The sequence below is a fragment of the Methanohalophilus mahii DSM 5219 genome, from assembly GCF_000025865.1.
Classification (GTDB): Archaea; Halobacteriota; Methanosarcinia; order Methanosarcinales; family Methanosarcinaceae; genus Methanohalophilus; species Methanohalophilus mahii.
Map to the genome: position 1 here is coordinate 748,827 of NC_014002.1, position 115,343 is coordinate 864,169.

The window sequence follows — 115,343 nt, forward strand, 5'->3', positions numbered from 1 at the left end:
GAAATAGAGGAATTATTGAATCCACTTAATATGACGGGGGAAGGACATGATAGAACATGATATTATAGTGATAGGGGGAGGTTTATCCGGTCTCAGGGCGGCGCTTGAGGCTAAAAGAAATGGAGCTGACGTGGCCGTTATCTCCAAGGTTCCACCTATTCGCAGTCATTCCGTAGCTGCACAGGGAGGGATAAATGCATCCATAGGTCCTGATGACAGCTGGGACAGTCATGCCTATGATACTGTAAAGGGTAGTGATTACCTTGCGGATCAGGACACAGTGGAAATCCTGTGCAAGGAAGCTCCTGAAATAGTTTATGAAATGGAGAATTGGGGGACACTGTTTTCCCGTACTGAAGACGGAAAAATAGCCCAGCGGCCATTCGGAGGCGCCGGTTTTCCCAGGACATGTTATGCAGGGGACAGGACGGGTCACAACTTGTTGCATACCATGTACGAACAGGTATTAAGGGCCGGGGTCAGGATCTACAATGAATGGATGGTAACCCGACTGGCCACAGATAGCAATAGGTGTACCGGCTTTGTGGCACTCAATTTGCTTAATTCTGAGCTGGAATCTTTCAGGGCCAAGTCAATTGTAATTGCAACAGGCGGTTACGGACGTATATACCAGCGTTCCACGAACTCCATAATCAATACAGGCTTTGGCATCAGCCTGGCTTATCGCGCCGGAGTTCCTATTCAGGACATGGAATTTGTACAATTTCATCCAACTACCTTGTGGGGAACCAATATCCTGATCACTGAAGGTGTAAGGGGAGAAGGTGGTTACCTCTACAACAAAGATCATGAAAGATTCATGGATAAATATGCACCTGAATCCATGGAGTTGGCTCCCAGAGATATCGTTGCACGTTCCATCCAGACCGAGATCGATGAAGGATGGGGCTTTTCCGGAGGATATGTACAGCTTGATATAACCCATCTGGGTAAGGAACTGATCAATGAGCGACTGAGTGGTATTCGTCAGATATGTATCGATTTTGCCGGAGTTGATCCCATCAAGGAACCTATACCCGTACAGCCGGGACATCATTATTCCATGGGGGGTATCTCTTCGGGCAAAGATGGATTGACGCCGCTGGATGGACTGTACGCAATTGGGGAATGTGCCTGTATCAGTGTGCATGGGGCAAACCGGCTGGGAGGCAATTCATTACTTGATACAATTGTATTTGGAAAAAGGGCAGGTGAACATGCAGCTAATGCTGTGAAAAGCATTGCTATGCCTTCTGAAGATAGCCTCAATGAAAGTCTTACTGAAGAAAGGTCCAATATTGATTCTATGATGGGTGACGGCGGGGAAAGCTTTGCCGATGTAAAGGATGAATTAAGACAGACCATGCAGAGGTATGTGGGTGTTTATCGTAACCGTGGAGACCTTGAAACCGGGCTTGCAAATGTGAAAGCCCTGGAAAAGAGGGGTGAAAATATCCATGTGAAAAGCAGGGTCAATGCATTCAATATGGAATTGATGAATGTACTGGAAGTTAAAGGAATGCTGGATATTGCCCGGGTTATCACTGAAGGTGCACTGGTGCGAGAGGAAAGCCGCGGCGCACATTACAGGACCGACTTTTTGGAAAGGGATGATGAGAAATGGCTCAAACACACTCTTGCTTATCTGAAGGATGGCAATCCTAAACTGGAATACAAAGATGTGACGATAACGCAGTTTCAGCCAAAGAGGAGGGAATACTGATGGTTTACCTGAAAATTAAGCGCCAGGATGAAAGCAGGGAGTGGTATGATACTTTCGATATTGAGCAAACTCCCGGTATGACTGTACTGGAAGCTCTCTTTTATGTTCAGGAACACATGGACGGCAGTCTTTGCTTCAGGTACGCCTGCAGAGGTGCTGTATGTGGAAGTTGTGGCATGCTTATCAACAGGGTTCCCCGGCTTGCCTGCAGGACACAGGTAGGTATCGCTAAAAAAGAAAATACCAGAGAAGGTTCAGGCGACATATTTGTAGCAGGCCAGAAATCAGAATCAGGAGAAGAAAATGAAGAAATCCTGATAGAACCCTTGCCCAACCTGAAGGTAATTCGTGACCTCATTGTGGACATGGATTCCTTCTATAATCTGGTGGATTCTATCAAACCCTGGATAAGCTCTCCTGAAGAACATCCTGAAGGGGGTAACCTGATGGATCCGGATATGCGGGGAAAGATTGAGAAGTATACCAACTGCATCCTGTGTGCCTGCTGTCACGGTTCATGTCCGGTGGCTGCAAGGGATGATACATACCTCAGCCCGGCAACTCTTGCCAAAGCCTGGCGTATGCATCTTGATCCCAGGGAAGATGATGCCAGTCGCCAGGAAAGACTGGATTTTGTTGATTCAGAGTCCGGTGTGTGGGGTTGTGACCTGGTTTACAAATGTGTGGCAGTCTGTCCGAAAAAAGTTCCGCCTACACTGGGCATTAAGGCACTGAGAGAGCAAATCGAAAAGAAAAAGGAAAATTAAGAGTGAAGGGATAATTCAGTCCCTTCTTTTTGTTATCCAGAACATAAACATTAGGCCAAAGACTGCAACAATTGCTTCAAAGCCGGGTTGCTCAACCGGTTCTTCACTTTCGGTTACAGAATTGAATAATTTATCCGATTTGTCCAGGTATTCATTGGCCTTTTCCATGTTGTGAATGCCAAGACTTCCGTCCTCTTCAACAAAATGCATGTAAAAGACTGCATTGTTGTAGTTCTCAAGGTTTTTTTCATAGGAAGCTGTACCGTTGAGATTTTCCAGAGCAACACTGGCATTGTTCTGTACAGTTTTAACTTCTTCAATCCTTTCCGCAATCAAGCCCTGTTTTGTTTCAATGACCTCTGCAAACTCTTCATCATGGCAATCATAACATTCACTGGATGATTCGGAACTGAATAGCAGTTCGGGTTCGTAATCGAAGGTATGCCCGGTCACAGCTGGTTGGTGTGTGGTGTCATTGTATTCTCGTGAAGCCATATGGCAATCCGAACACCCGGTCTCAGGGTGGTTGCCTGTTCTATAGATAGAATCGTTATACATCTCCCAGTTGGGATGATGAATTTCCGTTGTCATGCCGTCTGCCGTGGCACCCATACCATTATGGCAGTTCCCACAGAGCAAAGCCCCTTCTATATGGTATTCTGCAGAATGTGGTTCATGGCAGGCTACACAGGTGACACGCCATTCTTCTACGTCTTCAGGCTGTGGAACATCATTTAGGTTTAGACCATAGATACTTTCATCTTCCAGGGAGGGAATAGCTCCATCAGTGCTCTTGCATGAAACACATGAGTTATCCCTGTTCAGAATGAAGGGTTCTGCCACATTGGTGGGTTCGGAATGACTTGCCATTGAATCCATGTCAAAGCTTTCAGTGCCATATTCATCCCATTCCTCGATGATCGGATGGTGGGAATCCTTGTGGCAGTTCCCACACATTTCAGCAGAAAGGGTCACTTCCGGGATATGGGCGGATGGGGTGTCCAGATGGGCATCATAACCTGCATCAGGTGGATTATGACAGACTTCACAGGTGATTGGTTCAATTGTGGCTTCCACATCATCTCTACCCCAGGCTTTTTTTATGGAGGATTCAACATGACATTCTGTACATCTTTCAATGTCAACAACCGACCCCCCTGCGGCTTTTAGAGATTCTGCATGGGCAGAAGCATTCCATATATTATATTTTTCAAGATGACAATCCTTGCACGTTTCCGGTTGCCATGCTCCGGCCATACCTGCTGCTAAGAATAATAACAAAGTTAGTGTTACAACTACTATTTTGATCAACTAATACCCCCACGTTAATCTTTAGTGTAAATATGGCTATGATTGTATTTAATGCAATTGGATGCAGAAAAGTTCTTTATCGTGATTCTTAATGTTAGGAAAGAAAATTTGACTATTTTATTGATAGTTCCGATTATCAACTATTAAGTGTATAAAAATATAAGGCATTGTTAATTAAATATTGCTAATTCTTTGTTTCTGTACTTGATTAACAGTAGGACAGAGTATCGTAACATTTCAAGGCTCTTTGTATAACATTTAGACTTTCTTCTCAACCTTGCCAGAAAATGCCTAAATATACTGTTATATCCTTCTACGGTATATGTTTCAGCTTTGGATCGAGTATGAATCGCCTCTGGAAGAAACTCTGCATATGCTTTCCAGTGATCTGTCATGACTTCTTTTATTTCACTATCCCTTAATTTATCCCAGAGTTGTATCCCAGTTTCCGTGCCTCTGTTACCAAAAGAACAGTTGATTGAACCTTTTCCCAATTCTATCAATAGCAATCCAGATCCAGCAATATTTTTTTTGTTACCAATATAAGTGTGCATCTCATCCATTTCAACAATCTTTATCTCATTTTCGCTTTTTAGGTCTTCTAATTCCTGGCCGAATTTTTTAATCCAATTATACACAGAAACATGGCTTACTCCCAAAAATCTCCCGATGGAACGAAAACCTAATCCTTCAAGATAGAGTTGTAAAGCCTGCCTTTTTACAGAAGCGGAACTAGCAGTTGATTTTATCTCAACAGTATAATTATATCCGCAATCGTGACATTTGTAACGTTGACGCCCATCTACTTTACCATTCTTTTTGTGATTGGAACTCTTACATTTAGGACAGTTCATATAGGTACATAGATGCTCAACCTATATAACTATGTTTAATTAACAAAGCCAAATATAAAAGGATGTAGTCAGGATGTGTCCTTTGAATTTTTTCATTTTTTAAGTATATCATTCTTTATTGAATAATAATTCTCATCAGTAATTTTCGTAGAACCTGTAAAGTTACGTTTTTTGAAATCAAAGAGAGTGGCGAATTCTTCAACCGTGTCTTCGAAATCCTTTTCATAGCGCAAACCTGTGTCAACTTTTCCTACATTTTTATATCCGGAATAGTCAAAAACAGTTTTAGTCATTTCAATATTGTTGGGGTCAGGAGTAAGTCTTGCAAGGACGAGCATTTCCCTCCAGTTAGATGCCTGCATTGGTGTGAGGAAGTAGGTACCTTCTCCTCTCTCATCTCCCTGCATTGCTTCCATGTAGGATTCCCTGCTGCCAAATGAGGCACAGATACAGTCATCTACTACATTTCCGTAAGAATCCTTGAGAATTCGTACTGGAATATTGAGGTGGGCAAAATCTTCTTCGAGTGAACCAAGAACATTGCCACACAGACCGTAAAAAACAAGGATACCATCAAAGTATTCCCCGTTTTCCTCAATAGTCCTGTATACTTTATCTTTGAGAAGTGAAGGATCCGCATCCAGTGCAAATTCCAGAAGATGCAATACAACAATGAAATCTTCCTTTTTGCCTGTATATCTATCAATATTTTCCGGTGATAATTTATCGTATTTGATGGAAAGTTCATTTAGTTTTTTTTCGATACCTTCTGTATTTTCGTTTTCAACAATAAGAAGGCTGATATTCTCTTCTTCCTCAAATATGTGTACCAGTTCATCCTCAAACATACGACAGGAAATAATGTATAGTGCTGGCATGGTTTCACCCTCTATTCAATCTTTCTGTTTTATAAAATTCTCAGCAGTTTCCACGGCTTCTGATGCAGTCCTTACATATGCATCCGCCCCGATGCTGTCAGCGTATTCCTGTGTTACCGGAGCACCGCTGACCATTATTTTTACATTTTCTCTGTATCCCCTTTCTCTTAACAGATCGACGATTTCCTTGAGGTTATTCATTGTGATGCTTGTCATTGAGGACACTGCAAGTATGTCGGCTTTATTCTTAATTGTAGCATCAACAATTTCTGATGTATGCAAATCCCTGCCCAGGTCAATTACCCTGAAACCTGTGATCTGCAGCCTGCATGAAGCAATATTTTTTCCCAGGTCATGTGTATCGTTTTTTACAGTTCCTATAACTACAGTTCCCCTGTTTTTGAAAGCAATGCCTTCGTTGGCCAATTTTTCAGTGATGAGCTTGTTGGATTTTTGAAGAATGATGGTTGAATTCATTAAATTGGCAAGGTAACATTCCTCTTCTTCAAATCTTCTGGCAACCTCCTCCTGCGCTTCAATAAGTTTGAATAGGAGTTGTTTTTCCTCATAGCCTTTTTCAAACCATTTATCGATAGACCTGTATACTTCTTTTTCATTGGTTTCTATAAAATATTTGTATAGTTCTCCGAGAATTTCTTCTTTTGATGTCATACATCTCCCTTACATAACAAATGTCATTGTGACATATAACGCTGTTTACATGTTGTGCAAAAGTACTGTATGTTTTTACATAGTCAGAAAACCCGGATATGGATATTTCTCTTTATTCCTGTGTTTTAAATCTAAAATTATCAATACAGCTTTAAATTAAATAACAAGAAAAAAAAGTATATTGTGATGGGCCCGCTGAGATTCGAACTCAGGATCCTCGCCGTGTAAAGGCGATGTCATGACCGGCTAGACCACGGGCCCCTGCCTGCGTTTGCATCCCCTAGATGTTACAAGTTGTATATAGCATTTTTGATGCAGGGAATGACATTCTTTTTATAATAGTAACAGTTGATTAGGTTTTGATGGATTCAGACCCTGAAGATTATGAATATGAAGAAGATATCGAAGCCTATTATCTCGGGGATTATGCAAGTATCGGTTCGATTGTCAGGGAAGTTCTCCCCTTTGAGCTTCTTGCTACTTTAGGAGGTGTTGTTGCAGGCCTTATTCTTTCCGGTATGACAGAAGAACTTCAGGTAATTCCCGGTCTGTTAGTGATAACTCCGGCAGTGCTTGGAATGAGGGGTAACATTTCCTCTACTCTGGGGTCCCGTCTGGGTAGTGCAATACATATGGGTCTGATTACAAAAATCGAGCGCAATCCCGAATTGCTCAACAATATTGGGGGTTCTCTTTTACTCAGTTTGTTACTCTCTTTTGTACTGGGCTTGCTGGGTCATCTTATGACAATTGCCCTGGGTCTGGAAAGTGCAGGTGCCTTAACCCTTACATTAATAGCCGTGATGGCAGGTCTGTCTTCAGGTTTAATTCTCTCTGTAATAGCAACGTTTTTTGCTATAGGTATGTTCAGGTTCGGATTTGACCCGGATAATGTTGTCACGCCCTCTATAGCAACTCTCGGCGACATCGTATCCATGTTCATGCTGTTTCTTTCCGCAAAGGTGGTGTTGGCAATATGAGCTATTACACCATTGGAAGTATAGTGAAAAGCAGTGCTCCTATTCTTTTCCTTACTTCTTTCATCGGCCTATTTGCAGGTCAGATCATGAACTCGAATCTGGATAGTTTGATCTCAAATCCTATCCTTTTACTCCTGATACCCGCATTAATTAAAATAGGAGGAGATACCGGCAGCATGCTTGGAGCAAGGCTTGCTTCAGCTTTTCATATGGGTCTTGGTACCACACGTATCCATAAGAATCCTGTTGTACGCAATAGCCTTATAGCCGCTTTTATTGTAGGTATTGTAGCTTCCTGTTTCCTGAGTGTAGTGGTATGGATTGTGGGAATGATTGTTTACAATGGTATAGAGTTTACAACCCTCTTCACCATCTCGGTACTGGCATGCCTGATAGAACTGGTCATCGTATATACAGTAACAGTAGTTGTGGCAGTTGCATCTCACAAATTCGGGCTTGATCCGGATGATACCGTTATTCCTATAATTGCAACTATCGGTGATGTTGTAGGTATCTCTGCTATATTTGGAGTTATAGCATTGTTGAAGTTTTTCTGAATTAATAATGATTATGCTTTTATATTCGCGAATTAGTTTAAGTTAACAAAGGTAGAATGAACCATGTGTCCCAAGGAGATCAAATACAGCCCTACTAATCTCAAAGACCTTCTTATTCAAATGAAAGACACGTCAGAACTGATGGTAGATCTTGCTTACTCTGCTATGGTTTATGACGATGAGGATATTGCTGAGGAAGTCCTCCGTTTAGAAGAGAGGATGGATACTTACTATTATCACATGAACATGGCTGCAATGTTGAGCACCCGTCGTGTTGAGGAAGCCGAAGAAATGACAGGTGTGCTTCAGGTAGCTTCATCTTCTGAAAAAATTGCAAATGCAGCTGCTGATATCGCCCAAATAGTCCTTATGCAGATGGGTATTCCACTGGAACTAAAAATGGCACTCAGAGAAGCTGAAGAAACCATTCTAAGGGTGACAGTAAGCGATGATTCCTGCATGAGCGGCTATACACTGGGTGACCTTGAACTGGATACAGAAACCGGGATGTGGCTTATTGCTATCAGACGTCAGAATGATTGGATATATGATCCGGATCATTCAACCCGCATACGTTCCGGGGATGTCCTGTTTGCACGAGGACATGATGAAGGGGTCCCACTTCTGATCAAATTAGCCACCAACAAAGAGTATGTTTTAAAGGATAATTCACACGAGAGGATATTAAGGGACCTGGAAAAGGCTGTGGACATCATCGTAGATATGAAAAACATGGCTGAAATGTCTGTAGGACTTGCTTATTTTGCAATACTCTACGACAATAATGACATAGCAGAAGAGGTACGGGCCATCGAGTCTGAGATGGATGTAATGAAATATGATCTTCAGCACTGGGTACTTGAAACCGCAAAACACGTCTCAGATGTTGACGAACTCAAAGGTCTATTACATCTTGCCAATGCTTCTGAAGCCATCTCTGATGCTGCGTATGGTATTGCTGATACGGTTCTAAGGGATATAGAATTGCACCCCATAATCACTCTTGCTGTCAGGGGTTCGGACGAAGTTATTACAAGGGTTGTAGTGGAAGACTGTTCTCCGATTGTAGGTGATACTCTCGGAGAACTGCAGCTTGCCACGGAGACAGGAGTCCACATAATGGCTGTAAAAAGAGCCGGAAGGTGGCTTTACAGTCCAAGTGCCCGCACCCGTGTTGAGGGTGGGGACATTCTTATAGGAAGAGGTTCCCGCACCGGAGAAGAAGCTCTGCTTGAAATGTGTGCTTGTCCGGTGAGAGAGGACTGAGTTATTTTGGCTGGTGTTTTTGCATTTCCCTTTTTGCCAACATGTTGGAGCCGAACGTGTACAGAAGGATTACAATTCCCAGCCATATAAAATTCTCACCGAGATCAGACCTGCCCACATACTTTAGTATAAGTCCTGTACCCAGGATAAACATGTTTGCCAGGCCAATTTTCTTGTTTCTTTTAACGGTACTTTGATACATCTGCTTGTGTACAAGATATTCTTTTTTCTCATCCTTCATAGGTGTTCACATCCATTATGTAGTTATAATCATATCAGCTGCTTTTTGCAGCCTCTCAAGGACTGCAGCTCCAATTCCTTTTTCAGTAAAGGAACCGTCTACAATTATCAAATCCATACCTTTTGAGTCCATCTCTCTTAATCCTGCAAAAATACGTTTTGCTGCCTCTCTGGGTTTGGTTCCCTGGCCTATAGATAATTTCTTTTCCAACGGGAATTCTTTTTGGATTTCTACTGTAAGTAACAATCCTGCCTTTTTCTGGTCATCATTGGTTTTTCCAATAATGTCTGCAATTTTTGCAGCTACATCTTTTGCTTTTCCCTGCACAAGTATAACTCTTGCAGAAGGGGAGTAATGGGTATATTTCATGCCGGGTGAAAGAGGTTTTTCCATATTATCCTTTCTTGCATATCCAATACATACTTCTGTTTTTGTGCACTGCTGTATATCTTTGGCGGAGATTTTTCCCGGGCGTAATATCACCGGAACCTCTCTGCGTGCATCGACAACTGTGGATTCCACACCAATTTCTACTTCCCCCCCGTCCACAATTGCGTCTATTCGGCCTTGCAGGTCTTCCTCGACATGGGATGCAGTTGTAGGGCTGGGTCTGCCGGAAATGTTTGCGCTGGGGGCAGCAATCGGTTTGCAGGCTGCTTCGATAATCTTCCGGGCAATCTGGTTTGCAGGCATGCGGATTGCTACGGTTTCAAGTCTTCCTGTAGTTATATAAGGCACCCTATCTGTTTTTTCGAGAATTATTGTTAGGGGTCCTGGCCAGAAGCATTCTGCAAGTTTTTCAGCAAGGGGGGTGAAAGTGATCACCAGCTGGTTGCATTGTTCCTGATTTGATACATGGACTATAAGGGGATTATCAGCAGGCCTTCCCTTTGCTTTAAATATCTGCTCTACAGCTTGTGGGTTAAGGGCATCGGCTCCCAGTCCATAAACTGTTTCTGTAGGGAATGCAACCGTTTTGCCTTCTCGCAACAGCTTTCCTGCTTTTTTGAATATATCTTCTGCTGTCTCTTCAGCAATCCTCATAATCTCTGTTTTTTTTTGCATATGGGGTACTTGATCCATTTCTTCCCTATCTCAAGACAGACTAACCTTATATCTTTAACTTTCACATCTTCTCATTGTCATTTTCAATAGTCTCTTCCTGTTTAACCGGGCAGCTGGAATTTATTAGACAATAGGTTTTACCGTAGTCATCTACCGTTGATTCTTCGCAAAGTCCAACTCCGTGCCGGTGAGCAGCCCGGCTGATCATGTGAGCTGCTACGGGAGCTGTTAACAGAAGGAAAAGACCAACTGTAATTGCTTTGATTCCCATGGGTCCGAACCCAAGTTTTACAACGATTCCCATCATTACTCCAAAGGCTCCCAGTGTTCCGATCTTGGTTGTTGCGTGAAGCCGGTTGTATACATCAGGGAGCCGGTAAAGTCCCAGCATTCCCAGAAATACAAAGACCATCCCTGCGAAAAAAAAGAAATTGCTAAGAATATCCTGTATAAATGTTATATTGCTCAGAATACCACTCCCTCATCCAGGTATTTTGCGATTGTGACTGTCCCTACGAATGCTATTATAGAAATTACAAGGGCGACATCCATGAAGAACACAGATCCCTGCACAAAAGAATAAACACCCAGCATAACCACAATTACTGTTGCAAGGGAATCAACTGCGATCACTCTGTCCGGAATTGTGGGGCCTTTAATTATCCGATAAATACAGGGAATTATTGATAATACCATAAATACAAGTGCTATGTCAAGAAGATTTACTGTATTCATTCAAATGCCTCCAATACATATTCTTCAAGGTCATCCTTTATTGAATCGCGTATTTTTTTCACGTTGTCTATGTCCAGGCAATGCACATATAATGTGGACCTATCATCAGATACATCAATCGTAAGGGTCCCGGGAGTCAGACTGATAGTGTTTGAAATAGCTGTTATACCAACATCTGTTTTTGCTCTTATCGGAACTGCTATTATGCCGGGCTTTATGTTGATTTTTGGTTGGAGTACAGTTTTTGCTACTACTATACTTGCTTTTACAATATTGACCATGAGTATGGCAAAATAATGTATCTGTTTTGGAATACGTTTCAATGTTTCTGTATAAGATACTTCTTCCTTGAAATCGTATAGGTCTTTAAAAGCTTTGATCACAAAAGGTCCTATCAATGCACCAATGAGGAAATTACTCAGATTTACAACACCGTGAACAAAACACCACACAAAACCCAGTGCAATGGCATATAGCACATACCTTTTCATCGTACTTCTCCTCCCAGGACTGCGTTGATATATGGTTGTGGATCAAGTAGCTGATTTGCAATCTCACTGGAAAGGGCTATCAATGGTTCTGAATACACACCAAGGGTAAGTACAGCGACTGCAAGTACAACTATTGGTACTGTTATCATGGGTGAAAGACCATGTGATGAATAAGGCCCATATTTTTCTACGTCCCTGGCTTCACCCCAGAACATAAGTAACCATGCTCTGAACATATAGAATATTGTAAATACTGCGAATGCAAATCCTATAAGGACCGGTAAATAATATTCCCCTAATATAGCAGCATCAAAGAGGACAAACTTTGCTATAAAACCTCCCAATGGTGGCAGTCCTGCAATGGACATTGCTCCTATAAGGAACATGCTACTCATAAGGGGTGCACTTTTCACCATTCCTCCCATTTTATCCATATCTCTTGTTCCCGCGTGATGGATGATTCCGCCAGATGTCAGGAAAAGCATTGATTTGGCAATTGCATGATTAACAAGATATACCAGGGATGCTGCAAGGGCATACGCGGTTCCCATACCAATTCCCAAGAATACATACCCTATCTGGCTGACACTGGAATATGCAAGCAGACGTTTGACATCTTTCTGGCCGACAGCAGCAATTGCCCCGATTGCTATGGTAATCAATGCAAGCAGGATGATAATTGGTTGTAGTAAAAACAATGCATCTTTAAAGACCAGGAAATATACCCGGAGAATTCCGTATGCCCCCACCTTGATCATCACACCACTAAGCATGGCACTTATGGGTGACGGGGCTGTAGGGTGGACATCCGGCAGCCAGTAATGAAGGGGGAATATGGCTGCTTTGTTGCCAAAAACGATGATAAACAGTAAAGCAATGAAATAGATATGCCAGGGTAAGGTTCCTGCATCACTCATTGCGGCTATTTTGACAGACATGTCTGCCATATTGAGGGTGCCCACAGTTGCATAGAGGCAAGCAATTGCGATCAACATCACCATTGAACTTATTATGTTCAACATGAGATACTTGAACGTCGCCTCCATCTTGTCAGAAACTTTTGTAACACCTCCGTATTCGGACGCTACGACAAGTCCACATGATGAAAGTAGCAGTACCTCAAAAAACACGAACATGTTGAAGATATCCCCGGTGAGGAATGTCCCATTCAGGCCTGCCATAAGCAAATTGAAAAGGGAAAAATATGTAGTATTAAGGGATTTATCTTCGATATAGTCAAGGGAATAGATAAGTGCAAGCAAGGATATTCCGCAACTGAGCACAACCATTCCTGATCCAAGCAGATCGGCCACGAGTACAATTCCGTATTTGCCCCATTCCCCAACTTCGTAAACCTGTATTCCGCTGTTCCATACTTGCAAGAGGAGAATAATACTCATTAATAATATGGATGCTGATACAATTATGTTGAGTATTTTCTGGAAAGTTGGTCTGGAACGCAGCATAATCATTAATGCTGACATAAGAATAGGTATTGCGACAACCAGTATCGGTAGATGATCCAGATAGTTCATCCCCGCAGCCTCCGGAGTTCCCTGATATCCGTGGTACCATATTCCTCGTGGATGCGGTAGGCCAATATAAGTATAAATGCAGTTATTGCAAGACTGATTACAATAGCTGTCAGTACAAGGGCCTGGACAAGTGGATCTACGAATTGGGTTTCCATGCCGGAAGGTACGATAGGTGCAAGCATGCCGTCTGGCAATTTATCCGTGAAAATGATTCCGCTTCCAGAATCATGATGACCGTTTGTTATAATGGGAGCTTTTTCACCATCAAACAAGCCGGTTGAAACGATTAGCATGTTTACTGCATGAGAAATGAGGGACAATCCAATAATAACCTTTATAATGTCCCTGCGGAGGATTAGAAATGTCCCAATGCCAAAAATTAGGGCTATTGTAATCGATAATATTGTATTGTTCATTTGTCTTCACCCACGTTTTTGAATATATGTAGCAGAGTGCCTATTACGACAAAATATACACCAATATCAAAGAGGCTGGCTGATGCCAACTCTATTTCGCCGTAGAATGGTATTTCGATAAATTCAACCGCACTTCTAAAAAAATTATGTCCAAATACGATTGCTCCAAAAGCAGTCAATGAAGCAAGAAGTAATCCTATCCCGAATAATTTGTCCCAGGAAGGGTTAAAGAATGATTTGGTATATTTTAAACCAAATACTACATAGGTCAGGGAAATTACAGAGGCAAACATTACACCTCCGATAAATCCCCCTCCGGGATTATTGTGCCCTGCCAGTAAAAGGGATATGGAAAATAAACTTACAAGAGGGATACAGATTTTTGTAATTGTTTTTGTGATTAATGTAGTCATTCTCCTTCACCTCTGCTTTTTATCAGATTATAGACGCCAAGTGCTGCCAGACATAATACTGATATTTCCCCCAGGGTGTCATAACCACGGAAATCTACAAGAATCACATTTACAACATTATGTCCTCCTGCAAGTTTAACGCTGTTCTCAAGGAAATAGTGGGACAAGGATTCAAATGGTGGCACTATGCCCTGTGTTGCATTAAGTAATAGAATCAACACAGTTGAAGCAACAGCAAGTGAAATCATTATATCTCTTAGCAAGATGTTTTTTGGTATTTTTTCCTTGAATGTCTGGGGGACCCTTGCTATCACAAGCAGAAATATTATTGTTGCGAGGGTTTCTACAAGAAACTGTGTTAGGGCAAGATCCGGTGCTTTGAGATATATGAACATCAGGCTGACCAGATAACCAACAGCAGAAATAGCTATTACAGCAGAAAGATATCGATGTAGGGTTGCTGCTGCAATTGCTGCTACAACCATTAATATCATTATGACAGATTCATAAAAGGGGATATCAAAATTAAGGTTAACAGAGAATACCTGTGTTGTCATCATGAATAAGGGTATTGTAAAGAGTATGACCATTAAAACTAGTATTGCATAGATGTAGAGTTTTATGCTTCCAGGCTGGGCAAAGCCTGCAAATCCCTTTGCACTTCCCTTTGCTCCATCAACGATCCTGTCATAGTAATAGTTCACACTTACCCATGGGTATCTTGCATTAAATCTGTCCTGCCAGGCCGCTATGTTGTCGTAGCGTGTGTAGATTGCCAGCCCCGCGATGAAAGTGATTATTGTCATGAAAAGGGCCGGTGTAAAACCATGCCAGAGTTTCACATGCAGATGTACTTCCTCGAGCACAATTCCTGCGGTTGTGGGTTCAATTATGTTGTGGATCGGAATCGAAGGGACAAGGCCAAACAGGATAACAAGACCTGCAAGGAATGCTGCAGGAACAAGCATTGTGTAAGGTGGTTCATGTATATGTTCCGGAAGGTGGTCATGGTGTTTTTCTCCCAGGAATATCCCGTCGATAAGTTTGATGGAATAAGCAAAGGTAAACACACCTCCCAGCACTGCTGCTGCAGGTATCAGGAATGTGAAAGGTCCTCCTATGATGTGCCCCATCTCAACCGAGGTTTCATAGAACATTTCCTTACTCAGGAAACCGTTAAGTGGGGGAATTCCCGCCATTGCAAGGGCTGCTATGGATGCAATAATAAAGGTAATAGGCATGTCCTTTCGCAAGCCTCCGAGTTTACGTATGTCCCGGGTTGCTGCTTCGTGTGCAACAATACCTGCTACCAGGAAAAGACATGCTTTGAAGGTCGCGTGATTGAGAAGATGGAAAGTTGCTGCTGCCACCCCTAAACCAGGTTCATGGTAGGATGTGTAACCATACATTGTCATCATGTATGCCAGCTGGCTGATAGTTGAATAGGCCAGGATTGCTTTGATGTCTGTCTGACGGAAGGCCAGGAATCCTGCCAGAAGCATTGTGAATATGCCAATTCCACTTACCAGGATAAACCAGGCTTCTGTACCTGAGAATATGGGATGGACCCTGGCCACCAGATATATTCCTGCCTTAACCATCGTTGCAGAATGCAAAAAAGCACTAACAGGGGTTGGAGCCTCCATTGCATTTGGAAGCCATATATAAAAAGGCCCCTGTGCGGATTTGGCAGCTGCACCTATCAGGATAAGGATCAGTGTTATTAAGAAGAAAGGATGAGCTTTGATGTTTTCAATTATAGCGGGGTTCTGGAGCATGGTAGCAATGTCATAAGAACCTGTAATAGCATGTAGCAGGATGAATCCTGCAAGCATGAAAAGGCCACCACCAGCTGTGAGCAGCAGGGATTTTGTGGCTCCGTAGACGGAAGCGGGTTTCCCTCTCCAGTAACCGATGAGCATGAATGATGTGATACTGGTAAGTTCCCAGAAAATGAATAGTTGAAGTGTATTCCCTGCAAAGACCATACCGATCATGGACCCCATGAATAAGAGCAAGTACTGGTAATAACGGGGGAGGTCTTCCTTGTGGGACATGTACCCATTGGAATAGGACATTATAATTACACCGATGCCGGATGCTATGAATCCGATCATCATAGCCAGCCCGTCGGCATAAATGCTGAATTCTGCACCGATACTCGGCATCCATTCAATTGAGTGCTGTATTATATGTCCATGAATTATTTCAGGAGCTACTATACCTATTAATGCAAAACTCAGGAAGGCAATTCCTGCTGCAAACCAACCGATCCTGTGTTTCAGGAACTTTTCCAGCAGCGGTATGAATATCGCTGCGGCAAAAGGTAAAAATATAGCCAGTATGATTGCCGTAAAGGAGTCCATGCCTCTCCTTAATTAAATTCAAATATATAACTGTTGTTCATGATCAATAAATATTTTTATTAAGTTAATTTGATTATATTTATTTATTGTTCTTTTTTACTTGTTTTTTGTTTAAGCCAGACTGCGATTCTTAATCATTATTCATTTTACTTTCCCGGATTTTATGGCCTGACAATGCTGTCGGCTTTATATAGATCTCTGGGGCAAGCAACAAAATATATATAGGTTAAATCTGTATAGGGAGAGTGCTTCAGGGCGGCCCTGAAGTACAGGGCGTCTGCGTTTTTGTAGATGTCTGATAAACAAAACGGGCCCGTGGTCTAGCCGGTTATGACATCGCCTTGACATGGCGGGGATCCTGAGTTCGAATCTCAGCGGGCCCACTTTCGAAATTGCGATATGTTTAAATAAAGAAACCACATTTATGTGGTGCTCCCAATGCCCAGGTAGCTCAGTTTGGGAGAGCGCTGCCCTGAAGAGGCAGTTGTCCCCGGTTCGAGTCCGGGTCTGGGCACCAATTCAGTATGAACATCAGTAGTGTAGTGGTTATCACCGGGCGTTGCCAACGCTCGAACCCGGGTTCGAATCCCGGCTGATGTATAACGATTTTGTTATTTTTATCTGTAAATTCGGTCTGTAATATTATCCTTTAAAATTTCTTATGTAATTTTATTTTCTGCTGTAATGTCTTTTAGTATACTTTTTGTTTTCTTTGAATTTGTACAACGGGATTTGCTATTAAGTCACCCATACAAGGGCAAAAATCTACTTCAGGACGATTCCTTTCTCATAAAAAATATAAAGGTTAAAGATCTAGATTTTATATGTGTAAAGGACCAGATGGTAAAAAGGTTGTAGATATGAAATATAATTGGTTGATACTGTTTGCATTAATGGTAATCTCTTTGGTAGTTGCTAGCGGTTGTGCTGGCAATTCGGATAATTCCTCAAGTCCAGAGGGGTCAGAAGAAGAAACGCCTGCAGGAAATGATTCATCGGAGGTTACTGAAATAGTCGATGATGGCGACCATCATGGTGTAAGAATGGAATACTATGGTGTAATGAAGCCTTCTGAAATAGAATTAGAAATCGGGGATACTATAGCCTGGAGAAACTACAAACCACAGGGTACCTATGTACTTGTAAGCGAAGATAACCTCTTTGGGAAGCAGGAAATAAGTTCCAAAGACGTTTATGTCTACACTTTTAAAGAAAAAGGCACCTACACCTTCGGTGTGGAAGATGTCCCTGAAATGACACTTAAAGTCACAGTAAAATAATGTTTAATATCTCCATCATAATCAGCCAATTGCACCCTTGCGCGCTTTTCCAAGCAACTCTTGAAGCCGCTTTACATCATCTTTATTTTTCGGGTGCAATCCAAGTGCCTGTTTGTACATCTGCATGGCCATCCCGTAATTGTGCATTCCATGAAAAGCCCGTCCCTTCATTTCCCATATTATCGGTTTTTTCATGCCTTGCTGCACAAGGGTATCAAAACATCTGTTTGCCTGAGGATATTTGCCAAGCTGTATGCAGGCCACTCCTTTATTGAAAAGGGCATTCTTGTTGGAAGGTTCCATTTCCAGAGCCTTACTGAACAATTCATAGGCCTTTTTGTGGTCTGTCCTACATTCCTGGCCCTGTATTATCAGTTCTTCAGCACTTGCTTTTTTCTTATTCCGTAATTTGCTTCGGGCGCGGTTTAATGCATCTTTGTTGCTTGTATTATTTGTCGAAAGTTTGCCCTGTGATTTCGAGACGGTTTTTCTTTGCCTCTTTGCAGGTGGGATGTATTTCTCCAATCCAAGTATTTCATGCATTATCATTATAGCCGCATGCTTATCCAGTGGTTCATTATTATTGCCACATTTCGGGGACTGTATGCATGCAGGACATCCCTCTTCACAGGGGCATCCTTTGATTGCTTTTAATGTAACATCAAGCATTTCTTCAATCTTATCAAAACCGTTCTCTGCAAAACCAACCCCTCCTTCATGACCATCATAGATGAATATCCCGCTTCTTCCCTCCAGGTCTCCATGCGATGGTGTGGACACTCCTCCTACATCATTGCGGTCTGCAAGAAGATGCACCGGATACATTGCTATCATTGCATGTTCAATTGCATGCAGACCGCCCGCAAAATCCCGCTTCTGTTTATTCACCATTTCCTCATAGCCTGCAGGCAGGTCTATCCACAGACTTTCGGTTTCAAGGGATGATGGGGGCATTTCTATCTCCTTTCTGCCCATCTCCTCATTCGATCCGTGCCTTATTCTACGGAAACCAGTCACCTGCTCGACAACTTCGACCCTTCCCAAACCGACGGTGATATCATCCAGTTTTCCGGGTTTCTTTTCCTCGTATTTTTCCCTCAGGAAAATCTCAGAGGCAACCATTGGTTTGGTATAATAATCAGCTTTACCTTTCTCAACAAGGATCTCTTTCTTGCTGTGGTTCATTTTTTGCACAACATAGGGATTTCCCATATGGATGTAGATAGCTCCTTCAAATGCTTCCCTGAAAGCCATTGAGCGTTCCAGGTCTTTTTCAATAATTTTTCTCTTGCCACCTGTGGTATCTATAAGGGAATATCCATTCTTTCCCGCTCCCCTTATGTTCACCTGTCCATGAGGATGGCTATCAATGCAGATTGTACCCTTTTCATTTTCTGCAAGCAATTTTTCTTCCTTCAGGATGTCAACGACATCCTGCATTCCACTGCCGAAATACTTCTTATCCTCTTGTTGCAGGGGTAATTCTTTTGCCGCACACAGGATATGTCCTGTTTGGATGTAGGTATTTTCAGGATTGATAACAGCGTCCTCGCAAGATTTTGCAAAAAATTTCTCTGGATTGCGCATGTAATACTGGTCCAGGGCATCCTGGCCGGCCACAAGTACCACCATGCTTTCGTTATCTCCTCTGCCGGCCCTTCCGGCCTGCTGTAGGGTACTCATTATAGTGCCGGGAAACCCATCAAGGATGCAACCGTCAAGGCCTCCGATATCAATGCCGAGTTCCAGGGCGTTTGTTGAAAGGACACCTTTAAGGGTGCCATTCTTCAATTGTTTTTCTATGAGAATCCTGTCTTCTGGACTATATCCGCCTCGATAAGGAGCTATACTTTCTTTCAAACCCCGGTTTTGCAGTTCATTTTTTGATTGGAGGTACATTCTCTCCATTTTCTGGCGGGAACGGGTGAAAAGAATAGTTTGTAATCCTTCCTGTATTAACGTGGTAAACAACCGGTTTGAGTCTGCAAAACTGCTTTTGCGCAGGAAATAACCCTTTTTGTTATAGTATGCCGGAGGGTTCCAGAATACAAACTTCTGTGCTCCCCTGCCTGAACCATCCCTTTCAATGACCTCCACTTTTTTTCCAGTCAGGTCGGATGCATGTTTCCCGGGATTCCCGATGGTGGCACTGCAGCATATGTATTGGGGACTGGATCCGTAGTGTTCACATATTCTCTGCAGTCGGCGCAAAAGATTTGCCATGTTGCTGCCGGTGACTCCGGTGTAATAATGACTTTCATCGAGGATTATGTATTTCAGGTTGGATAATACCCTGTACCACTGCTGTTTCCAGCCCAGTACACTCATATGCAGCATTTCGGGATTGGTAAAAATTATATTTGCATCGGCTTTTACTTGCCATCTCTCTTCTTTTGAGGACGATCCCACAAAACGGGCAATGTCAATATTTTCTCCCAGTACATCCCTCAATTTCACAAAATTTGAATGCTGATCATTGGCAAGGGCATTTAAGGGTGATATGTAAAGGACAGTGGAGTCAGGATGGTCCATTATTTCTTCAAAAACAGGTATTGTATACGCCAGGGATTTCCCGCTGGCCGTACTGGTTGCCAGTACAATGTCTTTACCACTTCTGATCTTTTCAATGGCTTCTGCCTGATGGGAATATAGCTTTTTAATTCCTCTTTCATGCAGGGCAAACCTGAGCAATGGTTTGATATTAACATTATCATACTTTCCATGTCTTACTTTTATGGATTCACTGTGTACGATTTGTCCTTCGTAGCCCCTGGATGATGTTATTTTGGAAAGTATTTTTTCGATATCCATTGTTTGCCCCTCTTCCATGCATGCCCCTGAATAAATATGTATATCCGGACAGCAAGCTGGTTGAGAGGGATATAGAGGATTGTTTATTCTTATGTTTATCCGATGTTTGGGGTTCCCACTCCCATTACTATCAGGCGTGTTTCCATTGGTGGATGATGCCAGCCGTCCGGGATCACGGTTTTCTTTTCAAATGTGATTTTCACCCTGTCAGAATCTATACGGCATTTGTTCATGTATCCTTTTACGATATCTTCTCCGGTCTTTCTTGCAAAATCCAGGGCGTCCACATATTTTTTGAATTGCTTTCTTTGTCCGGGTGCAAAAACAAGAAAATCCTCTTCAGGCCGTTGCAGGGAATGCGGTCTGATCATGATATCCACGCGTTTGATCCCTTTTCCCATAAGTGCTCCTACCGCATTACCAACTTCGAAACTTTCAGGTACCTTTATGTCTGCGATCAATATTTTTTGTATTTCATCCACGTAAGCCTTAACAGGTCCCCCGACCAGGACCACAGGAATGTCCAGATTCAAACGTGCCGGATATTTGCCGTTAAGTATGTCCATGATCACTTTTTCTTCAACATCCGGCAGAAGGAAGCGAATAAGTTCCCTTGACATATTTTTTGCAAACATTTCCTTGATATTTTCACAAAACTCCACCTTATTCTTCCTGAGAAGTTTTGAAAGCATCTCTGCCCCTTTTTCAGAAGCTTCCACGTTCCACTCTGTATAATCTCCCAGTACATGCAGGGCATCTGTCGGAGTGAACCCGATTACCTGGACAAGTCTTTTCTGTATCAGGGAATCCAATACATTTGCAGACGGCATTCCATTTAATTGATGAGAAATAGTTTGTATGGGAACAGGCTGTTCATCCAGTAGGTCCAGTATTTCTTTCTCTTGTGGATCAATATATTGGTTGTCCGGTTGGCTCTTCATAAAAAAACGGGTTGGCTGAAAATTTTCATTTTCCATTACGCGGAAAGTAGGTGCCTGTTCGTTAAGGATTTCCATGAGTTGTGGGTGATGTGTAGCAGCCACGCATAGGGGTATTACTCTTCTGGGTCCGATATTTACTCTCTTTTTGGTAACCCATATGTGACTATCTCCTCCCATAGCAGAAGTTTCCATGTCGATTGCTTTGACCCTTGTCTTCCAGCCACCAACTGTGGCTCCCTCTGCTTTTAATTCCGGTAATCCTTTGTAGATAGCAGAAACATCCGTGCTTGTGCCTCCAACGTCCATAACGGCACAGGTGTTCAGGTCTGCCAGGTAAGAAGCACCCACAAGACTTGCTGCTGGGCCGGAAAAAATAGTTTCAATTGGCCGATGCAGGGCATCTTCAATATTGACCACAGACCCATCACAACGCAACATCAGCATTTTTTCCTGTATTCCGAGTTTTTCGATTTCATGGATGACTGACCGGATGAATTTTGTAGTAACAGGAATAAGCTGGGCATTGAGAAGGGCAGTGACAGCTCTTTCATAGGCTCCAAGCTCCTGCGAGAGCTCATGGCCGCATACAACTGGTTTGCCTGTAAGTTCGAGGATTTTGTCTTTTACTTTAAGTTCATGTTCCGGGTTACGGGTTCCAAAATAGGCAGAAACTGCGAATACCGAAACATTGTCCTGTACTTCTTTTATATATTCTTCCACTTTATTCAGGTCCAGAGGTGTCGACTCTTCACCATTTTGGTCGTGTCCTCCGGCTATGAATATATAATTCTCTGCAGCAAGTTCTCTTTCCAGGGGATGGTCACCGATCAGGATTAGGGAGGCGGATGCGCCGGTTTTTTCCAGGAGGGTATTTGTGGAAAGTGTTGTGGATACGGACACTAGGTTTATGTTTTCCATATATTCCCTGTTCAGCAATCCCAGGACATTATGTATGCCTATAATGAGGTTCGGATAGGTAGTAAGGGATTTAGCGCTGTCTACGACTTTGCCATCACGGTTGCGGATAAGAACTGCATCCGTGTATGTCCCGCCAGCATCAATTCCCAGGCTGTATTGCATTTTCCTTTCACTCCAATAGGAGATTTTCCGGTAGGTATAAATGCTTTTACATTTGAATTCAGGGGTCGATGCTTTTTTTATATCCGGGATGGGTGTATTTCAATGATTATTCTTATGGGTGTCTGGATTCAGTTTTCTACTTTCTTCTTGAAAAATAACCAGCCCTTATCGTTGTTGCCATACTTTGTTTTAACAAGAACATAGTCACCGGTCAATTGCTTCCCTTTTAGTGTGACGATAATTTCCTTTTCTTCAATCTTTATTGCTTCATAGTTTCCCCTGTCCCATATTTCAACTTTGCCGGCTCCGTATTGTCCTTCAGGTATCTCTCCCTCAAAATCGGCATATTCCATTGGGTGATCTTCTGTCTGTATGGCAAGTCTCTTGATTCCGGCTTTTTTTGGAGGTTGTTTGGGAACTGCCCAGCTTTTCAGTACGCCATTCATCTCTAGCCTGAGATCGTAATGAAGGTTGCTGGCGTCATGTTTCTGTATTACAAAAATAGGCTCACCAGATCTGGAAGTTCCTTTGGCTTCAGGTTCAGATGTCCTGTCAAAATCTCTTTTTTTCCTGTATTCTTCTAGCATAAATAAAAATATGAGTAAAGAGCTATAATAGGATATTGCAATTATATGGGGCTTTCAATGCTGGAAAAAGTTGATCTCTCAAAAAGAATAGATGATGGGGAGTACAAGGATTTAGTCGATAAACTTGAGATCAAAATGGGGGAATTACAGCGCAAAAGCTGGAAAATGCAGCTGCCCATAATTGTTGTTTTTGAAGGCTGGCATGCTTCGGGTATGAGTGATATAATAAACCGCTTCATTCTTCCCATGGACCCCAGGGGCTTCCGTTTCCATACAGCTACCAGTCCCACAGATGAGGAAAAACTCCGACCCCTTTTGTGGCGCTTCTGGACCAAAGTTCCTGCCCGAGGCCAGGTGGCAATCTTCGATCGCAGCTGGTACAGGCGAGCGATTATAGAACATATTGAAAAAAACAATGGAAAAGGACTTGAAAGATGCCTGCAGGGAATCAGGAGTTTTGAGAGGCAACTTGCAGACGATGGTTACCTTATAATCAAGTTCTTCCTGCACATAAGCAAGGAAAAACAGCAACAACGATTTAAGGAACTGGAAAAGAATAATGGGGATCTTTTTATCGTGGGTGAAGATGAGGTGGATTATGCAAATGAGTACGAAACCTATCTTTACACTGTAGAAAAAATTCTGGAAAACACGGACTCTTTCAGGGCTCCATGGACAATTGTAGAAGCAAATAACAGGAATTTTGCCACTGTCAAGATAATGACGGCTTTTATAAGTGCCATGGAAGATAAACTCAAAGAGGTAGATCACAAATCTGTGACTGAAACTACTGTGGATCTCTTTCCTAAAGAGGATTTACCGGGAATACCATCCCTTAAAACTTCTATACTGGCACGCACCGATATGGAAAAAACTATCGATAAAAAAGAATATAAAAAGAAGAAAAAAGACTACCAGGAACGTTTGAGGCATTTGCAATATGAATTGCTGAAGCGCCAGATTCCTGTAGTTATTATTTATGAAGGCTGGGATGCATCAGGTAAAGGGGGTAATATCCGAAGGCTTGCTCACCGGCTCAATCCACGTCTCTATTCGGTAATTCCTATCGGCGCTCCCAACGATTATGAAATCTCACGTCATTATCTCTGGAGGTTCTTAAAGGAAATTCCACCTGCCGGCAGAATTGCTATTTTTGACCGTAGCTGGTATGGCAGGGTCATGGTAGAGAGGGTAGAACAGCTATGCACGGAAAACGAGTGGAAACGTGCTTATCGGGAGATTAATGAATTTGAAGCTATGCTTACCGACTGGAATGCTGTAGTCGTCAAATTCTGGTTGCATATAGATCAGGATACCCAGTTCGAAAGGTTCCAGAAAAGAAGTGCAACTCCACATAAACAATGGAAAATCACTCAGGAGGATTGGCGAAACCGGGAAAATTGGGATGCCTATCGTGAAGCTGTAGATGAGATGCTTGAAAAGACAAGCACTACTTATGCCCCCTGGACAATTGTGGAAGCTAACGATAAAAAGTATGCCCGTATAAAAGCCATGAAAACCGTCACGGAAGCAATCGAAGAAAAACTAAAAAATTGATCAGACAAATTTTTCTTTGTGTTTTTTGTACATTACATGAACCATGCCATCAGCAAGACCAATATTTGGGACATAGATTTTATTGATATTTCCCCACTTCATAGCTGATAGGTAAACCTTTGACGCCGGTATGATTACGTCAGCCCGGTCCGGTTTCATATTGAATTTGATTATGCGCTCTTCAACAGTAAACTTGCCCAGGTAGTTTGCCGTTCTTTTAAGTTTTTTATATTTCAGGGGTTTGCCTTCCTTTTTCCCGGCATGTTTGAATAACTTGTTTATATTTCCCCCTGTACCGATTGCACAAACTTCTTCTTCCCCTTCAAGAGTGTCTTTTATCCATTTTTTCATTCTCTTCCAGTTCCTCTTTGGCACCAACCCTTCTTTTATGCGGATTGTTCCAATATTAAAAGAGCGGGACCTGATCGCATGTTTTCCCTTGAAAAAAGTAATTTCGGTACTTCCGCCGCCTACATCTATGTATAGGTAGGACCCATTCCTGTCCAGCATTTTTTCTATGTGATTGGAATAAATTATTTTTGCTTCCTTTTTTCCTTCAATGACCTGCAGGTCGATATCACATTCTTTTTTGATCCTGTTTACTATTTTTTTGTGATTTTTAGACTCGCGCATTGCTGATGTTGCATACGCCATGTATTCTATGGGCTGGTAGACATTTATGAGGTGCCTGAAAGCCTGCATTAATTCTACAAGTTTGTCGGCTTTTTCTTCGGATATCTTCTTGTTTATGAATGCATCATCTCCCAGCCTCAGGGGTATCCTGAGTAAGGACACCTTTTCAAAATAAGGCTGGCCTGTTTCGTCCTCCACTCGTGAAAACAGGAGTCTGATAGCATTGGACCCTACGTCAATAGCAGCAAATTTCATTCATTAGCCTGCCCTGTCTTTCTGGCCAGATATTCATATATTTCGTCCTGGCATCTGATTTCTTTATCATCAACACTTATCAGGTAAGGATTATCCTGTTTCTCATTGATGATCCTTGCTTTTTTCCTGTCGTTGAACTGTATTTTCATAAAGTCCCGGAGTTCTTTCTGTATATTCGGATCATATATGGGTATAGCAACTTCTACCCGTTTGTTAAGATTGCGTACCATCCAGTCAGCAGATGAGATGTAGTATTTAGTGTCCCCTTCATTGCAGAATATAAAAATCCTTGAATGTTCAAGATATTTATCTACAATACTAATGACATTGATGTTTTCACTCTGTCCTTCAACACCGGGCACAAGGGAGCAGATACCTCTGATTATCAAATCGATCTTAACGCCTGCATTGTTTGCTTCATAAAGCGCATCTATCATTTCCTTGTCCACAAGGCTATTCATTTTTGCACAGATGAACGCCTCTTTTCCCATGGATGCGTTTTCTGTTTCCTTTTGAATCAGGTTCAGATACTTCTTTCTAAGCTGGTGGGGAGCTACAAGCAAATGCTGGTAATCATAAACTTTGTAGTTATGTTCAAAAAATTCAAATAAGTTACTAATTTCTTCATTTATCTGGCTGTTAAATGTAAAGAGGCAGTGGTCACTGTACAATCTAGCGGTTGATTCATTGAAATTACCGGTTGCCACGGCACTATAAAAAACAGATTCATCCCCTTCTTTGCGTTCTATCTGGCAGAGTTTGGCATGGACCTTCAACCCCGGGACACCGTCAATTAAGATAGCTCCGGCATCTTCCAGCAGTTGTGTCCAGTAAATATTGGCTTTTTCATCGAACCTGGCCTGTAATTCCATTACCACTGTTACATTTTTGCCGTTTTTGATGGCGTTTGTCAGCGCATTGATTACTTTTGAGTTCTTTGCAACCCTGTACAGGGTAATTTTAATCGAGGTGACCATCGGGTCAATAGCCGCTTCCCTGAGCAGGTCTATCATATAGTCAAAAGACTGGTATGGATAGTGGAGAAGAATATCTTTTTTTTTGATTGCTTTTAAGATGCTTGTATGTGCCTCTATGGAGGGGTGTGACAATGGAGGTGAATTCTGGTATTCAAGTTCTTTCATTCCCATGCGCGGGAAACCCATGAAATCTCTGGCGTTATGGTAGCGACTTCCGGGAATCAGGTTCTCAAAATTATTCATTTTGCTTTTCCTGAGGATAAAGTTAAGCAAGTGTTCGGGAATTTCCCTGTCATATACAAACCTCACAGGTAGTCCACGTTTTCTTTCTTCCAGACTCTTCATCACTTTTTCAAAGAAACTTTTTGTTACATCTTCCTCAAAATCGAGTTCAGCATCCCTTGTGAGTTTTATTGTATAGGCATCGATCCTGTCATAATTAAATATTGCAAAAATATCTTTCAGGCCAAACCTTATGATATCATCCAGGATTATAACATATTTCTTATCATCTTTTGAAGGCAGGCTGATATATCTGGATAAAATATCAGCAGGGACCTCTATTAAGGCATATTTATAATCTGCAGGGTCCTCCTCCCTGTACATGTGAATTGCAAGATATATTACATGATTTTTCAGGTAGGGGAACTTTTTGTTTTCATCCAGCATTAAGGGAACAAGCGAAGAGTGTACCTTTTGCTCGAAGTATTCTGAAATGTATTCTTTATGGTAATCCTTGAGGTTTTTTTCATTAAGTATGTATATTTTATTTACCTCAAGTTCCTTACTAATTTCCTTAAATACATCATCAAAATCATTTTGCAAAGCAAGAACTGTACTCTGTATTTTTTGCAATACCTCTCTGGGAGATCCCCCGAACATCACTTTTCCTTTAATGTCGGCGTCAATCATTCTTCTGATTGTTCCCACGCGTACACTGAAAAATTCGTCAAGATTTGATGAGAAAATGCCCAGAAACTTCAGCCTCTCCATCAGGGGTACACGGGTGTCGGCAGCTTCTTGCAATACTCTTTCATTAAAGGATAGCCAGCTAATTTCCCGATTGATATATTTAAGTGATTCTTTTTTCATGGTATCCCATTGTATACGATTCTGGATGTATCTACTTGTGGCATTTTAGTGGTCGGAGAATATATATTAATTTTGTATGTATTCTATATATTACTATTAAAAATATCACTCAGATTTTTTTGAATACATCCCTGCAATTGACTCAGCAAACATCTTGCCAAACTCCGGTCCGGTAATACTTTCCCATTCAGCAGGGAATTCATCCCGCAGTTTTTTAATTTCTTCTTCCTTGTAATGGATGAATGCATCGATATGACCGTCAACAGGATTGGTTTTTTCTTCCTCCTGAAAGGTACTTTTATCTCCCCAGTGTCCACTTTCCTTGAACCCGTTCAGTAACTCTATAGCAACGGCTGCATCGTGCATATCTCCCAAATTATCCTGGAGACTTTTCAGCCGCTTTATTGTCGGTTTGGCTTCGTCTCCCAGTACTTCCTGGAAGAATTCAAATGTATAACGCAGGATTTTCACGTCTATGCGCAATCTGTGCAGTACTTCCAGAGGTGCTTCATGGGAGTCCGGTCCTACTCTGTCTTCATAGGCCAGTACATTTGCATATTGACCATAAACAAGGGTGGGAAATACTTCTCTTACACTGGTAGGGCGGGGAATCCCTTTATTGTTTTCATTTTCCATTTTCCAGTACTTATTTTTCCCCAGGGCTTCCTCAAATTTTTTCTTGAACCTGTTGTACCGTTTGCCATCCAGGTACTCCAGCATATTTCCTCTTTCTTTGGCCCTTTCTATCTCGATGTTATCTTTCAGGAAATCGAGTTCCCCTTTACGTTCTTCTGGCAACTCATTGCAATAGTGGTCGATACGTTCAAGGAATACATCCATGTCCCTAACATTGCCGAGTGCTTTTCGGGTGCGTTTTATTCCTTTTAGGAATCCGCCAAGTTCTTTCATGTCAAGGTAGGGATTGAGGACTTCGAAACCGGCTTTGATACGCATGGCAGCCACACGCATGTCATGTAACTCTTCTATGTCCCTTCCAACCTTTGTTCCCATTTCATGCTTTTGCATTTTCTTGAAATGTTTCTGGAAGATCTTCCGGGCGGCTTCAGCCATGGTGTCATCGGTTTGGATTTCATTCTTATTTTTTGACTTTATATTATCGTCTTTTTCTTCTTCAGGAGCTATTTCTACTTGTTTTTCTTTCAGCTCCTCTGTAATTTTTAGTTCTTCTTCATCTTGATTTATCATGTGTTCTCCCCCAATCTCGCTCTGGTCTTCTTCCTCTTGATTACCTGTAAGTTCCATCATTATAAGCTGGGCAAGGGCAATGAAAAATGAATTATTCTTAGAGTTGTTTTTCAATTTATGTTGCTTGATCTCTAAAAGATGAGTAAGCATTTCTTTGAATATCCTTGTTACAAGAAAGAGTGTGGTGGCGAGATATCCCAGTGCGATATAGGACACGTTCGGATATATCCATTTTTCAGGATAGAGATAAATAAATCCGCCTATAATGATTGCATATAGGATGGAACTTATCAGGGTATGACCGATCTCCTGTTTTATTAAAAGATTCAATCCCATCATTATGAGTGCGAGCCCCGTTGCAAATGCGCCCATGGTCACAAGGATCTCCCCTGCCGGAGAATAACGATTCAATTCCATCAGTATAAGAGCCACGGCGCCCCCGATTCCCAGTGTTGCGCCTGCTATTACTGCAAAAAGACCAATTATCAAAGATTTGCCCGAGCCCATGATGCCCTATATATAATTAATAATTTTAAGCCCTTCCCATCGTGGACAGAACTATTTTCAGATGAATGTCTAGACTTCATGGCCTTTATGTATGGCTATACGTGTGTGCTCAATTGTTTTTATGGTTTTTGATGTAATATTTATGAACATTTTTATTTAATATGTGGACATCAAGTTAATACTGATGTACATACACACTTTCATTTATGGAATTCCCGGATTCATCTACCGTCGAGTATTCAGGAAAGGATTTGTTTGTTTTCCTTTCTGACATCAAATACATTATCCTATTCTATGTCTTCGGGGACTTCCTGACCACCATGGGAGCCTTGAACTTTGGGGTTGAGCAAAACGGATTTATAGCATTTGTACTGGCGGAGTTTGGTCCCGGGGCCTTTTTGTTTTTGAAACTTCTCTTTATTGTGATAGTTTATTTGAACTACAAACTCATCAGTCAATCCGGCTTATCCTGGAGCTCACTTCTGTGGAATTCGTCCAAATTTGCGATTGCTTTTTTGGGTATTGTACTTGTAGTAAACAACTTGATGGTTATGCTTACCCAAACCAGTTTGATCGTTTAATTGCTAAAAAAGTAAATTATATGTTCAAATCCGTTGTACTCATATTAATGGAAATTTCTGCGATATCTCCACTGTATTCAGCAATCCTTTGCAGGCTTTCCACAATGAAGCCAAATTGATGTGAGTTGGTGTCTGTATTTTTGTTTTTGTATAATGCATTACCTTCCCGGGAAATATTCTTTGCATTCTTTATGACCATGTTTGCTTCCATGGGATCGAGATTTGAAAGCAGGGCTATGGATTGCTTGAAGATAGTCTGGACATCTTCTGCCATCTTGAATATGGGGTCATCGGGCTCCACTTCATTTTCCATTTCAATCATATTCTTTGCAATCCTGACCACATGATCTCCGATTCTTTCCATGCTTTTAGTAACAAGCCGATAGCCCAGGCACTCCCGGGGTCTTTCGATACCAATCTTTTCTGAAAGGTTGCGGTCTTCAATGGCTGCTTTCAACTGTCTTACAGTTAAAAGGTAAAACCTGTCGACCTCATTATCCCTGAGTATTATATCCTGGGCGATTTCTTTATCATTTTTCTCAATTGCTTCCATTATGTCACGTAACATTGATGTTAGTAGGCCGGACATATTTTGCAGAGCTCTATGAAGGGAAAGATCTCTGTAGTTGAGCAGGCTTTGCAGTACAAGTTCATGATGGCTTTCCTCCACAACTTCAAGGCCTACAAGCCTTTTGCGGGACGCATCTTTTATGAATTTACGATCTGCTGCACTGAATCCTTCTTTTGACTCCATCTTGATTATATCATAACCAGCAAGGTAATGGGATACAAGTATCCTGAAAATGTCTTCCGGTTCGGCTACAGGAGGCTGGTTATACATTTTTCCTTTTTTGGGGATCAGACGATTAATTTCAATTTTAGTTTCGTATCTTTTATTCTTGTTGAGTGTATCAGAGGATATCAGGAGTGAGCTATTATTCTGTGGTGCAAGGATTACGCTATCTCCAGCTTCAAGGCCGGCTCCTCTCACCCAGTTTATGGGCAGCGATACTATGAAGGTGGAGCCTCCCGTCAGTTGTACTTTTCTTCTTTCAGACATAATTTTCCTTTAAGTTTCATGAATATGGTTTGTCTAGTTTACAGAAGTAGATGTTTCTTGTATAATGGTTGATTTGCCCGTGTGTTGTTAGTGTTGGTTAGAAATATTTCAATGTCTTATTCATATGGTTAGTGAATTATATATTTTATCAATATATACTATATACGGATATTTTGTTTATGTATTTTCATTAATAAAAATAAAAGCTGCATTTATGGGAACCTAGTCGTTGTTGATAAATAACAATGGCTTTTTCTTTATATAATGAACTTAATTAATTGTCCAATATCTTCTCAACAGAAACCCTTATATAGCTAAATTGCCAATCATCTACTGTATTACCCTATACCATAGGTGTGTTTTTACAAATTGATTTCTCGTTTTTTGCTGAGGTATACTGATGGATAATGACAAGCATTTAAAAGGCACAACCACTGTAGGCATAGTTTGCAGTGATGGAGTTGTTCTTGCCACTGAAAAAAGGGCAACTATGGGCAACTTCATAGCCAGCAAAACCGCAAAGAAGATTTACCAGATCGATGACCTGGTCGGGATGACCACTGCTGGCTCGGTAGGTGATGCCCAGCAGCTTGTGCGGATGATTAGTGTGGAATCCAAACTCTATAAAATGAGGAGACAGGAATCAATAACCATCAAAGGCCTCACAACTTTACTCTCCAATATCCTTGGTGGGCAACGCTATTTCCCTTTAATGGTACAACTCCTTGTAGGTGGCGTGGATAAGAATGGACCTGCCATATTCTCACTCGATGCGATGGGTGGAAATATTGAGGAAACAAAGGCCGTTGCTACGGGCTCTGGTTCACCGATGGCTTATGGTGTTCTTGAAGACCGCTATCATGAGGGCATCAATGTCGATGAGGGTATGGAACTTGCAGTCCGTGCTCTTTACAATGCCATGAAAAGGGATTCAGCTTCTGGTAATGGTATCGATGTAGTCAAAATAACCGCGGATGGCTACAAAAGAATTGAGACTGGAGAGGTGGACAAAATACTTGAAAACCTGAAATAAGCTATCCTATTCATCTTATTTTTTAAAACACTATTACCCATATTTCCTACTTTTTTATAATACAGGAAGGCATTTTTAATGGTCATAGAAGATATCCTAGAAGGATTAAAGAAAAAAATCGAGAAGAATCTTCCGGCTGGCACTACGATTTCAAATGTAGAATTTGAGGGTCCTCAACTTGTAGTATATACAGAAGAGCCCCGTAAGTTTGCTGATAACGGAAATATTGTACGAACCCTGGCCAAAAGTCTAAGGACCAGAATAGTTGTTCGTCCTGATCCAAAAGTACTTTTGGCACCAGAAGAATCTATCGACCTTATTAACCAAACTGTTCCCGAGGATTCGGGAGTTACAAATTATGATTTTGCTCCGGATGTCGGGGAAGTGATAATTGAGGCGGAAAAACCCGGCCTTGTAATAGGCAAACATGGGGAAACCCTTCGTGAAATTACCAAGAAGGTAGGCTGGACCCCTAAAGTTGTCAGGACTCCCCCGATAAAGTCCCGTACTGTGAAAAATATACGGGAATTCATGAAAAAGAACCATTCCGATAGAAAGGATATCCTTAAAACAATCGGAAGGAAGATTCACAGGGAATGTACTTCCAAGGACCAATGGGTACGTCTTACATCTCTTGGTGGCTGTCGTGAAGTTGGTAGAAGTTGTTTCCTGCTCTCCACTCCGGAATCCAAGATTATGATCGATTGTGGTGTCAATGTAGGTTCTGACGATGACATGACTCCTTATCTTTACATTCCTGAAGTACAGCCACTAAATCAGATTGATGCGGTAGTTATTACCCATGCACACCTTGACCACCAGGGTCTGGTGCCTCTTCTCTATAAATATGGTTATGATGGACCAATTTATTGTACCCATCCGACCAGGGACCTGATGGTTCTGCTTGAACTGGACTTTATCGATGTGGCCGCCAAAGATGGAAAACGAATCCCATACGAATCTGCTGATGTGCGTAATGCACTAAAGCACAGTATCGTGCTGGAATATGAAGAAGTGACTGATATTGCACCTGACATCAAACTTACCTTCCACAATGCAGGCCATATTATTGGATCTGCAGTATCCCATTTCCATATAGGGGATGGTTTGCATAATGTAGTAATAACCGGCGATTTCAAGTATGGCCCTACACGCCTTTTCAATCCTGCAGTAAACAAGTTCCCCCGTGTTGAGACCGTTATTACAGAATCAACTTATGGTGCCTCCAATTCTATGCAGCCTGCATTGAAAGATGCCGAAAAGAACCTGCAAAGAATTATCAAGGAAACTATAGATAGGCAGGGTGTTGTGCTTATTCCTGCATTTGCTGTGGGAAGAAGCCAGGAGGTTATGATTGTCATAGAGGAAGCTATCAGGAAAGGTATTATTGATGAAGTGCCGGTTTATCTCGATGGTATGATATGGGAGGCAACTGCAATCCATGCTACATACCCGGAATACCTGAACAATGACCTGAGACGCCTGATTTTCCAGAAAGGACAGAATCCATTCCTCTCTGAATGTTTCAAACCCGTGGATTCTAATGAACTCAGGAGAAATATTATTGAAAATCCACATCCATGTGTGATCCTGTCTACTTCCGGTATGATGAGTGGTGGACCGGTTATGGAATATTTCAAAGCCTTTGCACCTAATGAAAGGAATACTTTAGTGTTTGTTGGCTATCAGGCCGATGGGACTCTGGGTCGCCGTATCCAGAAAGGCTGGAAGGAAATCCCTCTGTCTTCCGGAGGTAAGGGTTCAGAAACCGTGCTAATGAACATGGATGTTGAAATTGTGGATGGTTTCTCCGGCCACTCTGACCGCAAGCAACTCATGGAATTCTTCAAGCGCATGAAGCCACAACCAGAACGTGTTTTCACAGAGCACGGTGATGAAAGGTCGTGCATAGATCTTGCAAGTTCTATCCATAAAAGAAAGAAAATTGAAACAAGAGCTCTTACCAATCTGGAAACAATAAGACTGGTATAAAGCTTTAATCAAGGAGGCTGCAGAGGTATTCTACAAGTTCTCTGTGGTCTCTTACAACAATATCTGCCTTTTTGAGAAGATCAGCACTTACATAGGTTGGAACTGCAATGCAAAACAATCCTGCATTCTTTGCAGCTTCAACTCCTAAGGGTGCATTTTCCAGGACAATGCATTTATCTTTTTGTACTGCAAGCTTTTCCACAGCAGTCAAATAAGGTTCTGGATCAGGTTTGCCTTTCTCTACATCTGTTCCTGCAATAATTGTATTGAATATTTTGGGGTAGAATTTTCCCATCAGCGTTTCTACAATGGCACGGTCAGAACCTGAGACGACTGCAAGTTTGAACTTTGTTTGAAGGGATTTGAAAGTTTCATCCATTCCATCAAATACATATGCTTTCTGGTTCTTAAAAAAAAGTTCTTTTTTCCGTTTATGTATCTGCTCAATATCCTCTTCATCAGGCACCATTCCTTGCTTTTCAAATATTTTTTCTATAATTCCTCTGTGATTTGATCCTTCGAGAATGTATATTTCTTCTTTTTCGATATCTATCCCTGCTTCTTTGAATGAAGTTTTCCAGGCTTGTGCATGGAATGACATCGAATCTACCAGTACTCCATCGACATCTGATATGATCGCCTCTATATTTTCAGGTATTGCAGTTTTATCCATCAGGTTTGAGTACTATTTTAGCTTATTAAAAGGTTGTTCGAAAAGATTATAACGATACAGGTCACATGTTATTATGGTGAATTCGCATGTCTAAGTTCAACAAAAGGGATACAGAGAGAAAGGGTGCGAAAAAAAATGAAAATCTTGAGGAAAAACTCATTCAGGAAAATCTGGATGACCTTAAAACGGAAGGTGATGAATTTCCGGAATAAAATCTTTTTTGATGTGAGGTTATCCCTTTTGCAGTCTGTTTTCTGCATTTCAGGATGGCCTGGAAAAGTAGTTGAACATTCTTGACAGATATCAAGAAAAATTATTGATTCAAAAAAGGTCCAACCGGCCACCAATAGGCCGGTTGCCTATCTATTAAATAAAAAAATCACTCTTTGGAAAGCGATCTCAGCCTATTGACGAGGGTGAGCCTTGCATCGTTCTCTTCTTTCACTTTCTCTTCAAAATGTCTGACGATCTTGTTGAGAGGAGCTGCAAGACTGTAAATCTTTGTAGGCCTTCCTTTGCCGTTTAGTTTTTTGCTGCTTTCTTCTATCCAGTTATTCTTTCTCATAGAGCGCATTGCAACACTTACTTCAGGTTGTCTCAATCCTGTATTCATCTCAATATCCAGAGATGAAGCTTCGTCAACATTTTTTAAGTAAGCAATAGTAGTTGCCAGGTTTCGTGAAACTCCAAGGCCTCTAAATGCTTCAATCATCTCTTCGTCTGACTCGTTTATTCTTGTCATATACATCTTAATCCTTCCTTTCATACCGTTTGTCGAAGAATCATACCCAAAGGTAATTGGAATATTTTTCTTCGATACCACCACTAGTATAGAAGTTACTATATTACACATGGTTTATATATTTTTCGTAAAATTGGTATTCATGAATCCAGTTTAATGATAAAATAATTTTGAATGAAGATTTGTCGCCATGACCATTACGAAAGTAAGTGGGAAAGGGCCCAAAAAGACATTCATCTCCAGTACAGGGGTAAGAAAACAGAAGTGGATCTTATCTCTAAGATACAGATTGATATGGTCCTGGATGAAAATGATGTTTTGAGAGTGATATCTACGATAAAAAAGCAGGCAGGACCGGTAAAGCAGGAGACGGGAAAATATTCGTCTCTCCTATCGAGATGATAGCAGATGTAAGGGACGAGGAAGATATGGTATTCGGTTAATGCCCGGATACTTTTTTTCTTTTAAAGTCGGATTATCTGAGTATCTGGAATTTTTTCATTAATCAGTTTTTCCAATTCATCAATTTTGTCTTCTGCAACAGCAACTACTATTTCCACCACATCAGAATAATGTTCATCCAGGATTGTGGCACAATTTTCAAGCATATGTTTTACAAATTGCATATTACCGTAGTCCACTACAACTTTCATTTCTTTTGTGGAGCTCTGCTCAACAATACCGGCATCATCTATAGCCTCAATAGCAGTTTGTTTGTAAGCACGGGATAGTCCGCCAAATCCAAGTTTGATTCCGCCAAAATACCGGCTGATTATCACTACAACATTATCAAGTCCTTTCAGTTCAAGGACTCTGAAAACAGGTTTGCCAGAGCTTCCTGAAGGCTCTCCGTCATCATCATATTTCATGATCAGGTTTCCGTCACCTGTGATACGGTATGCAAACACATTATGGTTTGCATCGGGATACCTTTGTCGGATGTCTTCCACAAAACTTTTTGCTTCAGTTTCGTCTGCAACCGGAAATACATTGCCTATAAATCTGGATTTTTTAAATTCTTTTAACGCTAATCCATTGCCATGTATCGTTTTTATAATAGACATTAAATCACTTGGGTTTGCTCTTTCATTGCATTCTTCCCCTATAAACCATAATCGATTAGTGGTTTTTGTTCATATGTAATTAATGATTCAATAAATATTGAATCTGCAACAAGAGATCAATTTTCCAGTTTGTTTGATTCCCTGTGAAGGAAGACCACAGCCACCACGAATGCAAGAAAATCTGAAACTGGAAGAGATAGCCATATACCGGTCAGGCCGAAAAACATGGGTAGTATGATCAATAGGGGTGGGAGGAATATAACCTGTCGTGAAAGAGTCACAAACAGGGATTCCTTGGATTTGCCCAGCGATTGTAGAAGGGCTGTTGCTACAATCTGTGCTCCGATAAAAGGCATCATTATGTAACATATCTTGATTGCAGGCACGCCCATCTCTATAAGGGCGGGGTCATTGCTGAAAACACCTATGATTTGTTCGGGTATGATAAAAACGACTATTGCAAAAATCAGACTGAGCCCTGTGGCCAGGTAGGTAGAAAGGGAAATTGTCCTCCTCACACGCTGCATCTGGTTTGCTCCGTAGTTGAAACCAAAGATTGGTTGTATCCCCTGTTTAATACCTATAACCGGCATCAGGGTTAACATGAATACCTTGATTATAATGCCAAATACGGCAATTGCAACATCGCCGCCATAGTAGAGCAAGCTCTGGTTGAAAATGAGGAAAAGACCGCTTTCCACCACGTTGAAAAGGAATTCTGACATGCCGATGTACGTTGATTCGTTTACTATTGACATGTCAGGGCGCAGGGAGGCTAAACTGAATGGAACTGTGGCTTTTCCGGAGGCATAATAGTAGAATACCATTATAGTGCCTATTATCTGCGAGATAACCGTTGCAATAGCAGCACCTTTTATGCCCATTCCAAATTCAAAGATAAAAAGAGGATCTAGCAAAATGTTGGCAACACTGGATATGACCATAATAAGCATTGCAAACGAAGTGTTTCCTTCGGCACGGATCGAGTTGTTCATGGCAGCTGAAAAGGTGAAAAAAACCGTTCCAAGCAGGATATAATACGTATAGTCTGCGGCATAGGGCATCACTTCGGCAGAGGCACCAAAGAGGGTGAGCAACTCTTCCATAAAGACCAGGCTTACAACCGTGAATAGCAGGCTTGCAACTGTTACCATGGTGGCCATGTTGCCCACAGTTTTTTCTGCAACTTGCTGCTTTCCACTACCCAGGGACCTGGAGATAATTGATGCTCCTCCAACTCCCACTCCAAGTGCAATTGCCAGCATCAGCATTTGTACCGGGAATGCCACTGAAATACCGGCAATTCCCAGAACACTATCTTCGCCAAGCCCTCGGCCGATGAAAATAGTATCGACCAGATTATACATGGCCTGCACTACAAGACCGACTATGGCCGGAGCTGCCAGTTTTACAATCAGGCTGCCAATATTTTCCTGTGCCAGCATTATGTTGCGTTCATGGGGCATTATCTATTACCTTTCAATTCGTCTCTTTTGCCAATGTATTCCTGGCAACTGTATAATCATTATCAGGAAGGAAAAGCAATAGGTTCGCAACTTTTATATCAAATTTGTCCCTGCCCTAAAAGAATAGAATTTATTTTTCCAGTAACCTTGTAACCTCTGCAAGCATTTCCGGTATGGGTATTTCCTGTGGGCAGCGCTCTGCACATTGTCCACAATCTATGCAGTTGGATGCCTTACGTTCCTCTCCTACGTGGGATGCGTAAGCCCTTCTGGCATCTTCTATATTTTCATAAAGCATAGCATTATTGAGGTATTTGAAGTTGAGGGGAATCTGCACACCTGCAGGACAGGGCAGACAATACCTGCAACCAGTGCAATCAACAACAAGTTTGTCGCAGTAGATTTCCCGTACCTCTCGTATCAGTGCGTGGTCTTTTTCAGTCAGGGAATTTGGCAATGCCTTATTTGCTGTTGCTAGATTTTCCTTTAACTGCTCTAGATTGCTCATGCCGCTTAAGACCATGCTTACCTGGTCCAGGTCCCAGATATAGCGTAATCCCCATTCTGCTGGTGTACGTTTGATTTCACTTTTGTCCCATATTTTCATAATATCGTCTGGTACCATATCGGCCAGGCATCCTCCCCTTAAAGGTTCCATTATTATCACTCCAAGGTTTTGTGACGCTGCATAAAGTAAACCTTCGTAGCCGGCCTGATAATCGATGTCAAGGTAGTTGTACTGGATCTGACAGACATCCCAGGAGTAGGCATCAACGATTTCCCTGAACAAAGAGACTTCATCGTGAAAAGAAAATCCTACATAACGGGATCTGCCATCTTTTTTAATCTGATCAAGGAAATCAAACAAGCCAAGTTCCACAAGTTTTGGCCAAAAGTCCCGGTTGAGAGTATGAATTAAATAAAAATCAACGTAATCCGTACCAAGTCTTTCAAGTTGTTCATCAAAGTAGCTATCCATGTCCTCACGGCTCTCAATGTTCCATGATGGCATTTTTGTGGCGAGATTTACTTTATCCCTGTAACCATTTTGCAGCGCTTTAGCCAGCATGGGTTCACTTTTACCTTCATGGTAGGGATATGCTGTATCAAGATAATTTATGCCCTGGTCGATGGCATGGTGGATTATCTCGCAAGCTCTTTGCTCATCAATGTGTCCGGAATCACCGTCTATTATGGGCAGCCGCATACAACCCAGCCCAAGGGATGAAACTTTTTCACCTGTTTTTCCAAGTGTACGGTATAACATGCCAGAATGTGGTATTTAGTTGATAATAAGCTTTGGTATTCTGACTAATACGTTCTGATGATTATTACTAACCTCTAGTTCATACTAATGATGAGTATGACATTTGTAAGAATTCACAAGTTATTTATAGTAATTTTGCACAGATAGTATATTGCAAGCAATTTCATATTCATTATGAATTGCAAGTGGTGGTACACATGAGACGTGGTAAACTCGAAATTATGATAGACATACTTAAAGTTGTACAGAGAACAGAAGCAACAAAAACTTCTATCGTCTATAAAGCAAATCTGAATTTTAATCGTGCTGATAATTATCTTGAAGCCCTGATAGACCAGGGATTAATTGCAAAAGCATCAAACAGGTATATAATTACAAACCTGGGGGCAGGTTATCTTCAGAAAATGAGTGATGTCAGAGAGGTGTTAGAAGCACCAACCTGCTGAAATGACTTCAGATACAAAATCTTACAATTATTGAATTTATTAATCATTACCGTCTTATTGATGGTAATGTGAACTATTTTTTTACTAGTTCCTCAATACAATTATTTATAAAAAGTAACTTTGTTTTCAGAAATTGTAATAATAAAGTTTATAATCTATGCTGTAAAATTGTATGTGGGGGTATATTATTTGAAAATAAGAATGTTGAATTCAAGAAATGAAATTAACAGACTGGGCGAAGATGAAAAATTCATACACTTTTCGTTCAGGCCGAGTGACATAGATATTCTGGAAATACTCAAAAATTGTCCAAATCTCAAAGCAGCCCAGATTCCTCCTTCTTACATGAAATCCCTTTCGGGAAACGTGCCAAAAATACTGAAAATGCAGGGAGTGGAATTACTTAAAGGGGATTTGAAGGGAACTAAGGTCATTAAATATATGGAAGTTATCGAGAAATAATCTTCACTTTCATTTAAATTGGAAGCAACACAAATTGCAGTTATCCATCTTTTAATTTCTGTATAATCTACAGAGATTTATTTTTTAATGAATTTAATTTTTCCAATTTAACATATTGTCAGCTTATTTAAATACTTGGATTCTTCCATTATTCTATTCGTTTTCAGGGAGGAGTTCCCGTCGTAACTTCCGCATATGCCCGTAATATTTCCGCTACACTCCATGCCTGCGAAATACAACCACCGGGATTATGTGGAGAGTCGCCATCAAAAACTTCAGAAACGGTATCTATACCTGCTTCATTAAAATGCCCGGTAAATCGAAGTATAAGAGTGCGACAATATTGTCTGCTATTCTCAGAGTTTCCATGTACTTTCAAATAACCACTGATGAAAAACCCAAACAGCCATGGCCACACTGTCCCATTATGATAGGCCTTATCCCTACTTACTGCATCTCCTTCATATTTTCCCACATATTTACTGTCAGCCTTTGAAAGGGTGCGCAGGCCATAAGGTGTTAATAAATCCTCTGCTACCTTTTGGAGTACATAGAATGCTTTATCTTCAGAAAGTACGGGAAATGGCAGGGAAATTGCAAATATCTGGTTTGGTCTTACAGATGCATCTTTTATTTCTGGATCCTCTGGGAAAATACAATCATAAAGGCATAATTTATCGGCATTCCAGTATTTTTTGGCAAAGTTTTCCTTTATTTGATGAGCTAACTGTTTATAGTCTGAAGAAGGAACATCAATTGATTTCGCAAGCCAGGTAACTGTACAGAGAGCATTGTACCATAAAGCATTAATTTCACAGGCTTTACCTTCCCGGGGAGTCACATTTAAACTACCAATTTTTGCATCCATCCACGTAAGCTGAGGTCCATGGCTAATCAACCCGTCAGAATCCATATGAATATTGTTTATAGTTCCTTTCATGTAATTTTCAATAATATCAGAAATTACAGGCCAGATATTGCTGACAAAAGCCTGATCTTTTGTGTAGGCAAAATATCTACCAACTGCATGGACAAACCATAAGGAAGCATCAACTGTATTATAACCTGCATCCCCATCTTGTCTATCCGGGAAATAGTTGGGAATCAAACCCTTGAAACAATATTTTGAAAAAGTTAAAAGTATCTGACGGGCTTTGTCATATCTACCTGTAACAAGTGTAAGCCCTTCAAGGGAGATCATTGCATCCCTGCCCCAGTCAGCAAACCAGTGATAACCTGCAATCACTGAAGCTGACAATGTGGTCTGCCTTTTCACAATAAAAGAATCAGCAGATAATCCAAGAGTTTTCATGAATGTATCAGTAACGTCTAATGCTGGGCAAACCTTTTTTCTTCTTGAAATTTCTCTCCTGAATTCTTCCTCAGCATTGAAATTTTCAGTAATTGCGGAAGTTGTTACAACAACATAAAAAACCTGTCCTGAATCTTTATCCATCCGGCCCTCGAAATAGCCGGGATTGTAAAGGTCTTCCTGATAATCCAGTCCTCTTTTCCTATCTGTTTCATATTCAAAATTGTAATACCAGTATGGTTTTGGATTATATTCCATGTTGGAATTCAATTCAAAACTGTCTTTACCATTGTAAATCATCACCTTATAAGCTTTGACTGATTGCCCAAAAGTAATATCATCCGATCTTTTTAATTGGTGAAAATTCCTGTATGTAACTAACGGGAAAAGTCTCATTGTGATATTATCTGTTTCCCCGTTTATACTGTATCTGATAACGGTGGAATTTGTTCCATAAACCATGAAAATCTGTTTTTCCAGACTTACATTATCGACGGAATAATTAAAGGTAGGTACCGGTTCCGTTGTATATCCTTTAAGATAGTGGAATCCTTTCGGATGAATTGTTTGTGGATATTTGTGGCTGGCAAGACGGTATATCTTTCCTCCAACTTCCAGTTCTTCATCCAGGCTGGAAAGAATTACTTTGCGCTCCACAGGTGCGTCTAAGGCTGCTATAAGCAATCCATGATATTTCCTGGTATTGGCACCGATAACAGTGGATGATGCATAGCCACCAAGACCATTTGTTACTATCCATTCCCTGGAAGCAAATTTTTCGTAACTTTTCTCATCTTCAGGAATATCCGGCATACCTTAAACCTTATTCTTGAATGGTTTCGCTGTTCTCATAGTCATTTAGCAGGAGAATATTTGATATCATAAGGGCACAGCTCCAGCTTAATGGGATGGCCCATGCAGGTCTGCCTGTATGCTTATCTACCTGTTCCGGTAACATTCCTGTACAGGTTGTTCCCCTAATAGACCATTTAATGTATTCCAGGGCTGATTCTACGAGTTTGGTTTTCTCCTGAGTCCCAATCTTCTCTGAAACCGCCAGGGTAAGCATGGCACGGGAAAGCCAAAGAGTTGTTACTACCCAGGGATTACCTCCTATATAGTGGTCATCTTCGAAGCGCTTTATGCCGAAGTGGCCGTTAACCGGGATTTTCAGTTTTTCCGCCACATTATTTATCATTGAGATTATCATTTCCCTTTCCTGTTCATCTTCTGCTGACAGCATCCCGAAGGGGACAAATGTACCGATCATACTTGCATCCACAGTAATATCAAGGGAATCATCTATTATACCCCGCCCAAAATAGCCTTCTGCAATCCACATTTTTTCGATTGTTGTATCTTTAACCAGAAAAGCCCGCTCACTCCAGCGTTGGGCAAGTTCTGGTTCCCTGTAATCCTCTGCCATGACAGCAGCGCTTTTCAGGCCTGCATAGATGGATGCATTGGTATAAATGAAAATACCCTGGTAGGTCTCCCATAAACCCCGGCAGGGTTCGTGTAGACCTTCAGGTGTTCTTTTCATTAGATATTCTGCTGCACTCAACACGGTAACCCACATCTCATCCAAAAACTCGAGTTTTTCGATTCCTTCCAGGGTCTGGTAATATCTTTCGATCGCAAATAATGTGGAGCCAGTCTCATCAATCTGGGTAGAACTCTTAAAATTACCCCAGGAAGGAGCTTCTTTTCCATCCAACCAGTATCTCTGGAACCAGGAACCGTCGGGAAGCTGGGTTTGTTTGCACCACCTGAAGAATCTGTCACAGTAGTCCGGATATGAAGCGTCCAGGAATGCAATTACCACTTCTGCGCAATCCCTGTTCCAGCAAAAACCATAACCTCCGCACATCTCAAAATCATGATCGAATTCAGGAGCTGCAACAAAAGAACCATTTGAATCGTCGCTTAACAGATTCAGGCAGAGAAGGCACCGGTCATACATATCATAGAGTGATTCACGGAATTTGGGTTCATTTTCGAGTTTTGGTAATTGGAGCACTTTTTTCCTTGAGAGCCATTTAGCCCAATGTTCCTGTGATTTATTCATCAGGTTTTCAACTGGAATACTTGAAATAAACCGCATCCTTTTATAAAGTTTAGTCCTGTCAGAAGCCGCTCCCAGAAAGACGCTAATCGTCTTTTTTTCACCGGCTTTAAGATCCAGGTCCCACCCGATTGCATTGTTGAGGTTGCCGATGTCTTCAGGATTGTTCTGAAGCTGTCCATCTTCCATATCATATTTTGCGTTTGTCCACCATATCCTGTCTGAAGCTTTGCCTACCTGCCACTGGCTGAAGCGGGGAACAGATGTAAGTCCCAGGTGACAGGAATGACGGTACTGTACCAGCAGATCGGCATCTTCGTCACAGAATGCCGAATTTTTCTCATGGGTATCTCCCACTCGCAGGTCTGAGTAATAGAATAACTTGCCATGAAACTCCTGTCGGGAACATATCTCATACTTTCGAATAAGAACAGGCAGATCAGGATGCACAAAATCCCTGATTTTTAATTTTATGCCAGATGGATGGGTAAGCTCGGTATTCACAATATTTGTTTCATCCATATAATCCTGTTTTACAGTCCACTCATGATTATTGGACCAGATCAGTTTTCCATCTGCATATATGCAGGCCTGGGAATCAACTACATGCTGTGCCCAATCCCTGCCGGGATAGAAGAAAGTTACAAGTTCTCCCTTCTTACCCATTGTTACCAGCAATTTATTATTACCGACTATGACGTTGGGCTGTTTTATCAATCTGGTTCCTCCAGGACCTTAATATACACATTAGCGGTAGATATTTTTATCTTTGCCGGTAAGTTTTTTGAAGACTTGTGACTTGAAATCATTAATTATTGCCATAAAATTTATGGCTGCGTCATAAGGGGATGTATGAATGCTGAAATAGGAATGAACATCCCCATCTCCAAGCCATTTAGTGCACATATAGTAATAATGGTCTGATGTGAGAAAATGTTTCCAGATGTTTATGAGGTTCCTGTCACCTGTTTTTTTTACATAGGGTTCCAGTAGTCTCACCTCCTCGAAACACCTCCTTTGCATATCATTACCCAGCCATGCACTGGTGTCCCTTTCAATGTCGGCCCAGGAAATCGTATTAAAATCACCCACGTCAACTTCCCCTATTGTCTCATAATTTCTTATTATTTCTGAGGGAGTGCTGAATACCAGATCCCTTTTGAGAACTTCCTGTGGAAGTGCACGAAGAAAATCAAATATCCCGGTGTCTGACCATTGGTGTTCCCCGAAGGTCTCGTAATCCATGAATATATTCAGGATGTCGCCTTTTTCATGTGATGCCCAATCTGCCCATTTTTCGGCCGTCAGTGGATACCCACTCCACCAGCGTGCAGAAAATCGGTATCCTATATCGTCGGTCAGCTTGTAGTTACGCAGCAGGACTTTCAGGTCACAATCTTTCGCTTTATACACATGGTTGGGAGAAGCCACAAGTCCGTCAACACCCTCGGCAAGTATACCTCTGTATCCCATTTCCATGACATTTCTTGCGATACTGTTGTTGTAAAGCAACTCTGTATTCCTGAAGAAATGTGGTTTCACACCCACCAGTTCTGAAATGAGTTTATGATGCTCACGTACCTGTTCAGCAAATTCTGTCCTGTCATCAAAAAGGCCTGCTAGGGAATGGTAATTCGTCTCATCCAAAAACTCTACACAGCCGGTGTCGGCAAGTGCGCGGAACAAGTCGATGATCTCGGGATTCCACTGTTTGCACTGGCTCAAAAGTGTGCCGGTGATCGAGACACTGAAACGGAAATCACCTTCGTATTGTTCAGCCAGCTGAAGCAGGGTCTTTGTTGCCGGCAGGTAGCACTTATCAGCCACTTTCTCAAATATTTCCCGGTTTATAGCGCTATCGAAATACCTCTCAAACCCTTCCGAAAGGTCCGGCCAGAACCATTTCATGCGGTAGGGTTGGTGGAGCTGGAAGTACATGCAAATTGATTTCATTTGCCCGCCTCCAGTATTGCACGTTTGAGGTCAGAAATAATGGAGAAAATATTTACCGCCCGCTCGGCACCAAGATTTGTATTTTCGTTTCCCATCTCAAGTAGGATTTCACTTTGCTGAAGACAGCGGTATATGTAGTTTAGGTTGCTATAATCAGGGCTATCCCTGATATCCTTCAACATTTTGCTGATAATAGTAAGTTCATGAATATAGAGGTGCTGTATATGATTGCCTACCAGATTATGTAATCCGTAGCGTGCTGTGGAATTGGTTTTCAGGGTTTCCAGATGTTCGTGTTCGAAAACGTTGACTGCTGTCTGTGGTGATATTATGTCAATACCGTGTTTACCCAGACTCTCCGGTAGCTCGGCCAAAAACTGGCTTATATTACTTTGCTTCTTATGGTGTCTAATCAGAGAGTCGAAACTGAAATACAGGGTTACAACATCACCTTCCATATTTGCTATCCAGGATGCAAATTTATCAGCAATAAGTGGGTAGCACACCCAGCCTCTGTCCGAAAATCGTGTATCTATATCCTCACTTAGATTTATGTGGCGCATTAATGTTGGCATATCACCCCTGTACACGTGTAGGGGACCTCCCTCATGTATCATGTTGTCCGATCCTTCACAAATATAACAACTAAATCCCATATCTCTGATGGCTGGAACAATATTTTTGGCGATTAGCAATTCCGAATTAATGAAGGTTTTAGGTTCATACTTGAAAAGTTCCTCTATTTTAGTCCTATGCATTTTGACCTGTTCCCTGAATTCTGTGCTGTCAGGGAACAGGGCTGCAACTGAGTGGAAATAGGGGGAACATGCAAAGCCTGCTCCCCTGTTTTTGAGCTCTCGGAAGGAATCAATTACAGCAGGATGCCAACGACATTGATCCAGAAATATCCCGGAGACATTAAAAGTGTAGGAGGCTCCCCTGTCGATGGATTCCAGCAGTGCCTCATTCATGGAAAGAATATCAGGTACAACTTTTTCAAATCTGGAATATATTCGGTGCTGGTCAAAAAATCTTTCGAATTCTACTGTAGAATAACTTTCGTCCGGCCAGTACCATTTTACATCATAGGGTATATGGACCTCGCAACAGATGCATACAGCTTTCATCTCGTTCACCACTTATCAGTATAATTATGCAAAAATGCTACAATTTTCTTTATTTTTCCCGGTCACATCTTTATAGACTTCTGTTGTCTGTTTTGCGATATTTTTCCAATTATACTTGCTCCGGATTAACTGGTGACCGTTAATGCCCATTTCATTGTTGTGCACATTATCAAGCACATAATTTATTCCCCAGGCAATTGATTCCGGATTCTGGTACACAAGCACACCATTTTCGAAATTATCTATGATATTCACAGCATTTGTGGCCACTATATTCTTACAGGCATCCCAGCCTTCCAGCACCACAATGCCGAAGGGTTCGTTGCGGCTGGGTACACAAAGGATATCACAGGCATTGATCCAGTTTTGGCGAACCTCATCGGTTGCATAACCTGAAAAGAAGCAGTATTCAGAAACCCCATGCTCTTTTACCAGAGCCTCACAATCAGGTCGCATATCTCCTTCTCCAATGAACATAAATCTCGCGTTCCAGTGTTTATCAAGTATATACGGGATTGCTCTGGCCAGCATATCCGGCCCCTTCTGGTAACTCATACGGCCTACAAACAAAACTACGGGTGCAAAAGGGTGGAAACCGAAATCGTGTTTTACCTTGCCCTGGTTTACCTCCTTTTTAATCCTGCCCGGTAAAATTCCATTGGGAATTATAGATATCTTATAATCGGGTATTTGGTAGAGATGCTGGACCTCTTTTTTGAGTTGCAGGGATGTAACGATAACATGTGTGGATTCATAGCCACCCAGCCATTCCCTGTGAGAGATTTCCTCAAACTGGTAGCCTCCCCTGTATATGCTGCCGTTGCGTCCCCATTCGGTGCTGTGATAGGTGATTACAAAAGGGGTTCCGTCTTCATTTTTTAGCCGGGTAAGAACATTGATAGGATGCCAATCGTGCATGTGAACCACATCAAATTTTCCATACTGTTCTGAAACGTCCTTAAAAATGGAATACATGGAATCACACATGCTATCCATCTGGTGCAGAATATCCTCTGAGAGATCATGGTCAACACGATGATAATGAACCCCGTTTATTGTTTCATGAGTACCAAGGCCACAGTTACGAGTGAATATATGGACCTCATGTCCAAGTTCTACAAGATTTTCAGATAGTTCAGAAACATGTGGTGCCAATCCTCCAACTTTTACAGAATGCAGACTCTCCCAGGAAAACATTCCGATTCTTAAATATGTCATAAATGCACAACCCACCTTTGTTAAAGTAAATTTGTCTTCAATTGCTCTACTGCTTTTTCCGGGGCCATTGTATTGATGTAAATCCCTGTATTCTTTTCAAAGCCTGCTGCTATGGATGTAACCGGTTGTATCTTTACATTGAAATGATATTCCGGGTCATCATTAAGCTGGTAAAACATGTAATTATAAGGCAAATCACCGATTGAGTTGCTTAATACCGAAAGAGAGACTTGAATCGCATCACCCAGAAATCTCAACAGGTCGTCCGTGAAATCAGATATATGATGAATGTGTCGCTGTGGCAGAATCCATAATTCATAGGGGACCTTAGAACAATAAGGAGCAATGACTATGAATTCCTCATTGCGGTACAAAAGCCGATTACTTCCGTATTCTTTTACCAGGATATTGCAGTAAGGACAGGTTTCAGAAGATTTTATTGTCTGGATTTCTCTTTTCAGTGTTGGAGGCATAACCGGAAGTGCAAGTAACTGGGAATGGGTATGTGCAATAGATGCACCTGCCCTTTCGCCTTTGTTTTTGAATAGTGAAACGTATTTGATCTTTTCCAGTGATTGATAATAATTCACTTGTTCTTTGTAGGCTTTCATTAGAAGCAGGATTTCATTATCCGAAAAATCAGGGATTTGCCTCGAATGTTTTGGAGTTTCTACAATAACTTCATGGAAACCATAGCCTTCCATTGCCTGGAATTCGGTATTGGATACTTTTGCGGGATTCTGTATTAATGCCGGATAAAGGTTGGGAAAACACCTTATATCCCAATCTTTGATCCTGAATTTTTCCGAATCCTGAAGAATTTGCCCCTCCTTATAAACAGCTGTAGCAGGAGGCGTTTTTTCTTCATGACCTTTGCAGAAGACACAATCAGATGTCTCCTTTTCCAATACATCTCCCAGGTAATCAGACGGACGCTTGCCTCTGCCTGGTGCTATTATGCAATACTCATCCAAAAAATAGTGTTTGCGTATTTGTGACATGTACCCACTACCCATATTCCAATTAACGTTTTCTCCTATATATTTTTATATGAATGCCTGATCAGTGTGGTGAGCTTATTCCATTCTTTTTCCTGTCAGCATTTCATAATATTTCTTAACCGGATCCCGCCAGTTCATATCATATGCAAGAAGATTTGCTTCCCGGCACAGGAGGTTGTACTTAATCCGGTCATCAGTATAGGTCTCAATAAAATAATCCATTGTCAATGCGTAATCTGCTATAGTCTCAATGTAGGGCAAAGTGATATTATCGACGACTATGACTCCGCCCATACCCATAACCAGACGCTTGAGGGTTTTCAGAGCGTCACTAAAGCCACAAACCTTACTGACAATACTCGGAGTTGCCTCCTTACCTGCTTCCAGTCCGGTTAGCAGGAAAGGCTCATACTTGGAGGGAAAGATTCCCGCAATGCAACCTGACATTACTTCATCTACTTCCATATTCAGGCCACCATCATTGCCTGACAGCCACTGAGGATAAAATACTGCGCCTACGTGCCGATTCCCGCTGACCAGCCTAGCTGCATCAAGGCCACGTTCAAGGATCATATTTTGAAGCCTGAGCTCAGACCCTATCAAAATCTCTTCAGGCAATTCTATAGGGAAATTTTCGGGTGGATTGGTTTTTGGTCCATGAGCTGTAATTATAAAACATACTACCCTGTAACCTTCATCCAGGCGGGAAGATTCGATTTCTATTCGTATCATCCTGTCAAGAAGCACAAGCGAATCAAGGAGATCCGGATAACCCTTGTTATCAATTTCTATACGCGATAAACTAAAAATCGGGATTATTTTCTCAGGATCGATGGGAACCCCATCATACACCTTGTGCAGCTTTTCAGACAGGAATTTCTGAATTTGCTTCCTGCACTGATTTTTCTTGTCCCATGAGATCTCTTCACTTTCAGTATCGAGCTCAATACCATTGCGCACCACAATTGAATCGATGCCATAGAAAAGCGATATCTCTTTTTTGGTTGAATCTCCTACAGCTGTGACAACATCGGCATAGGAGGCGAGAGATTCCAGCTTTGCCATATTTATGGGTACACCTGCATCCCAGGTGCTGTCATTGTCCCGAATCTTTTGGATTGAACGATGCCCTGCTGCCCTGCCCGGAATAGTGGCATGGCAGGTGGCAACTGAATTCACCCTTACTCCCAATTTTTCGAGCCGGGCTATTGCGTAAAAGAGGCCGAATTCGTGGCAATGCAGCGATACGTAGAGTGTGGGCATAAGGGATGTCACGAATTCCGAGATTGCCCTGTCTGAATACTTTTCGCTTTCTTCCTTTTTTATTGAGACCAAAGCACGGACAAATTCAGAAACTGCATACGATATATTGAGGTAGTGGGTATACTCATTACCATTACCCATACTTTCATAGGTCCTGGAATCCAACCCTATCAAGTCATAAGCTTCTGCTTTGATCTTATTCTCGAGGCAGACGTGCTTTCCTTTGTACTCAATTGTTTTCCGGCAGTAATCATTTGTCTTGAACATAAGGTATATGATTTCTATGCCTCTTATATTGCGTGACCTGGCAACCAGGTCAACTCCTTCTTCACTTAGCTTTGTAAAGACACTTTTGAGTTCTTCGTCAGGTTCAAACTCATCCAATTCGCTCAGGTCAGTTATCCTGTTAAGACTCTTGTTCCAGTCAACTCCGCTGTGATCAAAATAAGGACTTGCGACAAATATCCTGGTTTTTGGTTCCTCATCAATTGTACCGTCCTCAAACAGTGCTGCAAGCGTCTTAACTTCAGCATCGATAACATTCCATATGCCCCCCATCTTATTGGATTTAGGCCCGGCTTCTTCGCCGGCTATTATTATGCATTTGCGTTCAAGCATGAATCCACCCCATTTATAGTAGTTATCTGTTTTTTTGGGATAAATGTTTGCTGAAAAGGTTTGGCTATACTATAATGTACTCGAACACATTATTAATAAAGGAATTTAATATATTCTGTACATAATTTTTGAAATATTCAATCTCAATAATGTTGCATTATTTATTGGTGATCTGAATGGCAATTAAAGGAAACTGAAAAATGAAGTCTGAAATAACAGGAGGGATAATATGGCTGACAGCATGATTTTAAGAGTAGGTGAAACTGCGCAGGGGGTTGTTTGCAATGAATTATTGCAGGCAGAATTCAATATGGCTCACTTAAAAAACACCATCTTTCAAGCGGCTATGATAACAACACCTATATGGTGGCATTGGATGGTTGCAAAGGAGAATAAAATAAACATTCATAAAGATATAAAGTGGTAAAAAGGTCTCTGATAAAGCAACTTTTGTTTTGAATCATATATTTTGTGGATTGTATATGTTTTTAGTTTAACATTATTTATTCCTCTCAATTGAACGTAGACAACCTTCGGCTTCTCTCAGGAGATATTTTCTGTGTCCTTCGTTTTTTTCTCCTCTTGCAATCCTCAATAAACCGTAACTCATATAGAATGGTAAAATACGTGTAATCCTATGGAATTCTTCCAAATTTTTACTGTATTCCCAGAGAAAATGACCTATGTAAGGTTCACCCCTACGGTCTTCTCCCTTTAGTGCAAAAAAATTCTTAATCTCGGCAGAAAGTATTCCAGGATCATGTATCGGGTTTGCGTGGTCTACTGACAGTTCAAAGTCAATAGCATAAGCCCAGCCTCTGTGCAGGAGATAATTTGCAGGGGTAGCGTCATGATGGATCTGACAACCATAACCCAAATCAAGAAAAGAGCAGTACCACCATTTTCCCATTAATTCCTCGTATATTTTTCTTGTATGGTGGTCAGGATTGAGGTAGTTTAGATTTTTGCTGTACATAACGAATTCTTTTTCCTTATCATAATGCATTCTTGTCTTATCATGTAGTGTCCTTAACAGTCGGGCAACGGCTGTCAGGCTTTCATAGAGTCCGTATTCTTCCTCAAAATATTTGTATAAAGGTTTTCCTGAGATATATTCTGTTATCAGTACACAATCAAAATCCCTGTTTATGGCAATGGTTTCCGGTATATCGATGATCCTGGAGATCTCTTTGAGTTTGTAATATTCATTGACCATCGCCCTGTCCGGGTCATATTCCCTGATAAAACCCAGTGGCCTGTTAAAGAACTTGCCCATGACACTGAAGCCTTCTCCCTTGAATTCATACCTGCGAACCATGTGGGAGGCTGCAAACTGGAATACACGGACAGAACATTCCTTGTTTTTGATCCTTTTGCCAAGTATGTGGATAAGCCAATCCCGAAAGGGATCACCAGGTTTAATCTTTCCAAGGTATTTTCCAGACATCAGGAATCCCTACTATAGAGATGGGCTGAAACAGGATTATTTGGTTTGATATTAGAAGATGACAAAGCATTGTTTTGAGATCAGATATTGTCGTATTTCAGACAAATATGTCACAAAATTTCCATGCCTCTTCTATTTCCAGGGCCTGCATACCAAGTTCCCTGGGTGGGATGATATCGTTGCGGACGGTGTCTCCGATAGAGAGAACTTGTTCTGGCTCTAATCCAAATCTATCCAGAGCTGTTTGGAAAAGACGTTTGTCGGGTTTTTTGTAGCCGTAATCGGAGGAAAAAATTACAAAATCAAACTTTTCATACATCTTCAGATAACGAAGCTCAAGTTCTGAAAATACCCGCTGGCCGTTGGATATTATGCATCTTTTTGGAATATGATCACAGATTTCGAGCAGTTTGATACTTTCCGGATAGGTTCTGAATCTCCTGATAGAGGATGCTCTGAAAACACGTGCTGCTGAAATTCCGACCATTTCTTCATCAATGGTCCAGAGTTTGTAGTCATAGCATATGTCGGAGAATATTTCTTCCACCTTTACTTCCGGGTATTCCTGCCCGGAAAGGTTCATCTTTTCAAGAATCCTTTTTTTATATTCATCCCTCAATACATCAGGCTTGATTTTTACCCCGTTGTACCTCAGCCAGACACTCAGCATTTCATAGGTCTGTTCAGCGTCTTCGTCGGTATCGATATCTATGAGGGTTTTGTAACAATCAAATATCACGCCCTTGATTTTCCCACTTTCAAACAAACTATCTTCCCCTTTTAGATCTAATCAGATTGGGCAGTCCTTTTGGATGTAATTTCCCTTGTCTCCCGAATATAAGTTGTTATTCTTCTTATAAAAACTATAATCTGATAGGCTGGATAGAATATCTCTATTCAACTAGTGTTCGACGTTCCCAGAAATACAAGAAATAGGTGATGAAGAAAATTGTTGAATAGGAGTACATTTCGGAGGGTACTCAATGAGTCGAGTACAGATATTCACAGGTACAGGGATATTGGGGGCAGCCTTTGTGCTTCCCTGGGGATATCCGGACCTGCTAAACTGATATGGTCTATATCCAACCTGCCTTAGTATGGCATAACTACCAGAATGGCCAGAAAGAGCAGGCAATAATGTTCAAATTGATTTTGCATATACTCAGGAATCAGTGATTTTTCTCCTAAATGATCTTCCCACTTAATCGAATTACTCAATACCAAATTGATACACTTCATTAGTTAGACCCTATTCATCAAATATAATGCTTTAGCATCATGATTTTCCTTTCTGTCTTGCAATTTCTCCGTGTCTGTATGTAACTAAAGTACGATAAATCCCATATTGTACATTTTTGTCAATTTTTAATATAAACGACACAAAAAAACAAGTTTAAATATTTTACACTCTGACAAACAATTATGTGTGCAAAGAAAAAATCCAACGTCAAAGAAAAACCTCTCAATACAAAACCAAAGATGCACTTGCTATAGGTGCATTTGCACTTATCGCAAGTCCTGCATCGGTAGGGGTCACCCTCTCATTCAGTGATCTGAATATGGTAGACAGCAAGGAATAAGAAATATACCAGATGTCTGAAAACTCATCAACCTAATTATCATGAATTAATTATCCTTCGCAAAAATGGAAGATCATCTATTAGGTTTGTTGTATATACAGAAAAGAGAGAATTAGAGGTAATGAGAAGTGCTCCGATCGGGATTCGAACCCGAGTCTTCGGCTCGAAAGGCCGGAATGATTGGCCGGACTACACTATCGGAGCACGGTTGGCCGCTATCTAAAAGCGACCCTACTATACGTTACTAGTATATATAGTTTTTGTCAGACCTGGTTTTGTTTTTCTTTAACTAGCCTTAATATCCATTCTGTAAGCGCTTCGCAATGTTCGGGGTGGCACGCAAGCCTGCAACCTGTGCACGGAGAGAACATGCCTGCTGCAAGCATAAGTTCATAGGATTTCTCATCCGGTGTTGTTGCCTTTATGAGATAGGTGCGTGACCCGTTGGCTACAGCTGGTTCTCTTATGACTTTCCCTTCTTTCATCAGACGGGAAATCAGACGGGAGCATTTACGACTATCAATGTCGAGGTCTTTCCATAGCTCATTCTGATAAACACCGTCATGATGCTTGCGAATTAGACTCAATGCCTCTTCTTCAATTCCCATGAATAACCCGTTAATTATTGTTTTTCAGCCGGTACGATTAAGATAATGTTGTTTCCTCTCAATACTACCGAGCCCAGTGAACGCTGACGCTCTCCTTCAACCATCTCAAAGGTATCCTCCAGATGGAGATTCATATAATCATCGGCACTTTTCAGAATACCGTCAAGTAAACTGTGGTCACCTTTCATTTCAACCTGAATTCTGGATCCAACAAGTTTCTGTACCTTCTTATTCGGGAACAAAATAAAATCCTCACACAAATATCATTTTTAAATATAGATTAAGTTAAAATACGCGAATGTAAACTGTAGTCTCCCTATTTATGCCTAACGATTATAACCCTGCAGGTTTAAATATATTTGCTCCCTGTTCAGATATATCCCTGAAGATGTGAACTGTCATCATCTACCTGCTTTTTAGTAGAAGTATTCTGTGCACTCTTTCTGGCAATCGGGCCAAACGCAGCTTCATATTCCCTGATGTGTTGGCCGAGCCATTTGGAGAGTTCCATTGCGGCCAGAGGGGACAGGATTACTTCTGATTCGAGGTTACGTTCGATTACCTGTTCATTGTCATTTGAAACTCCGCGAGGAGTATCATTATAAAAACATATCCTGAAATCATAGGGGCTGTGTCCACCCATTGCCCCGATGGCATATACCTGATTGAAATGATCTGGTTTATGCAACTTGATTTTCATATTCTTTTTTTGGGTTTGCCCTTCCTTTTGTTCCTCTGTCATAACCTTGTCCTCGTTTCCAGATTTCATAAACCTTATGCCTTAATATGTTTTGCATTTCATCTGCCGGCTTCTACACTCTTTTTCAGATCCTTTGCCTGTTTTGCGATATCCGTTTTTGAATGGGCACTTGCCATCATTTCAATAGCATCAAGGTTGCGGATAACGCCATCAAGGTAGCCGTAAAGATCACCAACATATGCACTTATGCCATACTTTTCATTCAGCCTGGCTGCAATCTTCTCGGGATCGCGGCCACTAGCGCGCATCCTGATAATCATTTCGGAAAAATTCTTTTCAGCACATCCACAATACGGGCTCTCTTTACATCCGCATGTCAAAAAATCAGTAGCAAATTCGAAGAGTTGATCTCTGATCTTCTCTTCCAGCTGGGACAGGTTATCTCCCTCAAATACAATATCCAGAGCAGCTCCCTGAAAAACCCGCGATGGCATATTCACGTTCAGAGCTGCTGATATCTGGGGTGCAAACTTAAAGTAAACCGCATCGAAAAACTCCAGATTGGCTGCAATCTCGATTGGGTCCTGGCCTGCAAGTACTGCATCCCTGATAAGGAACGCGCGTGAAGCAGAGAGGAAATGTCGGGCTGCAATACTGCCCATTCGGGTCAATTTGATGCCATCGCCTTTCTGTGTCAGGAATCGGTATTTTTTCAATTTATTTACAATGGAATTAAGGTCAATATCCTCCACCATCTTGGTGCATATATAGTTCAGGTCAGCTTTTGAATTTGTGACTGCAACCGAAGCCAGGACTTCCTCTTCCTGTTCTTCCTGACCATATTTCAAATTCATTTCCTCCATCTGGCCTTTGAGCAGTTTCACTGCCATCTCGTCTTCTGTCATGGCCTGTCCGCCCCCGTAAGTCTTATCAGGACTTGCAAGTAAAACGACCACACCTCTATCATGATAATCCGGCCTTCCTGCTCTTCCTAGCATTTGTAAGAATTCTTGCAGGTTTATCCAGTCAATTCCCATTGCAAGGGATTCAAATATAACCTGTGAGGCAGGGAAATCAACACCTGCTGCCAGGGCTGCTGTTGTCACTACTACAGGAAGTTTTCCGGAGGCAAATCTCTCCTCCACTTTCTTACGTTCCGGATTGGCCAGGCCAGCATGATAGGCAGATGCTGTGATTGGCAGGGCATTTGCAAGACGATGACAGTTTCTACGCGAATTTGTAAAGACAATGGTCTGGCCCTTATGCCCCTTTGAAGATACCTGATTGTATTCCTCACGTATGAGCCGGGTCATTATCCTCAATTTGCTTTGTTGGGGGCAAAATATAAGATGTCTCTCTATAGGTACCGGACGATGTTCATACTCCACAAGTTCAGCATCCAGATGTTTTGCAAGAGCGTGGGGACTTCCTACTGTTGCAGAAAGATAAATGAACTGTGCCCCTGGTGATGCATATTTGAGACGTCCAATAACACCATCAAGACGATGTCCTCGTTCTTCATCTTCCAGCATGTGGACTTCATCTATTACCACTGTGCCAATTCTACCCAGCATATCTGCTTTTGAAGAACGCATAATATGGTCGACCCCCTCGTAGGTCCCGACAATAATGTCCGTATCAAGAGAACGGGACATATTTTCCGTTTTGCGCGTTTTTATACGAGAGCTTCCTATGCGTATTGAAGTCTGGAGTCCAAAATCTTTGTACTTTCCATTGAACTGGCTATATTTCTGGTTTGCAAGAGCAACCAGGGGCACAAGATAAAGCATCTTGCCCTTTTTTTTCAGGATATTTTCAATACCTGCCATTTCCCCTATCAATGTTTTACCGGTAGCTGTTGCCGAGGTAACAAGAAGATCATTTCCTTTTAGTAAACCCTTGCGTACAGCAATACTCTGTACAGGTAATAGGTTTTTAGATTTTTTCAACAATGATTTCTTGAATTGGCCGGATATTGGAAGTTTACTTATTGGATATGGGTTCTGATCTTCTTTTGAAGCAATTGTATCGTATCTTGTAACTTCCGAATCAATCTCTTCAGGATTTAGCATGCCGATTGTGCGGTCAAGGTCTTTTGTCTTGTTTAAAACATCAAATATGCGCTGTATGGCCTCGTCAGAATAATGGCATTGGGAATTACGCAGCGCTCGCTTCAGTTCCTCCTGCGCACATGTTTCACAGATACGCTCTCCCTGATGAGAAATAGATTTCTTGTTCACAAAATTGAATTCCTTGTTGAGCAGACAAAAACGGCATACATCTACCATTTCACCAGTAAGGTGGAAACCTCCGAGCATTTCAATGATCTTTTTGTGGTTTTTGGCGTCTCCCTGCCTGGTAATCAGTATTCTCTCCGAACGTCTGAGTAGCTCGATAAATTCCTCAGGTGAGCGGTAATCCTGCTTCTTATCTTTCGATACTAGAAATCGTAAGGGTCGCGGTCCTGCGTTGGTACTTCGCAGGGTCAGTTCACCTACTATTGCAGGAGTTTTTTTTCGGTCTTTAATCAGCATTACTGTGACCTTACCTTTTAGAGGATAGAGAAGAGTCCAGAGGGTCATATTCTGTGATAGACGTATTTCCCTTTTATAAAGTAAGCGTCTTCTTCGTATAATACTATATATTTCATCAAATATTATTCAGTATATTTTAGCGTAAAGTTTTATAAATATGCTCTATATACTAATCGTTAGTAGTGAAGGGTAGCTATGCAGAATAACAATAATGAATATCTTGAATTTCAGCAAATGGTACAACCGCCAAAAAACAAGAATGTTTTGGGCAATTCTAACAACTATTCTGGTAGTGCATCTACTGATGAATCAAAACCCCATGTTATGCCCACAGGCATATCTTTACTTGATGACAGTCTCAGTGGTGGTCTCCCGTCAAGTTCATTGATCTATTTTTCTGCCGATCCTCTATCGATGTCCGAGGTTTTCCTGTACCAGTTTTCTCAGACACGGAAAACTTACTATTTTGCCACAGGTCGGCGCCCTAAATATATCCATCAGGACATCGTAAACTTAGGCTTTGATCCCTCCAATATTATTTTTGTTGATGTTTATGGAGAATACTACTTTACACAAACCGGAGAAATGGTTAGCAGTGTGGGCAATGAGTTTGTTGATTCGAAGATAATAGAATTCACCGAATACAATCTACAGAATATTGCCCTGGATGCGGAAGGCGATGAGGTGAATGTAATATTTGATACTTTTTCCTTTTATATCAATCTTAATGTCAATACGGGCCTGATCAAACGTCTATTAAACATGCTTTATGAAACAACAAAACAGATGGTTTCACAAACCTATCTTTACAGTCTGAAAAGAAGCAGTCCGGAAGCACTTGAAAGTGACCTCTTCAATTCCGCAGATGTGATATTTGACGTAATCGTTGAAAGATCATCGGATCAAATAATAAACAAACTCTCAATCCCGAAAATCAGGGGTATGATACCTACTTCTGATGTTATCAAGTTCAATGTGGCAGATGGGGTCCATATTGATACATCAAAGGATGTTGTCTGATTTCAAAGACATGCCTGGTCTTTTGCCAGCCTGCATATACATGTCTTTTTCTCATCCATACAAAGGAATGCGTTGACAATAAGATCAAACAGTACCTTTTCCCGTTTTTTAAGTACGCTAACCACTTCATCTGCGGTCAATCTTTCATTACTCATGCCACATGCAGGGTTGGTAACGGTACATATTGAGGCATAACAGATTTTCATTTCACGGGCAAGTATCACTTCCGGCAGGCCGGTCATACCTACAACATCTCCAAATGAAGCCATCATTTTTATCTCTGCTTTAGTCTCAAAACGTGGCCCTTCGGTACATATGTATGTTCCTTCAAAGAATTCTTCTTTCTTTTCCTGCAAAGCACTCATGAGGGATTGTCTGAGTTGTGGGCAGTATGGTTGGCTCATGTCCACATGTACGGTCTGGTCATGATAATATGTGGATTCGCGCCCTTTTGTAAAATCAATGAAATCATCAGGGATAAAAAATGAGCCAGTAGGGTGGCCTTTCATGGAACCTACAGAATTTGTGGCGATTACGTGTTTGACGCCAAGTTTTTTTACTGCACATATTATGGCATGATAGTTGATCATGTGGGGAGGAATATGCGGGCCTGATATCGAATGTCTGGGTATGAAGGCAAAGTTAATACCACTGGTTTTACCAATAAAACATTCCACATCCCCGTAGGTACTTGAAATGGTCATTTTTTCATAACCATTATTTTTGAGCAAACCTACGCCTCCAATTATGGCAAAAGAAATTTCCCTGTCCATTTTCATTTCTCTCGATTACCTGTAATGGATAATTTTACACCCGCAAGGGCTGAAATTATGGAAAACACTACCGAGTAAATGAAATATTGTAAGCTGAAACTACCTGCTGTGGATTCGGAAGGCAGGGAACTTATTGATAATATGTATTCACTGGAGCCCCATAGGAGAAAACCTGTCGCAATCACAAATAGGGCAGGAGATAGTTTTCTCCAGCAAAAATGTTTTTCCATTTTTAGATCAATTATCTTTCCTGCAATCGCAAAAAGGAAGGCTGAAACATACCACCATACGGATTTATTTATGAAAACGGTTACAAGAGTAATCAGGCCATAATACCAGCCACCTCCTGTTGTATAGTAGCCCCATAATTCAATAGCTCCCATTATGGTTGCGATTATTGTCAACAATCCTGCGGCCATATAGGTGACAAAGGTCATCTGGCCCGCATAAAAGGCTTGTTTCATCTTTTCCTTGGCAATAACAAATGATTCGTCCAGATTGAATCCTCTGTATAACATATAAATGCCAATAGCAGCGGATATCCCGATAATTGCTCCTTCTGGATACCGGGCTAGGAGGAATATGGCATAGATAAGAGCTGCAAGTCCCAGAGGTACAAAAAATGTCTGGGAAATCTTGGGGTCATTGAATGCATGTTTTAGAATGTAATATGTACTTTCAAGATTTGCACTTTGTTTAACGACTATCCTTTTTACAGAATCGATTTTTATTCTTGATTGAACGATAGGTAAAAGGGTTTCATCTTCAGCTCCATCGGAAACAAAAATAGCCTCTTTGGGGCCATAGCGGGAAAGTATATCATCAAGCTGGCGTGATATGCGCTGGTCGGAAATAACACCTACATTCCGGTCACCTGCAAAAGAGACCAGTTCAACCTCGGTTCCTTTTTCTTTCAGCTCGTCATAAACGCGGATTCCGCCAAATAGTGTATTGATATCTGAATCTTCCGGATCTGCAGACGCAAGCCTGACAGCAGCATCTACGTGAGCCTCTCTGCCTATAATTGGTGTTTGGACCCCTGCTTTGTCCCCAAGGTCGTTGTCCCGGTCTATACAGATTACCAGAGTTTGCATTGAAGTTCTAGATATAAATTAATACGAAGTTATATATAGGTTATCTGGAGCGGCTCTTTCATGCAAATCCTTCAATCAGCCGGCGTGCCCAGTTAAGTTTTTTCTTTTTGATTTCATCGACATTTTCGTCATCAAAATCAAAACCTACCAGAGTCATGGAAGTTGCCCCCAGCTGATGAGCCATGAAAACACATCTATCACCATCGGTAAAGCCTCCAAAGTTGAATAGACCGTGTGGTGGTTTTGTCTGGGATGTACCGATAATATTGGTCAAAAGAGGTACAAAAGAAAGAATTTTGCCTGTATTGTCCCCATGGGAATGCACAACCATTATGGCTCCCTTCTTGTTTGCCTCGATCTCTTTTTCAACATCTCCGTCAAGATCAGTTACAACCACATCCGGAATAAGGCCTTGCTCCAGCAGGACTGATGTTGCTCCATCGGCAGCAATGATCACATGGTTTGAAGGGTCTACCTGCTCGAGATCTTTTTTTAGTGTGGGGGCATTACCGCAGATCAGTGTATCTTTGCCCTTGATAACATCAGTAAGACTTTTTAGGTTCGCTTTCACGGGTCCGATGAGAAGATTTGAGAGAAGCTGTGCAGCATCTGCATCAGCATCTTCGGAAAAACCGAAATCTTCTACTATTTTTTTGTATATCGGTTCCCATTTGTCATACTCCATACAAATTCCTCAGTTAGCAGGGGATATTCCAATATGTACATCTATGCCTTCTACATTCCAGTCTTTTACCAGAGTGCCTGTAGCGTCCACATCAAAGCCAATTACCTGGACCTGTGATCTGACTTCTTTTGCGATGTAGTTTTCTCTGTCCAGCACCAGATCGACAATTCTTTCATCATCGATACGGATATGTGCAAGGATGTTCTCATCCACTTCCAGGTCGAGTTCCTTTCGCATGTCCTGTATCCTGCGGATCACTTCACGGGCAAAACCTTCGGATTCGATATCTCTGGTCAGTGTTGCATCTACATAGATTCTCCCTCCGCTGAAATCTGCCACAGCAACCATTGAAGGCACTCTGTCTTCAAATTTGACCATTTCCGGGGTTAAGGTTGCAGATTCACCGTCGAGGGAAATCTCCAGTTCCCCGTTTGCAAGTCCTTTTTTCAAATCAGTTGCATCGGCTTTCTGGATGTACTGAATAACCTTGCCTGCATCCTGTTTAAAGACCGGTCCTATAGCGCTGTGATTTGGAGATGCTTCTACTCCAAGTTCATCCCAGCTGTGATTAACTTCCACAAGATCGATATCCCTGGCGTTAGTCTGGTCCATAAGGACAAAACGCAGGTCGATTATAGCATCGTAGACCTGTCTGCTTTCAGGTTCAATGACTATGCGGCTGACAGGCCAGCGTAGTTTTCTTTTGACTTTCTGGCGTGCATTGGATGCGGCTTCAACCATGGCACGCACAGCCGTCATTTTTTCTTCAAGGTCGGTATCCTTGAGGGATTCCTCCACTGTTGGCCAGTTACACATGTGAACAGTCAAAGCTGCATCGTGATCAACGTTTTTCACAATATTTCCATACATTTCCTCTGCCAGGTGGGGCATGAACGGAGCAATTACTTTGCAGAGAGTTACAAATACATCATAAAGTACCCTGTACACTGCCAGTTTGTCAGGATCATCCGCCTCATTCCAGGTACGAGGTCGAATGAGCTGGATGTACCACCGGGAAAGATCTTCCAATACAAATTCATTGATGGTCCTGATAGCACGATGCAGCAGGTACTGCTCCATTGACCTGTCCACTTCTTCTATTACGGATTGCATCCTGGACAATATCCAGCGGTCTTCTTTGCGCAGGTATGGCTCAACTGCTTCAAAAGAAACTTCCTGTGGATCAAATTCATCCAGGGCCATATAGGGAAGAGGGAAACGATAGACATTCCAGAGAATATTTATTGTCCGGTGGATTGTTGCGAGTTCATCCTGATTAAATTTAAGGTCTTCCCAGGGAGCACTTGAAGAAAGCACATAGCAACGCAGGGAATCAGCGCCGTATTTTTCGATGACTTCATGAGGCTGTACCACATTACCCAGACTCTTGGACATTTTCTTACCTGTGCTATCCAGTGTAAATCCGTGCATCAGCACACTCTTGTAAGGAGCCTGTCCAAAGGCCACCATGCTGGCTCCGAGCTGGGAATAGAACCACCCTCTGGTCTGGTCATGTCCTTCTGTTATGAAATCTGCAGGCCACCATTCTTTAAACTGGTCTTGCCGGTGAGGGTAGTTCAGTGTGGCCCAGGATGCCACGGCGGAATCAAACCATACATCAAAAACATCCTCTATCCTTGACATACGGCCACCACAATCACATGTTAATTTGATATCGTCTACATAGGGCCTGTGGAGTTCGGTGTTTGGATCGACATCGGCAATTTCCTGCAGTTCCTTGCGGGTTCCCACGACCTTGAGGGATTCACATTCCTCGCATCTCCATACAGGCAGGGGTATTCCCCAGTAGCGTTGCCTGGATATGCACCAGTCCCTTGCCCCTTCGATCCAGTCTCTGAATCTTGCAGAACCGGCCCAATCAGGATGCCATTCAACCTTTTTGATTTCTGCAAGCATATCTTCCTTCAGATCACCGATCTTGATAAACCACTGCTTGGTGGCAAGATAGATGATAGGCGTCTTGCATCTCCAACAATGGCCATAACGATGTGAGATGGATTCTTCAAAAAGCAAAAGGCCTTTTGCATCAAGATCTTCTATAACAACTTTGTTTGCATCCCGGATATTCATACCTTCATACTTGCCGGCTTCAAGGGTGTAGTGGCCGTTTGAACCCACCGGACAGAAAGCAGGAATATTATTTGCCTTTCCCACCTCAAAGTCGTCCACACCGTGGCCTGGTGCTATGTGGACACAGCCGGTATTCTCAGCAGTTACAAAATCAGCAAGATAGACTCGATGATCGAAATTTGATTGGTCTGGTATGTTTTGCACAAGTGGATGCTCGTATTCCATGCCGGCAACATCTTCACCTGTCATTGTTTCAAGGATTTCATAATCTGTGTACCGTCCCTTTTTAAGTACACTTTCAACAAGATCGGAGGCCATTATGAGTATTTCTTCTTTATCCTCTTTCACAGCCCTTACTTTTGCATATTCAAAATCAGGATTTACAGCCACAGCCATATTTGCAGGGATGGTCCAGGGTGTGGTAGTCCATATGACAATATAGGTATCATTTTCATCTTTTAATGCGAATTTGATGAAAATGGAAGGGTCGGTACGATCTTCATACTCAACTTCTGAATCCGCAATTGCTGTTTCACAACGGGGACACCAGTTCACTACCCGTTTACCCACTTCAAGCAGATCCTTTTCGTAAGCCTGTTTGAGGGTCCACCAGGCAGCTTCTATGTATTCATCCTTTAGGGTCATGTAAGGATCTTCCCAGTCCAGCCACGTGCCAAGGGTGCGGAACTGGTCTGTCATGGCGTCCTTTTGTTTCAGGGCAAATTCCTTGCATTTGTCAACGAAATTTTCGACACCATAACTTTCAATATCTTTTTTTGATTCAAAACCCAGAACACCTTCAACCTTTACTTCTATGGGAAGGCCGTGCATGTCCCACCCGGCCCGATCTACAATATCATGCCCATTCATGGATTTGTAACGAAGTATGGAGTCTTTGATAATTTTGTTCCAGGCAGTACCCAGATGTATATGTCCGGTAGTATATGGCGGGCCGTCCACAAAGAAAAATCGCTTTTCTCCACGGCGATGTTCTCTTACTTTAATGTAGGCCTGGTTATCCTCCCAGAAATTGTGGACCTTTTCCTCAAGTTTTTGTGCATTATATTGATCGGTGACTTCCTTGATCATAATAAGTAATCTCCATGAACAGCTGATATTCTGATTATCCTAATACTACAATGGGTTTAAATAATTTAGCTTTAAATAGTTCGTGGGTCTTTATACTGAATACCAAAATGGGTGCTGGAATCAACTTTTAAGAAAAATAATATACTTGCATCAGTGCAAGTTTGAATCTTCATTTAATATCCTCAGCATTTCAATTATGGAATATGCTGCACGTGTGACTCCCATACTGCGGCTATCGGTATCAGTACCTGCCACATAAAGATTTTTTACGGGCGTTCTTATCCCTGCAAAATGGCCATTTATGGTAACCGCAGCTTTTTCAGGAATGGTTATCTGGTCATGTTGCATTTCCACATGATCCTGTACCTCTGGAACAGCTGTGTATATGGTCTCATGGGCTTTTTTAATTTCCTTTTTTTCAGGGGAAGAGTCATCTATTGCAAAAGCAAAACCTACAAGTTGTTTCCCTGGTGGGGCAAGGGTTGGATCATAGTTACTAATTGGCATTGCCCAATAGGCATTATCCTTAAACCAGATCTCAGAACCTCTGTAGTTGAATTCATTCCTGATCTCATCAAGACCCAGCCATACAGTCAGGCTCTTACTATTAACAATTCCGCCCAAATCCTCTGTATACTTGCGGGGTAGATCTTGCACTAATTCGGGTAATTTCTTTACAAAACCGGTGTGTATAACAATGTCTGCAAGATATATCTCATCGCTTTCCACTCCTGTTACCTGACCATTTTCAACAAGTATCTTTTTAGCCTCACTCTCAGTCTTTATATCAACTGTATCGGGTATAGAATACAGGATTGCATTGAGCAGTGCTTTGAGACCTTTTCTTGGATATCCCTGGGAATAGTTTGCCTTGTTTGTTGCAAGCCTTCCCAGGGATGAAAACTGGCTTGATACACTGTTAAACCGAAGTTGTAGTTGATTATGGTAATTTGCAGGGATTATGGATTGGAGGATAGAATCAACCGGTGGTTTGTCGGGTTTTGATACAATACTGGTAAATTGTGCCTGTGTAATACTGTCCCTGACAAAACTGCTCCCTGTTAATATCCTGTGCACTGAGGTTTCCTTCATTGATTTGCCTGAAAGGAAATGGGAGATTGCATCAACAAAGTTATATGAATCGGTGGAAAGTGTCTTTGGTAGTGCATCATATACAGATTTTTTTGAAAGGTCGGCCCGAAGGTAGAAAGTGTCAATTCTTTGGTAAGGGTCTGTGCAATAAGTAATCTGTCTTTGCGGGGCAGTGCATCAAATACAGCAAATTCTTTGAGATTAGAAGGTACTTTTAGAAAATTGCGTTCAGTTCTGACAAAATAATTTCCGTAATCCTCGAAAACAGGAAGATAATCAAAGTAATTTTCCATCAATCTTTTCAAAGGTCCTACTTCCAGATGAGTTATTGCATGGGGGCCGGTATCAACCTGGAATCCATCAACATCATAACTGTTACAGTTCCCTCCAACCTGGCTATTCTGTTCCAGTACCAGTACTTTCTTTCCGTGTTTTGAAAGTGTCAGTGCGGCAAGCAGGCCTGTTGCTCCTGCACCAATTACAATGACATCATATTTATTCATAATATTCTCCTTAAAAGACCCGAATATTCAGATTATTCTGTAGATTTATATATGTAATATATAACCAAGATTGACAGATGTATTTTTACTAAATACGACAATGGGTTTAAATAATTTAGGCAAAGTGAACAAATTGGATTAGGCATAAAGGTTTAAATCCTTATGACAGCTTTATTCTAATACAATCAGATTATCCGTCCGGGTGATATTTTGAAGGTTAAATCAAGGGTACAATTGAGGAAATCCGATAGGAAGAAACTTTTTGAAGGGATGGAAGAAAAGTTTGGTAAGATCAGCCATCTTGAAGATAGTAAAATAGAAAGTGCCCGGGCAGATGACATGGAAGTCCTCATCGTAGAGGGTAAAATATTGTTCTTCAAGTATGAGGAAGACTGGCACCCTACAGTTAGAGGCGTGCTTGAATATGGTATAAATGAATATGTGGTAGTTGTGGACCAGGGTGCCGTTAAATTTGTAATTAATGGCGCGGATATTATGAGTCCGGGTATTGTTTCGGCAGACCCTGTTATAAAGGAAGGGGATATTGTCGTTATTAAAGAGGAAGCTCATAATAAACCACTGGCTATCGGAAAAGCTCTTGTCCCCGGGACCCAGATGGTTGCAGACTCAGGTAAAGCAGTAGAATCCCTGCATTATGTGGGAGATGAATTCTGGAATCTGGAACTTTAAGGCAAAGATATCTTTAAAATATAATGAACGTTATAAGAACATTATCGATCTTAAATTCAAAATAAAAGGTGCGGACTATGGCATTCATGGACAAATTGTTCGGAAGTGGAACTAAAGCTACGTCTTCTGCAGAGGAGTACACTGAACTTGATCTTGGTAAATATGAAGAGGTAATGGATGAGGAACCTGCTGAAACTTATGTAAGGGTTGCTGAACTTACCAATCTTAATGAATTACCGTCCCTTAAAAAGGAAATATATGATGGTAATATCCTCATGATTGATATTTCCAACATTAAGGCTGATAAACTTATGTTGGACCGTGCTTTGAAAGATCTCAAGGAAGTTATAATTGATGTCCACGGTGATATCGCGGGGATTAAAGAAGATCAGGTATTGGTAACACCAACTGGCGTAAAAATAGACAGGTCCAAGGTAATTGGTGGGAGATATTGAACCCTGAAAACGAAAAGAAAGAGGGTTTTGATACCCAAACCACATGTCCCCTTTGCCACAATGAAATGATTATACACTGGCAGAGCGATGATATACCTTTTTTTGGCGAAGTTATGTACGTAACGAGTCGGTGTGAGTGTGGTTTTCGTTTTACAGATACTATGATCTTGGCTCAGAAAGAGCCGATACGTTGTGAATTGAAAATAGAAAAGGAAGAAGACCTTAACTGCAGGGTTATCCGATCAATATCGGGAACTATAAGAATTCCTGAACTTGGTATTGTTGTAGAACCTGGAAATGTTTCTGATTCATATGTGACAAATGTTGAAGGATTGCTCTTCAGGGTCAGGGATGTAGTAGAAACTGCAATTAAATGGTCCGAAGATGACCCGGAAAAAGAGGCTGCCGGGAAAAAAATTCTGGAAAGGTTAAATGATACACTTTCCAGCAAGGCCAATCTTACCGTCATAATGGAAGATCCACTGGGCAACAGTACTATTATATCTGAGAGGGCATCCTGCAGCAATCTTACTCCGGAGGAGGCATCAGCACTTAAGACAGGGATGGTGATCCTGAATGCTGATTCCGCTGATCTTAAGGTTGACTCTTCTGAAAATATCCAACCTCTTGGAAACGACTATAAATAATGGGTCAATTTATCTTCGCAGGATTTTAAAAACAATTTCTGGTGACTTTATGGGCGAACAGGAAAAAGAAGCATCACTGCCATCAAAAGACAATTTCAGTGAATGGTATAATGAATTACTCCAAATTGCAAAGATAATGGATGTACGTTACCCTGTAAAGGGTCTCTATGTCTGGCATCCCTTCGGTTTTACTATTAGAAAAAAAACATATTCTATTATGCGGGAACTTCTGGATAGGGACCATGAAGAAACAATGTTTCCTCTGCTTATCCCCGAACACGAGTTTATGAAAGAGGCACAGCACATAAAGGGATTTGAGGAAGAGGTTTACTGGGTGACTCATGGGGGTACATCTCCTCTGGAAGTAAATCTTGCATTGCGGCCCACAAGTGAAACAGCTATATATCCTATGTATAAGCTCTGGGTGCGCTCTCATGCAGACCTTCCCTTACGCCTGTATCAGATTGTCAATACATTCCGCTATGAGACAAAGCATACACGTCCCCTTATCCGCCTCAGGGAGATAACTTCTTTCAAGGAAGCGCATACGGTTCATGCTACATGGGAGGACGCAGCCTCCCAGATTGATGAGGCGATGAGGATATACAAAGAATTCTATCGGCGGCTTGCAATCCCGGTCCTGTCTTCCAAAAGACCTGAATGGGATAAGTTCCCGGGTGCAGATTATACGATTGCTGTTGATTCACTGATGCCTGATGGCAGAACGCTTCAGGTGGGTACTGCCCATCATTTGGGCGACAATTTTGCAAAGACTTTTGAAATAACCTATGAAGATTCTGAAGGGGAGCAGGTATATGCTCACCAGGCCTGTTATGGAGTTTCCGAACGCTGTCTTGCAGCACTAATTTCCACTCATGGTGATGACAAGGGACTTGTACTTCCACCTGAGGTCGCCCCCGTCCAGGTTGTTATTATTCCTATCATATTCAAAAAGCCCGAAGAAGTTCTTTCAGCCTGTGAAATGGTCGCAGAAGATCTCAAGGATGCCGGTATTAAGGTCAAGATTGATGATAGCGATAAGCGCCCGGGTGCTAAATACTACAAGTGGGAGATGCAGGGTGTACCTATCAGGCTGGAAATTGGCCCCCGTGACCTGAAAAACCAGGCAGCAATGATGGCAAGAAGGGATACCGGTGAAAAAGAACAAATTCCACTTGAAGATATATCTTCAACCATAAAGGACACCTTCGCAGATATACATCAAAATCTGTATTCAAATGCTGATGCCCGGTTGCGGGAACATATTTTCCTTTGCGAGGGTCTGGAGCAGATCAAAGATAAACTGGCTCTGGGAATTGTTCAGACATACTGGTGTGGAAAAGAAGCTTGTGGTAAAGAGATGGAAGATGTCATTGGAGCCGGAATACTCGGAATACCGGATGAACAACCTGACTGTAAGGGTAAAAAATGCCCTCTGTGTGGTGAAGAGGCAGCCAATTCCATTTATATTGCAAGAACCTATTGAACTTAATAAAATAAAACAGTGGTTATCATGGATTCATTCCTATCTGCACATAAAGATGTACCCGAAAATCCTCTTTTCGTATGTGTGCTTTCCAATACCGAAACTGCATATATAGAGGGTCTTTCAGCCGCAGGAAAGAGTGCCAAACTGACAGATTATACGCCTGCTGGAGATGCTGAAGTGCTGGAGACGGGAAATATCATAAGTGTTCCCGTGCTGCCTATGACTCCTCCCTTTAACACTCCTACGCCCGGGCTCACTACACGTGCCGTTCTGGTTACTACGGGAGTTCCTCATGTATTTGTGCGTGCGGGTATGAAGCTCACCCCCAAGGTTCCGATGATAGACCTTGGAGTGCCTGCAGGGGCGGATATACGCAATAAAATTGCAGTAGATGATCCGCGCACTGTTTTCAAACGTGCAGAAGAAGCGGGTAAAAATCTGAAGGCAAAGTCAGATTTCATAGTTATTGGGGAGAGTATTCCCGGTGGAACAACAACTGCTCAGGCGGTTCTTAATGCTCTTGGGTATGATGGAAAAGTGAGCAGCAGTGCTTCAGTGAATCCTATAGGACTGAAAGCACGGGTTGTAAAGCAAGCTCTTGAATCATCAGATGTCACTCACGGAAAACTCAGGCATGACCCACTTGAAGCTGTACGTTGTGTGGGTGATCCCATGATGCCTGCAGTTGCCGGACTTGTTTCCGGTATAGGTAGTGACACACGTGTAATTCTTGCAGGCGGAACACAGATGGCTGCCGTATTCAGCATTATAAAACATATGGGAATGGATACAGGTAATCTTTCCATTGTTACTACGAGCTATGTGGCAAACGATGAAACTGCAAATTTCCGTGACCTGGCAAAACAGATTGGAGCAGAAATGTTTGCTGAAGACCTAGGATTTGGCAAATCAAAACTTGTAGGTCTGCAGCAGTACGAAAAGGGTTATGTGAAAGAAGGAGTCGGCGCAGGCGGGGCGTTTTATATGGGACGTTTGTTGGGCCACTCCCGTCAGGAAATGACGGCACAGGTGGAGAATATCTGCATTGAGCTGGCAGATCTGCTGGAAGATTACGAGTAAATTCACTACATATTTGCTGTGTTATCAGCCTCTGCACCGGTAAATATATTATATATGAGGTGTATTGGATGGATGCTTACACGTTCATGCAACGTGTTTTGCGGGGCTGTGGCCTAGCCAGGAATGGCGACGGGCTCCAGCGGATAAATGATGAACAACGGGTCTACTGAGGCTTGCCCGACGGGGTTTGCCAGTGAGGAACCGTTGGAGCACTGATATGTGTTCATAAGAACAATCAAAGCTGCTAAGTGCAGTTGTTCGGAGAGACCCGTCGATCGTGAGTTCGAATCTCACCAGCCCCACGTTTTTCTTTTCTGTTGTAACACAAACCTTTAAATCATATTGCCGTCGTATTAGCGGCGTGTTTCATCTACGGGAAGAATCCCGTTGGAGTGTGGCCTTTATGGCTGAACCGTCAATGAATGAAACAAGGTGAAATCATGTCAAAATCATTTTACAGTTATATAAGAGACGCATGGAAAAGGCCTGATGATTCTTATGTCAAGGATCTCAGGTGGGAAAGGCTTCAGGAATGGAGACGTGAAGGCTCAGTAACCCGTGTAAAAAGGCCTACCCGTGTAGACCGTGCACGTTCCCTTGGTTATAAGGCAAAACAGGGGGTCACAGTTGTGCGTGTAAAGGTACACCGTGGAAGCAGACGTAATTCCCGTTATATGCGTGGAAGAAGGACCCAGCATATGGGTAAAAACAAGATCACGGGAGAAAAGAGTCTCCAGAGAATTGCCGAGGAAAGGGCTTCACGCCGTCATCCTAACATGGAAGTACTCAATTCTTACTGGGTAGGAGAAGATGGAAAGAATAAATGGTTCGAAGCAATTCTTGTGGATCCATTCCATCCCGCCATTGTTAAAGACAAGGATCTTAACTGGGTGTGTGACAGTTCCAGCCGGGGACGTACCTTCCGTGGGAAAACAAGCGCAGGCAGAAAGAGCCGTGGTATGCGCAGTAAAGGAACCGGTACGGAGAAAACCAGGCCGAGTGTCCGGTCCAACAATAACCAGGGCAAGTGATTCACTATATAACATTGCGCGTAACTGCGCATGCAACCGAAGACAGGGACAGAGTAGTCTCGTCCCTGAAATTTCTTTTACCGGATATTATCCGTAACTCCTCGGATATCGACAACCAGATAAATACTCTGGTTGTGGATGGACATTACGGTAACCCGATGGTCCTGTATAGTTTGGATTTAAAGCGCAAGGCTGAAACTTCCGCTTTTATGGATCGTCTGGTTTCGGAATTATCTAAGTCACAAAGAGAGGAACTTGTTCGCCAACTTGATGAGCGTCTTGATGATCAGCTGATGCTGCATCTACGATTTAGCAAGCAAGAAGCATATTCAGGAAAACTGGTTACGGAATCATCTTCTGATGCGATTGCTGTCAAAATAAAAATAGCCACTTATCCTAAAGACAGAAATAAAGCCCTTGAAATGCTGGAGGATTTTTTTGAGCGGGTCTGATTACTACGATTTGAATATCCATGTGCTTCCGGATGGTTCAAGTTCTGTAAACCAGATGCTTTCAATTGCCAACCATCTTGGATATTCAGGAGTAGCCCTGACCAATCATATTGGCAAAGAACCAGCATCTGAAGGTTCGCATGAAGATATAGAACTGGTTCGGGGTGTGGAGATAGAAGTCCGTAATTCTTCAAAAATTCATGGTTTTGTTGGGAAGTTTCGTAAGAAAGTAGATGTTCTTGTGGTTCATGGGGGCAGCGAATCCATAAATCGCAGTGCAGTAGAAAATCCCAATGTAGATGTCCTGACTAATCTTCCCACCGGCAAAGATAATGGTTTTAATCATGTCCTTGCAAAAGCAGCCCATAATAATGAAGTGGCGATCGCATTCAACCTTGATGCCATAATCAAACAGAGAGGTGGAAGAAGGGTGCATGCTCTGGGACATTTCAGGAAAAATTTACAACTTGCAAGAAAATACAATGTTCCTACAATACTGACGAGCAATGCTATGTCTTGCTATGACATGCGGGCTCCCAGGGAAATGATTGCGCTTGCCGGGTTGTTTGGTATGGAAGAAGATGAAGCAAATGCAGCTCTGAGTACGATTCCGGAAGGAATTATTAAACGCAACCGGAGAAATTCCTCAATCCCTCAAGGTGTGCGCATTATTCAATACAATAGTCAGGAGTTTTGTTAATGAAAGTCCTGCCTCCCACTCTTCGGGACCCGAAAAGATACCTTGCACTGGAACTAATTTGCGAGGTCCGGGTTTCACGGGATGATTTTCTCAATGAGGTTTTTTCCAATTCTGCTGCATTAATAGGAGATTTTGGTTCAAGTCAGGTCGGAATCCGGTTACTGGATTTTAATGATAATATGGGTATACTTCGCTGCAAGCGAGGTTCAGAAGACCTGACCCGAGCTATACTTGCTACAATTACAAGAGTAGGTGGCTATCCTATAATTGTAAATGTACTTGGAATTGCGGGTACTGTGCGGTCGGCAACCGAAAAGTACATTGAAAAAAGGGATTCATATAGCGTCCCTAATAACAAACACATATAAATGGATAGAAACTATATTATACGTTGTTATCGATACCACGTGCATAAGAATTAATAGGAGATAGATACGAAATGCAGATGGCACCACAAATGGGTTATGATAGAGCGATCACGGTTTTCAGTCCTGATGGCAGAATATTTCAGGTAGAATATGCCCGTGAGGCAGTAAAGAGAGGAACCACAGCTGCTGGAATCAAAGCCCGTGACGGTGTAGTCCTCCTGGTGGACAAAAGAATTACCAGTCATTTGATTGAAGCTGAATCCATTGAAAAGATATTCCAGATTGATGAACACATTGGAGTAGCTACTTCGGGACTTGTGGCTGATGCACGTGCTCTTGTAGACCGTGCCAGAGTAGAAGCACAGGTTAATGTTGTCTCCTATGATGAGCCTATAAGCGTTGATGTGCTTTCAAAGAAGATTTGTGATCACAAGCAGACCTACACTCAGTATGGTGGTGTACGTCCTTATGGAACAGCTCTTCTGATAGCAGGTGTTGATGGCTCCATTCCAAAACTCTTCGAAACAGATCCCAGTGGGGCAATGCTTGAATACAAGGCAACAGCCATTGGTGCTGGTAGGAATGCTTTCATGGAAGTTTTCGAAGAACAATATAAGGAAGATATGAATCTGGATGAAGCAATAATGCTTGGTATGGAAGCCCTTTACAACGCTTCAGACATGAAATTGGATGCATCCACTCTGGAAGTCGGTGTGGTGAAAGTGGAAGATAAGATGTTCACCAAATATTCCAGTCAGCAGGTTGAATCCTATGTGGAGCGGATTCTTGAAAACCACAAAGATGAAACCGAAGACGCAGAAGATGAAGAAGCAGAAAAGTAAATCCACAGGTGTGAAAAATTATGGTATCTCTTGATGAAGCTTTGATTGCACGTCTTAAGAAGGGAAATAACCACTTTGAAGTGTTGGTTGACCCTGATGGTGCTTTTGATTACAGGCAAGGAGAAGATGTAAAGCTGGAAACAATTCTTGCTGTTGAAGATATTTTCTCGGATGCAAAGAAAGGAGACCATGCAGCAGAATCCGATATCATTAACAGTTTTGGTACGGATGATGTGTATGAAGTTGCAGGCAACATCATAATGCATGGTGAACTCCAACTTACCCAGGAACAGAGGAAGCATTTCCTTGAAGAAAAGACCAAGCAGGTTGTAAGCATTATTGCCCGTAATGCGATTAATCCGCAAACACGTGCACCTCATCCACCCGGCCGTATAAGAACTGCAATGGAAGAAGCAAAAGTACACATTGATCCTCTCAAAAGTGTTGATGAACAGGTAAAGATTGTGATGAAAGCGATTCGTCCAATAATTCCTATCAAGTTTGAAGAGGTTGATATTAAGGTACAGATTCCTCCTTCATATGCAGCTAAATCTTACGGTGAAATAGCAAATTTTGGAACTCTTGTAAAAGATAAATGGGAAAATGATGGTTCCTGGACAGCTGTAGTCAGGATGCCCGCAGGGTTGCAGAATGATTTTTATGGTCTTATTAACAGGCTCACAAAAGGCGATGCTGAGACTGAGCTCTTATAAGGAGATTTCAGGATGAAACGCAAAATCGTTTATCCCGGTCAGATGCTTTCCGAAAATGAAAAGCAATCTGGAATAGGTACATATGTGCAGGACGGCAAAGTATATTCACTGTTCTACGGGGTAGCCAATGATAAGAATCGTGTAACAGTTGTTCCTTTTTCAGGTAAGTACATACCGTCCCCGAAAGATTATGTGATAGGTTATGTAATAGAAGTAACTTCATCAAACTGGATATTTGACATCGGCTCCCCCTATGACGGACTTCTTCATGTATCTGAATATCCCAAAAGAGTGGATAGTTCAATGATGCGAAAGGAAATAGATATCTGGGATTGTGCGATTTTGCGTATAAAAGATGTTAATACTTCCATGAAAGTGGAACTTTCAATGAAGGATCGAGGTCTTCGCCGTCTGGATGAAGGCAGGATTATAGATGTATCCACTACGAAGGTCCCACGTATCATCGGTCATAATGGATCAATGGTTTCAATGCTCAAAAAGGAATCCAATTGTGACATCTTCATAGGACAAAACGGAAGGATATGGTTAAAGGGTAAAGATGAAGATATGAACAGGCTGACACAGGCCATAGAGATAATCGAAAATAAATCCCACATATCAGGATTAACCAACCATATTAGTGCTTTTTTGCGTTATGAAGAATCCGATGAAATTGAGGAAAAGGAAAAACCTGTACCATTTACCAGTAGTAAGAAGGACTACACAGAAGACGCTTGCCGAAAAGTAGATGTGCTGCTTAGTGATGAAGATGAAAATTGAGCGGCCCCTTAATATTTAATATACTGAGCAGGATTTTGGAGAACTTGTAATGAGTGATAAACCGGAACGTTTTATTGATGATGAGGGTCTCCGCCTTGATGGAAGGCGTGTTGATGAGATCCGCCCCATGAAAGTAGAGATGGGTGTGCTTTCAAGAGCCGATGGCTCATGTTACCTTGAATGGGGAAATAATAAGGTGCTTGCAGCAGTTTATGGCCCCCGTGAACTGCACCCGAGAAGGATGCAGAAACCCAACGAAGTACTTGTGCGCTACAAATATAATATGGCTTCTTTTTCTGTGGAAGACAGGATAAGACCGGGCCCAAGCAGAAGGAGTACCGAGATATCCAAGGTCAGTGGAGAAGCTTTTGAACCTGTTGTGATGACACAATATTACCCCGGCGCTGTAATAGATGTATTCGCAGAAGTTTTACAGGCCGATGCAGGGACCAGGACTGCTGCTATTAATGCAGCAACACTTGCTCTTGCAGATGCTGGCATACCCATGAAAGGGCTTGTTTCAGCCTGTGCAGTCGGGAAAGTTGATGGACAGCTTGTCCTTGATCTCAACAAACCAGAAGATAATTATGGTCAGGCCGATCTTCCTGTCGCAATGACCCAGGACGGGGAAATAACCCTTCTCCAGATGGATGGGCATCTTACTCCTGAAGAACTCGAAGAGGGCCTGGAAATGGTTAAAAAAGGCTGCCAGCAAATTATTGAAATTCAGCGTGAAGCCCTTATTTCCAGATATGGGAATGAGGATGAAGAGGGAGAAGAAGCTGAAGAGGACAGTCCAGAAGAAGTCCCTGAATCTGAAGAAGGCGAAGAAGAGGAAGGAGAAAGGGATGGCTCATTCGACAATGAAGAATCTGAAGCCGAAAACCTGGATGAAAATGAAGTAACCAAAGAGGATGAGGGTGAAGAAGATGAGCGGCAGTGAGGTTATTTCCAGACTGAAAAGAGATTATATTTACAACCTTATGCTCAAGGGTGAACGTGAAGACGGTCGCCAATTCAATGAGCTAAGGGATATTGCTCTTGAAACAGGCATCATCGATAAAGCAGAAGGTTCTGCAATGGTACAGTATGGGGATACCCAGGTAATGGTGGGTGTCAAAATGCAGGTTGGTACTCCTTTCCCCGACAGTCCTGCAGAAGGAGTTATCATAACAAGTATGGAACTTAATCCGATTGCTTCACCTGATTTTGAAGCAGGTCCTCCCAGAGAAAAAGCTATCGAGATGGGCAGGATTGTGGATAGAGGAATAAGGGAATCTGGCGCAATAGATATAAACAAGCTCTGTATTACGGAAGGCGAAGAGGTATGGATGGTTTTCATTGATGTTCATGTTCTGAACAATTCCGGAAATATACTTGATGCTGCATCCCTGGGTGCAATCGCTGCCCTTATGACCACAACAGTACCTTCTGAAAGAGAAGGAAAAGGTGAAGATTATCCCATGCCTGTGCGTGAAATGCCTGTGGGTGTATCGCTGGTCAAGATTGGTGACGAAATGGTGTTAGACCCCACGTATGGTGAAGAATCGGTATGTGAAACAAGAATTACCATTTCCTCTAATCAGGACGGTTCGATTTGTTCAATGCAAAAAAGTGGCTCAGGTAGTTTGTCACCGGCACAGGTTGTTAAGGCAAGTAAGATCGCAAAGGAAAAAGGCGAGATTATACGAGAAAAGTATTTATTGGAAATATGAGTAAAAGGGTTTTCAGATCATACCATCCAAGGAGACAATTATCATGGCAAAAAAGTATTCAAAAAAGGGAAGGGTTTCCCGTTCAGCAGGAAGATACGGTACCAGATACGGTCGTAAGGATCGTAAACTTGTTGGAGATATCGAAGAACGGACACATATGCCACATACCTGTGTAAAATGTGACAGGCCTACTGTAAAAAGGGTCGGTACAGGTATATGGGAATGCAGGAAATGTGGCCACACCTTTGCAGGTGGTACATACACCCCATCCACTTCTGTGGGCAAAACGATATCCAGAACCGTTAAGAAAGCAGTCGAACAGGTTGAGTAATAGATATGGATTATAAATGTACCCGGTGTAAAAGAGCGGTTGAAATTGACTACCAGTACACTGGAATACGCTGTCCTTATTGTGGTAATCGTATTCTTGTAAAAGGAAGGCCTACCACTATAAAGACGTTGAAAGCAGAGTGAGAGGATGTTAATTTCCTCATCACGCTCTCCTTCACCTCCAACCCGTACCCTTTGTAAGTATCTTGCATCTTTTTTTAACTGCAAGTATGTCACAAGGGGTAAAAGTGGTTTACAGGACATACTGTATGATATGGATACTGAAATCCTGCTTATTGTAGGGCAATATCATGGTAATCCTGCCAGCCTGACTTTTTTTGATAGTGAAGGACAACAACAATTATCCATATGGATGAATGTTGTATTCCATGACAAACCTCAAAAATCTTCTTTAAAGAACAGCATACCATCCATTATAGGCAGGGGTAAACTGGCAGGATTGCTCGGTGATTTATTACCTGAGAGTGGTAATAATTCCAGGTGTTCAATTCAGGTAGCTGATGACCTGATGAGTTTTTATTGTAATGACAATAATCTATTCAATCTAAAGATAAAAGGGTTCAAGACAATGGATGATTAAGTATGGATTCATATTCAGAAACAATCATTGAAACTCCGGATGCCCTTAAATTGTACCTGTCTGTAAAACCAGAACTGGATAGATTGGTTACCGATCGTTCATCAATAGAAATGGATGTCAAAGACTATCAGTTGATAATGAGAGTTACATCAGATGACCTGATATCAATGAGGTCCACATTGAATACATGGTATAGGTTGGTCAAAGTAGCATCCGAAATGATCTCTCTTACATCCTCAAATTAATTCCCATCCTGTTTTATACGTACTTTGAATATCTATATTCGATGAAAAACTTTAAATCCATTCTTGTTCAAGTTAAATCTGGAGGGAAATTATGGCTCTTAAAACATGTAAGAAAAACAGTGAGAGACCTCTTTGTTTATGGGTTCGTGCCTGCAAAAAATTCAATAAAATAGCAAAGCAGCAGGATTATTATGAGGGAAGTCGCCTATCAAATGAAGAAGACGAACTTTAATTTACATTGGCGCATTCACTTTAAAGAAAGTTAAAATTCATTTATATTTACCCCAGGCCTTTGTTTGGGCTTTTCTTATAATTTCCCTTACCGGTATTCCGGTAATTGTTGAAACCTCTTTACAATCATCATATTCTGCTGAGATGTGCAATATGCCACTGTCTGGTGTATGGGCTATCTTGATTGCAATTTGATAGGGAGTATCGTTAATTTCAAGTTCGACTGTCCCCATTTTACGGTCTGCTATATATCGGTGCTTTGTAGGGATAGTCCGGATACCAAGGCTTCCGGTCTCTTCCATGATTATCCTGGCAAGTTCTTCGCCATGGTGTGAATGGGTTATAACCTTGATGATGTGTCCTGCTCTTCCCTTTTTCATTGTTGCAGGTATTATGGATACGTCTTTAGCACCATTTTCCAGTAAGCGATCGAAAAGATTTCCCAGTACTTCTCCTGTTACATCGTCGACATTTGTTTCAAGTACTTCCACTTCATCCCTGGATAGTGCTTTGTCTGTTTCTATCATAAAGGTGCGCAGCACATTGGGCCAATCATTGTCGATATCTCCTGCTCCGTATCCAGTATCCCGGACTTTGCCGGCAGGAATAGTCAGGGTGGTTTTTGCAAAATGGGCCAAAAGGGCAGCTCCTGTGGGTGTTAGGAGTTCCGTGTTTCCTTTGCCATAAAATTCCAGTCCAGACGCTTTTAATATTTCAAGGGTTGCAGGGGCAGGTATCGGCATAATCCCGTGAGATGTGTTCACTGTCCCTGTTCCTGCATTTATAGGTAGGCAAAGAACTTCTCTTATGCCCAGCTGATGCATTGCAATGCATGAGCCGATGACATCTGCAAGAGCATCGGTTTGTCCCACTTCATGAAAATGTAATTCTTCAATTGGTTTTCCATGAATCTTTGATTCAGCATCTGCAAGGATACCGAAAACACTGATAGCATCGTTTTCTATATCTGAAGCAATCCCGCATCCCCTTATGAATTTTTCGATTTCCCGGTAACTTCTGGCATTTTCAAAACCAGGTGCATTGAATTTGACATCAACAGCTTCAATCCCCAGTTTGACTTTTTTTCCAAAAAACATCGAGATATCAAGTATTGATTCAAGAATCTCTTTTATTTTGCTTCCATCGGCCCCGAGTGAAATCAATGAACCCATAATCATATCACCGGCAGCACCGGAGAACGGATCGAATAATAGAATTTTCATGATAACTGGCTCTTTTGATTCTCAGTAACAGTTGAATTAGTCTGTTCTCGTGCAGCAGCAACTGTATTTGCGATCCTGCCTGCGAATGCTCCGGCAACAAAACCTGCATCGATGTTAACAACAGACAGAACCGAGCATGACTGTAGCATTGAATAGAGGGCAGCTTCACCCTTTGCCCCTATTCCATATCCGGTGGATACAGGCAGGCCTATTACAGGTACATCAAAAAGGCTCGATACCACGGTTGGTAATGTGCCCTCTCTTCCGGCTGCAACCACTACAGCATCCGGTCTGTCTGATTCCAGGTTCTTTACTTCGTTAAGCAACCTGTGAAGACCGGCAACTCCCACATCATATATCTTCACAGTCTCACATCCCATCTCCGCTGCCGTCATCCGTGCCTCTTCTGCAACATTGATATCAGCAGTACCGGCTGAAATTATAGCCACAACACCTCCGGTCTTTCCAATGGATGTCCCATCATGCACAACTGCAGTCCTGTGGTGGATTCCCCAATCTATCCTTTCACTGCCAAATTCATTTTCCAGACATGAGGCTTGATCTTTGTTAAGGCGGGTTATAAGGACACGACCCGTTGCCTCAATCTGGGCTTTTGCAATTTCCAGAATATCTTCCGGCATTTTTCCTTCTGCAAGTACTGCTTCCATGATACCTGTCCTGTGTTTCCTGAAGGTATCGATGTTGGCGACATCACATACCGGAACATAACCCAGGGATTGGATACAGGCCTGGGTATCATCAATTCCGATTTCATCGTTTTTGTATTTTTGAAGAAGATCTTTGAGATTCATTGCTGACCTCTCTATCCTGTAATGAATTGTGTGTTGCAATATGATTCATATATGTGGCTATCTATTATAGTTCTAATTATCCCTTATAGAAACAACAGGAGATAAATAATCATGGAAAACCCAGCGGGAGACAAACCAAAAATCGATGATAGTGCCTGGATTGCTGACAGTGCCGTTGTAATGGGAAATGTAAAGATTGAGGCAGAGGTCCTTGTAGCACCAAATGCTGTAATACGGGCAGATGAACCGGGTGCATCGATTGTTATCGGAAAAGGATGCAATATACAGGACAATGTGGTTCTTCACGGGGTTGAAGGGTCGAAAGTAGTTATCTCTGAAGGTACTTCGCTGGCTCATGGGTGTATCGTGCATGGACCGTGCCAGTTGGGTAAAAGATGTTTCATAGGTTTTGGTGCGGTAGTATTTGACAGTGTCCTCGAAGATGATGTAGTGGTACTTCATAATGCTACAGTACAGGGTGTCCATCTACCCGCATCCAAAAGTGTGCCTGTAGGCCACACTGTACTGAGTGAAAGAGATGTCACAGGATTGCCATCTGTTGGTCAGGACCTTATGGATTTTAAACACAGAGTTTCCAGTGTGAACCTGGAGCTTGTTGAAGGTTATCGTAAGATGGACACTGACTGAGCAAAAATATGGAAGGTTAATTCCCTTCCATTAAATAATTTAGACTTTAAAGTATCCATTCCTTTACATCATCAATCGAAGGAATCTTGCCCGCAATCTTTACATCACCGTCTACAACGACTGCGGGTGTTACCATTACACCGTAATCCATAACACTGTTTATATCTTCAACTTTTGTGATTTCGGCTTCGATTCCTGCTTCCTTTACTGCCTTTTCGACTACTTCAAAGGTCTTTTTGCACTTTGCACATCCGGTTCCAAGAATTTCTATTTTCATTTGATTTTCTCCTGTCACTTTCTTATTAGTTAGTTATTTTTTTGTTTACGCCTGCATTTTGCAGTATTGCTATAAGCTCATCACAGTGGGGCATCTTTTCTCTTATTTTGTCTGTAACACTATCCATATCGTATTCCAACCTGTATACTTTAAACTCCAGTGAATCGGTATCAAGTACAGCACATGAGGCTTGTGGAATGCCATCGCGTGGTTGTCCTACTGATCCGGGATTTACAATGGTAATATTTCCGGCATTCCTTTCCATTGGAATGTGAGAGTGGCCGACTACCAGCAGATCCGCTTCAACTCCTTCCAGCATTTCCTGTACTTCTGCATCAGGTGTTTGTGGTTTTATATACTCATAAAAGGATCTGGGACTTCCATGTGTAAATAAAACCCTGCCTCCTTTGTATTCCTTTTCAATTTTTAAAGGAAGCTTTTTCAAAAAATCCAGCTGGGTATCATCCAGCTGTTCTTTTGTGTAATCCCTCGTGGCAATTGAAAGATGCTTGATCTCATAACTGCAGCCACAATCAATCCCTGTTGCAACTGCATTATCGTGGTTTCCCTTTATTACGGGTATATTGTTTTCCATCATGAAATCGATTACTTCTTTGGGTGATGGGCCATAGTCCACCAGATCACCCAGACAGATAACCCCGTCATGAGGAATTTCCATTGCAGCTTCCAGAGCTTTCATATTCCCATGTATATCCGAAATCACAAGCAGTTTCATATTTTACCTCTTTATACAAAATAAAGGCCGAATATAAGGCCGGCGATTGATGCAACTGTTACTACCAAAGCTATGTACAGGGAAGTTTTTTTCACTCCCATTATCCTGCTGATTACGATCATATTCGGAAGACTCAGTGCAGGGCCTGCAAGCAACATTGCCAGGGCCGGACCTCTTCCCATCCCAAGTTCTGTAAGGGCGCTGATAATAGGCACTTCTGTCAGGGTGGAGAAATACATCAGTGCTGCGGCAACCGATGCTATGAAACTTGCACCGAAAGATGCTCCTCCAACCACTGCAGCCACATAATCTGCCGGCAACAGTTCCACCATAATACCTGCAAAGAAAACACCAAGCAAAAGCAGAGGTGTTATTTGCTTTATCAGGAACCATGTTTCTGACATCCAGTCTTTCAATTCATCTTTACTGAACCAGTTGAATGATAGGAACACTGTTATCAAAACAAGCACAGTTTCCACGGCTAGCAGCGGAATCCATTCCGTAAGTATCTCCGGAACAACCAGGATTGCCAGAAGTAGGAGGAAAAGATATGCGCTGTGAGCATGTTTTTCTCCACCAATATTTTTAAATCCTTCCTTTTTCTCCCTGTGGCGCTCGAATACGGCTGCCATTGTAAGTCCAATAGCAATTGACAGAAGGATTGCAATTACAGCTCTTGCCACTCCCAGGTCATATCCCAGGATTTTTGCTGTGTAGACAATTGCCAGGATATTTATTGCTGGTGCCGCGAACAGGAAGGTAGTTGCAGGCCCTATTCCTGCACCCCTGCGATAGATTCCTGCAAAAAGCGGTAGCACCGTACAGCTGCATACCGCAAGCAGGCAACCTGAAACTGCAGCGATTGGGTAGGAAATGTATTTTGAGGTCTCACTGCCAAAGAATTTCAGTACTGATTCTTTGGAAAAGAGGGATGCTATAGCTCCGGCCAGGAAAAAGGCCGGCACCAGGCATAACAGTACATGTAGGGCCAGATACTCCTGGACAGATTCCAGTCCTACAATAGCAAGATTATAAATTAACGATTGATCAGGCATTGTGTAACCTCTATTTCAATATTATTTGAAACAATGGTATATAAAACTATTCATTTCAACTTTTGTTGAAACACATCATATGCCTGAGTAATAAAGCCCTTTGGAGTATACCTTTGAGTGCGGGATATTTTTTTTACTTTTTCCATCCAGAATTTTCCTGAATTCAGAGACCACACTTGCTACTTTCTGATTGCTTTCTTGTGGAAACTCCAGACGAAGAACATTGATACCGGTATTCTTCATATCATCTATATTATTCAACATGTTGATGACATGGGAATCATAGATCACAGTTCTGTTTCTCCATCTTTTAACCGGATACCTGTCTATCTTTTTGTGCTGCAGGAAAGCATTGCTATTTTCATCATAGAATCCTTTATCCACAATTGGTTTGAGCAGGTCATGCTCGGTAACAAGTAGTTGTTGCCTGCCATAGGCTATCGCCTCAAACTGGACACCATTGCCTGACGTCTGCACAACATTCTTCGTTTCTTCAAGTGTAAGTTCAGGGGAAAGGATTACACGGGATGCACCATTTTCCTGCAACACATTTGCCGTAAGGGAATTGAAAACAGTGAAGTTTTTCAGTGCAACACAATTAATTTCCATCTGGTGTGCCAAATGGAGTGTTCCCGGCTCACCACATCCGACAGTATATCCTCTTGACTTTATTTTTTCAAGGATATCTGTCCATTCTTCGAGTTCTTTTTCATGAATAATAGCAGGCAATGTGAATACTATTTCAATATTTTTCTTTTTTATTTTTAGAACGAGTTCCCTGTTGTCCTCGACTGTGCCGAAAATATTTCCGGGGATATATATGATGTCCGCTCCGCTATCAGCAGCTGCTTTTGCTCCCTCGATGTCTGCCACTTCTACAGACAGGAGTAATTTACCTGGAATTCTATTTGCGGTTTTGTGTTTGACTGCTGGTATTTTTGGGTTTATAGGCTGCCTGTGGAAACTTTCCAGTTGTTTCTCCTGAAGTTTCTCCACAACACTGCGACGGGCCCGGGTGAGTTCCCCGAGGGGTACAAAGATATCTTCTTCACCTTTCAACTCAATTTCATCTGCTATATAGGGGGTATCTCCCAGTCTTTTTATTATGTCGGTAATCTGTTCTACAGAAGTAGGGGCTTTTTTTGGCCTCTGTACGAGATAATCAGACACATAAAGCACTTCTATATCTGCTGCAGAAGCAGTAATTTCAAGTTGTCTGCCGATATTTGCACGTATCTGGAAATTCACAGGTACCTTTTTAACATCCCTTTCACTCATTTCTTCCAGAAGGGAAACGTCTGTATTCAGGTATACATCGTCCCCGGTTTTTACAGATTTTACCGTTTTGGGACTGATATGTATGTAGGGGATACTCCCCTTTTCTGCTACCTCAACTTCCCCGCCGTCAACTGTGAGCCTTTCAACCTTTGACCCAAGCATCCTTTGTCTTGTATGGATGCTTATCCCATCATTGACTTCAAGTGTCTGGTTTAATTTCACTTTAATGGATGCAGCGTTTTTACTTCTCTTTACCCGGCGTGTCTTACCCAGAAATGCCCCATAACTGGAGCTGTATTCGGGATGGGTCACGTTCCTGTCCCCCAGTACAAAACCACGGGTAAAACCTCTGTAAAATAGCTTTGCCAGGTCATTCTCCCTTTCCTGCAACCAGCTGGGATCGGGTCTTTTATCCTGGCAGATTAGCTCTGCAGTTTCTCTGTATATTTCAGAACTGGCGGTCACATACTCAGCTCTTTTCATACGCCCTTCTATCTTGAGACTTTTGATACCTGTGTTGATGAGTTCTTCCAATCCCGGCAGGGTACAGAGTTCAGCACAACTTATTGGGGATACACCGCCAATATGATGGTTCATGTTCTTGCCATTGATATACAGCTCGAATTCCCATCGGCAAGGCTGGGCACATGCACCACGGTTTGCGCTCCGGTTGGCAGCAAAGCTGCTAAAGAGACACTGCCCGGAGTAAGAATAACAAAGAGCACCATGGGCAAAGATTTCTATTTCCATATCGGTGCTGTCAATGATGTGTTTCAATTCTGCAGTGTCAAGTTCCCTTGCTACAATTATTCTTGAGAGACCAAGTTTTTCCAGAAATTTGACAGTTTCAGTGTTATTGGTGTTTAGCTGGGTGCTCCCATGTATGGGTAGGTCAGGATAATTCTTTTTGACCAGGTCTATAAATCCGAAATCCCTCATGATAACTGCGTCAATTCCCGTTGCGTAGGCGCGGTCTATGACATCGATCGCATCCTGTAGTTCCGTTTCTTTCAACGGCACATTGAATGCTAAATATACTGAGATTCCATGCAGATGGGCAAGATCTATTGCATTTTCCATCTCTTCGGGTGTAAAATTGGATGCCCCCTGGCGGGCATTGAATTCACCAACCCCCAGATAAACAGCATCAGTTCCTCCCCCGATAGCGCCCAGCAGTGAATCATAATTTCCGACAGGCGACAGTATTTCCGGGGGAGTAATTTTTTCAGGATGTTTGGCCATAGTTTTTCATTTTCCGTTGCAGTTTGTCTTTTTATGCAACAGAACAGTACAAGTTATATGAATGCTTCGAACGATTTACTTACCTTTTTGGACCATCCATCCGACAACAGGAGGCAGCCAGCAGAGATTTGCTACAATGGTCTCAAAGGCGGTAAAAGTCTGTGTTGTCGGGCTGAATCCGAGAATTCGGGCTGAAAGCAGTCCCAATGGCACCAGCAGGATTACAGCAATACTGGTAAGCATCACAGGATGATGTATGTATCGATCTATTCCTGCAGACCACGAACCTTCGATTCGTTTGAGATACACAAGTCCGGAAATATTGGCACCGATCTGGTCACTAAGGGCATAAAAGTAGGGAATATAGAATCCCTGTATGCCATATACATCAACTCCTGCCATTCGGCTTGCAGCATCTATTATCCAGGGGATTGCAATACCAAAAAATTTCCCCCAGCCGTATGCTTGGGCCATTGATCCAGCTGCACCTTCCAGATGTTGCCTGATTGAGTACAAACCTTCAAGTATTGATTCTCCCTCGCCTGCAAGAGTCCTCACGATCCACTGGCCAAAGGGATTGGTCTGGTATCCCTGAATATCAAGAAATATGCCGGCAATCAAACCTAAAATATAACCCGGAACAGTATAGCGAAGTAATTCATCAAATCCTTCACCCTCCAGTTCTTCCTCTTCCATACTCTCTTCTCCGGGCGATTTCAAATGTGATATCGAAGGCATTTATATTAAATAGTTGTAATGCAATACAGAAGGGCTGTTATTCCTCTAATAAATGTTACAATTATCTGAAGGCAATACGGTGATCCGGTCAATACTTGATAATGATATGTACAAGCTGACCATGCAAATGGCAGTACTTGAGCTTTTTCCTGAAGCACAGGCAGAATATCGCTTCATAAACCGTGGAGATCAACGTTTCAATTCCCGGTTCAAGGAAAAATTTGAACGTATCGTCCGGGAAGAAATTCCCAAATTACGCCTTCTGGATGAAGAACGACAGTGGCTGGGAAAGAATTGTCCTTTTTTCAAACATACCTACCTTGACCATCTACAAAATTACCGCTTTAATCCCGATGAGGTTGAGATTTTCCTGACGGATGACAATAATCTTGATATCCGTATCAAAGGCCCGTGGCATAGTACCATTCTCTGGGAAATCGTGCTCATGGCCACCGTTTCCGAGCTTTATTTTGAAGCAATTGAAAATAACTGGACCGATAAATATCTTTCAAAGACTAACCTTCTGGACAAATATGCAGATACGATAAAGGAAGTATCCGACAAACTTGATAATGCCGGATGTGTACTAAGTGAATTCGGAACTCGCCGTCGTCGCAGTTTTGAACTTCACGACAGGGTCGTGGAAACCTTAAGTCGATCCCGCAGTTTTGCAGGTACAAGTAATGTATATCTTGCAATGAAATATGGAACCCGGCCGATAGGTACGATAGGTCATGAATGGATTATGGGTAATTCTGCTCTTGTGGGTTTGCGCAACGCCAACAAATTTGCCTTTGAAAACTGGGTCAAAGTTTATGATGGCAGACTCGGTATTGCCCTTGCAGATACCTATGGGTATGATGCCTTCTTCAACAACTTTGATGGCCGCCTGGCACGTCTTTATGATGGTATCAGGCATGATAGTGGTGACCCTTATGCTTTCATTGACAAGGCAGTTCAACATTACAAAGATCTTGGAATTGATTCTTCCCAGAAGATGGTGGTATTCAGTAATTCCCTCCGGGCCGAAGATGCAATCAGGATACAGGAATATTGTAAGGATAAAATCAAGTGCAGTTTCGGTATCGGTACAAGCCTGACCAATAACTCAGAGTTTTTCCGGAAGAATCCTCCGTTGAATATTGTGATCAAGTTGCATAAAATCAATGGTATTCCTGTTGTCAAGCTCAGCGACTCAGAGGAAAAAGTAACAGGCGACAGGGATGCTGTAAGAGTGGCCAATTATATATTTGGTACAAAAGGACTTGATGAGGAATAAAGATCAATTCTTTTTTGTGATTGTTTCTGTCTCAAAGATGTTTTTAAGGTCCTTTACGTCTAATTTTACATCAAATTCTTTTAACTTAAAGAATTTCTTGGCACGCATGTCATCTTCTTCCAGTCGAAGATCACTTTCAACGATATCGGCTTTCTCAAGACGTTTCAGGTGAAGATACAGTACCTGTCTGGAAACATCGAGTTCTTTGGCAAGCTCATATACATACCATTCCCTGTCTGCAAGCATACATATGAGTTTCAGTCGAAGAGGATGAGATAAAGCTTCGCCAAGGCTGACAACTCCCTGAAGTTTTTTTTGCATGGGTTGTACCTTTACACTAACGGTTAAACTAAATTATATCTCATCAAGTTTATCCCTTATTTCTTCGACCATTTTTTTTGTATCCCTTACTTCATTTTCCAGCCTGTTCAAGCGTTCCAGATCTGCTGTTTTCTGGCTTTCACTATTTATGGCACCACTGCGCGTTAAAAGCACGACAACAGCACCAACTACGAGCAGGATAAGAAGTAAATTTAGTATCACTCCCCATATCGAAAACCCTGTGCCATACATCATATTTCCATACATCATATTATCATGTCACCCGTGTAAAAGATTCATTTGTCCAATAATTAGACTTCATCAAATTTATCTTTTATTTCTTCAATCATCTTTTTTGTATCTTTGACCTCATTTTCCAGTCTGTTTAAACGCTCCGTGTCTCCTTTATTTTGGCTTTCAGCATTTATATTTTCATTGCGTGGCGTATTCTGGCTACCACAACACATTGTGCCACCTCGGTTCAAAAATGAAACAACGAAGCCTATGACTAGTAAGATCAGGAGGAAATTTAATATCATTCCCCATACGGAAAAACCTGTGCCGTACATCATATTACCAAACATCATATTATTGTATCACCTCTAAATAAAAAGAATATGGAGGCTTAACGGTAACCCATCATGTGGCCGCCGGCCCCTCTCTGATACCTGTAGTTGTTCTGGTATTCATAGGATTCCTGTGTTGCATAGGCCGAAAAATCCTCGATTACATCTTCTGTTATTGAATCTACACGTCCCTGTTTAATAGTGTCCTGATCAATGTAGTTGATTACAAACCAGCGTCCCATCTGATAGACGTTTTCATCGTTTACATCAATACCTGTGGTTTCTTCAAAAAGTGAGATTGCTTCATCTTCGCCAATCACTGATGTTGCACCCTCGTCTGAATAAACTCCGTTGGAATTATATCCCTGTCCATAGCCATAGTTGCAGTAATAGCCTGCTCCGCTGCCATCGACATAACCACTGTTTCGTGAGTCGGTGAGTCCATATCCGCCACCTGCCCAGTGAGCTGAAACGGTCCCTATCAGCATTATGCCGATAAGGATGGTGCCTGCAAGCACTACAATTGTTTTATTTTCCATTTCTATCACCTTTTCTGTTACATACATGTGTAATGTATTTGTTACACATATAGATGTGTGCTTGCGCATATTTATAGTTAACGATTGTGAATCATCTTGTCAGACATAACTGAAAAGCAAAAAAGCAAAATTTGTTATTAATTCAAAATTAAAATGAGGTGGTCTAGACGTATAGATGTCACCTCATATTCACGAAATAAAAAAGTACAAAGATTCAGCCAAACATCTCATGAGCTGCTTCTATCATATCATGCAACCTTTCCACAGGGATACCGATTATCATTTCATCTTCTGCAACATTGGCATACTTTCGACTTCCTCCACAACCCAGGGATGCGCTTATGTGCCCATCCTTATAGGGCTGGACTACCCCGTCAGCACACATACTTTGGATTCCTGCAAAACTTGCATTAACACGGCCACCGAAACGGTGCAAAAGGGCCTGTGAGAGTTGCATTGCCTTTTTTGGTGTATCGATAACAAGTACCACATCCGGAATGAAACTTACCTTATCAAGAGGGCCATATAATACTGCTTTGATGGAACCCGCTTCTAAGGTTGGGACTTGTTGCATGGTACGTCTTGCGGAATTGATTGTTTTGTAACGGTTCAGGTTGTAGTACACATCTCCGTTGGCAAGTTTGGGCGTCATTTCCTGTAGTCCCATAACAGCTGCACCGCCTTTGCATTGCTGGTCATCAACCAGGGCATAGAACTCACTTGCCTCTTTGCGGGCTTTGTCTACCATCTGGCAGTGTCTCATTTTTTCTTCAATTTTATTGATACCTTCAGGTATTTCATGAGTGCCTGGCACAAGTCCAATAGCTACCGGTGGATTTTTGAGCTTTAACAGGTCTTTCAATTCTTTTCCCATCTGGTTTATTTCTTCAATTTTCATTTTTTTATTCCTTGTTTGTCAAATGCGAAGATACTATGTTCATGGCACATTACTGCTCAATATATAAGTTTTGCATCTTAATTGCCTGACTGGGTTTTGATTTAAAAGCGATATCATTAGACTTCAAAATTGTTTTCAGTTGAAGATAGCTATACATCTTCTCACTTTGTCTGCCTATTATGAGATATGAAAATGAAAACAATTAATGTCCTTATAGGTATCATTCTGATTCTTGTATTGGCGGTTGTTGGTTTTATGGCAATAAATTATTTATGTATCAGTATCTACGACTGCGATGTGGTGATTTCAGAAGAAACAAAAAATACAATTGATGGGGTAGTCAACTTTTAGTACCATTAGATCTATTAATTTTTATTCAGGCCAGTATGAAAATTTATATATGTTTGATTTAAGGTGTACTTATGAATACTGTTGGACGGAATTTTTCTGCAGTGAAAAAGGATACATACAAACCATTGCTTGATAATATAATGCATGATCCTGTAGATTTTTTTGTTTTTCTTCTTTTTGTACCCTGGTTAAACATTGTGATATACTTCCTTCTTCAATCGGATCCCTCGCTTGCAACGTATTTTGTCCTCGATTCAAATGATCCGTCTAAATTGCCCATGTTCTTATCAAATTATTCACATGTAGATTTGTCCCATCTGCTTTCCAATATGCGAAGTTATCTTCTTGTAACGCCTCTTATTATAGCCCTGAATTTTGAACGTATAAAGTTTAGAATTCATATGTTATTCTTTTTTTTGTTCCTCCCTGTCCTTTTCTCAATATTAACACTCAAGGGTGTTCCTTCGGCAGGTACTGTTAATGGTATGTCCGGCATTGTAGCGGCGATGTTTGGTTATCTTTTGTATTCTACATTTGCTTATATAGCAGGGAAATGGGATACTGGTAACCCGATTCATCTTCTGTTTGCAGTACTCTGTACCAATCTTGTGATCATATCCCTTACTTATGGACGCATGTGGTTAGTAGTTTTATGTTCTTTTATTGTATTTGCCAATATTATAAGGGGTCAGGAAGTGTTACACCAGATTGTTTCCAGAGCCGAATTTATCCTGCGTAGATGGGATCGGGAAAATCTGGATTTAATGCATCGTCCCTGGGGAAGAATAAAACAGGAAAGGATAATTGAGATCGCAACTGCAGTATCTATAATTATATTCCTTCCGGCCACTTCTGCTTTTCTTTTTCTTGGTAATATTATTTCTCTGGATGGTTTGCGCACGAATGTTCTCGTTCATTATGTTGGTTATGTGTCAGGAGCCTTGCTCCCATTTATAACTGGTTCATTGGAAAAGTGATTTACCTAATGGTATTTCATAGCTATTATAAATCCAAATAAACGACTTTTGCCACTCATACTTGTCTAAATATAGAAAGGTTTATTAATTATATATTCTATTCTTTCTATGTTGCCAGATGAAGGTTGCTGCACCATCAATCCATATTGATGCCACCTTACTACCCCCTCTCAGTATTTCACTTCACCTGGCAACTTTACAATTTACTAATTTCATGAGGCTATGCTATGAGCGAAATAATCAATGTACTTACAAACCCGGATAGTTTTTTCAAAAGAAGGATGACAGAAAGAATACAATTCAAAGTCCCTGCCCTTATAGTAATATTGAATGGCCTGCTAGGGGGACTTTCCGGTTATATTATGGTTAAGGCACTTTTATCATCCGCAGCTGTCGGGGGAGGATTTGCAGGTGCAGGTGCCATTTTTGGTGCTTTGGGGGGTTTTCTGGGTGTTTTCATAGTATGGCCGATATACACAGCGGTTTTCTATGGACTGTCAGCCCTGTTTGGCGGGGAAGGCTCATTTAAGCGCAGCCTTGAGTTTGTCGGTTATGGTTACATCCCGGCCCTATTTAACTCTCTCTTTGGCCTGTATGTTCTAAATCAAGTATCATCTTCTCTCCAGGCATCTTCTGCAGACCCTACACAGATGGCACAAATACTTACCAGTGATCCCATGATGCAGGTTGCAACACTTGTCGGTATCATATTCCAGCTGTGGAGTGCTAACATCTGGATTTTTGGTCTTAAGAATGCACGTAACTTAAACCTGCGTAGTGCCCTGATTTCTGTAGGACTTCCTGTAGGCCTTTTGATTACTTATTCCCTCATTAATTATATTGGAGGAATTGTGTGAAAAAGTTAATTTTCACTCTATTTCTTCTTTTCTTTTTTGAGTGACCCATCAAAGGGTCACATTTTCCTGTTCCTGACGCAATTTAGGCGAATCAATCCATGCACCGGCAACCCTTGTTTCTCCATTTTCTTCTTTTAAAGCGATACTGAACAATCCTTCTGAACCATCTTCAAAGGTAACGGTATAAACAATAGTTACAAACCTTTCACCTTCAACAGATTTGAGGAACTCCAATGATACAGGTTTGCCTACGGTGGACATCAACATCCCATTTACTTCATAGAAAGTTTCCTCAGGAAGGGCCTTTTTCATAGTGGGTGTGAATTTTTCCGAAAAAAGTGTGTAATTGTCCTGTTGCATCCCTTTTATAAGCTGATTTGCAATGGGGTCTGCATATTCCTTTGCACGTTGTTCTTCTGAATCATGCATGCATCCTGCTGTCAACAGGAACAAAATTACACATACCATTACTATTTTTTTCATTCTTCCCACTTCCTCAACGTAAATACAAATGTGCTGCCGACCCCTGGCTCACTTTTTACCCTTATAGAGCCACCGTGGCCTTCTATTATTCCCTTGATAATCGCAAGCCCAAGGCCACTACCTCCCACTTTGCGGCGTGAGGTACTGTCTACCTGATAGAATTTTTCAAATATTTTTTCCTGCTCGTTTTCGGGTATGCCTATACCCTTGTCAATAACACTTATTTCCACGAAATCTCCAGTCTCTTCAGTTTTAATTTTTATGCTTTCGCCTCTATCGGCTGTGAATTTGATAGCGTTGTTGAGTAAATTGACAAAAACCCTCAACAGTTTATCCTTATCCGCTTTGACCCGGGGGTCATTATCCAACTCTCTTTCAATGGCAATTCCATGTTTTGTTGCCATTGGTTCCATCATCTGGATTACATTATCAATGATTTCTTTGAGGTCGACCTTTTCTTCTTTGAAAACCATCCTGCCTGATTCAATGCGGGAAATGTCAAGCAGGTCATCAACCATCCTGGATTGCCTGTCTATATTGCGGATTATGAGGTCAAGCATCTCTTCCTGGGTTTCTCTGTCATAGTCTTCTTCCCGGAGAAACTCACTTGATGTGCGTATGGCTGTGAGAGGAGTTTTCAATTCATGTGAGACCATGGATAGGAACTCATTCTTCACACGGTTGAGTTTTTGCAGTCGCTGGTTGGAATTTTCCAGTTGTTCGGTTTTTTTATCTACCTCTTCCTCCAATTTACGATTCCAGGAGAAAAAGATCAATGATATCAGTGAGGTGAAGAACAAAATAAAAAATGTCGTTATTATCATAAAGGTTGCCTGTTTCAGGTATATGGAGCGTACAATTGAGGTTATGAAAGGTACAGGTGTCACAACACCTACAGACCACACCTGGTTATACCATTGTATTGGTACATATGATACGAGTTTTTCTTCCAGTTCATTGTTTTCATTGAGTTCTTCAAAACGCCCCATTCCTTCTTTTCCTTCCGTCTGTTCCCCAAGTATGTAAAGACGGTCCTGGTCAGGCTCATTGAGAATATCGAAGTAATTTTTTCCTGTTTCGTTTGGTTTGTCACTGCGATAAAGCAGCTTTCCTCTGTCATTGATAATGTATACATAACCGGCAGATGAATCATAACTTTGTATGACCCTTTCTGTGATTTCCTCGATACGTATTATTGCCAGGACAGTTCCTTTGAAATCATTTCCAGAATAAACGGGAACCCAAACATACATTGCAAGTTCGTCTTCAAATGTGTATGTAGGATCGGTAATATAGGTCCTTCCCATTGATTTTGTTTTTTGGAAGGCTTGATCCATGTTGTTTTCATGCAGGTTATATCCCAGAGGTGTTCTATCCTCAGGATAACCAGAGACAATGGTGCCGCTTTCATCGATATATTCAAGGGCATAAAATCCCTGCGACCTTTCGTAAAGGGATTTGAAAGATCTCATATAGAAGTCATCAGGAACTCCATTTTCAGCACCTGCTATTACTTCCAGGGCTACGATCTTCTCATTCAGAAACTCTGTGACGCCCGATGATATTTGTTTTGCATTGAGGGTCTGTTGTTCTGTATATTGTTCCTCAAAGATTTCCTGGACCTCGAGGTTTGAACGTGCCCCCAAAAAAACAACAGAACCTATAAAAAGAAGGGCAATGAAAGTTATGATGATTATGTTATATCGTCGATTGCTGAAAAACATGAGAATGATCAGTTTTGTGCCCGGCGCAATACCATTCTAATACGGGCTTTGAGTTCTCTCAGGTTGAAGGGTTTTGTGATATAATCGTCTGCACCTGTCTCGATTCCTTCTATCCGGTCATCAACTTCGCCTTTTGCAGTAAGCATTATTATGGGGATGTGGTTATACAACTCATCTTTTTTCAGTTGTTTGCATATTTCAAAACCATCCATATCCGGCATCATGACATCCAGAAGAATAAGATCGGGTGTTTTTTCTTCGATTGCTTCAAGACCTGTCTTCCCGTTATATGCCTCAATAACGTTATATCCTTCTGATTGTAATGCTCTTTTTGCGGCAATTATAGCATCGGGCTCGTCATCTATTATAAGGATGGTTTGCCTGGAATCTCCCATCTCTTCAAGTCTTGTTTGTATTGTTTTTTCAGATATTTTCAGTACATCTGCCAGTTCGACTGCAGAAAGGGCCGGATTCTTTTCAAGAAGGCTGAGTATCTTGTCGTCAAGTTCTTTTTCGGGCATAATGACCACTAAATAATATCAGTATTCCTATCAAATAGTCTATGCTATTAAAGCTTTTCCAAATATATGAAAGACCTGTTATTCAGAGATATAAGTTGACCATAATTAGAAAACCTTATAAAATATAATATTGTAAGTAAACAGGATGGATGTTCTCGAAAAGATATTCGGCAAGACTGCACAGATGACTGTGCTTAAAAATCTGATATCCCATAGGGAAGACTCTACCTATCTCTCAGGGATTGCAGAAGAGACGGGCTTGTCTCATTCGAGTGTTGCCCGTGTCATAGCACCCCTTGTAGAAACAGGTATTGTTAAGGAGAAACCCCTGGGAAAACAGATACGTACTTTCAGTCTGAATATGGATAGTGAATTGACACAGCTTGTCCTTGAATTCTATGATCGTATTCAGGAGTTTGCCGATTAATTCTTAATATGATTTTTGTTCATCCAATGTTTCCGTATGAACGTCACTGTTATTCTTTTCAAGCATAATTTTTGCAAGATTACCGGATATAGCCGCCAGGGCATTGGTTATGTGAAGTGTACAGACTGCAATTATTATTCCCAGACAGGCTGTTAGAATTGCCTCAGGCAAGATGTCTATCAGGATTCTTGATTTTCCCGGAGACCAGTATATAGTTATAAACGGTGCGAATATAAGTCCAAGGGTCAAAGTAAAACAGATAGCCAGTATTATAAGTGTAAATATCCCGAAGGGAAATTTGATGAATAAAAACATCATACCCTTCCAGGCAGCTGGGTCTGCAAGCCTGTTTTTAATGTTACTCCAGAAGTTTACAGGGGGTTTTTCCTCATAAGAAAGCGGAGATATATCTACGCCAAGCAATCTGGTTGCCAGTTCCCTTTCAAAATTTACCAGTTCCCACCATGCCACCAGTACCAGCAGAAGGACGGGTAGTCCTATGATAATTATGGAAAAGCTTAAGCCTACAAGCAGGCCGGATGTCAGGAAAAGGAAATATGCGGTACCCAGGGGAAATGTGAATATTACATAAAGCAGGTTCAGGTACGTCTGACGCTGGAACATCACACCAAAAAATGAACTGAACAATTTGTTTATGTTTCTCATCACAAATCCTGCTGTTTTATATTTCTATTATCGGTTGCGTTTATTCTTCCTGAGGATAAAGTATAGTATGGCTCCCAGTAAATGGGTAAATACAATAACTATTATCCAGATCAGTCTCTCATTGCTTCTGTCTGTTTCCTTTGTGATGCAATCTATAAGCATCCATATCCAGAATAATGTCCCGAATATTCCTATTCCAAAAAGAAGGATGATATTAAAGAAAGGCATTGCTATCATGTCAAACATTCCATCACCTCATTCGTTTCTTAAAGCATCTGTCGGATTCATCTTTGCAGCCTTGTTGGCGGGATATACCCCTGCTACAAGCCCTACAAAGACTGAAATTATAAAACCGGCTGCGATTTTGGATAACGGGAATGCTACCGGCAAATTCATGAAACTTTCAGCTATATAGGCACCTGCCATTCCCATCAAAGTCCCTGCAATCCCTCCGAAAAGTCCCACTATCATTGCCTCTACGATAAATAGATTCAGTATACTTGTATTGGTATATCCCAGCGATTTCATCAAACCGATTTCCTGTGTTCTTTCAGTCACTGTGACAAGCATAATATTCATTATTCCGATTGATCCAACTACAAGAGATATCAGGGCGACAGCAGTTAGCAGTGCCCCCAGAGAATCAGATAGTTGCTTTGTTTGTTCCAGGATTTCCACCTGATCCATTATGAAATATGGTTTAGCGTTGTCATTATTCATTTCCCTTGAGTCTATGCCGAACTGGCGTCCCAGTTTCCCATCAATCTCCTCTGATGTTTGCTCAACTACCTCCATACTTTTTGCCTTTATGAAAAATGAATCATAATGATTTTCCCCAAGCATGGAATTCATTGTGGCAATCGGTATGAATATTCTATTGTCTGGTTCTATGCCCGATTGTACCAGTTGAGTATCAGGGCTCTGGAGTATTCCTTTTACAACAAACCTGTGGCTGACACTTTCTCCATTGCTTTTGGTGAAAGTCACATCTATTGAATTCTTATTCCCCACGGGCCTGTCAAAGATTTCTTCTGCAACTTCAGAGCCAATCACTGCAGCATAGCTGTCTTTATCTATCAGGAAATTTCCTTCAGCCAGCTGCAGGTTTGCCACTTCGGGGTAATCTTCTGTCACCCCCATTATACCTACATGCCGCCGGGATGATTGGTAACTGACAGTCGCAGTCTGACTATTTATAGGTGAGATTCCGTCAACTTCCTGCAGATTGGAAATAAGGCTCTTTTCTTCCTTGCCAAGAATACCCGGTTCCTTACTTTCTACTATAATGAAATTTGAACCTACGGCTCCGATCTCATCAGTAAAAAACTGGTTGAAACTGGCACCAAGTGACACATTGGCAATTACTGCTGCCACTCCTATTACAATTCCCAGGGTAGTCAGGAGGGAACGCAGTTTTGCACTGCGTATGCTCCCAAGGGCTATCTTGAATGCCTGTTTGGGATTTACCATGAGTGTCCCACCTTAATTCTTTCTTCGATACAGTACGGCTGCAGGAATCAGCAGGCCAACAAGTGCAAGAGCGGCAATTGCAATATTGCTGATCCCGTTTTCGTCTTCATGTACTGTTTTGAAAGCTTCCAGTTGTGATGTGGTCTGGTGTGCATTCATTCCGTTGCGATATTCAACGGTTATTTCCAGAGGTTCTGTGATATTTTCTCTCATCTGGTTGGCTTCGAATTGGATGGAGAACAGTTCATCAGGTTCCATTGTACCCACGAAATATTCTCGGGGTGAAAATTCAATACCTTCTGCTTCTGGTATTACGTTGACCGAATAAAGGGTGTTCTGTCGTATATTTGCCACATCAAATTCTATTGTTCCTTTCCCGTTAACCAGGGTAGGGGTAATGGTTGGTATTACCTTTACATCTGCATTATCAACCTTTACAGGAATTTCCCAGTTGCAGTCATATATGTGGGAGTTACTCTTGATTACAAGATTCAGGTAATGAGTACCTGCAAAGAGCTGTTCATCCACTTCAAGGTTATAAGTGATGTCCATCTTATCCCCGGGTCCCAGTAATCCGTAAGTATCGGATATGCTTGATACTTCAATTCCTTCATCAGCTTCCAGGGAAGATGATTGGATATGAGCATTGGTGTCGTACTCCTTACCATCAATAGTTACAGAATGAGTTGTTGCACTGTTTTTGAGACTAAAAGTGATAGTTCCACTGTCGCCGGGTGAGAATACTTCGGGCTCGGCACTTACTTCTTCAAGTTCAATTGAACCTTTGCTGTCATAGGATGTTGATCCCACTTTAATCTCAAAGGTATTTTTCAACCAAATAGAATCTTCAGGTTGGTATCTGATATCAAATTCGACAGGCCCTGATTTTGCTTCCTCGTCCACATACAGGCGATACTTGTGCACAGCTGCAGTGTCCGGCTTCAGTCTTCCAATATTTTTGACAGCATTGGGTGAGGAATCCAGGGCCAGTGGATATTCGGGAAGCATTTCAATTGAGACATCTTCTGCCTCTCCGCTTCCTATGTTTTCTATTTTTATCCATACGTCCACGTACTGGCCAATCTCGGCCGGCGAAGGACTATAGCGCATCACGCTTACATCGAGAGTATTTGGCGATGATACTGCTGCGGTTGAGTTAATTGGGGTCAGTGCGATCAGTAGTATCAGTAGTATCATGAGTGAAATATAAGTCAAGGGTTTCCTGTAATTCATTTGTTTCACCTCAGTTGTTTTCTATGTATCCATCTTTCAGGTGTATGGTTCGGCTTGCATACTCAGCGGTCTGTGGATCGTGTGTTATCATTATTACTGTACTTCCCTGCCGATGCAGTTTTGAGAAGAGGTTCATTATTTCCAGACTGGTTTTAGAATCCAGGTTACCTGTGGGTTCATCGGCAAGAATTATCGATGGATTATTGATAAGTGAACGTGCTATGGCAACCCTCTGGCATTGGCCTCCTGACATTTCGGAAGGTTTGTGACCCATCCGGTTTCCCAGTCCTACAAGTTCAAGGAGTTCAATGCCTCTTTTTTCCGGATCCACGTTATCCTTGCTGTTCTCGTAGGTTGGAAGCAGGACATTTTCAAGAGCATTCATACGGGAAATAAGATTGAAATTCTGGAAGACAAAACCGATTTCCAGTCCTCGTAATTTTGCGATTTCACTATCAGAAAGTTCACTTATGTTACGATTGCTAGTCCTTACCTCTCCCATCGTGGGCCTGTCAAGGCAGCCAAGCATATTCATAAGTGTACTTTTTCCGGAACCTGAAGGCCCCATTATTGCCACGAATTCTCCGCGGTTTATTGTGAGATCAATTCCATGCAATATCGGGATTTCCTGATCAGCGAGCCTGTAACTTTTGAGCAGGCCTATAGTTTCAATAGCAGGGTTGCATGATGTTTTGTTTTCTCTTGGGGGTTGCTGCATATGCCATACCTCAAAATTTAGTAACATTTGTCTATTTTTAGGCAGGCTAGGCTATGGCAATATGGCATATATAATTTACGATACATAGACAAGTTATTTTGAATATATTCAGGTATGAGAAAAAAGTTAAAAGTTAAAAGTTAAAAGTTGAACCGACGCCAATCTCTTTGACATTGCAGTATCTGGAAAGGAATATCTTTGCTTCAAGATCAGTGCAATGGCAGGGGTGGATGTTTTTTATATTTCTCTGGTATAGATATTCTGCTGTGTCACGGAGTCGATCTCTGGAAGCAGATAAAAGGTGAAAACCGCCTATAATATCAATAATTGTATCATTTTTACAGACCTTTTTTGCATATTCAGTTATGTTGCAAATCCCTGAATGGGAACAGCCTGTTATGATAACAATTCCTTCATCCGAGCACCACACAAGTGCCGAATCATCAGACATTTCGTCCGGTATGGTATCTCCGTTTGGATTTTGCTTTTCTCCAATTGCCTCAGTGGTTTCAAATTCCAGCTGTCGGGGAATTTCTCCCAGGAAAACAAGATTTTCAGTAATCCAGAAGTTTTTCGTTGTTAAATTCAGTTCAAAGTAATTTTTGAGAACTTCATCGCTTATGATATTGCCAATATGTGTTGTATTTTCAAAAATAGTAGGTGTCAGAGCAAGTGGGTGGCACACAAGAGCGGGTTTATTTACCTTTTTTTCCTGAAATTCCCGGTTTGTGTAGTACTTTATCAGTTCGGTCAAGCCCCATGTGTGATCCAGATGGCTGTGGGATAATACTAGATAATCCAGTTTTGCAGGATCTATTTCCATTAGAGCGGCATTTTTCAGGAACAAACCTGAATAACCGGTATCAAAAAGAACCTTTTTTCCTCCATCTTCGATAAAAAAGGAAAGAGCAGGTTCCCCTTCAAAATAATTGTCTATAAGAGTATTATTATCCACAAGCACTGTAATTCTCATAAAGAAAAAATTGAGGCCCTGTTATTTAGTGTTACCTTTCAGGGCATCCTGTACTATTTTCAGGGCGCAGAGTTCACCGCACATGGAACATGCATCACTTCCTGTCTTGCGGCTCTGGCGGATGGCAGCAGGTTTTTCACTGTCAATTGCAATGTCAAATTGTTTCTCCCAGTCAAGGTCACGTCTGGCTTGTGCCATCTGGAGGTCTGTTTGTCTTGCCTTTTCGCGCTGTCCCTGTCGTGTAAGATCGGCAGCATGTGCTGCTATCTTTGTGATAATCGCTCCCTCCCTGATATCGTCTTCAGTGGGAAGGGCGAGGTGTTCTGCAGGAGTGGTCATGCACAGGAAGTCCGCTCCAGACATGCCGGCAATGGTTCCGCCGATCGCACCTGTAATATGGTCATAGCCGGGTGCAATATCCGTGACCAGTGGTCCAAGAAGATAGAGAGGAGCTTCATGGCATAGTTGTTTCATGCTTTTTACACTCAGCTGCACCTCGTCAGCTGCCACATGGCCGGGTCCTTCCACAAAGGTCTGGACATTGGAGTTACGTGCCTCTTTTACAAGTTCACCCAGGGTTATGAATTCCATGAATTTTGCATTATCTGAGGCATCATGGATACAACCGGGACGCATTCCGTCACCCAGGCTCAGGGTCATGTCATACTCTCTTGCTATCTCTATCAGGTAGTCAAATTCACTGTAGAGGGGATTTTCCTGCTCATTGTGGATCATCCAGGCAATTGTAAATGAGCCTCCCCTGCTTACAACATCCATCACCCTTTCACCTTTACGCAGGCGTTGCAGGGCGTTCTGGTTCACTCCTGCATGGATTGTCACAAAATCGACACCGTCTTCTGCATGTTTGCGCACAGCATTGATGATGTCATCGGAGGTCATATCAACTACAGTTTTTTGGGATGAAGCAGCCTGATAGATTGGCACTGTACCAAAGGGTACATCTACGGCTTCCATGAGAAGTTTGCGGGTGGAATCAAGGTCTCCCCCTGTGGAGAGGTCCATTATGCTGTCTGCCCCGTACTTAACGGCAGTTTCTGCCTTTTTAAGTTCATCTTCCACATCAACAAAATCTCTTGAGGTTCCGATGTTGGCGTTGACCTTGACACTCATACATTTTCCGATACCTTTTGGGGATGTTTCCCTCAGCACATTTTTTGGGATAGTAATAAGCCCCTCTGCAACATATTTTCTTACTATTTCAGGATCAATACCCTCCTCCTTTGCAACCTTATGTATCTGAGGGGGAATGTTTCCCTTCTTTGCTTCATCCATCAATGTCATTTTTAACGCCTGCCGTGCTTAATTTATTCCAGAATAATAGGTATTCGCATATATAGGTTTCACAGGTAAAAAAGGAATTAGAATGAAATCTATCGTTAAATATTCAGATCCTTTAAAAGGGCTGGATTGGAATTGTGAATACAAAGGAATTTCCGGCTCCGGATTCACTCTCCACTTCTATCTCTCCGCCATGTAATTCTATATACTCTTTAGCAAGTGAAAGGCCCAGGTTACTATCAGGTGGTTTCACCCCAGATTCGGAATATATTTCTTTGAAAGGTCGGAACAATTCTTCTAACTGGGTCGGAGAAATGCCGATTCCGGAATCATTTACTTCAAACTTCAGGTCATAACTGCTGTATTCCATACTGATATGTACATTTCTTCCTTCAGGGGTAAAGTGTATTGCATTGATGATGAGATTATATATTGCCTGCTTGATTTTTGCTTTGTCCACATTTATTTCCGGTATGTATTCAGGTATATCAGTAGTTATTTCAACATTTCTGTCCTCTGCGAAAGGTTTAAGGAATATCAAAATTTCATTGAGTAACTCAATAATGGAAAACATCTCAATATTGAGTTCCATTTTTCCTGCTTCAACATCTGATATTTCTAAAATATCATCAATTAAATTCATCAAATGTTCCGCACTTTTTTGTATACCTTGAATGTGCTTTTGCTGTTTTGGATTTAATCTTCCATATATATTATTGTGAAGCATCTGGGTAAAACCAATTATATTACCCAATGAAGTTCTCAGTTCATGACCCAAATTGGCCTTTAACTCAGAGTTGGTTTTGCTTACTTCCCTGCCATGAAGCCTAGCTTCTGCAAGTTCTGCCTCAGCACGCTTGTGATCTGTAATATCCTTTACGAATTCGACTGTACCGGTAATTTCACCTGTGGTGGAGTCTTTTAATGGATAAGCCAGGAGTTCAAACCATTGTGGTTCCGGGTCTGGCAAACCCTGCACAATATTTCTTTCTGTTTCGCCTGTTTCCATGCACCTGATTACCGGGCAGGGTGTACAGGGGCTGTCCCTGTCATGATATGCTTCATAACATTTCTTGCCTTCAAGTGGTGTATTTTTTTCATACCATTTATTCATGGCATCATTTACACGTACGATATTCATGTCAGCATCAAGTATGCTGACCCCGTCCTTTATGCTTTCAATGATGCTGTTCAGGAACAATTTGTTCTTGATCAATGCCTCTTCCATAAGTTTGGATTCTGTGGTATCCTTTGTGAAACCTAAATAACGGGTGTCTGAAAGTTTAGTAGAAGTTACACGCCACCATCTTCTGCTTCCATCCTTTCTTAAGAAATTAAATTCAACATCAACATATCCTTTTTTGACGAGGGTTTCAAAGCCCTCAATGACTTTTTCATGATTGTCAGGAGGTATGAGGTCAATGAGATTCATAGAAAGGAGTTCCTCTTTTGAATAACCTGTAGTTTCACAGGCTTCTGTATTGACTTCAACATAATCTCCGTTTTCATCTGCAACAAAAACACCATCAGGAGCTTTATTTATGTAATTCCTGAACTTCGCTTCACTTTCCCTAAGGGCGTTTTCCGTGTTCTTCATATCAGTGATATCGATCCCAGTAGCCGCTATATACCGGTCGCTATCCTGTTTATCTTCATGGACCACGGCCTCCATCAACATAGGAAATTCGGTTCCGTCCTTATGGGTGTGCCAGATCTCACGATGCTTGTAATCAGAATCTTCAATGAGCTTATTTCTAAACCTGTATGTCTCTTCCAACTGGTTTTTATTATGAAAAATAGAAATGTCTTTTCCAATTACTTCTTCAGGAGTGTAGCCATGAATATTTGCAAAATAATCATTTATGTATGTGATATTGCCATCAAGATCAAGGAGAAGGCTACCGTAATTGGCCCTGTCAACAATATTTTTGAATTTCCTTATTTCTTTTTGGGCTAATTTACGCTCTGTAACATCAATTCCTGAAGCGATTATGCCTGTAATTTCCCCCTTGTCATTTCTCAGCACAGAGTTGTGCCATTCGATCACAAATTCTTTGTTACTGATGTTGAGGACCGGATTTTGATATCCCTGCACAATTTCTTCTTTTCCAGATACTATTTCATTTATTATTTGTCTGACATGTGCTTTGTTTCTGGAGGGAATAAAATTATCGACCCAATTTTTCCCGACAATTTCTTCTTCAGGGTATCCAAGTATCTCTGAGGTCTTGAGGTTGGAAAAAAGAACGTTTCCTTCAGGGTCCAACACGACAAAAATGACCTCTGCGGCATCCAGGCATTCACCTGTCTTTTTCTTTTCTTCCCTTAATTCTTTCTCTTTTGCTTTCAGGTCACTTATATCCAGCATCGAACCAATAATACCGGCAACATTTCCATCCCTGTCATTATATGTTGCTTTGTAAAACCTGAATTCCTTATTTTCTCCGTCTGCACACCGAACTTTAGTTTCATAAACCTGTTTTCTCTGCTTTTTTATAAGTTCCATGTCATGCTCATGGTAGATTTCAGCAAGTTCTGGAGGTATTTGTTCAGCAAGTTCAAACAATGTATGATTGACGGCTTTTTCACATGGGATTCCCAGTATTTCCTTACAAAATATTTTATTAAAACCTTTGTATACACCATTTATATCTTTATAAAATATAGGACCTGGAATAGTATCTATCAATTTTTTTAGGAATTTGGCCCGCTCGTCAAGAGAGATTTTCTTTTCTTCAAGTTCATTTTCACTTTTAACCCTTAAAATTAAGTTTCCTATCTGGCTGGCAATGGATTCCAGAACTATTTTTGTATCTTCAGCAATTCCTTCAGGATTAAAAGACGAGACGACAAATGAGGCAATTACCTCCCCATCTTCTTTCTTTATTGGAATGATGCCGATGGTTTTCATTTCTTTAATATATTCTTTGTCCTTGAGTGTGCCAGCAATTTCTTCGGGTGGCATGTAACGAATTTTACCTTCTTCAACGAGCTTTGCCTGCAATGAATCCGCAGGATAATGCTAGCTATTTTTCAAGATGTCTTCAGGAACGTCTCCCCCATAAGCTATGAGATTCGATCCTTCATTTTTTGACCTCAGGTATATCGCTGTGACGTCAATATCTTCCAGTGAAAGAATATGTTTTGACAAAGAATGAAAAGCAGTTTCTAAATTGTTTGATGCGCCAAGCTCAATAGCAATATCTCTCTGCAAGGTTAACATCTTTTCCCTGTTCAACAAAGTACTCTCCAGTGTAAAGTTAATAATTTATAGGCATATAATGTTTTACATGACTATATTTTTGGTTATGTTATGTATATACATAAAAAAGTTGCATTTATTTTAATTTGTTGATTGTATTTGTTTATATATAAATCAATAGTACAAATCTTGTCTTAATCAACACTTAAAGAAGCGTTTCCAGCTACCTTTATGTAATCATGGCAACATCTAGTTGCCGTGTATATGACTATTGTTGTATTTGCTGAAAAAAACAAGGCTGCAGCCAAACTTGCGACTATTTTGAGCGGAGGAAATAGTACAAGAGAGCATGTGGCTGACCTGCCGGTGTATTCCTTTGTGGCTAAAGGGGATGAATACAAGATAATTGGTCTTGCCGGGCACATTACATCCTATGATTTTGATCCGGCTTACCGGGACTGGAAGGCAATTGACCCTGCGGTCCTTTTGACAGCTGACCCGATCAAAAATATCACCAAGAAAAATTATGAACGGGCTGTCAGGCAACTTGCAAAACAAGCAGATTCCATTGTACTTGCATGTGATTATGACCGGGAAGGAGAGAATATCGGTTTTGAGGCACGTGATATTGCTCTGCAGGTCAAAAAAGTTCCTGTAAAAAGGGCCAGGTTTTCTTCCCTGTCTGCAAATGAGGTCCAAAAGGCTTTTAATAATCTTGTAGAGCCGGATACCAATCTGGCCCTGTCCGCAGATACTCGCCAGATACTTGACCTGAGAATGGGTGCGGCTTTCACCCGTTTTATGACCCTTGCTGTCCGGGAGGAGGCATACACCAAAAACATTCTTTCAATCGGTCCGTGCCAGACTCCAACCTGCGGTTTTGTATATGAAAGGGAAAAAACCATCCGTGATTTTCAACCCGAGGATTTCTGGAAGATAGAAGCGGTTTTCCAGGCAGGATCCAGTGAATTTGAGGGTGTACATCGTAAAGGCAACATCCGGGATGTTGAACTTGCAAAAAAGATATATGAAAAACTGCAGGGTACCAGAGAAGCCATCGTGTTTCGCCTCAATATCAAAGAAAAACAGATCAATCCTCCTTATCCTCTAAATACGAATGAGTTCCTCAAAAGGGCTTCCAAATTTCTGGATATCAGTCCGGAAAAAGCCCTGGAAATAGCAGAGCAGCTTTACCTGGCCGGCTTTATCAGTTATCCCAGGACAGAAACAAACCGCTATCCTGAGGACCATGACTTTAAATCCATGCTTAAAAACCTTCTCAGGATAGATGAATACGCCCCCTTTGCAGAAAATTTACTCAAAACGACAGTATCTCCCCGTAATGGGAAAAAGGATGGCCATGACCACCCGCCTATCCATCCTATAAAAGCAGTTTCCGAAAAACAGATCAAAAATGCAGTTAAACTGGATAATTCCTGGAAAGTATATGACCTGATTGTGCGTCATTTTCTCGCCAATCTTATGGATCCTGCCCTCTTTGAAAAAACTCACATGGAAGTGCATGTGAAAGATGAACCTTTTGATTGTAAGGGTTCGGTTATGAAATCTGAAGGATGGAAACAGGTCTATCCGTTTGAGATATCAAAAGAAAAGCTCCTTCCTCATGTACAAGAAGGGGACAAGGTGGCTGTAAACAAACTCACAAACACCAAATCCCAGACCACACCTCCCAAACGTCTAACTGAAGCCGAACTTCTGACCCTCATGGATAAACATGGTATCGGAACCAAGGCAACAGCCCCCTCACACATCGAAACAAACAAGAAAAGAGGTTATTTTGAGATTAAAGGCAAGACAATTTCCATGCTGGATACCGGCTTTAACCTCATGGATGCACTGGGGGTTTCGGTACCTATATTGATACAACCTGAAATCAGGGCAAAAATTGAAGGGTTGATAGAGGATGTTGAAAAAGGAATAAAATCCTTTGATGAGGCCATCAGTGAAGGTACCGTCCTTATACAGAAAATGTATACACGGCTCAAGTCCGGTAAAGGCGATATTGTGCTGCGTATCGCAGGCTCTATAAAAGATGAAAAACTGGCTGAAGATAAGAAAAATCACATTGGCAAATGCGATAAATGTGGCAGGACGCTGAGTATTATACGTACTGATAAGGGTCGTTTTGTAGGTTGCAGCGGCTATCCACAATGTCGCAATACGTATCCTCTCCCCCGAAAAGGTTCCCTGGATGTAATGCGCTCCCGGGAGTGCAAAAAGGGTGGATTTGCCGTACTCAAGGTCGGTGGTGGGAAATATTACTGGAGTGTTGGGGTTGGTCCATGTTTTAATTGTGAAAAACAAAAACTATGCTTCCCGCCTACTGTGATAGGTAAATGTCCAACCTGTGGCTGCGACATGATATTGATTGAGACCAAAGATTCGAAATTCCTGGGCTGTGCACGACGCTGTGGTTTTACGTGTTCATACCCCCAAAAGGGTCGTGTTACACTGCGGGATGAGACCTGTGACGAATGTGGATGGAGAATCGTCAGGGTAAAGGAACCCAAAAAAGACGGCCGGCATTATTGCATTAACCGCAAATGCAATCAAAAATTCAAGAATCTGCTCTGAGGTTATATTATGTGTCCCAAAGGGACTTATTGCCTTATACTGAAAACAGGTGGCTGTACGGTTAGTGTAGGAAGTCTCAAATCCATCGTATTTGAAGCAGGTTATTATGTTTATGTGGGGTCTGCACTGGGTCCCGGCGGACTCAAACGTATGTATCGCCATCAAAAGCTTGCCCGGGAAAAGGACAAAAACCCCAGGTGGCATATTGATTATTTACTTGTCCATCCGGATTTTGAGTTTGTTGATGTTGTTTACACCTGCTCTGAAAAACATATCGAATGTGGCATTGCTGACAATCTGCAGGGTAATTATGTGTTGAAATTCGGTTGTTCGGATTGTTCCTGCCAATCCCATCTATTCCACAGGTTGACCTGTCCTGTAAATGAAATACAGGCAGCAATTGAGGATATCGGGCAAATACCAAAAACATTGAGCGAAAATGATGATTCCTGAGAATCACCATTCATTCTCAAAATTATCCCTGTACGTGATTTCTGCCAGGGATTTCCTTGTGGATGACCTTTCTTCGTCTGTTGGATGGCCTATTGCGATAATAGCCATAAGTTCCATATCTGCCGGTGCTTTGAGAATTGAATTTACTTTATCTTCCTGATTGAGTATCTCTCCCAGCCAGACAGCACCCAGACCAAGTTCATTGCATGCAAGGAGCATGTTCTCTATCGAAGCACCTATGGACTGGATGTCCTTGGTACGGTTATATCCGCTTTCCTTATCGAAATAGAAAGCAACAAGCACTTTTGCACCTTTCACAGTGTCACTGTAATGGGTGCAACCGGCTAGTTGATCGATAGTATCTTCCCTGCGAATCACCACAAATTTCCAGGGCTGGTTATTGAGTCCTGAAGGAGCCCAGCGAGCACATTCTAAGAGAGTTGTGATGGTCTTGTCATCCACATCCTCTTCAGTAAAATGGCGTACACTTCTGCGATTGTAGATATTATCTAAAGTGTTCATGTTTTCCTCCAAAAAAGGAAAATAAAGGAAAGAAAATGGGTTATTTTTCGTTGAGTTCACTGTTAAGCCAGGGCATCATGGCACGCAGTTTCCTGCCTACCTCTTCAACCGGGTGTTCCCTGTCCTGACGTTCCATTGCTTTAAGTACAGGGTTGTTGGCTTTATTTTCCAGTACGAAATCTTTTGCAAATTCTCCACTCTGGATGCGGTCCAGGGCTTCATACATTGCCAGTCTGGATTCATCGTTGATGACCTTGGGTCCAACTGTCATTCCACCGTATTCTGCTGTGTTGGAGACAGAGTACCACATTTTTTCCAGTCCCCCTTCGTGGATAAGGTCAACGATAAGTTTGACTTCGTGCAGTGTCTCGAAATATGCCATTTCAGGCTTGTAACCTGCTTCCACAAGTACCTCAAAGGAATTCTTGATCAGGGAAGCAACACCGCCACAGAGATCCACCTGTTCACCGAAAAGATCGGTCTCTGTTTCCTCGCGGAATGTGGTTTCAATGACACCCGCACGGGTACATCCCACACCCCGGGCATGGGCAAGGGCCAGTTTCTTTGCATTGCCTGTAGCATCCTGATAGATCGCGATCAGACCTGGCACACCGGCATTGTCCATGTAGGTCCTCCTGACCAGGTGCCCCGGACTCTTTGGAGCAACCATGTAGACATCAACGTCTACTGGGGGCACGATCTGGTTGTAGTGGATGTTGAACCCATGGGAAAAGACAAGTGCATTTCCTCCTTCAAGTCCCGGCTCGATTTTGTCCCTGTATACATCAGCCTGTACTTCATCGGGCATGAGAATCTGGATAATGTCGGCTTCCCTTGCAGCATCTTCAACAGACATGACTTTCAGGCCATCTTCTTCTGCCTGTTTCCAGCGTCTGCTACCAACCCTAAGGCCGACCCTGACATCAAGACCGGAGTCATGAAGGTTCTGTGCCTGAGCGTGTCCCTGGCTTCCATAACCGATAACTGCAATCTTCTTGCTATCCATCACTGAAAAATCAGCATCTTCATCGTAATATAGGTCTACCATTTATTTCAATCTCCTGTTAAATATTATAATTATGAACTTTTTGAGCCCCTTGTCAGGGCAATTCTTCCTGTACGGACAAGTTCCTTGATCCCGAAGGGTTTGAGTAGTTTCTCTATAGCTGCAATTTTTTCTTCATCGCCGGTAACTTCAATGATAATGGATTTTGAAGCTACGTCAACAATACGTGCACGGAAGATATCAACTATCTGGATTATCTCAGCCCTCGTATCCTTATCGGATTTAACCTTGATAAGAGCCAGTTCCCTTTCCACGGATTCGTCAGCACCAAGATCGGTAACACGAATCACATCGATCAGTTTATTCAGTTGTTTGCTAACCTGTTCTACGACATGGTCATCCCCGCGGACCACCAGGGTCATTCTGGAGACGTTAGGATCTTCAGTAACTCCTACTGCAAGACTATCGATATTATATCCGCGTCTTGCAAAGAGCCCTGCCACCCTTGACAGCACTCCGAACTTATTCTCTACCAGAACTGCAAGTGTGTGTCTCATTCTTTCCTCTCCAGGTCAAGTATTTCATTGATAGGTGCACCTGCAGGCACCATTGGCGATACGTTTTCCTCACATTCTACAATAAAGTCTATAATTACCGGTTTACCTGAATCCATCGCTTTTTCAAGAGCCGGTTTGACCTCTGAAGTTTTCTCAACCCTGATACCAACCGCACCATAAGCTTGGGCCAGTTTCACGAAATCAACACTGTCCCGGATGCAGGTATGTGAATAACGCTTCTCAAAGAACAATTCCTGCCACTGCCTGACCATTCCCAGATAACCGTTGTTCATTATGGCTACGATGACCGGAATGTCATTCTGGACAGCAGTTGCGATTTCCTGGGAATTCATCTGGAATGAACCATCGCCTGCAATATTGAATACAACTCTATCCGGCTTTCCGACCTTGGCACCGATTGCTGCAGGATAGCCGTATCCCATTGTCCCAAGTCCCCCGGATGTGATGAAACTGCGAGGCTGGCTAAATTTATAATACTGGGCTGCCCACATCTGGTGCTGGCCGACTTCAGTAACTATGATGGCATCTTTGCATGCTTCATAGACCTGTTCAATAATGTACTGGGGTTTGAGACCGTCCTGTTCACCAACATAGTGAAGTGGGTAGGATTTTTTCCAGCCCTCTATCCTGTCAAGCCACTCTTTCCTGGTTTCGTGTTCAACAGGGTTTACATATTTGTTAAGGGAAGATAAGATATTCTTTGCGTCCCCGACAATCGGTATATCCACCTTTATGTTCTTGGAAATCTCGGCAGGATCGATGTCAATGTGCAGGATTTTTGCGTTGGATGCAAAGGATGCAAGTTTACCCGTCACACGGTCGTCAAATCTTGCGCCGACTGCTATGAGAAGATCACATTCCTGTATTGCGTAGTTGGCATATTTAGTTCCGTGCATACCGGGCATTCCTATGTACAGGGGATGCTGTGTAGGGAACCCTCCTATTCCGGTAAGGGTAGTGGTGACGGGTGTCTGTATATGTTCAGCAAACTGCAGTAGTTCTTCACTGGCATTGGATCCCAGTATTCCACCGCCTGCATATATCAAAGGCCGATGGGCCTTTTCAATTGCAGATGCAGCCCGTTTTACCTGTTGGAGATTTCCCTTGTAGGTTGGTTTGTACCCTTTAAGGTCCACTTTATCCGGATAGGAAAATTCGATTTCCTCGGTTGTGATATCCTTGGGCAGGTCTATCAAAACAGGTCCGGGCCTTCCTGTGGATGCAATGTGAAAAGCCTCCTTGATTATACGGGGCAGGTCCTTTGCATCCTGCACAAGATAGTTGTGCTTGGTGATTGGCATTGTGATACCGGTGATATTTGCTTCCTGGAACGCATCGTTACCTATCATTGAACGGGGAACCTGTCCTGTGAGTGCGACCATTGGTATAGAATCCATGTAGGCATTTGCAATACCGGTTACAAGGTTGGTGGCACCGGGTCCTGAGGTTGCAAGACAGACACCGACTTTGCCAGTGGCCCTTGCGTACCCTTCGGCGGCATGGGCTGCTGCCTGTTCATGCCTGACAAGGATATGCCTGAGATCTGATTTGTATATCTCATCATATATTTGAAGAAGGGCACCTCCGGGATAACCGAAGATAACCTCCACATTTTCTTCATAGAGGCACTCGATGATCGCGCGGGCACCTGTCATCTTCCTGGTATTTTCACTCATTATATCCCTTCGTTTTCTTCTCTTGGTTATAACTTCAATTCATTAGCTGGTTTATTGCATTTATCACAGCCTCAACGGATGCTGTGATTATATCTGTACGGGCACCCCTGGAGGAAACAATTTTTCCGTCCTTGGAAAGTTTAACACGCACTTCCACCAGAGCATCAGTACCGCCGGTAATCGCATCAACGTGATACTCTTCCAGCTGGATATCACCGATACCCGATACGGCCTTGCGGATTCCTTTTACGACTGCATCAACGGGGCCATCCCCGATATCGGCCTCGACGACTTCCTCGCCATCCACGGTTATCCTTACCGAGGCTGTGGGCATTACCTGATTACCGGATACGATAGTGAAATCTTTGAGTTTGACCCGGGATTCCCTGTAAATATTCAGTACAGTATCGGCAATTGTCTGCAAATCGGAATCTGTGACATGTTTTCCATGGTCACCGATTTCCTTGACCCGGGCGAGAATCTCCCTGAGCTGGGAATCGTCTACTTCCAGTCCCAGTTCTTTCAATGCCAGGGTTACTGAGCTTTTGCCGGCGTGTTTGCCCAGCACTATCTTTCTTTCCCTGCCCAGCACTTCAGGTTTCAGGGGCTCATAGGTCGAAGTGTCTGCCAGGAGTCCGTGTACATGGATACCGGCTTCATGGGTAAATGCATTACCTCCAACAAGCGATTTGTTGATCGCCACAGGTATGCCGGTCAAGCGGCTGACCAGTCTGGATGTTTTATAAATTTCTTGTGATTTTATACCGGTCCTGTGATCATAAAGCCATTCCAGGATCATCACAACCTCTTCCAGCGAGGTATTTCCGGCCCTTTCACCAATCCCGTTTATGGTCATATGGGCTTCTCCTGCTCCGGCTTTCAGGGCAGCTATGGTATTGGCCACAGATAGTCCGAAATCGTCATGACAGTGAATGCTTACCGGTACACTGCATGCACTGGAAAGTTCGCTGAAAATCTTCTCTGTTTTTTCGGGAACCAGCATTCCCACGGTATCACAGTAGCATAACCTGTCGGCTCCGGCATCTATTCCGTCCTGATAGAGGCTCTTCAGGAAATCAAAATCTGCTCTGGATGCATCTTCCCCACTGAATTCAACAATCAGACCATGATCCTTTGCGTATTCAATTACACTGGTTGACATTTCCCTGACTGCTTGCCTGTCCTTTTTCAATTTCACATTGATATGCAGGTCTGATACAGGTGCGACTAGATGGATGGAATCCACATCACATTCCAGAGCGTAGTCTACATCCCGCTGCATTATACGGCAATAACTACATATTTCAGAATCAAGGCCTTCAGCAGTAATGCCTCTTATAGCGTTTCTCTCACCTTCGGAGGTGATGGCAGAGCCTGCTTCGATGATGTGTACTCCCATTTCGTCCAGTTTACGGGCGATCCAGAGTTTTTCTTCGCAAGTCAGTGCTACACCGGGTGTCTGTTCACCGTCTCTCAGAGTAGTATCCAGAAAGCGTACATTTTCGAATAATACAATCCCTCACGATTTTTATGAATATTGTGCAACCATGTGACACGTTCATATTAAATATAAGTTCGCGTTGGCCACATATCTGTCAGGCTTTCATGTATACAAAGGGTATAGAGCATGAAATGCTGTGAAAAGTAGAATTCTATTATTAAAATAATTGATGGTATAAGCCGTTTTTAATGTGAAAAAGTAAGTGGAGAAGTATTAGAAATACTTCCCTACATTTTTAGCTGCTTTTGCGACAAGAGAGGCGCTTGCTTTCAGGTCATCAATGGAAATCACTTCTACCGGGGAGTGAATATACCTTGCGGCCACACTGATAGTACTTGAGGGTACACCCTCTCTTGTCAGGTGTATTGCCGTTGCGTCGGTAGTTCCTCCGTCTCCCACATCGAGCTGGTGGGGCAGGTCATTCTCCTGTGCTGTTTCCTTTAGCCATTTGACAACCTGCTTGTCTGCCATCAGGCCCCTGCCGGCACCATCAACCACAGTAATTACCGGACCTTTGCCTACTTCCAGGGCTGAATCCTTCTTTTCTATACCGGGATGATCACCGGGGATGGTGACATCTGTTGCAATTGCAATATCCGGATTCAGACCGAAAGCAGATGTACGTGCACCTTTAAGCCCCACCTCTTCCTGAACCGTTCCCACAGCATAAATTGTGGCATCAATGTCCATTTCGGAAATTTGTTTCAGGGCGTCAATCACCATGGCCACTCCAACCCGGTTATCAAAGGCTTTGGAGGTGTAGAGACCGTTTTGCAATGCCACGAAGTTCCTGTCTATAGAAATGGGTGTACCAACTTCAATCCCTAAGTTTTCAGCATCTTCCTTGTCCTTTGCCCCGACATCCACAAACATTTCTTCTGCCTTTATCGGTTTCTTTTTATCCTCATCTTTCATTACATGAGGGGGTTTGGAACCGATGACACCCGGGATTGGTCCCTTGTTGGTGTGCACCATGACACGCTGGCTGTGCAGAGTCTGGTCAAACCATCCACCTATAGTCACAAACCGGAGAAATCCATTCTCATCGACATATTTTACCATCAGGCCTATCTCATCCATGTGTGCGGCAAGCATAATGGACGGACCTGTTCCCTTTTTGGTACCTATGAGATTTCCCATTTTATCTACTTCTATGGTATCGACATAAGGTTTGATTTCCCTTTCCATGATTTTGCGGATTCCTTCTTCATTACCGGAAATTCCGTGGGCGTTTGCCAGTTCTTCAAGAAGTTTTTCTATTTCCATTCGTATACCTTCCTTGATTCTTTCAGGTTTAATAGTCCTCCCGGGATAAATAGTTTTGAGTGCTTGATGAAAGGATGATTTATAGGCATCATAATATCTGGTGGAAACATTTTAATTCTGGACAACAGAAGATATGCAGATGCCTGCCTCCCGAATAATTTTCCATATTGATATGGATAGTTTTTTCTCCTCGGTAGAAGTTCGCGAAAGACCATCCCTAAAGGGGCTCCCAGTCGTGGTTGGGTCTGACCCAAAAAAAGGGGAAGGAAGGGGTGTGGTAAGTACATGTTCCTACGAGGCGCGCAAGTATGGGATCCATTCGGCAATGCCTATTTCGAAAGCCTACATGCTTTGTCCGGATGCGGTCTTTTTGCGGGTGAACATGCCACTCTATAAGCAAGTTTCAGAAAATATAATGCTTCTGCTGCAGCGCTACACTTCTGTTTTCCAGCAGGTAAGTGTGGATGAAGCATATCTGGATGTTACTGATATTGTAATAAACTACACTGAGGCACAGGAACTTGCTCTAAGGATAAAGAAAGAGATGTATGATGAGGAGGGTCTCAACTGTTCTATCGGCGTAGCACCCAACAAGGTTGTGGCCAAGATTGCTTCTGATTACCAAAAGCCCGATGGTCTGACGATTGTGAAGCCTGAAAATGTACAGGAATTCCTGTTTCCGATGGAAGTATCTGCCATTCCCGGTGTAGGCAGGCGTACCCGTGAGATCCTGGGAAAAATGGATATCCGGACGATTGGTGACATGGCACGTACCGATGTGCAACTGCTTGTATCCCGTCTGGGCAAATCCGCCCTTAAATTGCGCCAGATGGCGCTGGGTAATTATCACAGTAAAGTGGCCGGGAAAACCGAGGTTAAATCCATCAGCAAGGAGGATACCTTTGAAGAAGATGTCGGGGATATAGAAATTTTAAGAGAAACTATGGACAGACTTGCGCAACAGGTACACAGCAGGCTGGTCAGGCATGGTTATGTATTTCGTACTGTCAACCTAAAGATACGTTTTGAGGATTTTACTACATACACACGGGCTTTTTCTCTCAGGGCAACCAGCAATGACCTTTCTGTGATCTGCAAGGTGGGCACCC

At 42.0% G+C, this 115,343-nt stretch carries 117 protein-coding genes, 6 tRNA genes and 1 pseudogene (2 of these 124 cut by a window edge); 49 read left to right on the plus strand and 75 right to left on the minus strand.

All coding sequences use genetic code 11. The features are described from left to right. The 3 genes in view from MMAH_RS03655 to MMAH_RS03665 are tightly spaced (each overlapping or abutting the next) and all read left to right on the plus strand, a layout consistent with a single transcriptional unit that may run on beyond the window. On the plus strand, positions 1 to 60 hold the final stretch of the coding sequence (locus MMAH_RS03655) for a class II fumarate hydratase (protein WP_048902250.1). The gene continues 1,341 nt to the left of window position 1, outside the view; only the last 60 of its 1,401 coding nucleotides appear in the window; its start codon lies beyond the left edge, outside the window; the stop codon is at positions 58 to 60. Continuing rightward, positions 47 to 1,723 carry an FAD-dependent oxidoreductase gene (locus MMAH_RS03660; RefSeq protein ID WP_013037192.1) on the plus strand — a complete coding sequence of 559 codons (1,677 nt, stop codon included), beginning with the start codon at positions 47 to 49 and terminating at the stop codon, positions 1,721 to 1,723. Before MMAH_RS03655 ends, MMAH_RS03660 begins: the two co-directional genes overlap by 14 nt. Beyond that, a complete protein-coding gene (locus MMAH_RS03665; RefSeq protein WP_013037193.1) occupies positions 1,723 to 2,490 on the plus strand; it encodes a succinate dehydrogenase/fumarate reductase iron-sulfur subunit in 768 nt (255 codons plus the stop codon). Before MMAH_RS03660 ends, MMAH_RS03665 begins: the two co-directional genes overlap by 1 nt. 15 nt (positions 2,491 to 2,505) lie before the next feature. Here the strand turns inward: MMAH_RS03665 and MMAH_RS03670 are convergent, their stop codons facing one another. The 5 genes from MMAH_RS03670 to MMAH_RS03690 all read right to left on the minus strand — a co-directional run bounded on the left by MMAH_RS03670 (position 2,506) and on the right by MMAH_RS03690 (position 6,466). After that, complete coding sequence (locus tag MMAH_RS03670) at positions 2,506 to 3,801, minus strand: multiheme c-type cytochrome (protein WP_013037194.1); 1,296 nt, start codon at positions 3,799 to 3,801, stop codon at positions 2,506 to 2,508. Positions 3,802 to 3,971: 170 nt separating this feature from the next. Beyond that, positions 3,972 to 4,655 (minus strand): IS1 family transposase, encoded by a 684-nt coding sequence (locus MMAH_RS10300; RefSeq protein ID WP_013037195.1) that lies wholly within the window; start codon positions 4,653 to 4,655, stop codon positions 3,972 to 3,974. A gap of 92 nt (positions 4,656 to 4,747) precedes the next feature. Beyond that, on the minus strand, positions 4,748 to 5,533 hold the full coding sequence (locus MMAH_RS03680; RefSeq protein WP_013037196.1) for a DUF1638 domain-containing protein: 786 nt from the start codon (positions 5,531 to 5,533) through the stop codon (positions 4,748 to 4,750). 15 nt (positions 5,534 to 5,548) lie between these two features. Further along, positions 5,549 to 6,205 (minus strand): cobalamin B12-binding domain-containing protein, encoded by a 657-nt coding sequence (locus MMAH_RS03685; RefSeq protein WP_013037197.1) that lies wholly within the window; start codon positions 6,203 to 6,205, stop codon positions 5,549 to 5,551. Positions 6,206 to 6,392: 187 nt separating this feature from the next. Then, positions 6,393 to 6,466: transfer RNA gene (locus MMAH_RS03690), tRNA-Val, on the minus strand. A 101-nt stretch (positions 6,467 to 6,567) separates the two neighbouring features. Here MMAH_RS03690 and MMAH_RS03695 point away from each other — a divergent pair. The 3 genes from MMAH_RS03695 to MMAH_RS03705 all read left to right on the plus strand — a co-directional run bounded on the left by MMAH_RS03695 (position 6,568) and on the right by MMAH_RS03705 (position 9,008). Continuing rightward, entirely contained in the window at positions 6,568 to 7,185 is a 618-nt protein-coding gene (locus MMAH_RS03695) for a magnesium transporter (RefSeq protein ID WP_013037198.1), read from the plus strand. Continuing rightward, entirely contained in the window at positions 7,182 to 7,742 is a 561-nt protein-coding gene (locus MMAH_RS03700; protein ID WP_013037199.1) for a magnesium transporter, read from the plus strand. Before MMAH_RS03695 ends, MMAH_RS03700 begins: the two co-directional genes overlap by 4 nt. A gap of 63 nt (positions 7,743 to 7,805) precedes the next feature. After that, entirely contained in the window at positions 7,806 to 9,008 is a 1,203-nt protein-coding gene (locus MMAH_RS03705) for a potassium channel family protein (RefSeq protein WP_013037200.1), read from the plus strand. A 1-nt stretch (position 9,009) separates the two neighbouring features. On the opposite strand, the gene MMAH_RS03710 is transcribed toward MMAH_RS03705, so the two are convergent. Genes MMAH_RS03710 through mbhE form a run of 9 tightly spaced genes read right to left on the minus strand, consistent with a single transcriptional unit; the run spans position 9,010 to position 16,270 of the window. Continuing rightward, positions 9,010 to 9,249, minus strand: coding sequence for a hypothetical protein (locus MMAH_RS03710; protein WP_013037201.1), 240 nt, complete (start codon positions 9,247 to 9,249; stop codon positions 9,010 to 9,012). Positions 9,250 to 9,264: 15 nt separating this feature from the next. Continuing rightward, positions 9,265 to 10,332, minus strand: coding sequence for an L-threonylcarbamoyladenylate synthase (locus MMAH_RS03715; RefSeq protein ID WP_013037202.1), 1,068 nt, complete (start codon positions 10,330 to 10,332; stop codon positions 9,265 to 9,267). A 43-nt stretch (positions 10,333 to 10,375) separates the two neighbouring features. Further along, positions 10,376 to 10,786, minus strand: coding sequence for a monovalent cation/H(+) antiporter subunit G (gene mnhG / locus MMAH_RS03720; protein WP_342626791.1), 411 nt, complete (start codon positions 10,784 to 10,786; stop codon positions 10,376 to 10,378). Then, a complete protein-coding gene (locus MMAH_RS03725) occupies positions 10,780 to 11,049 on the minus strand; it encodes a cation:proton antiporter (protein ID WP_013037204.1) in 270 nt (89 codons plus the stop codon). Before MMAH_RS03725 ends, mnhG begins: the two co-directional genes overlap by 7 nt. Further along, positions 11,046 to 11,540, minus strand: coding sequence for a Na+/H+ antiporter subunit E (locus MMAH_RS03730; protein WP_013037205.1), 495 nt, complete (start codon positions 11,538 to 11,540; stop codon positions 11,046 to 11,048). Before MMAH_RS03730 ends, MMAH_RS03725 begins: the two co-directional genes overlap by 4 nt. Then, positions 11,537 to 13,075, minus strand: coding sequence for a proton-conducting transporter transmembrane domain-containing protein (locus MMAH_RS03735; protein WP_013037206.1), 1,539 nt, complete (start codon positions 13,073 to 13,075; stop codon positions 11,537 to 11,539). Before MMAH_RS03735 ends, MMAH_RS03730 begins: the two co-directional genes overlap by 4 nt. Then, positions 13,072 to 13,491 carry an NADH-quinone oxidoreductase subunit K gene (locus MMAH_RS03740; protein WP_013037207.1) on the minus strand — a complete coding sequence of 140 codons (420 nt, stop codon included), beginning with the start codon at positions 13,489 to 13,491 and terminating at the stop codon, positions 13,072 to 13,074. The genes MMAH_RS03735 and MMAH_RS03740 overlap by 4 nt, the downstream gene beginning before the upstream one ends. Beyond that, positions 13,488 to 13,904, minus strand: coding sequence for a monovalent cation/H+ antiporter subunit B (locus MMAH_RS03745; RefSeq protein ID WP_013037208.1), 417 nt, complete (start codon positions 13,902 to 13,904; stop codon positions 13,488 to 13,490). The genes MMAH_RS03740 and MMAH_RS03745 overlap by 4 nt, the downstream gene beginning before the upstream one ends. After that, positions 13,901 to 16,270, minus strand: coding sequence for a hydrogen gas-evolving membrane-bound hydrogenase subunit E (mbhE, locus tag MMAH_RS03750; RefSeq protein ID WP_013037209.1), 2,370 nt, complete (start codon positions 16,268 to 16,270; stop codon positions 13,901 to 13,903). Before mbhE ends, MMAH_RS03745 begins: the two co-directional genes overlap by 4 nt. Positions 16,271 to 16,579: 309 nt before the next feature. Here mbhE and MMAH_RS03755 point away from each other — a divergent pair. The 4 genes from MMAH_RS03755 (at position 16,580) to MMAH_RS03770 (ending at position 17,550) form a co-directional block, all read left to right on the plus strand. Beyond that, positions 16,580 to 16,653, plus strand: a tRNA-Val gene (locus MMAH_RS03755). Between the two features lie 57 nt (positions 16,654 to 16,710). Next, positions 16,711 to 16,787 (plus strand) — tRNA-Phe (locus MMAH_RS03760). Positions 16,788 to 16,798: 11 nt separating this feature from the next. Then, positions 16,799 to 16,870: transfer RNA gene (locus tag MMAH_RS03765), tRNA-Gly, on the plus strand. Positions 16,871 to 17,094: 224 nt separating this feature from the next. After that, complete coding sequence (locus tag MMAH_RS03770; RefSeq protein ID WP_013037210.1) at positions 17,095 to 17,550, plus strand: cupredoxin domain-containing protein; 456 nt, start codon at positions 17,095 to 17,097, stop codon at positions 17,548 to 17,550. A gap of 21 nt (positions 17,551 to 17,571) precedes the next feature. On the opposite strand, the gene MMAH_RS03775 is transcribed toward MMAH_RS03770, so the two are convergent. The 3 genes from MMAH_RS03775 to MMAH_RS03785 all read right to left on the minus strand — a co-directional run bounded on the left by MMAH_RS03775 (position 17,572) and on the right by MMAH_RS03785 (position 22,969). Then, complete coding sequence (locus MMAH_RS03775; protein WP_245526248.1) at positions 17,572 to 20,379, minus strand: DEAD/DEAH box helicase; 2,808 nt, start codon at positions 20,377 to 20,379, stop codon at positions 17,572 to 17,574. Positions 20,380 to 20,456: 77 nt separating this feature from the next. Continuing rightward, a complete protein-coding gene (locus MMAH_RS03780) occupies positions 20,457 to 22,382 on the minus strand; it encodes a hydantoinase/oxoprolinase family protein (protein ID WP_013037212.1) in 1,926 nt (641 codons plus the stop codon). A gap of 128 nt (positions 22,383 to 22,510) precedes the next feature. Next, positions 22,511 to 22,969, minus strand: coding sequence for a DNA polymerase ligase N-terminal domain-containing protein (locus tag MMAH_RS03785; RefSeq protein ID WP_013037213.1), 459 nt, complete (start codon positions 22,967 to 22,969; stop codon positions 22,511 to 22,513). A gap of 57 nt (positions 22,970 to 23,026) precedes the next feature. On the opposite strand from MMAH_RS03785, the gene pap reads away from it, so the two are divergent. Continuing rightward, complete coding sequence (pap, locus tag MMAH_RS03790; protein WP_157198688.1) at positions 23,027 to 24,526, plus strand: polyphosphate:AMP phosphotransferase; 1,500 nt, start codon at positions 23,027 to 23,029, stop codon at positions 24,524 to 24,526. Here the strand turns inward: pap and MMAH_RS03795 are convergent, their stop codons facing one another. The 3 genes from MMAH_RS03795 to MMAH_RS03805 form a co-directional block, all read right to left on the minus strand. After that, complete coding sequence (locus MMAH_RS03795) at positions 24,527 to 25,414, minus strand: Ppx/GppA phosphatase family protein (protein WP_013037215.1); 888 nt, start codon at positions 25,412 to 25,414, stop codon at positions 24,527 to 24,529. Beyond that, positions 25,411 to 27,510, minus strand: coding sequence for a polyphosphate kinase 1 (ppk1, locus tag MMAH_RS03800; RefSeq protein WP_342626792.1), 2,100 nt, complete (start codon positions 27,508 to 27,510; stop codon positions 25,411 to 25,413). The genes MMAH_RS03795 and ppk1 overlap by 4 nt, the downstream gene beginning before the upstream one ends. 78 nt (positions 27,511 to 27,588) lie before the next feature. Then, positions 27,589 to 29,196 carry a CHAD domain-containing protein gene (locus MMAH_RS03805; RefSeq protein WP_013037217.1) on the minus strand — a complete coding sequence of 536 codons (1,608 nt, stop codon included), beginning with the start codon at positions 29,194 to 29,196 and terminating at the stop codon, positions 27,589 to 27,591. A 206-nt stretch (positions 29,197 to 29,402) separates the two neighbouring features. On the opposite strand from MMAH_RS03805, the gene MMAH_RS03810 reads away from it, so the two are divergent. Beyond that, a complete protein-coding gene (locus MMAH_RS03810) occupies positions 29,403 to 29,777 on the plus strand; it encodes a hypothetical protein (protein ID WP_013037218.1) in 375 nt (124 codons plus the stop codon). A gap of 16 nt (positions 29,778 to 29,793) precedes the next feature. On the opposite strand, the gene MMAH_RS03815 is transcribed toward MMAH_RS03810, so the two are convergent. Continuing rightward, positions 29,794 to 30,837, minus strand: coding sequence for a phosphate signaling complex PhoU family protein (locus MMAH_RS03815; protein WP_013037219.1), 1,044 nt, complete (start codon positions 30,835 to 30,837; stop codon positions 29,794 to 29,796). 400 nt (positions 30,838 to 31,237) lie between these two features. Here MMAH_RS03815 and psmB point away from each other — a divergent pair, with 400 nt between their 5' ends. Continuing rightward, positions 31,238 to 31,870 carry an archaeal proteasome endopeptidase complex subunit beta gene (gene psmB, locus MMAH_RS03820; protein WP_013037220.1) on the plus strand — a complete coding sequence of 211 codons (633 nt, stop codon included), beginning with the start codon at positions 31,238 to 31,240 and terminating at the stop codon, positions 31,868 to 31,870. A 78-nt stretch (positions 31,871 to 31,948) separates the two neighbouring features. Further along, on the plus strand, positions 31,949 to 33,862 hold the full coding sequence (locus MMAH_RS03825) for a beta-CASP ribonuclease aCPSF1 (protein ID WP_013037221.1): 1,914 nt from the start codon (positions 31,949 to 31,951) through the stop codon (positions 33,860 to 33,862). A gap of 4 nt (positions 33,863 to 33,866) precedes the next feature. On the opposite strand, the gene MMAH_RS03830 is transcribed toward MMAH_RS03825, so the two are convergent. Continuing rightward, a complete protein-coding gene (locus MMAH_RS03830; protein ID WP_013037222.1) occupies positions 33,867 to 34,535 on the minus strand; it encodes an HAD family hydrolase in 669 nt (222 codons plus the stop codon). Between the two features lie 86 nt (positions 34,536 to 34,621). On the opposite strand from MMAH_RS03830, the gene MMAH_RS10740 reads away from it, so the two are divergent. After that, positions 34,622 to 34,747 (plus strand): hypothetical protein, encoded by a 126-nt coding sequence (locus tag MMAH_RS10740; protein WP_013037223.1) that lies wholly within the window; start codon positions 34,622 to 34,624, stop codon positions 34,745 to 34,747. A gap of 167 nt (positions 34,748 to 34,914) precedes the next feature. Here the strand turns inward: MMAH_RS10740 and MMAH_RS03835 are convergent, their stop codons facing one another. Next, positions 34,915 to 35,361, minus strand: a complete 447-nt coding sequence (locus tag MMAH_RS03835) for a transcriptional regulator protein (protein ID WP_245526249.1) — start codon at positions 35,359 to 35,361, stop codon at positions 34,915 to 34,917. A 90-nt stretch (positions 35,362 to 35,451) separates the two neighbouring features. Between MMAH_RS03835 and MMAH_RS10450 the strand changes: the two genes are divergently transcribed. Further along, positions 35,452 to 35,679, plus strand: a complete 228-nt coding sequence (locus MMAH_RS10450) for a P-II family nitrogen regulator (protein WP_013037225.1) — start codon at positions 35,452 to 35,454, stop codon at positions 35,677 to 35,679. 62 nt (positions 35,680 to 35,741) lie between these two features. Here MMAH_RS10450 and MMAH_RS03845 read toward each other — a convergent pair whose 3' ends face one another. The 3 genes from MMAH_RS03845 to MMAH_RS03855 all read right to left on the minus strand — a co-directional run bounded on the left by MMAH_RS03845 (position 35,742) and on the right by MMAH_RS03855 (position 39,074). Then, positions 35,742 to 36,341 (minus strand): IMPACT family protein, encoded by a 600-nt coding sequence (locus MMAH_RS03845; protein ID WP_013037226.1) that lies wholly within the window; start codon positions 36,339 to 36,341, stop codon positions 35,742 to 35,744. Between the two features lie 116 nt (positions 36,342 to 36,457). After that, complete coding sequence (locus MMAH_RS03850) at positions 36,458 to 37,807, minus strand: MATE family efflux transporter (protein ID WP_013037227.1); 1,350 nt, start codon at positions 37,805 to 37,807, stop codon at positions 36,458 to 36,460. 130 nt (positions 37,808 to 37,937) lie between these two features. Further along, complete coding sequence (locus MMAH_RS03855) at positions 37,938 to 39,074, minus strand: aldo/keto reductase (protein ID WP_013037228.1); 1,137 nt, start codon at positions 39,072 to 39,074, stop codon at positions 37,938 to 37,940. Between the two features lie 197 nt (positions 39,075 to 39,271). Here MMAH_RS03855 and MMAH_RS03860 point away from each other — a divergent pair, with 197 nt between their 5' ends. Further along, positions 39,272 to 39,520: a winged helix-turn-helix domain-containing protein gene (locus MMAH_RS03860; protein WP_013037229.1), complete on the plus strand. Its 249-nt coding sequence runs from the start codon at positions 39,272 to 39,274 to the stop codon at positions 39,518 to 39,520. 189 nt (positions 39,521 to 39,709) lie between these two features. Continuing rightward, complete coding sequence (locus MMAH_RS03865) at positions 39,710 to 39,982, plus strand: DUF1699 family protein (RefSeq protein WP_013037230.1); 273 nt, start codon at positions 39,710 to 39,712, stop codon at positions 39,980 to 39,982. Between the two features lie 163 nt (positions 39,983 to 40,145). Here MMAH_RS03865 and MMAH_RS03870 read toward each other — a convergent pair whose 3' ends face one another. The 7 genes from MMAH_RS03870 to MMAH_RS03900 all read right to left on the minus strand — a co-directional run bounded on the left by MMAH_RS03870 (position 40,146) and on the right by MMAH_RS03900 (position 50,539). Next, positions 40,146 to 42,107 (minus strand): amylo-alpha-1,6-glucosidase, encoded by a 1,962-nt coding sequence (locus MMAH_RS03870; protein ID WP_013037231.1) that lies wholly within the window; start codon positions 42,105 to 42,107, stop codon positions 40,146 to 40,148. 10 nt (positions 42,108 to 42,117) lie between these two features. Next, on the minus strand, positions 42,118 to 44,076 hold the full coding sequence (locus MMAH_RS03875; protein WP_013037232.1) for a glycoside hydrolase family 15 protein: 1,959 nt from the start codon (positions 44,074 to 44,076) through the stop codon (positions 42,118 to 42,120). Positions 44,077 to 44,106: 30 nt separating this feature from the next. Then, positions 44,107 to 45,312 (minus strand): glycoside hydrolase family 57 protein, encoded by a 1,206-nt coding sequence (locus MMAH_RS03880; protein ID WP_013037233.1) that lies wholly within the window; start codon positions 45,310 to 45,312, stop codon positions 44,107 to 44,109. Next, complete coding sequence (locus MMAH_RS03885; RefSeq protein ID WP_013037234.1) at positions 45,309 to 46,439, minus strand: glycoside hydrolase family 57 protein; 1,131 nt, start codon at positions 46,437 to 46,439, stop codon at positions 45,309 to 45,311. The genes MMAH_RS03880 and MMAH_RS03885 overlap by 4 nt, the downstream gene beginning before the upstream one ends. Before the next feature lie 24 nt (positions 46,440 to 46,463). Beyond that, on the minus strand, positions 46,464 to 47,657 hold the full coding sequence (locus MMAH_RS03890) for a glycosyltransferase family 4 protein (RefSeq protein WP_013037235.1): 1,194 nt from the start codon (positions 47,655 to 47,657) through the stop codon (positions 46,464 to 46,466). Between the two features lie 20 nt (positions 47,658 to 47,677). Further along, entirely contained in the window at positions 47,678 to 48,658 is a 981-nt protein-coding gene (locus MMAH_RS03895) for a galactose-1-phosphate uridylyltransferase (protein WP_048902107.1), read from the minus strand. A 75-nt stretch (positions 48,659 to 48,733) separates the two neighbouring features. Beyond that, a complete protein-coding gene (locus MMAH_RS03900; RefSeq protein WP_013037237.1) occupies positions 48,734 to 50,539 on the minus strand; it encodes a glycosyltransferase family protein in 1,806 nt (601 codons plus the stop codon). A gap of 229 nt (positions 50,540 to 50,768) precedes the next feature. Between MMAH_RS03900 and MMAH_RS03905 the strand changes: the two genes are divergently transcribed. After that, positions 50,769 to 50,966, plus strand: a complete 198-nt coding sequence (locus MMAH_RS03905) for a hypothetical protein (protein WP_013037238.1) — start codon at positions 50,769 to 50,771, stop codon at positions 50,964 to 50,966. Positions 50,967 to 51,038: 72 nt separating this feature from the next. Here MMAH_RS03905 and MMAH_RS03910 read toward each other — a convergent pair whose 3' ends face one another. Beyond that, positions 51,039 to 51,986 (minus strand): BUD32 family EKC/KEOPS complex subunit, encoded by a 948-nt coding sequence (locus tag MMAH_RS03910; RefSeq protein WP_013037239.1) that lies wholly within the window; start codon positions 51,984 to 51,986, stop codon positions 51,039 to 51,041. A 97-nt stretch (positions 51,987 to 52,083) separates the two neighbouring features. After that, positions 52,084 to 52,752, minus strand: a complete 669-nt coding sequence (locus tag MMAH_RS03915; RefSeq protein WP_013037240.1) for an HAD family hydrolase — start codon at positions 52,750 to 52,752, stop codon at positions 52,084 to 52,086. 658 nt (positions 52,753 to 53,410) lie between these two features. Here MMAH_RS03915 and MMAH_RS10455 point away from each other — a divergent pair. Further along, positions 53,411 to 53,566: a hypothetical protein gene (locus MMAH_RS10455; protein WP_157198689.1), complete on the plus strand. Its 156-nt coding sequence runs from the start codon at positions 53,411 to 53,413 to the stop codon at positions 53,564 to 53,566. 129 nt (positions 53,567 to 53,695) lie between these two features. Here MMAH_RS10455 and MMAH_RS03920 read toward each other — a convergent pair. From MMAH_RS03920 to MMAH_RS03940, 5 genes are all read right to left on the minus strand, one after another. Continuing rightward, positions 53,696 to 53,770, minus strand: a tRNA-Glu gene (locus MMAH_RS03920). A 59-nt stretch (positions 53,771 to 53,829) separates the two neighbouring features. Beyond that, the gene (locus MMAH_RS03925; RefSeq protein ID WP_013037241.1) at positions 53,830 to 54,174 is read right to left on the minus strand and encodes a helix-turn-helix transcriptional regulator; all 345 of its coding nucleotides are present in this window, start codon (positions 54,172 to 54,174) and stop codon (positions 53,830 to 53,832) included. A gap of 14 nt (positions 54,175 to 54,188) precedes the next feature. After that, on the minus strand, positions 54,189 to 54,416 hold the full coding sequence (locus MMAH_RS03930) for an LSM domain-containing protein (RefSeq protein ID WP_013037242.1): 228 nt from the start codon (positions 54,414 to 54,416) through the stop codon (positions 54,189 to 54,191). Between the two features lie 128 nt (positions 54,417 to 54,544). Next, on the minus strand, positions 54,545 to 54,916 hold the full coding sequence (locus MMAH_RS03935) for a DUF3467 domain-containing protein (protein ID WP_013037243.1): 372 nt from the start codon (positions 54,914 to 54,916) through the stop codon (positions 54,545 to 54,547). A 56-nt stretch (positions 54,917 to 54,972) separates the two neighbouring features. After that, entirely contained in the window at positions 54,973 to 57,456 is a 2,484-nt protein-coding gene (locus MMAH_RS03940) for a DUF5814 domain-containing protein (RefSeq protein ID WP_013037244.1), read from the minus strand. A 147-nt stretch (positions 57,457 to 57,603) separates the two neighbouring features. On the opposite strand from MMAH_RS03940, the gene MMAH_RS03945 reads away from it, so the two are divergent. Further along, positions 57,604 to 58,428: an RAD55 family ATPase gene (locus MMAH_RS03945; RefSeq protein WP_013037245.1), complete on the plus strand. Its 825-nt coding sequence runs from the start codon at positions 57,604 to 57,606 to the stop codon at positions 58,426 to 58,428. A gap of 2 nt (positions 58,429 to 58,430) precedes the next feature. On the opposite strand, the gene MMAH_RS03950 is transcribed toward MMAH_RS03945, so the two are convergent. The 5 genes and pseudogenes from MMAH_RS03950 to MMAH_RS03970 form a co-directional block, all read right to left on the minus strand. Then, positions 58,431 to 59,201, minus strand: a complete 771-nt coding sequence (locus MMAH_RS03950) for an MTAP family purine nucleoside phosphorylase (RefSeq protein WP_013037246.1) — start codon at positions 59,199 to 59,201, stop codon at positions 58,431 to 58,433. A gap of 2 nt (positions 59,202 to 59,203) precedes the next feature. Then, complete coding sequence (locus MMAH_RS03955; protein WP_013037247.1) at positions 59,204 to 60,295, minus strand: DUF373 family protein; 1,092 nt, start codon at positions 60,293 to 60,295, stop codon at positions 59,204 to 59,206. Between the two features lie 58 nt (positions 60,296 to 60,353). After that, positions 60,354 to 60,980, minus strand: a complete 627-nt coding sequence (locus tag MMAH_RS03960; protein ID WP_013037248.1) for a 6-hydroxymethylpterin diphosphokinase MptE-like protein — start codon at positions 60,978 to 60,980, stop codon at positions 60,354 to 60,356. Between the two features lie 9 nt (positions 60,981 to 60,989). Then, positions 60,990 to 64,160, minus strand: a complete 3,171-nt coding sequence (ileS, locus tag MMAH_RS03965) for an isoleucine--tRNA ligase (protein ID WP_013037249.1) — start codon at positions 64,158 to 64,160, stop codon at positions 60,990 to 60,992. A 150-nt stretch (positions 64,161 to 64,310) separates the two neighbouring features. Beyond that, positions 64,311 to 65,755: pseudogene (locus tag MMAH_RS03970) on the minus strand (phytoene desaturase family protein). A gap of 210 nt (positions 65,756 to 65,965) precedes the next feature. Between MMAH_RS03970 and MMAH_RS03975 the strand changes: the two are divergent. The 20 genes from MMAH_RS03975 to MMAH_RS10465 all read left to right on the plus strand — a co-directional run bounded on the left by MMAH_RS03975 (position 65,966) and on the right by MMAH_RS10465 (position 78,125). After that, positions 65,966 to 66,445 carry a DUF1947 domain-containing protein gene (locus MMAH_RS03975; protein WP_048902108.1) on the plus strand — a complete coding sequence of 160 codons (480 nt, stop codon included), beginning with the start codon at positions 65,966 to 65,968 and terminating at the stop codon, positions 66,443 to 66,445. A 77-nt stretch (positions 66,446 to 66,522) separates the two neighbouring features. Further along, complete coding sequence (locus tag MMAH_RS03980; protein WP_013037251.1) at positions 66,523 to 66,900, plus strand: cell division protein SepF; 378 nt, start codon at positions 66,523 to 66,525, stop codon at positions 66,898 to 66,900. Continuing rightward, positions 66,897 to 67,547 carry a ZPR1 zinc finger domain-containing protein gene (locus MMAH_RS03985; protein WP_013037252.1) on the plus strand — a complete coding sequence of 217 codons (651 nt, stop codon included), beginning with the start codon at positions 66,897 to 66,899 and terminating at the stop codon, positions 67,545 to 67,547. The genes MMAH_RS03980 and MMAH_RS03985 overlap by 4 nt, the downstream gene beginning before the upstream one ends. Positions 67,548 to 67,596: 49 nt before the next feature. Beyond that, on the plus strand, positions 67,597 to 69,033 hold the full coding sequence (proS, locus tag MMAH_RS03990) for a proline--tRNA ligase (protein ID WP_013037253.1): 1,437 nt from the start codon (positions 67,597 to 67,599) through the stop codon (positions 69,031 to 69,033). A gap of 27 nt (positions 69,034 to 69,060) precedes the next feature. Further along, on the plus strand, positions 69,061 to 70,116 hold the full coding sequence (cobT, locus tag MMAH_RS03995) for a nicotinate mononucleotide-dependent phosphoribosyltransferase CobT (protein WP_013037254.1): 1,056 nt from the start codon (positions 69,061 to 69,063) through the stop codon (positions 70,114 to 70,116). A 102-nt stretch (positions 70,117 to 70,218) separates the two neighbouring features. Further along, a tRNA-Trp gene (locus MMAH_RS10460) sits at positions 70,219 to 70,418 on the plus strand. 138 nt (positions 70,419 to 70,556) lie between these two features. Continuing rightward, positions 70,557 to 71,147, plus strand: coding sequence for a 50S ribosomal protein L15e (locus tag MMAH_RS04000; RefSeq protein WP_013037255.1), 591 nt, complete (start codon positions 70,557 to 70,559; stop codon positions 71,145 to 71,147). A 14-nt stretch (positions 71,148 to 71,161) separates the two neighbouring features. Then, the gene (locus MMAH_RS04005; RefSeq protein WP_172632572.1) at positions 71,162 to 71,599 is read left to right on the plus strand and encodes an RNA-binding protein; all 438 of its coding nucleotides are present in this window, start codon (positions 71,162 to 71,164) and stop codon (positions 71,597 to 71,599) included. Continuing rightward, the gene (gene rnp3, locus MMAH_RS04010; protein WP_013037257.1) at positions 71,586 to 72,299 is read left to right on the plus strand and encodes a ribonuclease P protein component 3; all 714 of its coding nucleotides are present in this window, start codon (positions 71,586 to 71,588) and stop codon (positions 72,297 to 72,299) included. Before MMAH_RS04005 ends, rnp3 begins: the two co-directional genes overlap by 14 nt. Continuing rightward, positions 72,299 to 72,667: an Rpp14/Pop5 family protein gene (locus tag MMAH_RS04015; RefSeq protein ID WP_013037258.1), complete on the plus strand. Its 369-nt coding sequence runs from the start codon at positions 72,299 to 72,301 to the stop codon at positions 72,665 to 72,667. Before rnp3 ends, MMAH_RS04015 begins: the two co-directional genes overlap by 1 nt. A gap of 71 nt (positions 72,668 to 72,738) precedes the next feature. Next, positions 72,739 to 73,509 (plus strand): archaeal proteasome endopeptidase complex subunit alpha, encoded by a 771-nt coding sequence (gene psmA / locus MMAH_RS04020; protein ID WP_013037259.1) that lies wholly within the window; start codon positions 72,739 to 72,741, stop codon positions 73,507 to 73,509. Between the two features lie 20 nt (positions 73,510 to 73,529). Next, complete coding sequence (locus MMAH_RS04025) at positions 73,530 to 74,222, plus strand: ribosome assembly factor SBDS (protein ID WP_013037260.1); 693 nt, start codon at positions 73,530 to 73,532, stop codon at positions 74,220 to 74,222. Between the two features lie 12 nt (positions 74,223 to 74,234). After that, positions 74,235 to 75,002: an exosome complex RNA-binding protein Rrp4 gene (gene rrp4 / locus MMAH_RS04030; protein WP_013037261.1), complete on the plus strand. Its 768-nt coding sequence runs from the start codon at positions 74,235 to 74,237 to the stop codon at positions 75,000 to 75,002. Positions 75,003 to 75,051: 49 nt separating this feature from the next. Then, entirely contained in the window at positions 75,052 to 75,945 is an 894-nt protein-coding gene (gene rrp41, locus MMAH_RS04035; protein ID WP_013037262.1) for an exosome complex exonuclease Rrp41, read from the plus strand. After that, positions 75,923 to 76,717: an exosome complex protein Rrp42 gene (rrp42, locus tag MMAH_RS04040; protein WP_048902255.1), complete on the plus strand. Its 795-nt coding sequence runs from the start codon at positions 75,923 to 75,925 to the stop codon at positions 76,715 to 76,717. Before rrp41 ends, rrp42 begins: the two co-directional genes overlap by 23 nt. A gap of 43 nt (positions 76,718 to 76,760) precedes the next feature. Next, positions 76,761 to 77,048, plus strand: a complete 288-nt coding sequence (locus MMAH_RS04045) for a 50S ribosomal protein L37ae (protein WP_013037264.1) — start codon at positions 76,761 to 76,763, stop codon at positions 77,046 to 77,048. Between the two features lie 5 nt (positions 77,049 to 77,053). After that, positions 77,054 to 77,191, plus strand: coding sequence for a DNA-directed RNA polymerase subunit P (locus MMAH_RS10310; protein ID WP_013037265.1), 138 nt, complete (start codon positions 77,054 to 77,056; stop codon positions 77,189 to 77,191). A gap of 4 nt (positions 77,192 to 77,195) precedes the next feature. Continuing rightward, positions 77,196 to 77,648, plus strand: a complete 453-nt coding sequence (locus MMAH_RS04050; RefSeq protein WP_013037266.1) for an rRNA maturation protein — start codon at positions 77,196 to 77,198, stop codon at positions 77,646 to 77,648. 2 nt (positions 77,649 to 77,650) lie between these two features. After that, entirely contained in the window at positions 77,651 to 77,893 is a 243-nt protein-coding gene (locus MMAH_RS04055; RefSeq protein ID WP_013037267.1) for a KEOPS complex subunit Pcc1, read from the plus strand. Positions 77,894 to 77,984: 91 nt separating this feature from the next. Then, positions 77,985 to 78,125 (plus strand): hypothetical protein, encoded by a 141-nt coding sequence (locus MMAH_RS10465; protein WP_013037268.1) that lies wholly within the window; start codon positions 77,985 to 77,987, stop codon positions 78,123 to 78,125. Between the two features lie 37 nt (positions 78,126 to 78,162). On the opposite strand, the gene larC is transcribed toward MMAH_RS10465, so the two are convergent. Both larC and larB read right to left on the minus strand, forming a co-directional pair. Next, entirely contained in the window at positions 78,163 to 79,347 is a 1,185-nt protein-coding gene (gene larC, locus MMAH_RS04060; RefSeq protein WP_013037269.1) for a nickel pincer cofactor biosynthesis protein LarC, read from the minus strand. After that, entirely contained in the window at positions 79,344 to 80,159 is an 816-nt protein-coding gene (larB, locus tag MMAH_RS04065) for a nickel pincer cofactor biosynthesis protein LarB (RefSeq protein ID WP_013037270.1), read from the minus strand. Before larB ends, larC begins: the two co-directional genes overlap by 4 nt. A gap of 111 nt (positions 80,160 to 80,270) precedes the next feature. On the opposite strand from larB, the gene MMAH_RS04070 reads away from it, so the two are divergent. Continuing rightward, positions 80,271 to 80,807, plus strand: a complete 537-nt coding sequence (locus MMAH_RS04070) for an LbetaH domain-containing protein (protein ID WP_013037271.1) — start codon at positions 80,271 to 80,273, stop codon at positions 80,805 to 80,807. 46 nt (positions 80,808 to 80,853) lie between these two features. Here the strand turns inward: MMAH_RS04070 and MMAH_RS04075 are convergent, their stop codons facing one another. The 5 genes from MMAH_RS04075 to MMAH_RS04095 form a co-directional block, all read right to left on the minus strand. Beyond that, positions 80,854 to 81,084: a thioredoxin family protein gene (locus MMAH_RS04075; protein WP_013037272.1), complete on the minus strand. Its 231-nt coding sequence runs from the start codon at positions 81,082 to 81,084 to the stop codon at positions 80,854 to 80,856. 25 nt (positions 81,085 to 81,109) lie between these two features. Then, a complete protein-coding gene (locus tag MMAH_RS04080; RefSeq protein ID WP_013037273.1) occupies positions 81,110 to 81,820 on the minus strand; it encodes a metallophosphoesterase family protein in 711 nt (236 codons plus the stop codon). An 11-nt stretch (positions 81,821 to 81,831) separates the two neighbouring features. Further along, complete coding sequence (locus tag MMAH_RS04085) at positions 81,832 to 82,875, minus strand: permease (RefSeq protein ID WP_013037274.1); 1,044 nt, start codon at positions 82,873 to 82,875, stop codon at positions 81,832 to 81,834. Positions 82,876 to 82,950: 75 nt separating this feature from the next. Then, complete coding sequence (locus MMAH_RS04090) at positions 82,951 to 85,395, minus strand: DUF3656 domain-containing U32 family peptidase (protein ID WP_013037275.1); 2,445 nt, start codon at positions 85,393 to 85,395, stop codon at positions 82,951 to 82,953. A gap of 75 nt (positions 85,396 to 85,470) precedes the next feature. Then, positions 85,471 to 86,091 carry a hypothetical protein gene (locus MMAH_RS04095; RefSeq protein WP_013037276.1) on the minus strand — a complete coding sequence of 207 codons (621 nt, stop codon included), beginning with the start codon at positions 86,089 to 86,091 and terminating at the stop codon, positions 85,471 to 85,473. A gap of 121 nt (positions 86,092 to 86,212) precedes the next feature. Here MMAH_RS04095 and pncB point away from each other — a divergent pair, with 121 nt between their 5' ends. After that, a complete protein-coding gene (gene pncB, locus MMAH_RS04100; protein WP_048902110.1) occupies positions 86,213 to 87,412 on the plus strand; it encodes a nicotinate phosphoribosyltransferase in 1,200 nt (399 codons plus the stop codon). A gap of 3 nt (positions 87,413 to 87,415) precedes the next feature. On the opposite strand, the gene MMAH_RS04105 is transcribed toward pncB, so the two are convergent. The 5 genes from MMAH_RS04105 to MMAH_RS04125 form a co-directional block, all read right to left on the minus strand. Beyond that, positions 87,416 to 87,733 (minus strand): ArsR/SmtB family transcription factor, encoded by a 318-nt coding sequence (locus tag MMAH_RS04105; RefSeq protein ID WP_013037278.1) that lies wholly within the window; start codon positions 87,731 to 87,733, stop codon positions 87,416 to 87,418. Between the two features lie 33 nt (positions 87,734 to 87,766). After that, complete coding sequence (locus MMAH_RS04110; protein ID WP_157198691.1) at positions 87,767 to 88,003, minus strand: hypothetical protein; 237 nt, start codon at positions 88,001 to 88,003, stop codon at positions 87,767 to 87,769. A gap of 41 nt (positions 88,004 to 88,044) precedes the next feature. Then, the gene (locus MMAH_RS04115; RefSeq protein ID WP_013037280.1) at positions 88,045 to 88,320 is read right to left on the minus strand and encodes a hypothetical protein; all 276 of its coding nucleotides are present in this window, start codon (positions 88,318 to 88,320) and stop codon (positions 88,045 to 88,047) included. A 38-nt stretch (positions 88,321 to 88,358) separates the two neighbouring features. Beyond that, positions 88,359 to 88,838, minus strand: a complete 480-nt coding sequence (locus tag MMAH_RS04120) for a hypothetical protein (protein WP_048902111.1) — start codon at positions 88,836 to 88,838, stop codon at positions 88,359 to 88,361. Between the two features lie 214 nt (positions 88,839 to 89,052). Then, positions 89,053 to 89,736 (minus strand): DUF169 domain-containing protein, encoded by a 684-nt coding sequence (locus MMAH_RS04125; RefSeq protein WP_013037282.1) that lies wholly within the window; start codon positions 89,734 to 89,736, stop codon positions 89,053 to 89,055. A 422-nt stretch (positions 89,737 to 90,158) separates the two neighbouring features. Here MMAH_RS04125 and MMAH_RS04130 point away from each other — a divergent pair, with 422 nt between their 5' ends. Both MMAH_RS04130 and MMAH_RS04135 read left to right on the plus strand, forming a co-directional pair. After that, positions 90,159 to 91,064 carry a hypothetical protein gene (locus tag MMAH_RS04130; RefSeq protein ID WP_013037284.1) on the plus strand — a complete coding sequence of 302 codons (906 nt, stop codon included), beginning with the start codon at positions 90,159 to 90,161 and terminating at the stop codon, positions 91,062 to 91,064. A 227-nt stretch (positions 91,065 to 91,291) separates the two neighbouring features. Then, the gene (locus MMAH_RS04135; RefSeq protein ID WP_013037285.1) at positions 91,292 to 91,921 is read left to right on the plus strand and encodes a Yip1 family protein; all 630 of its coding nucleotides are present in this window, start codon (positions 91,292 to 91,294) and stop codon (positions 91,919 to 91,921) included. Between the two features lie 48 nt (positions 91,922 to 91,969). On the opposite strand, the gene MMAH_RS04140 is transcribed toward MMAH_RS04135, so the two are convergent. From MMAH_RS04140 to MMAH_RS04150, 3 genes are read right to left on the minus strand one after another with little or no spacing between them, the layout of a single operon-like run. Next, on the minus strand, positions 91,970 to 92,404 hold the full coding sequence (locus MMAH_RS04140) for a DUF3887 domain-containing protein (RefSeq protein WP_013037286.1): 435 nt from the start codon (positions 92,402 to 92,404) through the stop codon (positions 91,970 to 91,972). After that, entirely contained in the window at positions 92,401 to 94,128 is a 1,728-nt protein-coding gene (locus MMAH_RS04145) for a sensor histidine kinase (protein ID WP_013037287.1), read from the minus strand. The genes MMAH_RS04140 and MMAH_RS04145 overlap by 4 nt, the downstream gene beginning before the upstream one ends. A gap of 8 nt (positions 94,129 to 94,136) precedes the next feature. After that, positions 94,137 to 94,649 carry a response regulator gene (locus MMAH_RS04150; protein ID WP_013037288.1) on the minus strand — a complete coding sequence of 171 codons (513 nt, stop codon included), beginning with the start codon at positions 94,647 to 94,649 and terminating at the stop codon, positions 94,137 to 94,139. Positions 94,650 to 94,794: 145 nt separating this feature from the next. On the opposite strand from MMAH_RS04150, the gene MMAH_RS04155 reads away from it, so the two are divergent. Further along, positions 94,795 to 95,076 (plus strand): helix-turn-helix domain-containing protein, encoded by a 282-nt coding sequence (locus MMAH_RS04155; RefSeq protein ID WP_013037289.1) that lies wholly within the window; start codon positions 94,795 to 94,797, stop codon positions 95,074 to 95,076. 3 nt (positions 95,077 to 95,079) lie between these two features. On the opposite strand, the gene MMAH_RS04160 is transcribed toward MMAH_RS04155, so the two are convergent. The 9 genes from MMAH_RS04160 to MMAH_RS04200 all read right to left on the minus strand — a co-directional run bounded on the left by MMAH_RS04160 (position 95,080) and on the right by MMAH_RS04200 (position 104,673). Next, positions 95,080 to 95,742 (minus strand): sensor domain-containing protein, encoded by a 663-nt coding sequence (locus tag MMAH_RS04160; RefSeq protein ID WP_013037290.1) that lies wholly within the window; start codon positions 95,740 to 95,742, stop codon positions 95,080 to 95,082. Positions 95,743 to 95,769: 27 nt separating this feature from the next. Continuing rightward, entirely contained in the window at positions 95,770 to 95,988 is a 219-nt protein-coding gene (locus tag MMAH_RS04165) for a PLD nuclease N-terminal domain-containing protein (RefSeq protein ID WP_013037291.1), read from the minus strand. A 9-nt stretch (positions 95,989 to 95,997) separates the two neighbouring features. Continuing rightward, positions 95,998 to 97,212 (minus strand): ABC transporter permease, encoded by a 1,215-nt coding sequence (locus MMAH_RS04170; RefSeq protein WP_013037292.1) that lies wholly within the window; start codon positions 97,210 to 97,212, stop codon positions 95,998 to 96,000. A gap of 12 nt (positions 97,213 to 97,224) precedes the next feature. After that, a complete protein-coding gene (locus tag MMAH_RS04175; protein ID WP_013037293.1) occupies positions 97,225 to 98,445 on the minus strand; it encodes a COG1361 S-layer family protein in 1,221 nt (406 codons plus the stop codon). A 10-nt stretch (positions 98,446 to 98,455) separates the two neighbouring features. Further along, entirely contained in the window at positions 98,456 to 99,163 is a 708-nt protein-coding gene (locus tag MMAH_RS04180; protein WP_013037294.1) for an ABC transporter ATP-binding protein, read from the minus strand. 133 nt (positions 99,164 to 99,296) lie between these two features. Further along, on the minus strand, positions 99,297 to 100,136 hold the full coding sequence (locus MMAH_RS04185; protein ID WP_013037295.1) for an MBL fold metallo-hydrolase: 840 nt from the start codon (positions 100,134 to 100,136) through the stop codon (positions 99,297 to 99,299). Positions 100,137 to 100,157: 21 nt separating this feature from the next. Then, positions 100,158 to 101,438, minus strand: coding sequence for a phosphomethylpyrimidine synthase ThiC (gene thiC, locus MMAH_RS04190; RefSeq protein ID WP_013037296.1), 1,281 nt, complete (start codon positions 101,436 to 101,438; stop codon positions 100,158 to 100,160). 112 nt (positions 101,439 to 101,550) lie between these two features. Then, positions 101,551 to 104,439, minus strand: coding sequence for a PAS domain-containing protein (locus tag MMAH_RS04195; RefSeq protein ID WP_013037297.1), 2,889 nt, complete (start codon positions 104,437 to 104,439; stop codon positions 101,551 to 101,553). A gap of 18 nt (positions 104,440 to 104,457) precedes the next feature. Then, positions 104,458 to 104,673, minus strand: a complete 216-nt coding sequence (locus tag MMAH_RS04200; protein WP_157198694.1) for a hypothetical protein — start codon at positions 104,671 to 104,673, stop codon at positions 104,458 to 104,460. 228 nt (positions 104,674 to 104,901) lie between these two features. On the opposite strand from MMAH_RS04200, the gene MMAH_RS04205 reads away from it, so the two are divergent. Beyond that, positions 104,902 to 107,232 (plus strand): DNA topoisomerase I, encoded by a 2,331-nt coding sequence (locus MMAH_RS04205; RefSeq protein WP_013037299.1) that lies wholly within the window; start codon positions 104,902 to 104,904, stop codon positions 107,230 to 107,232. A gap of 9 nt (positions 107,233 to 107,241) precedes the next feature. Next, the gene (locus MMAH_RS04210) at positions 107,242 to 107,685 is read left to right on the plus strand and encodes a GIY-YIG nuclease family protein (protein WP_013037300.1); all 444 of its coding nucleotides are present in this window, start codon (positions 107,242 to 107,244) and stop codon (positions 107,683 to 107,685) included. Between the two features lie 3 nt (positions 107,686 to 107,688). On the opposite strand, the gene MMAH_RS04215 is transcribed toward MMAH_RS04210, so the two are convergent. From MMAH_RS04215 to MMAH_RS04240, 6 genes are all read right to left on the minus strand, one after another. Then, on the minus strand, positions 107,689 to 108,207 hold the full coding sequence (locus MMAH_RS04215; protein WP_013037301.1) for a nitroreductase family protein: 519 nt from the start codon (positions 108,205 to 108,207) through the stop codon (positions 107,689 to 107,691). Positions 108,208 to 108,247: 40 nt separating this feature from the next. Continuing rightward, positions 108,248 to 109,255 (minus strand): ketol-acid reductoisomerase, encoded by a 1,008-nt coding sequence (gene ilvC, locus MMAH_RS04220; protein ID WP_013037302.1) that lies wholly within the window; start codon positions 109,253 to 109,255, stop codon positions 108,248 to 108,250. 29 nt (positions 109,256 to 109,284) lie between these two features. After that, complete coding sequence (gene ilvN, locus MMAH_RS04225; protein ID WP_013037303.1) at positions 109,285 to 109,770, minus strand: acetolactate synthase small subunit; 486 nt, start codon at positions 109,768 to 109,770, stop codon at positions 109,285 to 109,287. Next, positions 109,767 to 111,467, minus strand: coding sequence for an acetolactate synthase large subunit (locus MMAH_RS04230; RefSeq protein WP_013037304.1), 1,701 nt, complete (start codon positions 111,465 to 111,467; stop codon positions 109,767 to 109,769). The genes ilvN and MMAH_RS04230 overlap by 4 nt, the downstream gene beginning before the upstream one ends. A gap of 34 nt (positions 111,468 to 111,501) precedes the next feature. Beyond that, the gene (locus MMAH_RS04235) at positions 111,502 to 112,983 is read right to left on the minus strand and encodes a (R)-citramalate synthase (protein WP_083774832.1); all 1,482 of its coding nucleotides are present in this window, start codon (positions 112,981 to 112,983) and stop codon (positions 111,502 to 111,504) included. A 198-nt stretch (positions 112,984 to 113,181) separates the two neighbouring features. Then, positions 113,182 to 114,234: a M42 family metallopeptidase gene (locus tag MMAH_RS04240; protein WP_013037306.1), complete on the minus strand. Its 1,053-nt coding sequence runs from the start codon at positions 114,232 to 114,234 to the stop codon at positions 113,182 to 113,184. A gap of 139 nt (positions 114,235 to 114,373) precedes the next feature. Between MMAH_RS04240 and dinB the strand changes: the two genes are divergently transcribed. Beyond that, positions 114,374 to 115,343, plus strand: partial view of a DNA polymerase IV gene (dinB, locus tag MMAH_RS04245; RefSeq protein ID WP_342626789.1) — the 5' portion only. The gene runs 155 nt beyond the window's last position; the window shows 970 of its 1,125 coding nt (coding positions 1-970); the start codon lies at positions 114,374 to 114,376; its stop codon lies beyond the right edge, outside the window.

What these genes read in the sequence shown, in the direction of transcription:
- psmA (WP_013037259.1), top strand. Translation starts at nt 72,739, where the DNA reads ATGCAGATGGCACCACAAATGGGTTATGATAGAGCGATCACGGTTTTC.
- MMAH_RS03705 (WP_013037200.1), top strand. Translation starts at nt 7,806, where the DNA reads ATGTGTCCCAAGGAGATCAAATACAGCCCTACTAATCTCAAAGACCTT.
- MMAH_RS03700 (WP_013037199.1), top strand. Translation starts at nt 7,182, where the DNA reads ATGAGCTATTACACCATTGGAAGTATAGTGAAAAGCAGTGCTCCTATT.
- MMAH_RS03935 (WP_013037243.1), bottom strand. Translation starts at nt 54,916, where the DNA reads ATGACAGAGGAACAAAAGGAAGGGCAAACCCAAAAAAAGAATATGAAA.
- MMAH_RS04165 (WP_013037291.1), bottom strand. Translation starts at nt 95,988, where the DNA reads ATGTTTGACATGATAGCAATGCCTTTCTTTAATATCATCCTTCTTTTT.
- MMAH_RS04170 (WP_013037292.1), bottom strand. Translation starts at nt 97,212, where the DNA reads ATGGTAAATCCCAAACAGGCATTCAAGATAGCCCTTGGGAGCATACGC.
- MMAH_RS03900 (WP_013037237.1), bottom strand. Translation starts at nt 50,539, where the DNA reads ATGCTTGAACGCAAATGCATAATAATAGCCGGCGAAGAAGCCGGGCCT.
- MMAH_RS03960 (WP_013037248.1), bottom strand. Translation starts at nt 60,980, where the DNA reads ATGGAGTATGACAAATGGGAACCGATATACAAAAAAATAGTAGAAGAT.
- MMAH_RS04140 (WP_013037286.1), bottom strand. Translation starts at nt 92,404, where the DNA reads ATGAAAAAAATAGTAATGGTATGTGTAATTTTGTTCCTGTTGACAGCA.
- MMAH_RS03695 (WP_013037198.1), top strand. Translation starts at nt 6,568, where the DNA reads ATGGATTCAGACCCTGAAGATTATGAATATGAAGAAGATATCGAAGCC.
- MMAH_RS03715 (WP_013037202.1), bottom strand. Translation starts at nt 10,332, where the DNA reads ATGGATCAAGTACCCCATATGCAAAAAAAAACAGAGATTATGAGGATT.
- MMAH_RS04210 (WP_013037300.1), top strand. Translation starts at nt 107,242, where the DNA reads ATGTGTCCCAAAGGGACTTATTGCCTTATACTGAAAACAGGTGGCTGT.
- MMAH_RS03680 (WP_013037196.1), bottom strand. Translation starts at nt 5,533, where the DNA reads ATGCCAGCACTATACATTATTTCCTGTCGTATGTTTGAGGATGAACTG.
- MMAH_RS03770 (WP_013037210.1), top strand. Translation starts at nt 17,095, where the DNA reads ATGTGTAAAGGACCAGATGGTAAAAAGGTTGTAGATATGAAATATAAT.
- MMAH_RS03855 (WP_013037228.1), bottom strand. Translation starts at nt 39,074, where the DNA reads ATGTTATACCGTACACTTGGAAAAACAGGTGAAAAAGTTTCATCCCTT.
- MMAH_RS04155 (WP_013037289.1), top strand. Translation starts at nt 94,795, where the DNA reads ATGGATGTTCTCGAAAAGATATTCGGCAAGACTGCACAGATGACTGTG.
- MMAH_RS03810 (WP_013037218.1), top strand. Translation starts at nt 29,403, where the DNA reads ATGGAATTCCCGGATTCATCTACCGTCGAGTATTCAGGAAAGGATTTG.
- MMAH_RS04025 (WP_013037260.1), top strand. Translation starts at nt 73,530, where the DNA reads ATGGTATCTCTTGATGAAGCTTTGATTGCACGTCTTAAGAAGGGAAAT.
- ilvN (WP_013037303.1), bottom strand. Translation starts at nt 109,770, where the DNA reads ATGAGACACACACTTGCAGTTCTGGTAGAGAATAAGTTCGGAGTGCTG.
- MMAH_RS04135 (WP_013037285.1), top strand. Translation starts at nt 91,292, where the DNA reads ATGAGCGAAATAATCAATGTACTTACAAACCCGGATAGTTTTTTCAAA.
- MMAH_RS03735 (WP_013037206.1), bottom strand. Translation starts at nt 13,075, where the DNA reads ATGAACTATCTGGATCATCTACCGATACTGGTTGTCGCAATACCTATT.
- MMAH_RS03910 (WP_013037239.1), bottom strand. Translation starts at nt 51,986, where the DNA reads ATGTCTGGAAAATACCTTGGAAAGATTAAACCTGGTGATCCCTTTCGG.
- MMAH_RS03725 (WP_013037204.1), bottom strand. Translation starts at nt 11,049, where the DNA reads ATGAATACAGTAAATCTTCTTGACATAGCACTTGTATTTATGGTATTA.
- MMAH_RS03740 (WP_013037207.1), bottom strand. Translation starts at nt 13,491, where the DNA reads ATGAACAATACAATATTATCGATTACAATAGCCCTAATTTTTGGCATT.
- MMAH_RS03795 (WP_013037215.1), bottom strand. Translation starts at nt 25,414, where the DNA reads ATGAAATTTGCTGCTATTGACGTAGGGTCCAATGCTATCAGACTCCTG.
- MMAH_RS03815 (WP_013037219.1), bottom strand. Translation starts at nt 30,837, where the DNA reads ATGTCTGAAAGAAGAAAAGTACAACTGACGGGAGGCTCCACCTTCATA.
- MMAH_RS04090 (WP_013037275.1), bottom strand. Translation starts at nt 85,395, where the DNA reads ATGGCCAAACATCCTGAAAAAATTACTCCCCCGGAAATACTGTCGCCT.
- MMAH_RS03775 (WP_245526248.1), bottom strand. Translation starts at nt 20,379, where the DNA reads ATGGAAGAGGGGCAAACAATGGATATCGAAAAAATACTTTCCAAAATA.
- MMAH_RS03745 (WP_013037208.1), bottom strand. Translation starts at nt 13,904, where the DNA reads ATGACTACATTAATCACAAAAACAATTACAAAAATCTGTATCCCTCTT.
- MMAH_RS03665 (WP_013037193.1), top strand. Translation starts at nt 1,723, where the DNA reads ATGGTTTACCTGAAAATTAAGCGCCAGGATGAAAGCAGGGAGTGGTAT.
- MMAH_RS04125 (WP_013037282.1), bottom strand. Translation starts at nt 89,736, where the DNA reads ATGAAAATTGAAGAAATAAACCAGATGGGAAAAGAATTGAAAGACCTG.
- ilvC (WP_013037302.1), bottom strand. Translation starts at nt 109,255, where the DNA reads ATGGTAGACCTATATTACGATGAAGATGCTGATTTTTCAGTGATGGAT.
- MMAH_RS03785 (WP_013037213.1), bottom strand. Translation starts at nt 22,969, where the DNA reads ATGCTAGAAGAATACAGGAAAAAAAGAGATTTTGACAGGACATCTGAA.
- MMAH_RS03780 (WP_013037212.1), bottom strand. Translation starts at nt 22,382, where the DNA reads ATGCAATACAGCCTGGGAATTGATGCTGGCGGGACATACACGGATGCA.
- MMAH_RS03945 (WP_013037245.1), top strand. Translation starts at nt 57,604, where the DNA reads ATGCAGAATAACAATAATGAATATCTTGAATTTCAGCAAATGGTACAA.
- MMAH_RS04130 (WP_013037284.1), top strand. Translation starts at nt 90,159, where the DNA reads ATGAATACTGTTGGACGGAATTTTTCTGCAGTGAAAAAGGATACATAC.
- MMAH_RS04055 (WP_013037267.1), top strand. Translation starts at nt 77,651, where the DNA reads ATGGATTCATATTCAGAAACAATCATTGAAACTCCGGATGCCCTTAAA.
- psmB (WP_013037220.1), top strand. Translation starts at nt 31,238, where the DNA reads ATGGATAATGACAAGCATTTAAAAGGCACAACCACTGTAGGCATAGTT.
- MMAH_RS03880 (WP_013037233.1), bottom strand. Translation starts at nt 45,312, where the DNA reads ATGAAATCAATTTGCATGTACTTCCAGCTCCACCAACCCTACCGCATG.
- larB (WP_013037270.1), bottom strand. Translation starts at nt 80,159, where the DNA reads ATGAATCTCAAAGATCTTCTTCAAAAATACAAAAACGATGAAATCGGA.
- MMAH_RS04150 (WP_013037288.1), bottom strand. Translation starts at nt 94,649, where the DNA reads ATGCCCGAAAAAGAACTTGACGACAAGATACTCAGCCTTCTTGAAAAG.
- MMAH_RS04085 (WP_013037274.1), bottom strand. Translation starts at nt 82,875, where the DNA reads ATGCCTGATCAATCGTTAATTTATAATCTTGCTATTGTAGGACTGGAA.
- cobT (WP_013037254.1), top strand. Translation starts at nt 69,061, where the DNA reads ATGGATTCATTCCTATCTGCACATAAAGATGTACCCGAAAATCCTCTT.
- MMAH_RS04080 (WP_013037273.1), bottom strand. Translation starts at nt 81,820, where the DNA reads ATGAAACTGCTTGTGATTTCGGATATACATGGGAATATGAAAGCTCTG.
- MMAH_RS03905 (WP_013037238.1), top strand. Translation starts at nt 50,769, where the DNA reads ATGGCTGACAGCATGATTTTAAGAGTAGGTGAAACTGCGCAGGGGGTT.
- MMAH_RS04185 (WP_013037295.1), bottom strand. Translation starts at nt 100,136, where the DNA reads ATGAGAATTACAGTGCTTGTGGATAATAATACTCTTATAGACAATTAT.
- MMAH_RS04045 (WP_013037264.1), top strand. Translation starts at nt 76,761, where the DNA reads ATGGCAAAAAAGTATTCAAAAAAGGGAAGGGTTTCCCGTTCAGCAGGA.
- MMAH_RS04240 (WP_013037306.1), bottom strand. Translation starts at nt 114,234, where the DNA reads ATGGAAATAGAAAAACTTCTTGAAGAACTGGCAAACGCCCACGGAATT.
- rrp4 (WP_013037261.1), top strand. Translation starts at nt 74,235, where the DNA reads ATGAAACGCAAAATCGTTTATCCCGGTCAGATGCTTTCCGAAAATGAA.
- MMAH_RS03710 (WP_013037201.1), bottom strand. Translation starts at nt 9,249, where the DNA reads ATGAAGGATGAGAAAAAAGAATATCTTGTACACAAGCAGATGTATCAA.
- MMAH_RS03895 (WP_048902107.1), bottom strand. Translation starts at nt 48,658, where the DNA reads ATGTCACAAATACGCAAACACTATTTTTTGGATGAGTATTGCATAATA.
- ileS (WP_013037249.1), bottom strand. Translation starts at nt 64,160, where the DNA reads ATGATCAAGGAAGTCACCGATCAATATAATGCACAAAAACTTGAGGAA.
- MMAH_RS03850 (WP_013037227.1), bottom strand. Translation starts at nt 37,807, where the DNA reads ATGCCCCATGAACGCAACATAATGCTGGCACAGGAAAATATTGGCAGC.
- MMAH_RS04015 (WP_013037258.1), top strand. Translation starts at nt 72,299, where the DNA reads ATGAAAGTCCTGCCTCCCACTCTTCGGGACCCGAAAAGATACCTTGCA.
- MMAH_RS03805 (WP_013037217.1), bottom strand. Translation starts at nt 29,196, where the DNA reads ATGGGCTCGGGCAAATCTTTGATAATTGGTCTTTTTGCAGTAATAGCA.
- MMAH_RS03885 (WP_013037234.1), bottom strand. Translation starts at nt 46,439, where the DNA reads ATGAAAGCTGTATGCATCTGTTGCGAGGTCCATATACCCTATGATGTA.
- MMAH_RS03845 (WP_013037226.1), bottom strand. Translation starts at nt 36,341, where the DNA reads ATGTCTATTATAAAAACGATACATGGCAATGGATTAGCGTTAAAAGAA.
- MMAH_RS04115 (WP_013037280.1), bottom strand. Translation starts at nt 88,320, where the DNA reads ATGATGTTTGGTAATATGATGTACGGCACAGGTTTTTCCGTATGGGGA.
- MMAH_RS10465 (WP_013037268.1), top strand. Translation starts at nt 77,985, where the DNA reads ATGGCTCTTAAAACATGTAAGAAAAACAGTGAGAGACCTCTTTGTTTA.
- thiC (WP_013037296.1), bottom strand. Translation starts at nt 101,438, where the DNA reads ATGACATTGATGGATGAAGCAAAGAAGGGAAACATTCCCCCTCAGATA.
- MMAH_RS04230 (WP_013037304.1), bottom strand. Translation starts at nt 111,467, where the DNA reads ATGAGTGAAAATACCAGGAAGATGACAGGTGCCCGCGCGATCATCGAG.
- rrp41 (WP_013037262.1), top strand. Translation starts at nt 75,052, where the DNA reads ATGAGTGATAAACCGGAACGTTTTATTGATGATGAGGGTCTCCGCCTT.
- MMAH_RS04075 (WP_013037272.1), bottom strand. Translation starts at nt 81,084, where the DNA reads ATGAAAATAGAAATTCTTGGAACCGGATGTGCAAAGTGCAAAAAGACC.
- mbhE (WP_013037209.1), bottom strand. Translation starts at nt 16,270, where the DNA reads ATGGACTCCTTTACGGCAATCATACTGGCTATATTTTTACCTTTTGCC.
- MMAH_RS04105 (WP_013037278.1), bottom strand. Translation starts at nt 87,733, where the DNA reads ATGCAAAAAAAACTTCAGGGAGTTGTCAGCCTTGGCGAAGCTTTATCT.
- MMAH_RS10300 (WP_013037195.1), bottom strand. Translation starts at nt 4,655, where the DNA reads ATGAACTGTCCTAAATGTAAGAGTTCCAATCACAAAAAGAATGGTAAA.
- MMAH_RS03950 (WP_013037246.1), bottom strand. Translation starts at nt 59,201, where the DNA reads ATGGACAGGGAAATTTCTTTTGCCATAATTGGAGGCGTAGGTTTGCTC.
- MMAH_RS03825 (WP_013037221.1), top strand. Translation starts at nt 31,949, where the DNA reads ATGGTCATAGAAGATATCCTAGAAGGATTAAAGAAAAAAATCGAGAAG.
- MMAH_RS04000 (WP_013037255.1), top strand. Translation starts at nt 70,557, where the DNA reads ATGTCAAAATCATTTTACAGTTATATAAGAGACGCATGGAAAAGGCCT.
- MMAH_RS04095 (WP_013037276.1), bottom strand. Translation starts at nt 86,091, where the DNA reads ATGGAAGAGGAAGAACTGGAGGGTGAAGGATTTGATGAATTACTTCGC.
- MMAH_RS03940 (WP_013037244.1), bottom strand. Translation starts at nt 57,456, where the DNA reads ATGACCCTCTGGACTCTTCTCTATCCTCTAAAAGGTAAGGTCACAGTA.
- MMAH_RS04180 (WP_013037294.1), bottom strand. Translation starts at nt 99,163, where the DNA reads ATGCAGCAACCCCCAAGAGAAAACAAAACATCATGCAACCCTGCTATT.
- MMAH_RS04205 (WP_013037299.1), top strand. Translation starts at nt 104,902, where the DNA reads ATGACTATTGTTGTATTTGCTGAAAAAAACAAGGCTGCAGCCAAACTT.
- MMAH_RS04160 (WP_013037290.1), bottom strand. Translation starts at nt 95,742, where the DNA reads ATGAGAAACATAAACAAATTGTTCAGTTCATTTTTTGGTGTGATGTTC.
- MMAH_RS03860 (WP_013037229.1), top strand. Translation starts at nt 39,272, where the DNA reads ATGAGACGTGGTAAACTCGAAATTATGATAGACATACTTAAAGTTGTA.
- MMAH_RS10310 (WP_013037265.1), top strand. Translation starts at nt 77,054, where the DNA reads ATGGATTATAAATGTACCCGGTGTAAAAGAGCGGTTGAAATTGACTAC.
- MMAH_RS03890 (WP_013037235.1), bottom strand. Translation starts at nt 47,657, where the DNA reads ATGACATATTTAAGAATCGGAATGTTTTCCTGGGAGAGTCTGCATTCT.
- MMAH_RS10450 (WP_013037225.1), top strand. Translation starts at nt 35,452, where the DNA reads ATGAAGATTTGTCGCCATGACCATTACGAAAGTAAGTGGGAAAGGGCC.
- MMAH_RS04120 (WP_048902111.1), bottom strand. Translation starts at nt 88,838, where the DNA reads ATGGAAAATAAAACAATTGTAGTGCTTGCAGGCACCATCCTTATCGGC.
- MMAH_RS10740 (WP_013037223.1), top strand. Translation starts at nt 34,622, where the DNA reads ATGTCTAAGTTCAACAAAAGGGATACAGAGAGAAAGGGTGCGAAAAAA.
- MMAH_RS03925 (WP_013037241.1), bottom strand. Translation starts at nt 54,174, where the DNA reads ATGGGAATTGAAGAAGAGGCATTGAGTCTAATTCGCAAGCATCATGAC.
- MMAH_RS04070 (WP_013037271.1), top strand. Translation starts at nt 80,271, where the DNA reads ATGGAAAACCCAGCGGGAGACAAACCAAAAATCGATGATAGTGCCTGG.
- proS (WP_013037253.1), top strand. Translation starts at nt 67,597, where the DNA reads ATGGGCGAACAGGAAAAAGAAGCATCACTGCCATCAAAAGACAATTTC.
- MMAH_RS03730 (WP_013037205.1), bottom strand. Translation starts at nt 11,540, where the DNA reads ATGAAAAGGTATGTGCTATATGCCATTGCACTGGGTTTTGTGTGGTGT.
- MMAH_RS03955 (WP_013037247.1), bottom strand. Translation starts at nt 60,295, where the DNA reads ATGCAAACTCTGGTAATCTGTATAGACCGGGACAACGACCTTGGGGAC.
- MMAH_RS04050 (WP_013037266.1), top strand. Translation starts at nt 77,196, where the DNA reads ATGTTAATTTCCTCATCACGCTCTCCTTCACCTCCAACCCGTACCCTT.
- MMAH_RS03660 (WP_013037192.1), top strand. Translation starts at nt 47, where the DNA reads ATGATAGAACATGATATTATAGTGATAGGGGGAGGTTTATCCGGTCTC.
- MMAH_RS03830 (WP_013037222.1), bottom strand. Translation starts at nt 34,535, where the DNA reads ATGGATAAAACTGCAATACCTGAAAATATAGAGGCGATCATATCAGAT.
- MMAH_RS04175 (WP_013037293.1), bottom strand. Translation starts at nt 98,445, where the DNA reads ATGAATTACAGGAAACCCTTGACTTATATTTCACTCATGATACTACTG.
- larC (WP_013037269.1), bottom strand. Translation starts at nt 79,347, where the DNA reads ATGAAAATTCTATTATTCGATCCGTTCTCCGGTGCTGCCGGTGATATG.
- pap (WP_157198688.1), top strand. Translation starts at nt 23,027, where the DNA reads ATGCTGGAAAAAGTTGATCTCTCAAAAAGAATAGATGATGGGGAGTAC.
- MMAH_RS04145 (WP_013037287.1), bottom strand. Translation starts at nt 94,128, where the DNA reads ATGTTTTTCAGCAATCGACGATATAACATAATCATCATAACTTTCATT.
- MMAH_RS03980 (WP_013037251.1), top strand. Translation starts at nt 66,523, where the DNA reads ATGGCATTCATGGACAAATTGTTCGGAAGTGGAACTAAAGCTACGTCT.
- MMAH_RS04110 (WP_157198691.1), bottom strand. Translation starts at nt 88,003, where the DNA reads ATGATGTATGGAAATATGATGTATGGCACAGGGTTTTCGATATGGGGA.
- MMAH_RS03870 (WP_013037231.1), bottom strand. Translation starts at nt 42,107, where the DNA reads ATGCCGGATATTCCTGAAGATGAGAAAAGTTACGAAAAATTTGCTTCC.
- MMAH_RS03685 (WP_013037197.1), bottom strand. Translation starts at nt 6,205, where the DNA reads ATGACATCAAAAGAAGAAATTCTCGGAGAACTATACAAATATTTTATA.
- MMAH_RS04215 (WP_013037301.1), bottom strand. Translation starts at nt 108,207, where the DNA reads ATGAACACTTTAGATAATATCTACAATCGCAGAAGTGTACGCCATTTT.